This is a genomic window from Pseudomonas sp. GL_139_B, from assembly GCF_057834475.1.
Genome location: NZ_CM174403.1, coordinates 2,593,365 through 2,708,707, shown reverse-complemented (window position 1 = coordinate 2,708,707; position 115,343 = coordinate 2,593,365). Strand labels below are relative to the sequence as shown.

Sequence of the window (115,343 nt, the reverse complement as noted above, 5' to 3'; positions counted from 1 at the left end):
ATTCCCGTGACTTCTACCAATTGGCCGCCAGTCGTCTGGAGAAAAAAGGCCTGGTCGCGCAATGGTTGCCGCTGCCAACCCAGAACATCGACGATTCGCGCTCGCTGGTGCGCAGCTTCCTCGATGTCTTTCCCTACGCGACGTTGTGGACCAGCGAGTTCCACGAAATGCTGCTGGTGGGCTCGATGGAGCCGATCGAACTGGATGCCGCGAAAATCAGCCAGCGCTTCCAGCAGGAAAGCGTGCGCAGCACTCTTCAGGATGTGGGCATCGGCTCAGCCGCTGCGTTGCTCGCCACGTGGGTGACCGACCGCGCCGGCCTGGAACGTTTCGCCGCCGATGCGCTGCCGGTCACCGATGATCAGCCACGGATCGAATACGCCCCCTGGGTGCGCGCCAAGGAAATCAGCCGCGTGCTTCCGGCCCTGCTGGACTTGCGGCAGCCAGTGCCGCTGCTGAACGCCGATACCGGATTCACCGACCGCATGAATGCCCATCAACAGCGCCTGATGCAGTTCTATCGGGCGAGCCTGCACGCGTATGACGGTGACCGCGACGCATGGGCCAGGGATATTCGTGAAGTGATGATGGGCGATGGCGGTAATCCGTATTACCGCTGGTTTGTAGGGGGCGGTGAGTAAGACTCAAGGACCTTTTCACAACCGTCATTTGACAGATGCCCGGCATCCGTCAAAGCTGCACTCAGATTGATCGCGCGCCTCAGGGCAAACGCACCTGGACTACGGAAGTCGCAATGCCGAAGCATAAAAACAACGCAGCAAACCCAGATTCACAGCCGAACCTGATCAATCGTTACCTTTTTCCTGTGACCATCAGTGCATTGCTGCTGGCGGTTATCGCTATCGGCTGGTTTCTGTTCAGCAGTACACCGGCACCGCTAAAACCCGTGCCCGTCAGCGCCCCTGCCACGCAACCGGCCAAACCGCAACCGGCAGCGATGGCTGCGGCGAAGATGGTCGATGAGCAACAATGCCAAGGCTGCCACAGCGAGCAGGTCAAGGATTGGCAAGGCTCCCATCACCAATTGGCGATGCAGGAAGCGAATGCCGAGACGATGCTGGGTGACTTCAATAACGTCACCTTCAAAGGCGAAAACGAAACCACCGTTTTCTCGCGCAAGGGCGACGAATTCTGGGTCAACACACCGGGCATCGACGGCAAGAACGCCGACTTCAAGGTGGCTTATACCTTCGGCATCGCGCCGTTGCAGCAATACCTGATCGAGGTCGGCGAAGGCCGCTTGCAACCCCTGGGCGTCGCCTGGGATACCGAAAAGCACCGCTGGTTCCACCTCTATGCGGGCCAGGGCGTGAACTTCAAGAACCCGTTGCACTGGAGCAAGCCGAGCCAGAACGCCAACTTCATGTGCGTCGAGTGTCATACCACGGGCTACAAGCGCAATTACGATGCCGCCAAAAACACCTTCGATAGCCAATGGAACAGCCTCGGTGTCGGCTGCCAGGCATGCCACGGCCCGGCTTCCAATCACCTTGAATGGACGGCGAAAAAGGGTGATCTGATTCATGCCGGTTTTGCCATCGACCTCAAGGACAAAAACGCGACGGTCGAACTCGAGACCTGTGCCCGATGCCATTCACGCCGCGCACCGCTGAGCGATGGCTACACCCCCGGCAAACGCCTGATGGATGACTACCTGCCGAGCCTCCTGACCCGCGAGTTGTATGCGCTGGACGGCAAGATCAAGGACGAAGTGTTCGAACACGGCTCCTTCGCCCAAAGCAAAATGTTCGACAAAGGTGTGCGCTGCACCAACTGCCATAACCCGCACAGCAACGAGCTCAAGGCGCCGGGCAACGGCGTTTGCCTGCAATGCCACAACACGGCGGGCAAAACTCCGGTGGAAGGCGTCAATGGCAAAGGCCTGCAAGCAAAAAACTACGACGCCATCGAACACACTCGCCACACCATGGGCCAACCGGGGTCGCAGTGCGTGGATTGCCATATGCCCGGCAAGTTCTACATGGGCAACGATTTCCGGCATGACCACAGTTTCAGTATTCCCAACCCGGAGCGGGCGAAAAAACTCGGCACGCCAGACGCCTGTCTGACTTGCCACCAAGGCAAGGACGGCGACAAGGTCACCGAGCAGTTCAAACTGTGGAACAGCGTACCCACCGCACAGGCCGCGCGTTATGACGAAAGCCTGTGGCTGGTTCGAAACGGCCAACCCGGTGCGGCGCAAGCCTTGTATGAGCAGCTGCAACGCAGCAATTTGCCGGCGATTCAGCGGGCAACCTTGCTGGCCGAGCTGGCGCTGTACCCGAGTGAACAGGCCTTGAAATTGGCCACCAAGGACTTGAGCAACCCAGCGCCACAGGTCCGTGAAAGTGCCGTGAGGGCCATCAGTGCGCTCCTGCCGCCACCCGAGCGCGTGCCGCTGTTGACGCCGTTGCTGACCGACCCGGTGATGGCTGTGCGGATCGCCGCGGCCCGGGACCTGCTAAGTGTCGCCCGCACAGGTTTGGGCGGCGCCCAGGCGAGCTGGAATGCGGCCATCGCTGAGTACGAAGCGGCACAGATGAGCCTGCTGGAACGGGCCGAAGCCAACCTCAACCTGGCCATGTTCTATCAGGCCAGTGGCCGTAATGATGAGGTCGAAAAGTACATGCGCATGGCCCTCAAACGCGATCCGGATTTCTACCCGGCGCTGGTGTCGCTGGTGCAATGGCTGGATGCCAATGGCCAACATCAGGAGGCGCAGACACTGCTGGCACAAGGTTTGAAAGACCACCCGGACGCTGCACTGTTGCAGTACACCCAGGGCTTGTCGCTGGTACGTGCGGGCAAATCGGACCAGGCCATGTCGGCGTTACGCAAAGCTGCGCAGTTGGAACCGCAGAACGGCCAGTACGGCTACGTGCTGGCGGTGGCGTTGCATGACAGCGGCAAGGTGCAAGAGGCCTGTGATGTGCTGGAGCAGTTGCTGAAAGTACAGCCTACCAACCGCAATGCGCGGCTGACGTTGATCCAGTACTACCTGGGCAATGGGCAGGAACCGAAAGCACAGGTGCTGTTGCAGGGCTGGAAGAAAATGAACATAGGAGATCCGGCGCTGAAATAACCCTTGATACCGATACACCACCTATCCAATGTGGGAGCGAGCCGGCTCCCACATGGGGTTTTGGGTCAATCCTGGAGCACTTGACCGCGATCGCGGGGGATCAGACTTTGCAACTGCTGCGCCAGAAAGTTCGCATCGAACGCGAAGGTGTCCGGGTCTTTCAAACCATTGGTCTTGCGCCACTGCCAACTACTCGACGGCGGCAGGCAAACCAGCGAAACGCTGCCATAGCGCGCGGCCGTCAGCCCCATCACCGCCAATGAAATCTGACCGCCAGCGCCCATCACGTCCGGCACAAACTCCACCGGCTTGCCGGCAATCACAATGGACAGTTTTTCGGTTTTGAACGTCGACGTCTCAACCGGCACGCTCGGCCCTGAAGCGACATACACCTCGCGGCTCACCTCCAGCAGATTCGGCGCCTGGACCGGTTCCAGCCACTGCTGGATCTGATCGAACAGCTCACTGATACGCGTGGCCCACACGGCCGATTGCGACTCGAACGTTTGCTTCTTGTGCGCTTCGCTTTCTGCGTAGTGGCGAAGCATTTCGCCCAGTTGTTGTACGTCGTCCATTGCGGTGTTCCTTTGGTTGGAGCAGTGCTGCGGACTTTCATCATGGCAGATGACGGCCGCCGATGTATGACAAAGCTGCCAGGTGGGTCAGCCCTTCTACTACGAGTGAAAACGACGAGCGGCTGCATTTGTGGTGGGAAAGTCCCTTCGACCTGTCAGATGTGACAGTAGCCGACACTCACCTGTCAGGTGTTTGATGAGCGGGCCGTCGACACAACGAAAAACCCACTGCCGTCAGCAAAGGAACGCACTTCATGAGCAGCCAGATTTTAAAGATAGACAAGGTCATCATACCGCTGTGGACGACGCCGGTAATTCATACCGACAATCCCGAGGGTGGCATCGGGCTTGCTCTTGTCACTGTTGCCGGTGTTTACACAGTGGTCGATCCTTGGCTCAACATGAGTGCGTACGACTCAGCAGTGTTGAAGGTGAATGACGAAACCGAGCCCGCCGACCAAATAATCATTCAGCCAGGCGAAGAAAACAAAAGGTTCGCACTGCATCTGCCGCGCAGGTTCCTGAAGGACGGTATCAACCGGATCCGCTTGATAGTCAAACGTATCAGTCAGGACCCGGAAACCTCGGACGACTTGGTCGCTCTCTTCAACAGCCCTCGCCCCGGTGGCGAAGTGTCGGGGACCGGGGACAACCCCAACCTGATCATGACACTACCCGCTGATGTCATCGACAAAGGTCTGGATGCCGAGCGCGTCGCCAAAGGGGTAGAAGTAAAACTGAATTACATTCACATGCGAGCGCACGACAAAATCACGCTCGATTGTGATGGCCACACGGTCCTGCATACAGTGACAGAGGCTCAAGCCGCTGCCGGCACAATCGTGTTGAAGCTTTTTGCAGATGCGTTCAAAAAGGACCACCCTCGATTTGCCATGCGCTTCAGGGTCGTGGATCAAATCGGAAACTCATCAGGACCGCAGGCGATCTGGTCGCCCACCACTCACATTGACGTGCATATCAAGCAACCGGCTCTGGATCTGAAACCGCCCAAAGTGCTGGAAGCCAAGGAACAGAACGGCATCGTCTTAAACTTTGAAAAAGACTTCTATGAGACCCCGTTTGCAACGATCGAGGTCGATTTCCCAGGCTCGGCTCGCGGACAAACCGTCAAAGTCTATTGGCTTGGGCGCAATTCGACCTATGGCAGTGAGATTCAAACGGTCACCCAGGCGGGGCAGACGTTGAGCTTCCTGGTTCCCAGGCTGGAAGTTGTTGATTGCATCGGTACCGGTGCGCAGATCAGTTACACCGTCCGGTTGCCGGGCACCACTGAGGACCTGACATCCAAAACGCTGGGCATCCGAATCACCGGCCAGAAACACCATCTTCCGGAACCCACCCTGTCCTCGGACAAACTTAATCTCAGGGCTTATTACCCGGCGTTGGAGGGGAGTTATAAAGTGCGCCTCGCGCTGTTCGGACGAGTCACTCGATATGGTGAAGAAGTCACTATTACACAACCCTCTTATACCAATCTTCCGGTCTTGCAGGCATGGCTAACGGAGAATCGGGGGTTTGACGTGATGTTCAATTACACCCTGAGAAAAACAGACACCAACGACCTCATTATTTTTTCATGGTGTTTAAGAGTCGCTTTATAGCTGAGCGACAGATTTTAGTTAGATTCACCGAAGCCAAAAACAGATCACCCAACCAGTTCATTACCCGACAATCAACAGGGAGTTTTGTCATGCGCAAATTAATTGGATTGCTTCTATTCACATTGGTCGTGGGTTGCAGCCAAATCGAGCAACCCTCAACTGATGTAGGCGCTGTATTCAGCGAACAAAACACGCACAATGGGCCCGCCATTGCGAATCAACTAACGGCGCTTTATGGCAGAACATTCGCGAACTGCAACAATTCCAACTCTCAACCTGCTTTCCTGTGTGCCGGCGTCACATTAAGAGTGACGGTAAAAGACCCCGCCAACACCTATAAAGTCTGGGACCCAAGCCCGACATCCATTAAAAGCGGCGGCGTTTCCTTTTCTTATCTAAGGGCCGATGCCAATTTTGGGCGGTTGGCATGGGGTTACGGCAACGGCTATATCCTGTACCCCATATTCGAGGCACCGACTGACAAAATAGATCTGGACTATCTGTGCTCTTACCCTATGGATGGATGGACGTGGCACCGAAGTGAAACGTCCGTCTGCGTTCCCCATAGCGACTATCCCGCTCAGAGTCAACTTTGCCAGAACGCGGGCGTGACCACTGCCGAACAATGGCTGGCCGTCTGGAATATACCGGGCGGCAACCCGAATCTTCGGCAATGCGGTTTCGACATTACCGATGATCGCAATGCCCTGGCAGGCCCGGCGTTTTATCAATCCCTTCGTGCAAAAACCCTGCTGGGTCCTACGGGGTTCAACGGGCATAACGAAGTCATCATCAAAACCTGGACACCCGGTCGCCCCAATACGTTACCGATCATGGCGTTCTTTTACGTTTACGGCGGTACAGACCCGAAACCACTGGCCGACGCGCAATATAACCAACGGGATTTCTACAACTCGACCACCCCCAAAATAGTGGTGCCGATTATCCGCCTGACACCGGCGAATAGCGCATCGGGGACTGCCACCTTTCAATATGTCGCAGCGGATCAGGCAGTGACTCAATGAATGACCCAGTGCATTTATCGCTGGCACGCATGGCGAAAGAACTCGAAACTCTCCTGCCCGCCTGCAACATCAATACAGGCGATAACAAAGGGAGTGTTCAATGCGCACCATCGGCCTTATCGGCGGCATGAGCTGGGAGTCCAGCGCCGAGTACTATCGCCTCATCAACCAGCAAGTTCGTGACCGACTCGGGCCGCTGCGTTCGGCGCAGTTGCTCATGTTCAGCGTCGACTTCGGGCCTGTCGAACAGGCCCAGCACGCCGGCCGCTGGGACGATGCGGCGGCGATTCTGGTGGATGCGGCGCGGCGACTGGAAGCTGGCGGCGCCGAGTGTGTGGTGCTGTGTACCAACACCATGCACAAGGTGGCCGGGCAGATTCAGGCTTCGATCACTATTCCGTTCCTGCATATCGCCGACCCGACCGGTCAGGCAGCCGTGGATGCCGGTGCACTGAAGGTCGGGTTGCTCGGAACCGCCTTCACCATGGAACAGGACTTTCTCAAGGATCGCCTGAGCGCGATGGGGCTGACCGTGTTGGTGCCTGAAGCCGAGGAGCGCCAGGCGGTGCACCGGATCATCTACGACGAGTTGTGCGTCGGGGTGATCAGTGAAACCTCGCGGCAGGTCTATCAGCAGGTGATCGAGTCGCTGACCCAACGAGGCGCCCAGGCGATCATCCTCGGCTGCACCGAAATCGGCATGCTGATCAAACCCGAACACAGCGCCATGCCCTTGCTCGACACCACCGAACTGCATGCGCAGGCGGCGGTGGCGTTCGCACTGGGCGACTGAATCAATCGGCGTCAAGCGAGCGACGCAGACGCGCCATGCTCAAGGCATCGACCAGTCGGCCGTCACGCACGGCGTAATCGCGAAACAGGCCTTCGGTCTCGAACCCGAATTTTCGGTAGAGACCAATGGCCGCTTCGTTGTCGGCATACACCGAAAGCTCCACGCGTTGCAGGTTCATCCAGTTGTCGGCGATGTCCAGCACCGCCGCCAGCAATGTCGAACCCACGCCTTTGCCCTGCCACGCCGCCGCGACGCCCATGCCGAGGCTGCCGGCATGGCTGCGGCGGATCCGCGAAAACTGTTCCAGGCCAATGTTGCCGATCACCGTGCCCTGATGCAGGGCAACCAGTTGCACCACGCGTTCATTGTCCGGGGACAGGCGTTTGCGCCAGACTTCAGTGGACTGAAACGGCATTTGCAGCACCTGACGGGTAATCGCCGGGTCGTTGTAGAGCGCGGTAATACCATCAATGTGGGATTCGTTGAAACGTTCGAGGGTGATGACGGGGTCAGTGGCGGGCATGGGTGATTCTTCCTTGATGCAGACATGGCCGTTTACTCTACAACGCACTCTTAAGGCATGGCGACATCCCCCTGTGGGAGTGAGCCTGCTCGCGATAGCGGTGTAACAGTCGACATAGATGCTGAATGTCACACCGCTATCGCGAGCAGGCTCACTCCTACAAATGACCGTGTTCAGCCTTCGAACCACTCCCGGCGCTCGTTGAAGGTGTTTTGGATCAGCTCAACGATCCTCTGCACATCGGCCTGCCCTTGTGATTCGGCATTCACCGCCATCCACACCTGACGCTGCATCGGCTGGTCGAACAGTCCGGGCAACGCCATCAGCCCGCGGTCAAATTGGCTTATGTATTGCGGCAACAGCCCGATACAAGCGCTGCAACGGATCATCTCCAGCATCAGCGCATAGGAATGCAGTTGCACCACGCCGGCCAAACGCTGATCCACCACGCTGTTCCACGGCCGAAAACTCTCGACTTGGCGATCTTGCTGCCACTGCACCAGCATGAAATCGGCGAGGTCGCCGAGGCTGTCCGGCCGTGCGGCGACTCGCGAATAGCGCTTGGCGATGTACGGAAAATAGTCCAGTTGCGCCAGACGCTGCGGTTCGCTCACTGCAAAACTCGGCCCCGGCAGTGGCGTGTCAGTGCCCGCCAGCCACAGCACCACATCGGCGCTGATCGATTGCAGGCTCAGCTCACTGTCGAGCGTTATGATGTCCAGTCGCACGCTGGCGTTACGACGCAACAATGCGATCAGGTCACGGCCGAGAATGTCGTGCAGGATCGGCTCAGCCACCGCCAGGCGAATCTGCGGTTGTTCGAACACTGGCGCATCGCGTTCATGCGCCAAAGCAATTAGCTGTGCCTGAAGCGCCAACCCTTCACGACTCAGTGCCAGGCCATTGTCGTGATGATTGAACAGCGAACATTGCAATTGCCCCTCAAGCTGCGCCAGGTGTTTGCGTAACTGGGTGGATTTGATATTGAGGCTGCGAGCGGCTTGGATGAAGCTCCCGCAACGGGCGCTAACCCGGAAGGACTGCGCCAGCACCGGATCGATACTGGCCGCAAAAGTAGACTCCATGAGTGACATCAATGATTCCTTGTCGATCTATCCTTGAAACCCTCATCCTGCGCAGCGTTTATGAACCTGACGTGACAATCGACGCCGATAGTTGATTCAGCCGCCTGGAGTTTGTCGAAAACTGACTGCCAGGCGATTCCAGCTGTTGATGGTGGTCACGGCCATCGTCAAATCGACCATCTCCGATTCACTGAATTGCTCTCGGGCCAGTGCGAAAACCTCATCCGGCACGTGACTTTCGGAGAGCAGCGTCACGGCTTCGGTCCAGGCCAGCGCAGCGCGCTCGCGCGGGTTGAAAAAGCCGCTGTCGCGCCACACGACGATCGAGTACAGGCGCCGGTCAGTCTCGCCGAGGCGCCGTGCGTCCACCGAATGCATGTCGGTGCAGAAGGCACAGCCATTGAGCTGCGAAGCGCGAATCTTGATCAGGTGCAGCAGCGCGGGTTCGATACTGAGGTTGCTGGTCAAGGCTTCCATGGCAATCATCGCTTTCATCGCTTTGGGTGAAGCGCTGTAGTAATCCAGGCGGGAACTCATGGGGCGACCTCAAGGATCGAATAGTGACCTCCACGTTAGGCGGTGATGCACGCACGTTACAGTGCCAATTCAACGAAAAAGCCAGGGACCATTGCACAACAGACCAATCTGAGGTTTTTGGCTCGCGCAACTTCTGCGCAGCCACTCATGCGGGTAATCTGGCGCGACGCACACGCGCCCCAACCGCTGCAGGAGCCTCGTCGGTATGGAACTTCATGTCGTCATCAACGGCCGCAAGGACCTGGCAGGCCAGTTGTACAACCAACTGCGCAGCGCCATCGAATCCGGGCGCCTGGCCGCCGGGACACAGCTGCCGCCTAGCCGCTTGCTGGCCGAACAGCTGGGAATTTCGCGCAAGACCATTTCTGACACATACTCGCAACTGACCTACGAAAACTTCCTCACCGGAGTGATCGGCAAAGGCACCTACGTGAATGCCCGGCCTTCAAAAATCACCCGTAAACAAAGCCATTCCGAGCTGGCGAGCTTTGAGGTCATCGAATCCTGGCGCAATCTGCCGGTATTCCTGCGTCATCCGACACTGGAAGGCTCGTTGCGCTATGACTTCATAGGCGGTGCCGTCAGCAAGGGCCAATTCCCGCAGGATGACTGGCGTCGCTGCACCTCTCACGCCTTGCGCCAGGTGGCCGGCTCAAAAGGCCTCTACAACCTGCCCGAAGGCCTGCCGGCGCTGCGCAATGCCATCGCCCGGCACATCGCATTTTCCCGCGGGGTCATTTGCCAGGACGAAGACGTGGTGGTGTGCAATGGCGCGCAACAGGCGCTGGACCTGATTTCCCGGGTCATGACCCGCCCCGGCAGCATTGTCGCCATGGAGGACCCCGGCTACCCGCCGGCACGCCTGTTGTTTAGCTCGCACGGCGCCACGGTGATCGGTGTGCCGGTGGATGCCGAAGGCATTGAGGTGGACAAAATCCCCCTCGGCACGCGGCTGATCTACGTCACACCGTCCCATCAGTTCCCGCTCGGCCTGCCGATGAGCCAGGAACGCCGGGTGGCGCTGCTAGAACGGGCTTATGAACTGGGCGCAATCATCATCGAGGACGATTACGACAGCGAGTTTCGCTACGAGGGCCGCCCTGCCGATTCGCTGCAAAGCATGGATGAGCGCGGGATCGTCGCGTACGTCGGGACGTTCTCGAAAACCTTGCTGCCGGAGTTGCGCCTCGGCTATGCGATTTTGCCCCCGGCAATTCTCGAAGCGGTGATCCGCGCCAAGCAGCTCACCGACCTGCATACCTCCACACTGCCACAGTGGGCGCTGGCCAAATTCATCGCCGAAGGCTGCCTGCTCAAGCACATCCGCCGCTGCCACACGATTTATGCCGGGCGTCGCGAACGGATTCTGGCGCGTATGGCAGGCGATCTTTCGCCATGGTTCCAGCCGGTGCCCACCACGGCCGGGTTCCACCTGGTGGTGATATGCAAAGTGCCTATCGATCTTCCATTGGTGATCGAATTGGCCAAAAAAGTCGAAGTCGGGCTCTATTCCATCGAAGCCTTTTACTTCCAGCAAGCGCCGCAGGCCGGGCTGTTGCTGGGTTTTGGCGCCATTGAAACGCTGGACATCGACACCGCGCTGGACCGTTTGCGCGACATTCTGCAGCAGGTTGCCTGACGGATTGGTCTGCGGCTTTACCGGGCGTTTGGCTATTGGCGGTCCGCACAAGCAGGCCTATCCTGCCTAAGCGTTATCCCTCAATGAGCAGGATTCGTCCGGCCTGATTCAGGAGTGTGAGCAATGTCCAACGAAGTGATTAATACCGTACAGGTGCAGGCTGCCGCCGGCCGCTCGGATGAACTGGGTAAGCAACTGCAAAAGATTGTCGAAACCCTGCGCGAACTGCCGGGCTGCGATTCCTATATGGTCGACCGCTGCCCCGAGGACACCAACCGCTGGACGGTCAGCGCCCACTGGCAATCGGAAGCGGCCATGCAGCAGCACTTCAATTGCCCTGAGGTCCAAGGCTTTATCGGCCTGATCGACAATCATTTGGCCAATGCCGTGGATTTCAACAGCTTCCCGATCCGCTAAAACGCCTAATATGGCGGTGCAGGATTGGTCCCCTCAGCTTCCCGGATATTGGCTGTTTGATTGCCCTACCCTGCGGACTATCGTTGCTCCTGACGATAACCACCGCAGGTAATGACCCATGAAAACGTTGCGTTTCCTTGCTGCCCCGCTCACCGCCCTCGCCCTGACCGTTTCGGCTGCTGCCATTGCTCATGAAGGCCCTTCTGAAAAGGTCACTGTGCTGCAGGATCAGATGCTGAAAAATGTGCCCGGCAAAAAGGCGTTGATGATCGAAGTCGATTACGAGCCCGGGCAATCGTCCATTGCCCACAAACACGAAGGCAGCACCATGGCCTACGTGATATCCGGGGAGATTATTTCCCAGGTCAAAGGTGAACAGCCCGTCACTTACAAGGCCGGCCAATACTGGTATGAACCGGCGGGATCGGAACACTTGGTGTCAAAAAACGCCAGTGCCACGCAGCCTGCCAAACTGCTGGTTTTTATGGTGTTGTCTCCGGATGAAAAAGTGCTGATCCCATTGGAAAACTGATACCTGCAGGTACAGCCATAAATAAAAAGGCTCGAACTTCGATTTCGGGCCTTTTTATTTCCCGGCGTAATTAACTGAAACTAGTTAAACCCAATAAAACTATGGGTCTCCCGAGAAGCGCCTGTTTTGGCTTTTTAATTCAGCAAAGACAGGTTTAGTCTGGAATCACCGCCGGATTACACCGGCACACTAACTTTCCGACTCAGGCTGTTTCACTGGAGTTACACCATGAAACTTGCGCTTGTCAGTACCTTGACGATGACCGTTGTTTTAACAGGCTGCTCGATACCCACCGCCCCCAGCGCTGTCTCGCCACTGGACGGTATCTTCACCGAGCCCGTTGGCCGCAGCAATGCCACGCTCATTCCTAATGGCAGTAACGTCTCGCTGGGCATCGTCTACAGTCAAAACACTCAGACCAATCGGGCGTACCTCCAGGACTACCAGGCCAACGCCGGCACCGGTTTTGGCCAGAGCTTGCTGGTTCATTCGATTCATGAAGCCTTCGTGACGACCTCCAACCCCGACCTCGCCGTGGACTGGGTCAAAGCGTCGTTGCAGCGCCAGTTCGGCTCGGTCACGGTGTACCCGGACATGCAAAGCCTCAAGGCTGCGAAACCGAACGTGACCGCCATTGTCGATAGCCGAAGTCAATTGATGACCTCGCGCAGCTCGGACTTAGAGGCTCACGTCAGTGCAGATTTTTATGACGCCAACTTGAATTACATTGGCACCGCTCAAGGGTATGACGCCAAAACGGTGAGTCCTCTTTGGGCGGACTTTGAACCGAGCCCGGAAATAGTGGCGGATATTAAAGAACAGCAAAATGTACAAGTCAGGGCGCTGCAAAAGTTCGACCAGTCGCTCAATAATTTATTGACCAGACCGACAGTTAAATTATCGATGTTGGATAACACAACCGGCCGGAAGTTGTATTAAGGCCGATTGCCCCATCGCGAGCAGGCTCACTCCTACAGCTGGAACGCATTCCATTTGTAGGAGTGAGCCTGCTCGCGATGGGGCCTGAACAGACACCACAAAAAATCCAGACCAAAAAAACCGCCTCTTTCGAGACGGTTTTTTCATTCAGCGCCTCATCAGGCAGCTGGCTCCAGCTCTTCGCTGACAGCAACAGTGGCAGTCACCACCGCTTGCCCGCTCAACGCCAGGTCCAGCAGCTCACGGTTGGCCACCGCGTACATGGCGTAGTCCGTACCGCTGGCGGCACGCAGCTCCACCAGCATGGCGCGCCAGCGTTCGATCATGCCTTCGTGCGCTTCCATCCACAGCGCCAGGCGTGTTTCCACGTCCTGAGTGCCGTCGCCCTGTTGCAGGACGGAGATGGTGATCGCACGTTGCTGCCAGTCGACGTCATCACGGAACGCTTCACGGGCCAGGGCCTGCCAGTTGTTTTCAACCGGCAGAGCGCTGATCTGTTGCAGATACCAGGTGATGTCCAGCGCGCTGCCGACGGCGAAGTAAGCCTTCGCGACGTCTGCTGCGTTCTGGCCGGTCACGTCCGACGCTTCGATGATCGGCAGCAAGGTGTACAGATGAGTAGTGCCTGCAACCATGCGCGCCAACAACTCAGGGACGCCAGCCGCGACGTAGGCCTGATAGCGGGTCTGCCAGCCTTCCCGAGTCGGGCCTTCCAGCAGTTCGTCGAGTTTGAGGCCCAGCGCTGCCAGATGTGGACCGAAGTGCGCGACATCACGAGCCGCGTTCTGCTCGTTGCGACGGCTGCGCAGGAACCAGCGCGTGGCGCGGCGGCCCAGACGCATCAGCTCGTCCATCAGCTCCAGTTGCACGTCGGCGGAAACCTGGTAATCCAGGGCTTCAATCTGACGGAACCAGTGCGGGAGATGGAAAATGTCACGCACGATCACGTAAGCACCTGCCACGTTCGCCGGGCTCATGCCGGTCGACTCTTTGAGTCGTTGAACGAAGGTGATGCCCATGTGGTTGACCAGGTCGTTGGCGATCTGGGTGCTGACGATTTCGCGCTTCAGACGGTGACGGCGCATGGCGGCGGAGAACTTGCTCACCAGGGTCGGCGGGAAAGCGGTTTCCATGTCGCGGGTCAGGTAGTCATCGTCCGGCACCAGGGAGTTAAGCAACTGCTCCTTGAGGTCGATCTTGCTGTAGGAGATCAGCACCGAGAGCTCGGCACGGGTCAGGCCATGGCCTGTCGCAACGCGCTCGTTGATCGCTTCTTCCGCCGGCAGGAACTCGATGGCGCGATCCAGCTTGCCACGGCTTTCCAGATCGTTCATCAGGCGCTTGTATTCAGCGATACGCGGCAAGGCACGACGCGCCGCCAGGGACAGGGCCTGAGTCTGCTTGTAGTTGTTGCCTAGTACCAGATTGCCGACTTCGTCGGTCATGCTCGCCAGCAACTGGTTACGTTGCTTGTCGGTCATGTCACCGGCGTGAACCACTTCGTTCAGCAGGATCTTGATGTTTACTTCGTGGTCGGAGCAGTCCACACCACCGGCGTTGTCGATGAAGTCGGTATTGGAACCGCCGCCATTGAGACCGAATTCGACACGACCGAGTTGGGTCATGCCCAGGTTACCGCCCTCGCCCACGACTTTGCAGCGCAGTTCGTTGCCGTTCACGCGCAGTGCGTCGTTGGCTTTGTCGCCGACATCGGCGTGGCTTTCGCTGCTGGCTTTGACGTACGTACCGATACCGCCGTTCCACAACAGGTCTACCGGTGCCTTGAGCAAGGCATTGAGCAGTTCGGTCGGGGTCAGTTTGTCGGCCTGAATGTCGAAGCGCTCTTTCATCTGCGGGGAAATCGCGATGCTTTTCGCGCTACGGGAGAAGATCCCGCCGCCTTCGGACATGATGCTGGTGTCGTAATCCGACCAGGCCGAACGCGGCAGGTCGAACAGGCGCTGACGTTCAGCAAAGCTGTTGGCAGGCGTAGGATTCGGGTCGATGAAGATGTGCAGGTGGTTGAACGCAGCCACCAGTTGCAGCGTCTCGGACATCAACAGACCGTTACCGAATACGTCACCGGCCATGTCGCCGACACCGACCACGGTGATGCTGTCTTTCTGAACATTGATACCGCGTTCGCGGAAGTGACGTTGAACGCCAACCCACGCGCCCTTGGCGGTAATGCCCATCTTCTTGTGGTCGTAACCAGCGGAACCGCCGGAAGCAAACGCGTCACCCAGCCAGAAACCGTAGTCGATGGCGATACCGTTGGCGATGTCGGAGAAGGTCGCAGTGCCCTTGTCCGCCGCAACCACCAGGTACGGGTCATCGTCGTCATGACGCACGACGTTGGCCGGTGGAACCAGCGCGCCGTCTTTCAGGTTGTCGGTGATGTCCAACAGACCCGAAATGAAGATGCGGTAGCAGGCGATGCCCTCGGCCGCGATCTCGTCACGGCTGCCGCCCAGTGGCAGGCGACGCGGCAGGAAGCCGCCCTTCGCGCCCACTGGAACGATGACCGAGTTCTTCACTTGCTGGGCTTTTACCAAGCCAAGGACTTCAGTGCGGTAATCTTCTTCACGATCGGACCAGCGCAGGCCGCCACGCGCCACGTTGCCGAAGCGCAGATGCACGCCCTCGACGCGAGGCGAGTAAACGAAGATTTCGAACTTCGGTACCGGCTTCGGCAGCTCTGGAATCTGGTGCGGGTTGAACTTGAAGCTGAAGTACGACTTGTTTTTGCCGTTGGCATCAGTCTGGTAAAAGTTGGTCCGCAGGGTGGCCTTGATCAGGTCCAGGTAGCGACGCAGGATGCGGTCTTCGTTCAGCACCTGGACTTCGTCCAGAGCGGCGATGATCGCGTGTTCCAGACGTTGCTGCTTGTCTTCCAGATCGTCGCCCGACAGCTTGCGCGCCAGGTAGAAACGGGTTTTGAACAACCGGGTCAGCTCGCGAGCAATGTCGGTGTGGTTGTTCAGGGTGCTGGCGATGTAGCCCAGGTCGAAGCCCAGACGAATCTGCTTCATGTAGCGCGCGTAAGCACGCAGCAGCGCCACATCGCGCCACGGCAGGCCGGCAGTCAGAACCAGGCGGTTGAAGGCATCGTTCTCGGCATCGCCACGCACGATGTGGACGAACGCGTCCTGTAAGGTGTCGTTGAGTTGCTGGATGTCGAGTTCCAGGCCTTCGGCAGCGGTGAACGCAAAGTCGTGAATCCAGAACTCGCGGCCATTGGTGTGACGCAGGCGATACGGGAATTCACCCAGCACGCGCAGGCCCAGGTTTTCCAGGATCGGCAACACGTCGGACAGCGCCAGCGGTGTATCGGCGTGGTACAGCTTGCAGTGCAGCATGCGCTGGCCGGACACCTGACCCAATGGCTGATAGAAACTCATCACCAACGGATTTCTTTCGTTCAGGCTCAGCAGGTGTTGCATGTCGACCACAGCCGAGTGGGCGGCGAAACGCTCACGGTAACCGGCGGGGAAACCTTTCGGGAAGTCGGCCAGCACGTTAGTGCCGTGGGCTTCGCCGAAGCTTTCAACCACCAGGCTGGCGTAGTCGTCCTGCCAGCTGCGGCAGGCCTGAACCACTTCTTTTTCCAGCAGAACCGGGTCGATGTCGATGCGGTTTTTCGGGTCGACGCGCAGGATCAATTGCACGCGGGCCAGCACGGACTCGGAGAAGAACGTCCAGAACTCGCAATCCGAGGCTTTCAGGCGATCCATCAGCACTTGCTGGATTTTCTGACGGACTTCAGTGGAATAGATGTCGCGTGGCACGTAAGCCAGGCAGTAGCAGAAACGGCCGTACGGGTCTTTGCGAAGGAACACGCGGATCTTGTTGCGTTCCTGGATTTGCACGATCGACATCACGGTGCTGAACAGTTCGTCGACCGGGGTCTGGAACAGGTCATCGCGCGGCAGCACTTCGACCACCTGCGCCAATTCCTTGCCCAGGTGTGCCTTGGCCTGGAAGCCGGAACGGCGTTCGATTTCTTCGACCTTGCGACGGATGTACGGAATAACCCGCACGCTCTCTCCATACACCGAGGAGGTGTACAGGCCCATGAAGCGGCATTCCTTGATCACGTTGCCGTCGGCATCGATTTCACGGATCGACACGTAATCCGGGTAAGCCGGACGGTGTACACGGCTCGGGTGCGCGGCCTTGGCGAACGACAACAGGGTCGGTTCGCGCAGGTAGTTCACGGCGTAGTCTTCGATGCGCAGGTCATCGTAGGTAAGCCCAGTGCGCAGCAGTTTGGTCAGGCCGAGGAAGGAATCCGGGTCATAGACGATGTGGCCGCCGTCGGCTTCATCGCGAACCACGAATTCTTCGTAGCCCAGGAACGTGAAGTGGTTACCCACCAGCCATTCCAGGAAGCTTTTGATTTCGGCTTTTTCTTCAGGGTCGACCGCAAACTGGCTGTTATCCAGGCCAGTGAGGATTTCCTGGACCTTGGTTTTCATCGGCTCGAAATCGGCGACCGCGACGCGGACTTCACCGAGGACCTGTTCCAGCTCTTTGCTCAGAACATTGAGCTCGGCCGTGTTGGCGCAACGGTCGATTTCCAGGTACATCAGCGATTCTTGAAGAATGCCTTCGCCCTGGGTGCCTTTGGGCAGGATTTCCAGCAACTCGCCTTTGCTGCCGCGACGTACGCTCAGCACAGTGGTTTGCAAGGTATGAATGCTGTAGCCGCGACGGTTCAGCTCGGTACGCACCGAGTCCACCAGGAATGGCAGGTCATGGTGCAGCACTTCGACCGCGGTGTGGGTCGACTGCCAGCCGTGGCGTTCGTAATCAGGGTTGTAGACGCGCACTTGTGGTTGCGCGTGATCGAAGCGCTCAAGCAGGCGCCACGCAGAAAGGGTGCAGCCGGCGAGGTCGGACAACCGACGTTGGGTCAGCTCGTCCAGGGAAATGATGCCGAAGAATTGTTCAGCGAACAACGCCACTTGTGGCAGTGCCTGTTCACTGATGTGCTGTGCCAGTGCCGCTTGCAGTTGGTGCTGGAAGTCGGCTTTGCTGGCTGCGGTGAAGAACGCCATCTGTGGTACTCCGCTTGGGCTTGTTATTGATGGAAGCGTCGCGTGCAAAACCCCTTTCGGGGCGATCCGTCACCCTGTTCCTGATTCTCGGGCAGAGGAAACAGGGGGACAGGTGGGTGAAGCTGGACGAGACACTCGGGTCACATTCACCTTCCATGAATGGGCATCTGCAAAAACGACTGGACTGCGTGCAGCGCAATGCCTTTACAGGTGCTCATCCGTTGCGCAGCTTAACGAGTGCGGCAAGGCCCATGCTTGCGGTGCTGCGACATATTCGGTCATCGGTACGCTGCTCGCGGCACACACCTCGAACAACACTAGCAGCCGTGGGCAAAAACGGGGGCTTTATCCCCGGTTTTCCGGCACCCGCGCACCAGAAATGACCAGTAACACTCTAAGTGTCCGCGCCCCTCCTCTGACACTCATCCGAGCAGAAATTCCCTTGTGCTGGCAGAATTGCGCTTTGTTCGTCTTCACCATGCTCGCCGAGCCAGGAATTGCCCCATGCAAATGACCACCGCCCTCTTGATTGTGAACCCTTGCGATGACGAGGAAGACAACATGGCCATGCTCTGCTGCCACAGCGATCAGGGCGAGATGTTCCTGATGACCCGCTACCCGGACGAGGACGAACTGGAAATCACCCTCGATGACGAGCCTTCGACTCTGGACGGCGTGAAAGTCACCCTCAGCCCTACCCGCCTGCTGATCGAAATCGCCGCGGCGGATGTGGATGCGCTGAATGGGGATGATTCTTTGGAAATCATTCACAACACGGATGCGAGCGACCTGGCGGAAGTGGAAGAAACGTTGCAGAACATTCTCAAGGGGACTGGTACCTATATAAGCCAGCTCTGAATTTCAGTGCCTGTGCCGGCCTCATCGCGAGCAGGCTCGCTCCCACAGGGGATCTGCAGCGGATGCAGAAATTGCATCCGACTCAATTCAATTGTGGGAGCGAGCCTGCTCGCGATGAGGCCCTCAAAACCGCCACGTCGCCCGAGCCCGGCAAACTTCGAAAAGTTTCGCCATTCATTTCCTGCACATTGCACAAAATGCCGTTAGTCGCCGCCCCCCGCGATGGATTAAAGTAACGCCCCCAGCCCAAGCGTTATTCGAACGCCTTCGGCCACCTTCTCCAGGAACAGTCATCGATGGAACATCGTGAAGCGCTGCTCGCGCTGCGAACCTTTCTTTCAACGCAGATTCTCGGCCAGGAAAAACTCATCGAGCGCTTGCTCATCGCGTTGCTTGCCGACGGCCACATGCTGGTCGAGGGCGCCCCGGGCCTGGCCAAGACCAAGGCCATCAAAGAGCTTGCCGAAGGAATCGAAGCGCAATTCCATCGAATCCAGTTCACCCCCGACCTGTTGCCTGCCGACATCACCGGCACGGAAATCTACCGCCCGGAAACCGGCAGCTTTGTCTTCCAGCAAGGGCCGATCTTCCACAACCTGGTGCTGGCGGACGAGATCAACCGCGCCCCGGCCAAGGTTCAATCGGCGCTGCTGGAAGCCATGGCCGAGCGTCAGGTCAGTGTCGGGCGCAGCACCTATGAGCTGTCGCCGCTGTTTCTGGTAATGGCAACGCAAAACCCGATCGAGCAGGAAGGCACTTACCCGCTGCCCGAAGCCCAGCTCGACCGCTTCCTGATGCACGTAAAAATCGGCTTCCCGGACGCGGCGGTTGAACGCAAGATCCTGCAGCAAGCCCGCGGCGAGGCCCTGCACGGTGAAACCAAACCGGAGCGTCGGGTCAGCCAGCAGGCGATTTTCGCCGCGCGCAAGGAAATCCTCGGTTTGTACATGGCCGACGCCGTGGAGGAATACCTGGTGCAACTGGTCATGGCCACGCGCAACCCGGGCAAGTTCGACCCGGAGATGGCCGACTGGATCGCCTACGGCGCCAGCCCTCGCGGGTCCATCGCGCTGGATCGATGCGCCCGGGCCCACGCCTGGCTGGCCGGTCGCGACTTCGTCAGCCCGGAGGACATTCAGGCCGTGCTGTTTGACGTACTGCGCCACCGCATCATTCTGTCCTTCGAAGCCGAAGCTGCCGGTATCGACCAGGACCGGGTGGTCCAGCGGATTCTCGACGTCGTAGCTGTCGCTTGACCCCGATGAACGCCATTCTGCCGCCCGAGCCGGGCATCCGTGTCAGCCTCGCCGAGCTGATCGAGATGCGCCATCGCGTGCGTGAAGTGCAGTTGTTTTCCACGCCGAGCCAGCGCAGCCCGCTGATAGGCCTGCACCACTCCAAATTTCGCGGGCGCGGTGTGGACTTCGACCAGGTGCGGGTTTATCAGGCCGGTGACGATGTGCGCACCATCGACTGGCGCGTGACCGCACGCACACAAGAGCCCCACACCAAGCTGTTTCATGAAGAGCGCGAGCGCCCTATTTTCATCATGGTCGAGCAAAGCTGCCGGCTGTTTTTCAGCTCGGGCCTGATGTTCAAATCGGTGCTCGCGGCCCAGGCCGCCAGCCTGATTGGCTGGGCCGCACTGGGCCATAACGATCGGGTGGGCGGGCTGGTGTTCGGCGACAACGAGCACTACGAAATTAAACCCCGGCGCAGCAAACAAAGCCTGTTGCAATTGCTCAACCGACTGGTGCGGGTCAATCAATCATTACACACCGAGACAGAGCAGAACCGCGACTCGCTCAACCTGGCACTGCGTCGCGCGCGAGAAGTGTTGCGGCCCGGCAGTCTGGTCATCGTGATCTGCGACGAGCGCGCCTTGACCGAAGGTTCTGAACAGCAACTGAGCCTGCTGTCGCGCCATTGCGACCTGCTGCTGCTGCCCGTATCCGATCCACTGGACCACGCCCTGCCCGCCGCCGGCTTGCTGCGATTTGCCGAACGTGGCGCACAACTGGAACTCGACACACTGAATTTCGATCTGCGCCAGACCTATCGCGCGCAAGCCGAAGCACGCATCGCACGCTGGGAATTGCTTGCCCAAAAACTGCGCGTATTACTGATGCCATTGAGTACCCAGAGCGAGATGGTCGAGCAACTGCGCGAGTACCTGAACCCACAAAAACCGGGGAAAGGTCGATGAGCAGCCTCGATCAATTGCAGCCGCTGATTACCCCGCCTCCCATCGAGTTCTGGCCTCCAGCGCCGGGCTGGTGGTTGTTGCTGTTACTGCTGCCGCTGATCGGTTTTGGCCTGTGGCGGATGCGACACTTGATGGCACGCAAACGCCCCATCGTTCGCGCCGAACAGCCGCTGGACCCCGTGCGCGTCGCTGCGCTGGCGGAACTGGCGCAGATGCCAAAACCCTACGACGGCGCACCCGCCGGCGCCTGGTTGCAGCAGCTCAATGGGTTGCTCAAACGCCTGTGTCGCAATCATTACCCCTACAGCCAGAGCCACACACTCAACGGACGCAAATGGCTGGCGTTTCTCGACAACCGCTGCCCCGCTGCCGGCCTGACACGCTGGATGGTCCTGGTTGAAGGCGCCTACAAACCCGAATGCAAACTCGACGACAAGGCCATCGCGGGCCTGACCCAAGCCGTCGACACCTGGATTCGCAAACATGTTTGAGTTTGCCTGGCCGTGGATGTTTGCCTTGCTGCCCTTGCCGTGGCTGATGCGCGTGTTGTTGCCGATGGCCGACAGTGGCGAGCCGGCGCTTAAAGTCACGTTTTTGAGTGACCTCGAAGGCCTGACCCGCCGCCGCGCCCGGGCCAACCTGCCGGCCTGGCGCCAGCAGGCACCGTTCATGCTGCTTTGGCTGTTGCTGTTGATCGCCGCCGCGCGCCCGCAATGGCTGGGTGAACCGCTGCCGATTGCGGCCAGTGGCCGCGATTTGCTGGTAGCGGTGGACGTGTCCGGCTCGATGGACTTTCCCGACATGAAGTGGCAGAACGAGGACGTCAGCCGTTTGAGCCTCGTGCAGCACTTGCTGGGTGATTTCCTGGAAAGCCGCGATGGCGATCGGGTCGGCCTGATCCTGTTCGGCAGTCAGGCCTATCTGCAAGCACCGCTGACCTTCGACCGGCACACCGTGCGGGTCTGGCTCGACGAAGCGCGGATCGGTATCGCGGGCAAGAACACCGCCATCGGCGATGCCATCGGCCTGGCCCTTAAGCGCCTGCGCCTGCGGCCGGCCCAGAGCCGAGTGCTGATTCTGGTCACGGACGGCGCCAACAACGGCGGCGAAATAGACCCGTTGACTGCTGCGCGCCTGGCGGCTAACGAAGGGGTGAAAATCTACCCCATCGGTGTTGGGGCCAACCCGGAAGAAAGTGGCACGCTGGGCTTTCTCGGCGTCAACCCGAGCCTGGACCTCGACGAACCAGCGCTAAAAGCCATCGCCGATGCCACCGGTGGCCAGTATTTCCGCGCCCATGACGGCAACGAACTGCAAACCATCAAGGACACCCTCGACACACTGGAGCCGGTCACGCAACAACCCACCCAGGCCCGCCCCGCCCAAGCGTTGTATCACTGGCCGCTCGCATTGGCGCTGCTGTTGAGCATGCTCTTGGTGGTGCGCGAGCGCTGGCCGGACAACCCGCTGCATCGCTTGTTTACCAAGGATCTGTTCTTGCAATCGCCCCTGCCTGACTGGCGCCAGCGACTCAAACGCCTGCGCCTGCGGAGACGCCGATGAGCGTGCTCTGGCCTTTCTGGTTCCGCCCTTGGTGGTTGCTGGTGTTGCCCATACTGGCTTGGTTGCTGTGGCAACTCTGGCACCGGCAAAAGCGTGCCGGACGCTGGCAGATGATTCTGCCGCCCGCCTTCCACGCCGCCTTGCTCAGTGGCGGTAACGGACGCGACAGCAAACTGCCGTGGGTCGTCCTCGGGCTGGCCTGGGTGCTGACCGTTCTGGCGCTGCTGGGGCCGAGCTGGCAACGGGTCGAACAGACCAGTCAAAAACCTGCCGACCCGCTGGTCGTGGTGCTTGAACTGACCCCGGAAATGCTCGCCACTGACGTGGTGCCGAGCAGGCTGGAACAGGCGCGACGCAAGCTGTTTGACCTGTTGCAAGTGCGCAGCGACGCGCAGACGGCCATCGTCGTTTACTCCGGCAGCGCACACACGTTGGTGCCACTGTCGGATGACCTCTCCACCAGTGGCAACCTGCTGGACGCGCTGAAACCTTCGCTGATGCCCGAGACCGGTCATCGGGCCGATCTCGCGGTGAACAAGGCCCTTGCCTTGCTCAATCAGGGCGCTTTGGGCGATGGCCGGATTCTGCTGATCGGTTCCACCCTGACCGAGCAAGAGCGTCAGGGTATCCGTCAGGCATTGGACGGGCATGCGACGCAGTTCCTGATGCTCGGCATCGGCACCGCCGAAGGCGCACCGGTCGCTCAGGAGGACGGCAGTTTCCTCAAGGACAGTGAGGGCGCAATTCTGGTACCGCGCCTGGACAACTCTAGCCTCAAAGCTTTCGCCAACGATCTCGGCGGGCACTATCGCCAGGCGCAACTGGATGACGCCGACCTGCACGCGCTCGGCCTGCTCGATGGCCCGCGCGCACTGCGCAACGATGGTCAAACCTTGCGCCTCGACACGTGGGCCGACCAGGGTTACTGGCTGTTGCTGCCGCTGTTGCTGCTGGCGGCGTGTGCCGGGCGCCGCGGCTGGTTGTTCTGTCTGCCACTGTTGTGGGTGCTGCCGCAACCGAGTTACGCCTTCGACTTCGAAGACTTGTGGCTGCGCCCTGATCAACGGGGTATGCACTTGCTCAAGCGAGACCACCCGGTCAAGGCTGCGCAGTATTTTCAGGACCCACAATGGCAAGGTGTGGCGCTGTATCAAGCCGGCGACTACAGTGGCGCCGCCCAGCGGTTCGCCCAAGGCAATGACGCCCACGCCCACTACAATCGTGGCAATGCCCTGGCCAAAAGCGGGGAGCTGGAAGCCGCGCTGGATGCCTACGAACAAGCGTTGGAACTTCAACCGGATTTGCGCCCGGCCCTGACCAACAAAGCGCTGGTGGAAAGTCTGCTCAAGCAGAAACACACTCCGCCACCGGTTGAGCCGGACTCCACTGACGACAGCGAGGCGCAGAACGCCGAGCAGGAACAGTCGCCAGGAGCGGCCACGCAACCGACGAGCGAAGGCGAACCGAAAGCCGATGCCCCACAGGCCACTCAAGACGCCGAGCAACAGGCCACGGCGCCGGCAAAACCGGGTGCCAATGAAGTCCCGGGCAGCGAGTTGGCAGACGAGCAAAGCACCCGGCCACCGCAGCGCCCGGCCAGCGATATGATCGAAGGCGAACAGCGTCAGGCGCTGGAGCAATGGCTGCGCAAGATCCCGGATGATCCGGGTGAACTGCTCAGGCGCAAATTCTGGTACGAACAGCAACAACATCAGGATCAGGGAAAAACTCGATGACCCGCTTCACCCTCTCCATGCTTGCCCTTTTGCTCTGCGCCGTTCAGGTCCAGGCGTCGGGGCTGGTGGCCAGCGTCGATCGCAGTCGCCTGAACTCCGGCGAGACGATCGAACTGACCCTGGAATCCAGCGACGTGACGCAGTTCGGCAAGCCGGACCTGACCCCACTGGAGCCGCTGTTCGAAGTGCATGGCACCCGCCAGGTCAACCAGTTGAACACTCTCAGCGCCGACAACCGCGCGACCACGCGCTGGATCATTACCTTGCTGCCCAAAACAAACGGCAGCGTGACCATTCCATCATTGCAACTGGGTGAGGTGCAGAGCCAGCCCATCACGGTGCAAGTGGTCGAGAGCGAAAGCCAGGACACCACGACCAAACTGGCCCCGGTGTTTATCGACGCCAGCCTCGATCAGACCAGTGTGTACGTGCAAGCCCAGGCCGTCCTGACATTGCGCATCTACCATTCCGTGTCGCTGTACGACGACAGTAGCCTGACACCGTTGCAGGTGCCCGACGCACGTATCGAACAACTGGGCGAGTCGCGCACCTACGAAAAAGTCATCAACGGTCTGCGCCATGGCGTGATCGAAATGCGCTACGCGATCTATCCGCAACACAGCGGGGAACTGACCATTCCGGAGCAGATCTTCAGTGCCACGCTGGTCGACACCCAGCCCGCGCAGGACGCCGCCGCCCAAGTGCCGAAAACCGGAAAACTGATGCGCGTCAGCTCCACGCCCATTTTGCTGACGGTCAAAGCCAAGCCCATCACCTATCCGGCCGACCTGCCCTGGCTGCCGGCCCGTAGCGTGACGCTGAGCGAAAGCTGGAACCCGGAGCCGGACCACGCACAAGTGGGCGACTCGCTCACCCGCAGCCTGATCCTCAAGGTGGAAGGCCTGTCCAGTTCGCAACTGCCACCGCTGCCGGCCACCGACGTCAATGGCTTGCGGCGCTATCCGGATCAACCGGTAATGAGCAACCAGAGCAGCGAACGTGGACTGATCGGCAGTCGCGAAGACCGCGAAGCCCTCGTTCCCACCCGCACCGGTGCAATCGAGTTGCCGGCGGTCGAAGTGGTCTGGTGGAACACGTTCGAAGATCACCTGGAACACAGCAGCCTGCCGGCGCGTACCCTGCACGTCGCCAACAACCCAAGCATGACGATCGACACACCAGCCGGCACCCCTCAAGTCAATTCCGCTGCCGACAGCGAAACCCTGCGGCGCTGGAAACTCAGTACGCTGATCCTGGCCTGCACCACCCTGCTCGGCTTCGGCCTCTGGTGGCGTGCCCGCTGGCAACCGGCAATCCTGCGTACTGCGCAGACTGGCCCGAGCCCGCGCACCGTCCTCGACGACCTCAAGCGCGCCTGCCTGGCGAACGACTCCCACGCCACCCGCCAGGCGCTCGACAACTGGGCCCGGCAACAGCCGGAAACCCTGGCCGACATGGCCGCTCGTTTCGTGCCACTGTCCGATGCGCTGGACGGCTTGAACGGTGCGCTCTACAGCGAAACCGGCCAGCACTGGCAAGGCGAAGAACTATGGCGTGCGATCAAGGCGATCCCGATTGCCGAGCGGGTTCAGGACCCGGTGGGTGATAGCGGGTTGCCGCCGCTGTATCCCAAATAATCACCACCCTGTAGCAGCTGCCGAGCCTGCGAGGCTGCGTCCGGCTGCGCAGCAGTCGCAAAATCAATACATTCGGCGTATCAGACAAACCGCGTATGCAGGATTTACGACTGCTGCGCGGTCGGACGCAGGCTTCGCCAGCTGCTACAAAGAGTGCGTCGCCACATCAGGTGTGTTTGCCAGTAAACTCTCCCCCCTTTAGCCGCCATCATTCCCCACGCGGCCATCACCTTATTTCCAACGGAGTACGCCTTGCGTCTGTTCCACACCTCCGACTGGCACCTTGGGCAGAATCTGCACGGCCAGGAACGCGATTTCGAGCACGCCTGTTTTCTTGAATGGCTGTTGCGCCAGCTGAAGCTGGACCAGCCCGACGTGCTGTTGATCGCCGGCGATATCTTTGACACCGTCAACCCGCCGGTCAAAGCCCAGGAACGCCTCTACGATTTCATCGTCAGCGCCCACGAGCAGCAGCCCTTGCTGACCATCGTGATGATCGCCGGCAACCACGACTCCGGCTCACGGATCGAATTGCCCGCGCCGTTGATGCGCCGTTTGCGCACCCACGCGCTCGGTCGCGTGTTGTGGCTGGATGACGGTCAACTGGATGCCGAGCGCCTGTTGCTGCCGTTGCCGGATGCCAGCGGCGAGATTGTCGGCTGGTGCCTGGCACTGCCGTTCCTGCGCCCCGCCGAAGTCACCGGCGCGCAGTTGGGCGACAACTATTTGCGCGGGATTGGCCAGGTTCACGAATGGCTGATCGAAGCGGCCAATGCCAAACGCAAACCCGGCCAGGCGTTGATTGCGATCAGCCACGCGCACATGGCCGGCGGTTCGGTGTCGGAAGATTCCGAGCGCAGCCTGATCATCGGCAACGCCGAAGCCCTGCCGGCCAGCCTGTTCGGGCCGAGCATCAGTTACGTTGCCCTCGGCCATTTGCACAAGCCGCAGAAGGTCAACGGCGAAGAGCGCATCCGCTACAGCGGCTCGCCGATTCCACTGTCGTTCTCCGAGATCGGCTATCAGCATCAGGTTCTCGACATCACCCTCGATGGCGAAACCCTGGTCAGCGTCGAGCCCAAGCTCATTCCCCGGTCGGTCAACCTGCAACGCATCGGCCCGGCGCCGCTGGCGGAAATACTCCTGCAACTGAACGACCTGCCCAACATCGATTTGCTCGCCGACATCCAGCGCCAGCCGTGGCTGGAAGTCCGGGTGCGCCTGGACGAACCACAACCCGACCTGCGCCATCAGGTAGAAACCGCCCTGCAAGGCAAAGCCGTGCGTCTGGTGCGCATCGCCGCCGAATACGCTGGCAATGGTAGTCGCGAGGGCGTCGATGACGGCACCAGCCTGGTCGAACTGGACCAGCTCACGCCTCAGGAACTGTTCAGCCGCGCCTGGCAGGACAGCTATGGCAACGAAGTCGATGAGCAAACGCTGAAGGACTTTGCCGAACTGTTGCAAGACGTGCAGATGGAGAGCGAGCAACCATGAAGATCCTCGCGATCCGCCTGAAAAACCTTGCCTCTCTGGCCGGGCCTTTTGAAATCGACTTCACGGCCGAACCCTTGGCCAGCGCTGGTTTGTTTGCGATCACCGGGCCGACCGGTGCAGGTAAAAGCACCTTGCTGGATGCCTTGTGCCTGGCGCTGTTTGGCGCCGTGCCCCGTCTGAGCAATGCGCAAGTGTCCGCCAAAGCGCCGGACGCCGACGGCGAAATCAGCACGGGCGACCCCCGCACGCTGTTGCGACGCGGCACGGGTGAAGGCTACGCCGAAGTGGATTTCGTCGGCATCGACGGCCGCCGTTACCGAGCGCGCTGGGAAGCCAATCGCGCCCGGGAAAAGGCCGGCGGCAAGCTGCAAGCCAGTCGTCAAAGTTTGCGTGACATCGATCAGGACCAACTGCTGGCCAGCCAGAAAGTCGAGTTCAAAACCCAGCTCGAATCTGTACTGGGTCTGAACTTCGAGCAGTTCACCCGCGCCGTGTTGCTCGCCCAGAGCGAGTTCAGTGCCTTCCTCAAGGCCAACGACAACGAACGCAGCGAACTGCTGGAAAAGCTCACCGACACCGCGCTCTACACCCAGCTCGGTCGCCGCGCGTTCGACAAGACCAAAGAGGCGCGTGAAGCGCATAAGCTGTTGCAGGACCAGGCCACCGGCGTGACACCGCTGGCGCCCGAAGCCCGCGCCGAACTGGATGAGCGCTTCAATGAGGCGCAGCAGCAACTGAAGACGCAGCAGGCGCAACTCAAACAACTTGAGCTGCAACACACCTGGCTCAAAGAACTGCGTCAATTGCAGGACGAGCAACTGAACGCCACTGAACAACTGAACAGCGCGCAGCAGCATTGGGACAGTCAGAACGGCGAACGCGTGAAACTGACGCGCCTGGAGCAGTTGGCCCCGCAACGGCATCAATTTGCGCGCAAGACTGAACTCACCGCCCAGCTCACGCCGCTGGCTGCGCAGATTCAGCAACACACGCAACAGCAACAGGAACTCACCGAGCGCCAGACGCAACTCGAACAGAGCCTGAGCAGCGCCCATACCGCGCTGACCGAAGCGCAACATCAGCACACCCACAGTGCGCCGCTGCTGCGCCAGGCCTTTGAAGCACAAAGCACCCTCACCCGTCTGGTCAAGGACACGAGCCTCAGTGCCGATCATAAGCAGCAAGCCGAACTGGCCTGCACTCAGGGTCAGAGCACGATTCAAGGTTTGCTCGATCAGCAGAAACTGGTTGCCGAACGTCTGCAACGCATCGCCGGGGAGCTGGAACACAGCACGCCTCTGGCGCCCCTGAGCGAAGCGTGGAACGCCTATCGCGATCGCCTGCAACAGCTGATGTTGATCGGCAATCGCTTGAACAAGGGTCAGGCCGAAATGGCCGCCCTTGAGCAAGGCGCAACACGCACCGCCGAAGCACTGACTGCGCAAAAACAGCAGCTGGAAGTACTCTACAAAGAAGCTGGCGCTGAACCCGAAGCCGTGGCGGAACAAATCCAGTTGCTCGGCAATCTGTTGCAGGACAACCGCAAGCAACTACGGGCTTTCGAAGAACTGACACGGCTGTGGGCCAGTCAGCAGGAACTGGACCACCGCAGCGCGGAGCTTCAACAACGCCAGCTGAGCGCTCAGCAAGAACGCGATCGCTTGACCCAGGACGGGGTAAAAACCAGGAACGAACTGACCATCGCCGAACAGACCCTGACCGTCACCCGCGAACTGCTGGAGCGTCAGCGTCTGGCCCGCAGCGCCAGCGTCGAAGAATTGCGTGCGCAGCTACAGGACGATCAACCGTGTCCGGTTTGCGGCAGCCCCGACCATCCCTATCATCAACCCGAAGCGCTGCTGCAAAGCCTCGGTCGCCATGACGAAAGCGAGCAGGCCAACGCGCAGAAAGCTGTCGATCAGTTGAAGGAAAAACTCACTGAATTGCGCGCAGAAGTCGGCGGCTTGATTGCACAGCAAAAGGAACTGTTGCAGCAGCAAGAGCAGCTCGCCACCCAGCAACAAGCGTTGACGCCAAGCCTCCAAGCACATCCGTTGTCGACGCCATTCATGGCTCAGAACGCCAACAAACGCGATGCCTGGCTCGCGCAACAAAACAATCAGCTGAACCAGAGCATCAGCCAGGACGAACAGCGACAAACCGCCCTGCTCACCTTGCAACAGGACGCCGCGCGCCTTCAGCAACAACTGCGCAGTGCCGAAACCGCAAGCCTGCAAGCGGCGCAGCACCTGAGCAATCAGCAACGCGAGTTGAGCAGCGATCGTCAGCGTCTGGATGAAGAACTGACCGCGTTCAGCACCCTGCTCCCAACCCACACGTTGGATGCGTTGCGCAACGAGCCTGCCGCGACGTTCATGCAACTCGACCAGCAGATTACCCAGCGCCTGCAGCAACTCGACCAGCAACGCGATGAACTCAGCGAACAGCTGCAACGTCAGCAGGCACTGGAGAAAGAACAGGACCGTCAACAGACCCGCGTTCAGCAACTGGAAGCCGCCCGACAGCAGTTCGATGCCCTCGCTGTGCACCAGCAGGCCTGTCAGCAAACCCTGACGCAATTGTTGGGCGAACACGCCAGTGCCGAGCAATGGCAGCAGCAACTCGATCACGCCGTCGAACAGGCACGCACTGCCGAATCGACGACCAATCAGGAACTGCAAACCGTACGCACGCGTCTGGTACAACTGGCGGCCGAACTCAATGCCTGGCAAGAACGCTCGCAGGCATTGGAAACCGAAGACCGTGAGTTGAGCAGCAAGATCGCCGATTGGCGCGCGCAGCATCCGGAGCTGGATGACGGTGGTCTGGACGCGTTGCTGAGCGTCGATGATCAACAGCTAAGCGAACTGCGCCAGCAATTGCAACGCAGTGAAAAAGCCATTGAACAGGTCAGGGTCTTGTTGCAGGAGCGGGGCAAGCGCCTGCTCAGCCACCAGGCGCAGCACAACGGCCAACTCGATGCCGAACAACTGGCCACCGCGCTGGCCGAACTGCAAAACCTCGCTTCCGCCAGCGAACACCGCTGTGCCGAACTGCGCGCCGAGCAGGCCGAGGATCAGCGCCGGCAAAACGCCAATCAGGCCCTGGCCCAACAGATCGCCGACGCCTACACCGAGTACCAACGCTGGGCGCGTTTGAATGCATTGATCGGTTCGGCCACCGGCGACACCTTCCGCAAAATCGCCCAGGCCTACAACCTCGATCTATTGGTGCACCACGCCAACGTGCAGTTGCGCCAACTGGTGCGTCGTTATCGCCTGAAACGCGGCGGCAGCATGCTGGGGCTACTGGTGATGGACACCGAGATGGGCGATGAACTGCGTTCGGTGCATTCGTTGTCCGGCGGCGAGACGTTCCTGGTGTCACTGGCGCTGGCCTTGGGCCTGGCTTCGATGGCGTCGAGCACGCTGAAAATCGAATCGCTGTTCATCGACGAAGGCTTCGGCAGCCTCGATCCGGAATCCCTGCAACTGGCGATGGACGCGCTGGATGGCCTGCAAGCGCAGGGTCGCAAAGTCGCGGTGATTTCCCATGTGCAGGAAATGCATGAACGGATTCCGGTGCAGATTCAGGTTCGTCGTCAGGGCAATGGCCTGAGTACCCTGGAGGTGAAATGAATACGCTGTATTCCTTCCGCCGCTGCCCGTATGCCATGCGTGCGCGGATGGCGCTGCGCTACTCGGGCGTGCCGATCAACATCGTCGAAGTCAGCCTCAAGGCTAAACCCGCCGAGATGCTGGCGTTATCGAGCAAAGGCACGGTACCGGTGCTGAGCGCTGATGGCCGCGTCATCGATGAAAGCCTGTCAATCATGCAGTGGGCATTGGTACAAAATGACCCGCAGGACTGGCTGCTCAAGGATGATCCCGCTGGGCAAGCGCAAATCATGGCCCTGATCGAATCGAACGATCAGACCTTCAAAGTGCATCTGAATCACTACAAATACGCTGAACGTTATCCCGAACAACCGATGGAGGTTTATCGTGCCGAAGGCGAGGTGTTTCTGCGTCAGCTTGATGAGCTACTGGAGGGCCGCGACTACTTGCTGACGGTACATCCAAGCCTGGCGGATGTAGCGCTGATGCCGTTCGTACGACAGTTTGCGCATGTGGATCGCGAGTGGTTCGCGCAGACGCCTTATGTGCGGTTGCAGGGCTGGTTGCAGCGGTTTCTGGAGTCGGATTTGTTTACTGGCGTGATGCAAAAGTAAGAGCACTCCGACGGTGGATCAGGCAAACACTTCACACATCTGTAACACCGAGCAATCCACCTGGAACGGTCCGAAGAAATCGTGCTGGCGTTTAACGGGCGGATTGCCTGCCAGCAACGCCAATGCCTTCTGCGTTTCAATATTGCGTGCGAGGTTGTGATTGGCTTCTATGGATCGAGCCACGGAGCCCGCCGAACCCTGCCCGATGCCCAGCAACGAAGAGCCGTTGGTGATGAACGCCAGGAAGGCAATCACCCAGAGTCTGCGCCCTTTCATTCTGCGACCACTCCCGCCAATTCCGGGTGAGCGAACAGAGTTGCGAGGCAGACGTCATGTTTGGCAGAAGTGAGGATTGAGCGGGCCATGGTGTTCTCCGTGGGCATGTTTCGATGCCCACAGAATCAATCAAAAAAGCTGGGGTAACCACTCAGGGTTATCCATAGTGACCATCAGCTTCGTTGATCATTAAGCCAGTCAATTTCAGTCTTCGATAAAACTCATCATGCGTTCGCGGGCGGCGTCCGGTTCGTCTGGAATGGGCTGGACGTCCGAAAGTATGGGGGTGGAATACAGAAAAAGAAGAACCACTGCCACACGCATCGCCATGTTGTCGATCCTTGTTATTAGAGTTGGAATCAAAAACCGAGCGCCAAATCTAATCTCGTGGACAAGTGATATCAAGGCGTACATTGATGGCAATGTAATGCTGTCGTAAACGCGTTATGCAGGAGCGACATCACTCAGGTTTCTCGAAGCTTTTCAGCTTGATCGACGCAAGTGACTTCGCTCCTGCATAAAAGGTGCAGGGTTTAAATTTCAGGCTTGGGTTTTGTGATCCAGGGCGGCGTAGAACTTGGCGCTCTGTTGCAGGTATTTCTGGGTGTAGCTCTGGGTGTGGGATTTTTTGTCGCTGATTTCGACGTTGGCACTAGCTGGCAGAGCAACAGAGGCAGAGATTGCAGAAGCAGCGATGACAGAGAAGAGATTGAAGTTCATGGCGGTATTCCTCGTATTCAGTTGGCTTGCTTGCCCGGTGGGGCCGTGAAGCAAACTTAACCTTCGAGGGTCCGCGCGCTGAAATGCTTTGTAGCATTAGCAGATATCAGCATCATTAATAGAAGCATGCAGGCCCCTTGGACCGGGGCCTGCGGCCTATTGACGCAGTAGAAACCTGAGATCGCTCGGCGCGTCGATTGGCAGTTTCTGTACGGTTTTACCCAGCAGACCGGTCTTGGCATCGCGTTCGACGACGACAATCTGGTTGCTTTTCTGGTTGGCAATCAACACGAACTGGCCACTGGGATCGAGGCTGAACTCGCGCGGATGGTCCCCTTCCACGGAACGTCGCTGCAGTTCCTTGAGGTGGCCGGTCGCAGGGTCAATGGCAAATACCAGCAGCTGATTGGCCGTGCCACGGTTGCTGACGTAGAGGAACTTGCCGTCCGGGGAAGCATGCAGCGCTGCCGCTGCCTTATCGGACGTAGGCTGGCCCGCCGCGAGGTCAACCATCTGCGTTTGCTCCAGTGTGCCGTCCTTGTAATCGAACACCGCCACCTGCGCACTCATTTCCATGGTCAGCCAGGCATGCTTGCCATCGGCACTGAACAGCAGGTGACGCGGCCCGCTACCTGGCGGTAACTGGACCGACGCCGGTTGGGCCGGTGTCAATGGCAGGTCCGGGTTGGCCTTGGGATCGAAGCGATAGACAAAAACCTTGTCAGCGCCCAGGTCATTGGAGAACACGTATTTACCGTCTGGCGAGGAAATCGTCGAATGCACGTGAGCCGACATCTGCCGCTCGGGGTTGACCCGACTCGACGGATGACTGCTCATCTGCACCACGGTGCTCAGTTTTCCATCAGCGCCCACCGGCAACACCGCGAGCGTGCCGCCCGGATCTTCCGCCACCGAATAGTTGCTGACAAACAGATGGCCGCCATCGCCGCTGAGGCTCGAATGGGTGGGCTCGTTGCCTAGGCTCTGTACCTGATTGATCAGGCTCAGCGCATGGGTCTTGGGATCAATGGCATAACTGCTGACGCGCCCGACCGGATCTTTCTGCCCCGGACCGTTTTCGTTGACCACGAACAGTCGACGCTGATCCTTTGACAGAGTCAGCCAGGACGGGTTTTCACTCTGGATCACTTGCAGTGGCTTGGGGTTGATCTGCCCGGTCGAACTGTCGAAGTTCAGGCGATAAATCCCCTGGCTCTGACCCGCCGTGTAGGAACCCACCAGCAATTGATAGTCCTCGGCCGAGGCGACCTGAGTGCCCATCGCACCGATACTGCCGGCCATCAACAGAGGCCAGATCTTACGCATCCGCATGCTCGCCGTCCTCGTCGTCACCGCCGCCGAATGCTTCCGTACACACCAGACGATGCTCACCGGAACTGCCAGTGATCAGCCAGCTTTGCAGGTCTGGATCGAAAGTCGCGGCCTTAACTTCGGCCGGGGTGAACTCCCAGTGCTTGGACACACGACCGTCGATGCATTCGATGTGCAGGTTGTCGTCTTCATCGAGGGAGAATTCGAATGCGTACAACCCGTCGATTTCCACCATGTCGCAGTGTTCGAGGATGTTGAGCAAGGTGTCGGCTTGGGCAGTCATGGCAATCAATCTTTGAATGGGAAAGACGCAATGATAGCTCATGACACCGGCCCCCTGTGGGAGCGAGCCTGCTCGCGAAGGCGATTTAAAATTCAACATCAATGTTGAATGAAAGACCGCTTTCGCGAGCAGGCTGATCTGGCCTAATGAAATTGGACACATCAATAGGGCGCTATGATGGCGCCCAAATCTAAGGTGTGCATGATGATGCGAAAGTCCTATTCCAGCGAGTTCAAGCTCAATGCTGCAAGCATGGTGCTTGATGAAGACCAGCCCATTCTTGAGGTCTGCGCCAACTTCGATATCGGCCCTACTGCGTTGCGCCGCTGGGTCGAGCAGGTCAGGAAAGAACGTGCAGGCTCGACGTTAGCGGGAACAAAAGCCATTACCGCCGACCAAAAACAAATCCAGGAACTCAAGACTCTGCTCAGGCAGAAAGACCGGGATATCGAAATCCTAAAAAAGGCCAGTGTTCTCCTGCTTTTGGACTCCAAAGATCATTCCCTCTGATCAGCGAGCTAGGAGAACAGTACGGCATTTCAGATTGTTGTCGCGTGTTTGAAGTCAACCGCAGCAGCTATTACGCCTGGCGTCAGCGCCAAGGAAAAACGAACCCCGAGCGCGAAGCGCTCAGGGTTGCTCTGATCAAGTACCACAAAGCATCAAAAGGCTCGGCGGGCGCCCGCACTCTCTCCAAGGATATGCAGGGCGCAAAGCATAAGGTGGGGCGCTACATGGCTGCTCGTTTGATGAAGGAGGCTGGGATTTCCAGTTGCCAACGCCGCCGCCATAAGTACAAGTCGTCGGGTGTTGAATCGCTCGTGGCTGAGAATGTGCTGGACCGTGAGTTTTACGTAGCTGATATCAATAAAGTCTGGTGCGCAGATATTACCTTTATCCAGCTGGGCAAGCGTTGGCTCTATTTCTCTGTGGTTTTGGATTTGTTTGCACGACGGGTGGTGGGATGGTCGTATTCGTTGGTCGCCGACGCGACCCTAGCAAGCGAGTCACTGCGTATGGCTGTCGAATTGAGAGGACGACCTAAAGGTGTGCTGTTTCATTCTGACCAAGGGTGCCAATACACCAGCCATAAATTCAGGGACGAACTGATGGCTCACGAGCTAAAGCAGAGCATGAGTCGAAAAGGCCAATGTTGGGATAACGCCCCGATGGAGCGCTTTTTTGGCAGCTTGAAGTCCGAATGGGTGCCTGAAGAGGGCTACCACTCGGAATATGAGGCCCGAGTAGATATCAACCGATATGTGGCGCGCTACAACAATGTAAGGCGCCACAGCTACAACGGTTACCACTCGCCGGTAGCGGCAGAAAAGATGGCGGCGTGAGAACCGAAAACAATGTCCAAAATTACTGGACCAGATCAGGCTCGCTCCCACAGGGGATTAGGGTGTGGCTGTTACAGGGCTTCTTTGGATGGTTGGCCATCCACCAGCCGCTGAATGCGCAGCGGATTGCCATTCTTCAACGCGTCCGGCAGGAGATTGTCCGGGTAGTTCTGGAAGCACACCGGGCGCAGAAAGCGGTCAATCGCCAAGGTGCCCACCGACGTACCGCGCGCATCGGACGTCGCCGGGTACGGCCCGCCGTGGACCATCGAATCGCAGACTTCCACACCGGTGGGATAACCATTGAGCAGAATCCGCCCGACCTTTTGTTCAAGCAATGCCGTCAATTCGCCGAACTGTTCAAAGTCCGCCGGATCGCCAATGATCGTCGCCGTCAGCTGCCCATGAAGTCCGTTCAGCGCCGCAGTGAGTTGCGCCTGATCAGCCACTTCCACCACCACCGTGGTCGGGCCGAACACCTCTTCCTGCAAGACTTCATCCCTGTTGATCAACAGGCTGACGTCAGCCTTGAACAACTGCGGCTGAGCCTGATTCCCCTGTTGTGCGTTGCCTGCCAGGTGCGTGATGCCGGAATGCACGAGGAGCTTTTCCAGGCCTCTGCTATAACTGCTCAAGGTCCCGGCATTGAGCATGGTTTGCGCCGGCTGATCATTGATCAACCCGGCGACCTGCTGCACGAACGCGCTGAACTGTGGTGAACGAATCCCGATCACCAGCCCGGGATTGGTACAGAACTGACCACAACCTTGAATCACCGACGCGGTCAGGTCACGGGCGATTGACTCAACCCGGCTCTGTAAGGCCTGTGGCAACACAATCACCGGGTTGATGCTCGACATTTCGGCGAACACAGGGATCGGCTGCGCACGTGCCGCGGCCATGTCGCACAAGGCTCGACCGCCCTTCAGCGAACCGGTAAAGCCCACGGCCTGAATCGCCGGGTGCTTGACCAGCGCTTCGCCGACCCCGCCCCCGTAGATCATGTTGAACACACCGGCCGGCATGCCGGTTTTTTCAGCTGCACGGAGGATCGCTTCAGCCACCCATTCGGCGGTGGCCATGTGACCGCCGTGAGCCTTGAACACCACCGGGCAACCGGCTGCCAGGGCTGAGGCGGTGTCGCCGCCGGCCGTCGAAAAGGCCAGGGGAAAGTTGCTGGCCCCGAACACGGCTACAGGGCCGAGGCCGATGCGGTATTGGCGCAAGTCCGGACGTGGCAGCGGCGTGCGTTCAGGCAATGCTTTGTCGATCCGCGCGCCGTAAAAATCACCGCGACGCAACACCTTGGCGAACAAGCGCATCTGACCGCTGGTGCGGCCGCGTTCGCCTTGAATGCGCCCAGCCGGCAGCGCGGTTTCGCGGCAGACCACGGCGACGAACTCGTCACCCAACGCGTCCAGTTCATCAGCAATGCCATCGAGAAATTGTGCGCGACGCTCAGCGCTCAGGCTGCGATAGGCCGGGTAAGCCGAAGCAGCGGCCCTGGCGGCGGCGTCCACTTCTTCCGGGGTTGCCTGGAAAAAATCGTGCGGCAACGCTTCGCCGGTGCTGGCGTCGACGCTCTGCAGTTTTAGCTGGCCATTCGCGCTGCGCTGGCCACCGATGTAGTTGTGTCCAAGAATTCGGGTCATGCCAATCTCCTTAAAGGGTGCCGACGGTGCCGGGCAGGAACGCCGCTTCAACCGGTGCAATGCCGTTGATCAACGGTGCGCCGAACTCGGCCTGGCTGATCTCGAAAACGTCACCCGGCCGGGTGCGGATGCCATCGGCGAACGACAAAGTCGCGGTGCCGAAGAAATGAATGTGTACGTCCCCCGGACGCAAGAACTGGCTGTACTTGAAATGGTGGTACTCAAGGTTTTCCAGGCTGTGGCACATATTGGCCTCGCCGCTGAGAAACTCGTTCTGCCACAGCACTTCGCCGTCGCGCAGGATGCGGCTGGTGCCAGCCAGGTGTTGCGGCAATTCGCCGACCCGAAGTTCCGGGCCAAAGCTGCAACTGCGCAGTTTGGAGTGCGCCAGGTACAGGTAGTTTTTACGCTCCATGACGTGATCGGAGAACTCGTTGCCGACCGCATAACCGAGGCGATACGGCTTGCTATCGTGGCCAATGACGTAGAGGCCGCTGAGCTCCGGCTCTTCGCCGGCGTCTTCGGCGAAAGGTGGCAGCGGGAACGGTTGGCCCGGCCGAACGACGATGCTGCCGTCGCCCTTGTAGAACCATTCCGGTTGTACGCCGGCCTGCCCTGCGGCCGGTTTGCCGCCCTCCACTCCCCATTTGAAGATGCGCATGGTGTCGGTCATGGCCGCTTCATCACCAGCGTGTTGATGCATCTTGTCCCGTGCCGAGGCGCTGCCCAAATGGGTCAGGCCGGTGCCGCTGACCAGCATGTGCGCCGGGTCCGGATGATCCAGCGGCGGCAGGATGCGTAACCTGGCCAGCAGTTCGGCATAGTCGTGGCTGATGCCCAGGCCCAGGGCCTTCACCTGCTGTTCGAGATTCGTGCCCGCCTCGATCGCGGCCAAAGCCAGGTCACGAACGGTGTGCGCGTCCCGCACTTCATGTACCAGACCGCCCTCGACAACGCCCACGCGGCGATCGCCGTTACTCAATTCGAATTGAACCAAACGCATGAAATTTCTCCATTAAACAAAACTTGAAAACACCGCAAACCCTGTAGGAGCTGGCTTGCCAGCGAAGGCGACCTGACGGTCAATACCGATGTCTGCTGTCAGGGCCTCTTCGCTGGCAAGCCAGCTCCTACAGGTCCGTATCAAGCCCATGTCAGGTACGGGTGGCGCCACGTGCACTGGCCGCAAACTGATCCGTCGGCAGCACGTGCTTGCGCTCCAGCAAGCGATACACCACGCCCGTCAGCAGCAGCCCGAACACCATCACGCCGGACAAAAAATACAGCCCCGACGCCAGGTTGCCCGTGTATTCCTTCAGCGCACCGATCACGAACGGACCGATGTAACCGCCAAGGTTACCCACCGAGTTGATCAAGGCGATCCCGGCCGCCGCGCTGGCCCCGGCGAAGAACCGACCCGGCAAGGTCCAGAACACCGCTGTGCAGGAAAACAGTGCAAACGCCACCAGGCACAGCGCAGCCAGTTGCAACACCGGCACTGTCAGCCAGGCACTGAGGAACAGGCCAATGGCACCCAGCACATACAGCACGGCGAGGTGACCGTAGCGGTCATTCAAACGGTCGGAACTGCGCGGAATGATCAGCAAGCCGACGATCCCGAAAATGTATGGCACCGCTGAAACAAAACCGGTTACCAAATCGGTGCCGCCGAACTGTTTGATCAGCGTTGGCAACCACAGACCCAAGCCATAAATGCTCAACGTCACCGGCAGGTAAAACAGCGCCAGCAGCAACACTCGCTTGTCTTTGAGCGCGTGCAACGGATTGCCGTGACGAGTCTGGCCGTATTCCTCAAGGTCCTTTTTCAGCTCGCCGGACAGCCAGTCCTTTTCAGCCTGGTCCATCCATTTAACTTGTTGCGGGCCGTCAGGCAGATAACGCAGCACCGGCCAGGTCAGCAGGATCGCCGGTGTACCGATGACGATAAACAGCCACTGCCAACCGTGCAAACCGAGGGTGCCGTCCATGCCGAGCAAGCCGCCGGACACCGGGCCGGTGATCATCATCGCGATAGGTTGGGAGAGGATGAACAGACCGAGGATCTTGCCGCGATGGCGAATCGGGAACCACTGAGTGATGTAGTACAGAACGCCCGGGAAGAAACCGGCTTCCGCCGCACCGAGCAAAAAGCGCATCACATAGAAGCTTTGCGGCCCCTGAACGAAGGCCATGCCGATGGTGATAGCGCCCCAGGTGACCATGATCCGCGCAAACCAGCGGCGCGCGCCGAAACGGTCGAGCATCAGATTGCTGGGGATTTCAAACAGGAAGTAACCAATGAAGAACAGCCCGGCACCCAGGCCGTAAGCCGCGTCGCCGAGGCCAATGTCAGCGCCCATGTGCAGCTTGGCAAAACCCACGGCGGAGCGATCCACATAGGCGATCAGGTACAGCAGGATCAGGAAGGGAATCAGTTTCAGCGTGATGCGACGAATAAGCCGCAGTTCCTGGCTCATGAGATCGGTCTCCGATTGTTGTTGTTATAGAACCTCGGGGGCCGCCTCTCGCAGAAAATCGCCAGGGTCATCCCTCCGTTGAAAGCGACTATATAGTAATACTAATTACCCAACAACACTTCCAAACAGGCCAATTTACGCTTATGTTAGGCCATAGATTTAACAAAATAGTCATACAATAAGAGAATCGAACATGTCTGATAAGAAACCCACCCTGCGCTCCGCTCAATGGTTTGGTACCGCCGACAAGAACGGCTTCATGTACCGCAGCTGGATGAAGAATCAGGGCATCGCCGACCACCAGTTCCAGGGCAAGCCAATCATCGGCATCTGCAACACCTGGTCGGAACTGACCCCGTGCAACGCGCACTTCCGCCAGATCGCGGAGCACGTCAAACGCGGGGTGATCGAGGCCGGAGGGTTCCCTGTGGAGTTCCCGGTGTTCTCCAACGGCGAATCGAACCTGCGCCCGACCGCCATGTTCACCCGCAACCTGACGAGCATGGACGTCGAAGAAGCGATTCGCGGCAACCCGATTGATGGCGTGGTGCTGCTGACCGGTTGCGACAAAACCACCCCGGCGCTGCTGATGGGCGCGGCCAGTTGTGACGTCCCGGCCATCGTCGTCACCGGCGGACCGATGCTCAACGGCAAGCACAAAGGTCAGGACATCGGATCCGGCACGGTGGTTTGGCAACTCAGCGAACAAGTGAAAGCCGGTACTATTTCTATTGACGATTTCCTCGCAGCAGAGGGTGGCATGTCCCGCTCTGCGGGCACCTGCAACACCATGGGCACGGCATCGACCATGGCCTGCATGGCCGAAGCACTAGGCACTTCCCTGCCGCACAACGCGGCGATTCCAGCAGTTGATTCACGCCGTTATGTACTCGCGCACATGTCCGGTATGCGTGCGGTGGAGATGGTTCGCGAAGATCTGAAACTATCGAAAATTCTCACTAAAGAAGCCTTCGAAAACGCTATTCGCGTCAACGCCGCTATCGGCGGTTCGACCAACGCCGTAATCCACTTGAAAGCTATCGCCGGGCGTATCGGTGTGGACCTGGAGCTGGACGACTGGACCCGCATCGGTCGCGGCATGCCGACCATCGTCGACCTGCAACCGTCCGGGCGCTTCCTGATGGAAGAGTTCTACTACGCCGGTGGTTTGCCCGCGGTATTGCGTCGCCTCGGTGAAGCCAACCTGATCCCAAACCCGAATGCCTTGACCGTCAACGGTAAAACTCTCGGTGAGAACACCAAAGACGCGCCGATTTACGGTCAGGACGAAGTGATCCGCACCCTCGACAACCCGATCCGCGCCGACGGCGGCATCTGCGTATTGCGTGGTAACTTGGCGCCACTGGGCGCGGTGCTCAAACCGTCCGCCGCCACGGCTGAACTGATGCAGCATCGCGGACGCGCCGTGGTGTTCGAGAACTTCGATATGTACAAGGCGCGGATCAATGATCCAGAGCTGGACGTCGACGCCAACTCGATCCTGGTGATGAAGAACTGCGGTCCCAAGGGTTATCCGGGCATGGCCGAAGTCGGCAATATGGGTTTGCCGGCCAAGCTGCTCGCCCAGGGCGTGACCGACATGGTGCGCATCTCTGACGCGCGCATGAGCGGCACCGCTTATGGCACCGTGGTTCTGCACGTCGCGCCGGAAGCGGCGGCGGGCGGACCGTTGGCCGCCGTGAAAGAAGGTGACTGGATTGAACTGGACTGCGCCAGTGGCCGTCTGCACCTGGATATTCCCGATGCTGAGCTGGCGGCACGCATGGCGGATCTGCAGCCACCCCAGCAAATGATTCTGGGCGGATATCGTCAGCTGTACATCGACCATGTGCTGCAAGCGGATCAGGGCTGCGACTTTGACTTCCTGGTCGGCTGCCGCGGCGCAGAAGTCCCGCGCCACTCTCACTAACCCCACCAATCCCCTATAGGAGCGGGCTTGCCCGCGAAGGCGGTGTGTCATACAAAATCTAAATTGACTGACACGGCCCCTTCGCGAGCAAGCTCACTCCTACATTGGTTCTTCATCTGATTCAGGACCTGCTCACGCCTGTTATCATGCGCAACACCCCCTCGCACAGGACCGCGCCGCTCCCCATGGATTACCGCAAACCGTCCGCCCGTAAAAGCATGCACTCGCGCATTGTCCAGGAACTGGGCATGCAGATTGTTTCCGGGCGTTTCAAGCCATGTGACAAGCTGCCCGCCGAGGCCCTGCTGTGTGAGGAGTACGCAGTCAGCCGCCCGGTACTGCGCGAAGCCACCCGAGTATTGGTCGCCAAAGGCCTGGTGTATTCCCGTCCGCGCGTCGGCACGGTGGTCAAGCAGCGCAAAGAGTGGCACATGCTCGACCCGGACGTTTTGCACTGGTTGATGCAAAGCAGCCCGCAGAATGAGTTTTTCGATTTGTTGACCAGCGTGCGCAGCATCATCGAGCCCGCCGTCGCCGCACTGGCCGCACAGTTCGCCACGGAAGCGGACATAGCGTCCATTGGCGAAGCCTACCAGCGCATGGAGGCCGCGCCGACGCCGGAGGCCTTGCTGCAACCTGATCTGGATTTCCACAGCCGGATCGCCGATGCAACCCACAACGACTTGCTGGCCAACCTGTGCAACATGCTGTCGGTAGCGATTGCCGAAGCGTTGAAGCATTCCAATCAGCGGCCGAACCTGCATGAACTGGCGCTGCCTCGACACAAGGCAATCCTCACGGCCATCGAGAACCGTGATGCGCTCGGCGCCCGACACGCGACACTGGTGCAGCTGGATGATGCGCGAAGTGCGTTGAATGTGGTGCTGGGTAGCGATCCCTCATAACCACCACAGAACCAATGTAGGAGCGAGCTTGCTCGCGAATGCGGTGTATCAGGTAACGATGATGTCGACCGACACACCGCATTCGCGGGCAAGTCGAATCGTCGCAGCGCCGCTCCTACAGGGGTTTAGTGTCGAATTCGAGATGTAAAAAAGCCGCAACCCAGGTTGCGGCTTTTCTGTTTCAGGCAAGGATCAGTGAGCGAACAGCGAGTTACCCTTCTTTCCAGCCAGCTTCTCCGGCCTGATCAGGAACCGCGCCAGCGCTGGCAGCAGCCACAGCGCGCCGAACATGTTCCAGAGCAGCATGAAGGTCAGCATCAGGCCCATGTCGGCCTGGAACTTGATGGCCGAGAAGATCCAGGTGCAGACACCGATGGCCAGGCACAAACCGGTGAACAGCACCGCTTTACCGGTGGATTTCAGCGTCTGGTAATAGGCTTCCTGCAACGGCAGACCGGCACGCAGGAAGCTTTCCAGGCGGCTGTAGATGTAGATGCCGTAGTCCACGCCAATCCCCACGCCCAACGCCACCACCGGCAGGGTCGCAACTTTCACACCGATACCCATGAAGGCCATCAGGGCGTTGCCCAATACCGACGTCAGCACCAGCGGCAACACGATGCACAAGGTCGCCGCCCACGAACGGAAGGTGATCATGCACATGGTCGCGACGCAGATGTAGACCAGGATCAGGATGGTTAGCTCGGATTCCTTGATCACCTCGTTGGTGGCCGCCTCGATCCCGGCGTTACCGGCCGCGAGGATGAATTCCAGACCGTCCTTGTTGTTTTCCTGGGCGAATTCCTGCACCGCATGCACCGCACGATCGAGCGTCGCCGCCTTGTGATCATTGAGGAACACCAGCACCGGCGCCAGGGAGCAACTGTTGTTGTACAGGCCATCGGCACGGGAGATGGAGTTGTTCAGCACATCCGGGTTACGCGACAGGGTTTCCCATTTCAGGTTGCCCTCGTTCATGCCCTTGATCATCTGCTTGGACACGGTCACCAGGGAAATCGCCGATTGCACGCCCTCGGTGTTCTGCATCTTCCACATCAGCTCGTCGATCGGCGCCATGGCGTCATAGCGTGAGCAGCCTTCAGCCTTGGTCTTGACCATCACCACCAACACATCGGAACTGGTGGAGTAGTTGCTGATGATGAAGTTGTTGTCCTTGTTGTAGCGCGAGTCCGGACGCAACTCTGGAGCACCTTGATCGAGGTCGCCGATTTTCAGGTTCTGGCTGTACCAGAGACCGCCACCGAAGGCCAGCAAGGCCAGGACGATCGACACCGGTGCAACTTTCGCGCTGGCAAAGTTGGACAGCAGGCGCCAGAACGGGTGCTCGCGGACTGCATCCTTTTTGCTGCGTTCCACTGCGCGCTTGCTGATACCGACGTAGGAAATCGCCACCGGTAGCAGAATCAGGTTGGTGAACACGATCACCGCCACGCCGATGGACGCACCGATGGCCAGTTCATGGATCACGCCAATGTCAATGATCAGCAGCGTGATGAAACCCACCGCATCCGCCAGGATCGCAATCATCCCCGGCAGGAACAGCTGACGGAACGTGCGTCGCGCAGCGGTCAGCGCGTTGTCGGCCTCACTGGACTGCAAGGCGATACCGTTGATTTTCTGTACGCCGTGGGAAATGCCGATGGCGAAGATCAGGAACGGCACCAGCATCGAGTACGGATCCAGCCCGAAACCAAAGAAGTGCATCAACCCAAGCTGCCAGATCACCGCCACCAGCGTGGTACTGAGTACCGCCACGGTGCTGCGCATGCAGTTGGTGAACCAGTACAACAGAATCAGCGTAATAACGAAGGCAACACCGAAGAACATCACCACCATGACCAGACCATCGATCAGGTCGCCGACTTTTTTGGCGAAACCGACTATGTGGATCTGCACGTTAGGGTTCTGTTTTTCAAACTTGTCGCGGATTTTTTCTTCCAGCTCGTGGGAGAACTTGCGGTAGTCCAGCGCCAGTAACTTGCCCTGGTCCTGCGGGTCCGGGTAGGACTCCAGCAGCGGGATATCGACAATGCTCGACTTGAAATCGTTGGCTACCAGACGCCCGACTTGCCCGGACTTGAGGACGTTGTTGCGCAGCAGATCCAGGCTTTGCTGGGAACCGTTGTAACTCTGCGGGATCACTTCACCACCGGCGAAGCCCTCCTCCGTCACCTCGGTCCAGCGCACGCTCGGGCTCCACAAAGACTTGAGGCCGGAACGGTCGACGCCGGAAATATAGAACACCTCGTCGTTGATCTGACGCAGGGTCTCCATGTATTCCTTGGAGAAGATATCGCCGTCAGTGGCTTCCACCGAGATCCGCACGGTATTGCCCAGGTTCGCCAGATCGTTGCGGTGCTCCATCATCTTTTGAATGAACGGATGATCGAGCGGGATCATTTTTTCGAAACTGGTGGACGGCCGGATCAACGTCGCCTGCCAAAACAGGAAAATACTGACCAGCAGGCAGATGAAGATCACTGCCGGGCGGTTGTTGAAAATCAGGCGCTCCAGAAACGTCGCCTTGTCTTGGTGATGGCTTGTCATCGATGTCATAGCTCCGCCCTTCTTATTATTTGCCCAGCTCTGAGCCGGTTGGCGAAGTAGCGCGAACGCCGCCCTGTCCTGCCAGAATCAAATTGCCGTTGCCCGCCGCCGTCACTGCCGATACGGAAATGCGATCCGGACGGTTGAATACGCTGAAGGTTTCGCCATTGTCGTTGCTGCGGATCACCGAGCCGCCGTTACCGACGATCACGATGGAACCGTCGTCGAGCAGCGTTGCGCCGGACAGCCCGAACTCCAGTGCGCCGCGAGCGGCTTTGAGCTCGACCTGTTCCCAGGTGCTGCCGAAATCCGTGGAGCGGTAGAGATTGCCGCGCAGGCCGTAAGCCAGCAGCGTATTGGCTTGCGCCGTGCCGATGACACCGAAGAGCGAGCCTTCGTACGGGCCTTCAAGTTTCTCCCAGGTCTGCCCCCAATCGGCCGAGCGGAACATGCTGCCCTGCTCGCCGACGATGAACAGCCCGGCATCCTTGACCGATGCGATGCCATTGAGGTGCAACTGGTCTTCGTTGTCCAGGCGGTCGCTGGCGTCTTCCCAGTGCTTCCCGCCGTCGGTGGTTTCCAGCAGCGCGCCATAGGCACCCACGGCGAAGCCGCTGTTGGCGTCCTTGAACCAGACGTCGAGCAGTGGCGCTTCGCGTTTCAAATCGTCGAATTGCTTGATCCAGGTGGCGCCACCGTCCTCACTCGCGAGGATCTGTGCGTCATGGCCAACGGCCCAGCCGTGTTTGTCATCGACAAAAAACACCGATGTCAGCAGTGCCCGGGATGGCACCTTGGCTTGAACCCAGGTCGTGCCCTGGTCATCGGAATACAGAATGTGCCCGCGATCGCCGACTGCCACCAGGCGTTTGCCGGCGTGGACGACATCCAGCATCAGGCTTTTGACAGCCTTGGCAGACTCAATGGAATAAACAGCATCGGATGCTGGCGCGGCAGCGGCCAGCACCGGTGCCGACAACACGGCACAGCCCAACAGCGAGAGCGCTGTAGCCAGCAACGCGATTTTGCGTAATGCCGGCGGGCGGCAGATACCCACACCCATGACAGGCTCACTCATAGACCTTCCCCCATTATTATTGTTAGGTCGTTCAACCTTTCAGGGCGCCGTAAGGTGGCTCGTTGTGATTGGCTGTTTGGAGCTTGGTCCTGAAACGCGCAATCTAGAGCCCCTTCGGAAGCTGGCTTATCCTATCGGGGTTTGGAAAGGTCTGACAATCGACGCCACGTTATGTTTTGTTAACCTGAGGGGGATGGGGTTTGGCTGAATGATTGGGTATTAGGTGGGGTGATTGGTGTTCCGTGTTCCGTGTACATATCCGTTTCTGCGGTAACGGCGGCTTATGGTTTCGCTCTTACAGCGACTCACTTGTTCAGACGCCAAAAAGTAAGCAAATGGCTTCGCCCCGGCGTACGGCACTTCGCTAAGGCTCAGTGTTCCCTCGCTACGATGTCCATCAGGGGGCATCGCCTACGGTCTGCTTCGCGACGACCTCCTCTCGATGTGTGCGGCTTCGCCGCACGGCGCTACGCGCCTACCCCCCTGATGAACACCTACGCTCGGCCTGCCGAAGGGGCGAAAGATCAAAGGCCGATCAAGATCAAGATCAAAAGCCAAGGCCAAAGCCACAGCCACAGCCACAACCACAGCCACAGCCACAGCCACAGCCACAGCCACAGCCACAGCCACAGCCACAGCCACAGCCACAGCCACAGCCAAAGCCAAAGCCAAAGCCAAAGCCAAAGCCAAAAGCTTCGCGAGCAGGCTCGCTCCCACAATGGATCGGCCTACACCCGCCGCTTCTCACCACTCAACAGGCCGAGCGTTAGCTCGCCTGCAGCTCTTGATCTTGATTCACCCGCCCCCTCGGGAGGCTGAGTGGAGGTGTGCATCCGGGGAGTGGCGCGTAGCGCCGTTCGACGCAGTCGAACACGCTGCATGTAGGTCGTAGCGAAGCAGACCGGAGGGCAGTGTCCCCGGATGGATACCGGAACGAAGGAACGCCGAGCCTTAGCGAGGGGCCGGACGCTCGGGGCGAGACCTTTTGGTTCCTTTTGGGGCGTTTGCCAAAAGGGACTCGCTGTAAGAGCGAAACCATTAGCGGCCGTTACCGCAGGAATGGATATGTACACAACCAACAAGAACATGGTCGGCCCGAAGGCCGCCACGACAAAGCCAACTCAGGCCAGGCTCTTGCTGACCACTTCAAACACATCGCTCGACAGCTGACCCGAAGCACGAATCCGCTCCAGCTCACTTTTCATCAACGCCTGACGCGCATCGTCATACTTGCGCCAGCGAGTCAGCGGCGCCAACTGACGGGAAGCAATCTGCGGATTAAAACCGTTCAGCTCAATCACCAAATCCGCCAGGAACCGATACCCGGAACCATCCGCCGCATGGAAGTTGATCAGGTTCTGCCCGGCAAACGCACCGACCAGCGCGCGAACCTTGTTCGGGTTCTTCATGTTGAACGCCGGATGCTGCATCAACTGACGCACACGCTCCAGACCGCCCGGCAACGCACTGCCCGCCTGAACACTGAACCACTGATCCATGACCAGCGGATTGTCTTTGAAGTGCTCGGCAAAACTCGCCAGCGCCTTGGCCTTCTCTGCTTCAAACGACGAATTGACCAACACCGCCAACGCTGTCAGGCGCTCGGTCATGTTGTCGCTGGTTTCGAATTGCTCAAGCGTCGCCGCCAAGACTTCCGGTTTCCCGCTCAACATCAGGTACGACAGCGCAATGTTCTGCAACGCGCGACGAGCGAAGTGCTCGGCCTCGGCCACGTACGGCGTTTTCTTCGACAGATCACGATTGGCCTGATAACGCAGCCACAACGCCTCAAACAACTCTTTAGCCAATTGCTTGCGAGCAAACTCACGGGCGATGTGAATCGCCTCGACGTCAGCCACTTCGCTGATTTCAGTCAGGTACGCCTCACCCGGCAACGAAAGCATTTCCGCGACCATCGCCTGATCCAGCGTCTCGTCCGACAACACGGTGCGCAGGGCAGAAATCAGGCGCTGATCCAGCACCAGCGTTTCGCCAGCCTGATGCTGGGCAATCAGCTCTTGCAGCACTTGCACCGACAATTGCTGACCCGCATCCCAGCGGTTGAACCCATCGCTGTCGTGCTGCATCAGGAACATCAATTGATCACGGTTGTACGGGAAGCTCAGTTTGACCGGCGCCGAGAAGCCACGCAGCAACGAAGGCAACGGCTGCTCAGCGATGTCGACGAAGGTGAAGGTCTGCTCGGCCTCGGTTACCGAGATCACTCGCGACGTGCCCTGAGCGCTGGATTCGCCGGACAAACGCAAGGCAATCGCTGCGCCTTTGGAATCCAACAGGCCCAACTCCACAGGAATCACGAACGGCAGTTTTTCAACCTTGTCCGGGGTTGCCGGGCAGCTTTGACGGAAGGTCAGGCTGTAGGTTTTCGCCGCCGCATCGTAGGACTCGCTCACTGCCAAACGCGGAGTACCCGCTTGGCTGTACCAACGCTTGAATTGGGTCAGGTCGACACCGTTGGCGTCTTCCATCGCCTTGATGAAATCGTCACAGGTCACGGCCTGGCCGTCGTGGCGGTCGAAATACAGGTCACTGCCTTTGCGGAAGCCTTCGGCCCCGAGCAAGGTGCGGATCATGCCGACCACTTCCGAGCCCTTTTCGTACACGGTCAGGGTGTAGAAGTTGGAAATCTCGATGAAGCTGTCCGGGCGCACGGCGTGGGCCATGGGGCCGGCGTCTTCGGCGAACTGATGCGTGCGCAGGTAGGCCACGTCCTGGATGCGCTTGACCGTGGCCGAGTTCATGTCCGAGGAGAACCCGGCATCGCGGAACACGGTGAAGCCTTCCTTGAGTGACAGCTGGAACCAGTCGCGGCAGGTCACGCGGTTGCCCGACCAGTTGTGGAAGTATTCGTGGGCGACAATGGCTTCAACGCGCTGGTGTGCGGCGTCGGTCGCGGTTTCGGCGCGGGCCAGTACGGCGCTGGAGTTGAAGATGTTGAGGCCCTTGTTCTCCATGGCGCCCATGTTGAAGTCGTTGACCGCGACGATCATGAAGATGTCCAGGTCGTACTCGCGACCGTAAACCTCTTCATCCCAGCGCATCGACTTCTTCAGGCTGTTCATCGCGTGCTGGCACTTGTCGATGTTTTCCGGCTCGACGTAGATGCGCAATGCCACGGAACGCTCGGTCATGGTGGTGAAGGTGTCTTCGACGCACCACAAATCACCGGCCACCAGCGCGAACAGGTACGCCGGTTTCATGAACGGGTCTTCCCAGGTCGCCCAGTGCCGGCCGTCTTCTCCGGGGCCGCTGGCAATCGGATTGCCGTTGGACAACAGGACCGGATAGCTGTGTTGCTCGGCGACGACCGTGGTGGTGAACTTGCTCATCACGTCCGGGCGGTCGAGGTAATAGGTGATCTTGCGGAAGCCTTCGGCCTCGCACTGGGTGCAGAACATGCCGCTGGATTTGTACAGGCCTTCCAGCGCGGTGTTGGTTTCCGGGTGGATCTTGACGCTGGTATCGACCGTGAAGGTGGTGCTGGTCGGGTGCAGGGTCAGGTGATTCTCGGTTAATTGATAGTCGCTTTCGCTCAGCTCGCGATCAGCCAGGGTGACCGCCAAAAGCTCAAGCTGCTGACCGTCCAGTACCAGCGGCGGCAGGCCCGGGCCGCGCTCGGGATTGCGGCGCATCACCAGTTGCGCATGGACCAGGCTGTGGTCCTCGAACAACTCGAAGGTCAGGTGCGTCTCGTCGATCAGGTACTCGGGCGCCTGATAGTCTTTCAGGTAAATCATCTTCGGTTGTTCGGTGCGCATGCTGGAGTCCTTACTGATGCACGGCGAGCTGATAAGCCGTGTATTTACGAATATTGATCACGCCGGTGTCGAAGATCAGGTATTGGCCCTTGACCCCCAGCAGCGTGCCTTCGGCAATTGGATTCTTGTCCAGGTTGAAGCTGACGATTTTGGCCGGGTATTGCTCGACCGGATAGCGGATCTCAAGGGTTTCTACGTCGGCAATCGTCTGAATGGCTTGTAGTCCAAATCGTTCCTGCAAGGTTTGCAGGCCCTCGGCGCAGCGGTCGAACAACTGATCGCGGACCTCGGCCAGATTGACCGACACCGCTTCGCCTTTGAGCAAGGCACGCCAGTTGGTCTTGTCCGCCACCTGGCTACGGAACAGGTCTTCGACGAAACCCGACTGCTGACGGGTCGAAACCCGCACGATCGGCAACGCCTGACGGGCACCCTGATCGATCCAGCGGGTCGGCAGCTGGGTGGCGCGGGTAATCCCGACTTTCACCCCCGACGAGTTGGACAGATAGACGATGTGATCGGTCATGCAAAACGTCTGCCCCCACTCCGGCTCACGGCAAGTGCCTGCGTCAAAGTGGCAACGCTCCGGGCTCATGATGCAGATATCGCACTGCGCCAGTTTGGTCATGCACGGGTAGCAGTAACCCTGGCTGAAACTGGTTTTGGTCTTGCGTCCGCAATGGGTGCAATGAATCGCCCCCAGGTATTCCAGACGCACCGTGGTGCCGATCATTGGATTGACCGGCACCTCGAGATCGCCCAGACGAAACGCGTACTGCACGTCGGACCCGTCAAGGCGGGCCGACATTTTGCTGATTGCACCGCGGCCAATCTCGATCAATGGATGGCATCCGACTTGAACAGGATGTTGGGTACGCTGATCGACTTCGAACTGCATTCCTGCGGGCCCATGTAACCGGTACGCTGTTCTTCGGGCAGGTTCTGGATTTCCCAGGCGATCATCGCTTGCAGCGACAGTTCGCGTTGCTCGGCGGTGAGCTTGTTACCGTCCGCCCATTTACCGATTTCCACCGCCAGTTTCAGGCTCTGGTAGATATCGGGGGTGATGTTTTTGATCATTTCGTTAAAAGAGGACATCAAGGTCTCCGCGCTCTTTAATACATAAACTGTTTTAGGCGGCCAGTTTACGGCGGTTGTACAAACCACCCAACAAACCGGTGAAGCATCCGATGAGTAACCCGCTGACATGGGCTGCGTTGGCGATTTCACCGAAGCCGATCATCGAGACCAGCCCGGACAGGCACAGCACCAGCCACACCAGCATCATCACCAGCACGCCGCGCGGCAGGCGATAAGCCGGGTTCGGCGCCAACAGCTGGAAGATCCAGCAATGCCCGAGCAGGCCGTACAGCACGCCGGACAATCCGCCGAACAAGGTCGGACCGCTGAAATGATACTGGGAGTAGTTGGACACAAGGCTGAACAGCAATGTCAGGCCGATCAGGTTAATGCTGCCCTGACGCGATTCAATGCGCCGGCCCAGCTCCCAATACCACATACCGTTCATGGCCAGGTGCAGGATGCCGAAGTGGATCAGCATCGGCGTCATCAGTCGCCACCACTGCCCCGCCGCCAGGCTATCGGCCAATGGCACGAAATGGATGTACTCGCCGACCACGCGAAAATCGAGGAAGGTCAGCCAGCGCATGGTGTCGAGGTTTTCACCCAACAGCGTCACCGCACCGACGAGGATGCTCAGCAGCAAAACGGCCGCGGTCGCCTTGGCATAGCGCAGTTGCTCGACGAAACCGGGGCGCTGGATGGTTTTCACCGCCGGAATGTCCAGCTGCTGATCGGGGTCACCGGCAGGAAAGCGTTCGTACAGCAAACGCACGTCCTCGCTGATGTTGGCCGGAACCCAAAGCACCTGTTCGCCCGAGTCTTCGCTGACGCGATGCGGCACCTGCATGCGTTGCAGCAGTTTGACGAACCCGCTCAAGTCCACCGCTAGCGGCAGACGCAATACGGCAACAACACTCATTGCAGCACCTCCGGCCGCTCAACATCGACCCAGACAAATTTATTCGGATCGAGCCGGGTTTCCTGATCCAGCCGATAGGCGACCAGTTTGCCGTAGAGCACGGCACTGTAATCCAGGCAGGCCAGGTTCGGGCGAATCGGCACCGGTTTACCGCTGCGCCAGTAGTGGCCGACGAACAACAGCGGTTCATCGACGCCGTAACGCAGCAAGGTGTTTTTTTCCGTGGACGTCAGGGGCGTCTGCGCCACTGGCTCGGGCAACGCGTCAGGTTGAAACACGATATCTCCGTAGGTTTGCGGGTCGTCTTCCCAGAATTTGGTACGGAAGAACGAGCGCACCAGGCCGTCGCCGCTGGTCATGGTCAAGCCATGGGGCAAGCGCATGTCGGTGCCGCGCAGCAACCGGTCGAACACGGTGCAGGCGAAAGTACCCGGCACGGCCGACGCCTGGAGGAATTGCTCATCGACGCAGCCATTGGGGAACAGCGAGCGCAATGGCTCGATCAGGCCCGAATCCCAGCAGGCATGCACCACCCGGAAGCGGCCGGCGTCGACGAACAGTGGCAACTCGTAGAACCATTGCAGGAAGTCATGCCAATCACCGGGATGGTCTTCGAACTGGGTCAGGGTTTCGCCCAGCAACCGGGCATGGCGCGGCGTGTGCTCACGGACGAACTGCTTGCCGCTGCCCGGTGGCGCCGGCGTGCTCCAGCCCAGTGCGTTGAATTCATGATTGCCCATGATGCACAGCGCCTGGCCGGCCTCGACCATGTCATGGACGATGTGCAGCGCCTCGCGAATTCGCGGGCCGCGATCAATGATGTCGCCCACAAACACGGCCATCCGCGTCGGATGCCGCCAGACGCCGCGTTGTTTCTGGTAACCGAGCCGGTCGAGCAAGTGCTCAAGGGTCAGAGCGCAACCGTGCACGTCACCGATCAGGTCGTAGCTACGCGCGGGATCGAGCATCAGTCGCCTCCACCACCCAATCGACTGCCCCAACCGAGTTTGGTCCGGCAGACTTCATAGTAGTTGTGGTCAAGCGGATGAATCAGCCGCAGCTTCTGCGCTTTCTTGCTGATGGTGATGGTGTCGCCGGGCGCGCAGGTGAAGTGGTTCTGCCCGTCACAGGAGACTTGCGGGTAAATTTGCATATCTTTGGAGACGACGATTTTCAGCTCACTGTTGCCATCGACCACAATCGGCCTGCCCGACAAGGTATGGGGGTACATCGGCACAATCACAATAGCGTCGAGCTTGGGATGCATGATCGGTCCGCCCGCCGACAGCGCGTAGGCGGTCGAACCGGTGGGCGTCGCGACGATCAGGCCGTCGGCTTTCTGACTGCAAACGAACTGGCCGTCAATGTACAGCTCGAACTCGATCATTCGCGTCGATTTGCCGGGATGCAGCACCACGTCATTGAGGGCATCACCCTGACCGATAGCCTCGGCGTGACGGCGGACTTCGGCTTGCAGCAGAAAGCGGTTTTCCACCAGGTAGTGGCCGTCGAGCACTTCGGCGACTTTGACTTCCAGCTCGTCTGGACGAATATCGGTCAGGAAACCGAGGCTGCCACGGTTGATCCCGAGCACCGGAATATTGTGCTTGGCCAGCGCCCTGGCGGCGCCCAGCAGGCTGCCGTCTCCGCCGACCACAATCACCATGTCACAGACTTCGCCGAGCATCTTGCGTGACGATGTTTGCAGGCCATGGCCGGGAAGGACTTCGGCGATGGTGTCTTCGAGGATCACGTGCAAGTGACGATCGAGCAGAAACCGTTTCAGTCGGCGGACGGTATCCAGCACCTGGGAACTGCCCAGGCGACCGATGATGCCGATATTACGAAATTGCTCCATGGGGTTCCTGCGAGGACGGCGAAAAAGACGATTATGGGCGAAAGCGCGGGATAGACAAAATCCTTTCAGCCACAAGGGTGTACTCAGGTTTAGGGCTATGCTCGCAAGATGATCCTATTTCCCGATTTGCTCTCGTTACCCCATCAGTTGCGCCACCCCGAAGTGCGCGACCTGGCCTGGGTCATCCTCGCGCCGCCGATGCTCGTCGATACGCCGTGGCCGCAACGCCATCCGTTGGCCGGCAGCGAATGGGTGCAAGAGCCGGAGCGCCTGGAGCGCTGGCTGCGGCTGCTGGACCGTGACAGTTATGACTTGCTGCACTGGCTGTCCCAGGCCCGAACCCGGCGTTTGGGCCTGTATTACGAGCGCCTGTGGCAGTACGCGGTGCGTCACGCGCCGGGGATCGAACTCATTGCCGCCAACCTGCCGATCCGCCGTGAAGGCCATACGCTGGGCGAGTTGGACATGTTGCTGCGCGACCGCGACGGCGTGCACCACCTGGAGCTGGCGATCAAGCTTTACCTCGGGCCGCAAAATGGCGACGGGCATGACACCGCGCAGTGGCTAGGCCCCGGCTGCCATGATCGGCTGGACCGTAAGCTGACACATCTGGCTCAACATCAATTGCCCATTTCTGCCCGCAGCGAAAGTCGCGAAGTGCTGGCGGCCCTGGATATTCAGCAGTTCAGTGCACACCTGTGGCTCGGCGGTTACCTGCTGTATCCGTGGCCGGGACGCGCCGCGCCACCCGGCGGTGCGCATCCGCAGCATTTGCGCGGTAGCTGGCTGCACCAGAAAGACTGGGCGGACTTTGTCGTGCAGCGGCCCTTCGGTCGCTGGCAACCCCTGCCCCGCCATGCCTGGCTGGCACCGGCGCACTATCCAGCGGAGCAAACCTGGAACGTATCGCAGTTGAGCGCATGGCTCAGTGAACTGGAGCCTCTGGCGCCCGCGCAATTGATGGTGCGCCTGGTCGAGAATATCGAAGGGGAATGGGAGGAAGCGGAGCGGTTGTTTCTGGTGGCGGATCTTTGGCCGAATGTGCCGGGTAGTGGCTAATAATTGTGATGTTTGTACCGGCCCCTTCGACTTGTCCGCGAAGGGGCCAACTCGGTCTAAATGGATAACCGCAATGCCAAAGCCGCCAACGTCACCACCAATACCGGCACCGTCAACACCACCCCGACCTTGAAGTAATACCCCCAGCCAATCCGGATGCTCTTGCGTTCCAGCACATGCAACCACAACAACGTCGCCAGACTGCCAATCGGCGTGATTTTCGGCCCCAGATCGCTGCCAATGACGTTGGCATAAATCATCGCCTCCTTCACCACACCACTGGCCTGACTGGCATCGATCGACAGTAAACCGATGAGCACCGTCGGCAGATTGTTCATCATCGAGGACAGAATCGCCGTCAACACCCCCGTGCCCATGGCCGCACCCCAGACACCGTAATGGGCAAAGCCATCGAGCCACCCCGCCAGATACCCGGTCAACCCGGCATTGCGCAGTCCATACACCACCAGGTACATACCCAGCGAAAAAATCACGATCTGCCACGGTGCTTCTTTCATCACCTTGCGCGTGGAAATTTTGTGACCTCGGGCGGCGATACCCAACAGTAGAGCGGCGCACACCGCGGAAATGGCACTGATCGGAATGCCCAACGGCTCCAGGGCAAAACAACCCACGAGCAGGATCACCAACACCACCCAACCCGCATAAAACGTTGCCTTGTCATGGATGGCGGTGGCCGGCAGATCCAATTGTTCGGGGTCGTAAGACTTGGGAATGTCGCGACGGAAGAACCACATCAACACCGCCAACGTTGCCACGACGCTCACCAGGTTGACCGGGATCATCACCGCCGCGTAACGGTTGAAGGTGATATGAAAGAAGTCGGCGGAAACAATGTTCACCAGGTTCGACACCACCAGCGGCAGGCTTGCGGTATCGGCGATGAAACCGGCGCCCATCACGAACGCCAGTGTGGCTGCCGGGGAGAATCGCAGCGCCAGCAGCATGGAAATCACGATGGGCGTCAGAATCAGCGCCGCGCCGTCATTGGCGAACAATGCCGAGACCAACGCCCCCAGCAGCACCATAAAAGCAAAAAGTTTACGCCCGTTGCCCCGCCCCCAACGCGCCACATGCAAGGCGGCCCAGGCAAAAAAACCGGCCTCGTCCAGCAACAGACTGATGATGATCAGCGCCACGAACGTGCCAGTGGCGTTCCAGATGATCTGCCATACGATCGGGATATCGCTCAGTTGCACCACACCGAAAATCAACGCCAGTACAGCGCCGAATACCGCACTCCAGCCGACGCCCAGGCCTTTGGGTTGCCAGATCACCAAGGTGATGGTCAGCAGGAAAATCAGTGAAGCGATGAGCATGCAAAACAACCTTAAGCGAAAAACAAACCGCGATTCAGCCGTAATGCACGAGCGCAGTAAAGCCAAAACTTGCTGCTTGCCCCATTATCCCTGTGTGGGAGCGAGCAGGCTCGCTCCCACACAGGGGGGAGTGTTTGTTACATCTTTTTGTGTTGTTCGACCCATTTTCCATAGGCGTCGATGAATTTCTGCAAGAACGGCTTCACCGAATCGGACAGCTTGCCCGCCTCGTCGAACAGTGAACCGGCACCGCCGAGATAGGCTTCCGGCTGCTGCATGCACGGCACATCCAGAAACACCATGGACTGACGCACGTTATGGTTCGCGCCAAATCCACCGACAGCACCCGGCGAAACACTGATGATTGCGCCCGGTTTGCCGCTCCAGGCACTCTGGCCATACGGCCGCGACCCCACGTCGATGGCATTTTTCAAAGGCGCCGGCACCGAACGGTTGTATTCCGGGGTGACGAACAGCACTGCGTCGGATGAACGTACGTGTTGCCGGAAAGTACTGTAGGCTGCCGGCGGTGAAGCGCCATCGATGTCTTCGTTGTAGAGTGGCAAGTCACCAATTTCGACGATTTGAAGTTTTAGATTGGCGGGAGCAAGGTCGGCCAGCGCCAGTGCCACCTTGCGATTGATCGATGCCTTTCTCAAGCTGCCGACTATTACGGCGATCGTATAGACGTTGCTCATGGAAGATGTCTCGACTGTTCGATGGAAAGAGCTTGTAGTTATAGATGACGATTCACCCAGCGGGCTGTTGAATTACACTGCCCCTGACTATTTTTTTCTTGTAGGAAAACTTACTTCGCCCAAACACGGTCTACAGAACCGAAATTTGAGTGATTTATCTCCAGAGGTTCTAAACAGATGGCAGCAGTACTTGTCGGTCAGTTCCACGCAAGAGATGCGGAAGGCCGCGTTTATTCCGTGCATGAGTTCCAGGAATCCACCCCGTCGGCAGACGGTTTCGGCAGCACGGAGCCTGTCACCACCTACAAACTGGCCATTGGCGACCGCGTCAAGAAGCTGGATGACAACCAGTTTCTGCTGGTTCAATCGGACGTGACCATCGTGCGCGAACCCGACACCTTTGTCGGTAGCGTGCCAGTAGCCAACGTCGCGTCATAACCCCGCGTTATGAGCAGAAGTCATAGGCGCGCACTTGAGTTAGGATTCAGTCACTGATTCCCTCACCTGCCGAACATGGACTTCACGCATGCGTTTACGCCACATCGAAGTGATCCACGCGCTTGTGCAGACCGGTCACCTGGGCACCGCCGCCGAATGGCTGCAGTTGCCGGTGGCCGAGGTTGAAGGCATTTTGCGCGAGGCCGAGGGTCAGTTGGGTTTCATGCTGTTTTCCAGCGTGCGCGGGCGCTTGCAGGCGACCCGCGAAGCGCGGGAGCTAGAGGGCGAAATCGCCCACGTCTACGAAGCGCTTGAACCCGTCCAGCGCCTGGCCGCCAGCCTCAAGCAATACCAGGCACCGCCCCTGCGTATCATCTGCACCCCGCCACTGGCCCAACAACTGTTGCCTCAGAGCATCGCCGCCCTGCGCCGACGCCTGCCTGATGCACCTTGCAGCCTGCTCAGCCAACCGACCCGCGAGATCATCAAGACCTTGTTGTTGCGCGAAAGTGATCTGGGGTTGAGCCTGCAGGACCCCGACCACGCCGACATCCATTGCCAGGTGATTGCCCAAGGCAAACTCCAACTCCTGGCGCCCCATGGCTGGCTGCAGCCCAAGCAGAAATACATTTCGTTGCAGGACCTGGCGGGCCAGTCGATGGTCGGCCTGGAAGGCCACGACCCGCTGAGCCCGGCACTCGAGAACAAATTGCAGGCCTTGCGCCCGGCCCCGCTCGTGCATATCCGGGTGCAGACCCATCAGATGATGCGCAGCATGGTCGAGGCCGGTGAAGGCCTGGCCATTGTCGATCCGTTTACCGCCCTTGGCGCCAAATCCAGCGGACTGGATGTTTGCCCGCTGGCGCCGGCAGTGCCGGTCAGCCTCTACGCCCTGTCCCTGAAAAACGGCGAACCATCCGCCGCTGTTCAAACACTGCTGGACATCATTACGGAACAAGCCGCGGCGATGCTGGCGAACTGACCGGGCTTTCCAGCGAGTTATCGAACAAGCGATACCAAAAAAGCGCCACTTCAGCGGTGTTCGGATCGATGCCGCGATAGCGCAAATGGTCGATCCCGCCAATCACATAACCACACCGCTCATAGAGCCGACAGGCGCCCAGGTTGTTGTTCTGGGTTTCGAGCATGATGCCTGGCAATTTTTTCTTGCGACTCCAGAACTGAGCCACCTCCAGCAACGCTTTGGCCACGCCATGGTGTCGCGCCGGGGCATGTACCGCCAACTCGTCGATATGGGCAAAGCCGTTCCAGTTGGTGCTGATCACCAGGTGACCGACAGGCTCATCGTCGAGATAGGCCATGAAAATCGCACTGTCAGCGGCATCGCGAAAACTGCTGAACTCTTCGGGGTCGATGCCGTAGCACTTTCGATAAGGGGTGATCGGCGTGATCGGCCACTGATCGACCGGTTTGCCCAGTTCAGCGGCACCGTAGGCAGCAACTTCAAAACTGAAATCACTGCCCCAGATATAGGCCGCGAAGCCGTCATCGGCGACACGCACCGAAAGGCCGGGGTACTTGGGATTGATGACAGGTTGCATTTTGGGAAAGGTCCTCATTCCTTGATGCAATCGACGGTGTAGTGCCGTCCATTGCCCTCGTCTTCGTGTTGCAAGCCATGCACATCGACGACGAATCCGGGGAAACAGCTATCAAACGTACGCGCAAATGAAAGGTAGTCGATGATTGACCGGGTCGCCTCGGTGAACCGCTCGCCCGGCATGATCAGTGGAATGCCCGGCGGATACGGAACCAGCATCACCGCAGCGATCCGTCCGTCCAGGGCATCAATCGATACAGCCTCCACCTCGCCCCGCACCAAATGATCATAGGCATGGGCCGGCTTCATGACGATTTCCGGCAGCACGGTATACATACGCTTGAGGTGTTTGGCCGTCGCATTACTGCGATAACAGGCGTGCAATTGATCACACAAATCTCGCAAGCCCATGCCTTGATAGCGCCCGACGCTCTGTTGCGCCACACACGGCAGGCAGGTTGCGAGGCTGACGTTGGCGTCGTAGCTGCGCTTGAACTCCAGCAACTCGGTCAACAGCGTGCTCCATTTGCCCTTTGTAATGCCCATCGAGAACAGCACCAGGAACGAATACAGCCCGGTCTTCTCGACCACCAACCCGCGCTCCCAGAGGAATTTGCTGACCACCGCCGCTGGAATCCCGCGCTCACTCAACGCGCCGCCAGCAGTCAGGCCGGGCATCACCAGGGTGACTTTGATCGGATCGAGCAACACATAATCGTCGGTCACGTCACCAAAGCCGTGCCAATCGGCATCGGGTTGCAGCAGCCAGTCTTCGGTGACTACGCGCTCGATGCCTTCCACCGACGGCGGCTGCCAGATGGAAAACCACCAGTCCTCCGCCGCAATATGTTGCCGTAAATTGGCCAGAGCACGACGAAAACTCAGGGCCTCATCGAACATCTCCTGCAACAGCGAACGCCCGGCGGGACCTTCCATCATCGCCGAGGCCACGTCCAGAGACGCAATGATGCTGTATTGCGGCGACGTGGAGATGTGCATCATGAACGCTTCGTTGAAGCGGTCGCGGTCCAGTTGCCGTGCGCCGCCGTCCTGAATATGAATCATCGAGGCCTGACTGAACGCTGCCAGCAGCTTATGCGTGGAATGCGTGGTGAACACCAGCGGGCTGTCTTCGCTGCGCGAAGTGCCCATGCCGTAACGCCCGGCGAAAAACTCATGAAACGCCGCGTAGGCATACCAGGCTTCGTCGAAATGCAGCACCTCCACGCTGTTGCCCAGGCTCTGTTTGATCAACTCGGCGTTGTAGCAAAGGCCGTCGTAGGTCGAGTTGGTGATCACCGCCAATTTGACCTTGGGCGCTCGGCCCTTGGTCAGCGGGCTGGCGTCGATCTTGGCCTGGATTGATTCGCGGCTGAATTCGCTCAATGGAATCGGGCCGATGATCCCCAGTTCATTGCGCTCCGGGCACAGGTACAACGGGATCGCGCCGGTCATGATGATCGAATGCAGCACCGACTTGTGGCAGTTGCGGTCCACCAGCACCAGGTCATCGCGCGCGACCATGGAATGCCAGACGATTTTGTTGGCAGTCGAGGTGCCATTGATCACGAAAAAGGTGTGATCGGCGCCGAAATTGCGTGCAGCGCGTGCTTCCGCTTCGGCCAGCGGGCCGGTGTGATCGAGCAACGAACCCAACTCAGGCACCGACACGGACAAATCCGAACGCAGGGTGTTTTCCCCGAAAAACTGGTGAAACGCCTGCCCGACCGGGCTCTTGTGATACGCCACACCACCGCCGTGGCCCGGTGTGTGCCAGGAATAATTGGAATCGGCGGTGTGCTGCACCAGCGCCTTGAAAAACGGCGGCAACAGACCGTCCAGGTACTTGCGCGCGGCCCGGGCTACTTGCCGAGCCAGGAATGGCACGGTGTCTTCGAACAGATAAAGAATGCCGCGCAGCTGATTGAGTTCAGCCATCGCATCGGCTGGCGCGTTTTCCAGCGTCACTTGTTCGCCGAGGGCGAAGATCGGCAGGTCCGGCGCACGCACTCGCGCCAGACCGATCAGCTCGGCCATGTTTTGCAATAAATGGGAGTTAGTGCTGGCGTCTTCGGCGGCGATCAACATGCAAGAGAGGCCGTGATGGGTCGATGCGACCAGCCGCCCTTCGGTGTAATCCACCGCTGAAACAATGCTGAAGCCTTCCTGCTCCAGCTCCCGGGCGATGCCCCGCACGCGATCACCCGCAACGGTGTCGGCCTTGATGTCGCGGTGGACGATCAGGACCGGGAATTTCAAATCTTTATACATGGGGCTCAGAGTCCTGAGGCGGCAGACCGTGGCCTGCCAATACCCTCAGGGTAGAGGGTTGATACGGATGTGGCGAGTGCGGATGCCCCAAACTGGGTCACCGATTGCACACACTCAGGCCTGGGCCTTGGCATCCGCCAATTGCTGCCACAGCGACGGGGCGCCGGCGGCTTTCGCAATGGCTTCAAGACGCGCCACATGCTGGGCCAAGTCATCTTCGCTGGCGCGGATGATGCGCGCGCGCGCGCGATCGGCGGGCAAACGGCGGATTTCGGTGGCGGAGTTATCCGCACCTTCGCCGGAGCCATTACCATCGGACGCATTACCTGCCAGCGACAGGCTGGTCTGGCCGCCGGTCATGGTCAGGTAGACGTCGGCGAGAATCTCGGAGTCGAGCAAGGCGCCGTGCAACTCACGACCCGAGTTGTCGACGCCATAACGTTTGCACAAGGCGTCGAGGCTGTTGCGCTGCCCCGGGTGACGTTCCCGGGCCATCATCAAGGTGTCGAGGATCGAACAGTGTTGCGTGATGTCCGCACGATCGTGCTGGCCCATCAGGGCGAATTCGTTGTTGATGAAACCAACGTCGAACGCCGCGTTATGGATGATCAGCTGCGCGCCTTTGATGAACTCGAAGAATTCATCGGCCACTTCAGTGAAACGCGGTTTACCCACCAGAAATTCGTTGGTGATGCCGTGGACGCCAATGGCGCCTTCGTCACTCTCGCGATCCGGTTGCAGGTAAACGTGAAAATGCCGGCCGGTCAGACGCCGACCGATCAACTCGACACAACCGATTTCGATAATCCGGTGGCCGTCGGTCACCGGCATGCCGGTGGTTTCGGTATCGAGTACAACCATCCGAGCCGGAGAGTTTTTGTTAACCATGGAGCTTTACCACCCGCCTAAACCCTTTAAAATAATGATAACATGGAGCATAACTACGGCCAAGCATTGAAAATAAAACGTAAACAAAGAAAAGCTGACCATGACATACCGGGTAAAATGTAAACATGACCTTTTCTATCCGAACATACGTTACCCAAAGTGGCGAACGCTTCTCCCTCTTGTTCAGTCAAGACGCACCAGGTATCCCACTGTTCTATGCCTCGGCGTACCTGTCCCGCAGCCTCAGAAACCATAGTACCCATCAAACCCAGTTGGCAGCGTTGGACGCTATTCGCCGATTGAGCGAGTGGGAGCGTGATCGACGGATCAGCCTTGAGGACAGACTTCTTGCCAGCATATTGATGGTCGCGAGCGACGTAGATAGCCTAGCTGCGCACGTGAGAGCTCGCCGCGGAGGCAAACAAGGGGAAGTCATATGCGCAAACAAATTCAATTCCCATTGGATTTTTATCTGTAAGTATATCGCGTGGTTGACTGATGAGCTGCTTCCTAATTGCAATGACGTTCACGTTCGAGAGCTTGTTAAAGACCAAGCCGTTCGTCTGAAGCAGAAATTAATCAAGCGAGCAGGCTCGAAGGCTCGCCTGCGCCAGAACCTTCTAGATGAAAAGTTACCTGAGTCTGCACGCACTCAGTTGCTATCAATATTCAAACAGCCTTTAGAGAATCTAAGTAGATCAACCTATCAAGGCACTCGAATGCGTAATGTAGTCATGATCCGGACTCTATATGAGACTGGCATGAGGCGCGGAGAGCTATTATCTCTCAAGATCAAAAATTTTATCGAAGCTAGCGGTGGCCAGAGTGCATACTTAGTCATCGAGCGAAATCATGACGATGAGCTGGATCGAAGGATTAATCAACCCGTAGCAAAAACACTCGGTCGCTCTGTTCCAATTTCTGAAGAGCTTGAACAACAACTTATTGAGTATAGAATCAACTACCGCGCAGAGCTGAACAGTGTCGGACATAGTGATCACGACTTTATCTTCTGCGTGCATACGGGGCGCACTCAAGGGCAACCACTAACCGTGGCAGGTTTCAACTCAGTATTTGATTATTTCCAGAATTCGTTTCCTGCCTTAGGTAGCAGCCTCCATCCGCATGCATTTCGTCACGACTGGAATTATAGGTTTTCGCAACACGCGGATAAGATGGGCATGTCCGCAGATGATGAGGCAGATGCTCGTGAGGAGTCGATGGGCTGGGTTCCTGGATCAGCCATGGCTAAGGTATATAATTTGAGACATCGCAGGGAGAAAGCAATGGTGGTTGGCAGAGAAGTGGCTCGCGATACTCAAAGGCCCATAAAATGAAAAAGCCAATCCGAGCTCGGTCTATACTTGATACGCGCGAAGCAACCACAAGCGTTGGTGAATATACCGTGTGCCCGGAAGAGATCGCCCTAGATCTCAATGCCACTGCCCGATCCGCAGCCAGCGGAAGAGTATTTTGGAAGGGCGACAACCTCGTTCATCTTGGCCACCACAACATTGACTGCAAATTACTCTTAAGCAATCTAACACTTGAAGCAAAAGAGTCTTTCAAGCAACACCTATTGAAATTTGCCGACACTCAACGCTTTTCATTAACAGTTGTTATGTATCTTGTAGCGGCTTTTTGTGCTGCTTCAAAAGAATACCCACCAAGCATTTTTGATAGTTCCTGGGTAAGCCACGCACTTCAAATCGCCTCAATGCGCGGTAGAATATTCCAAACTCGCATTTTCCTCGGCTACTGGAAGGATCGTTATCCAAAGTCAGTGACAGATGACGCGCTGAATCTTTTAGCCCAATCTACTGCTTCCCCAGTTACTTCCAACAATGTGGAATCAGACGATCCAGAGAAAAGCTGGCTAACTGATGAGGAATATGATGATGTGCTTAGTGCAACGTGGCAGAACTATGACCTTACTGGAGAAACTCAACCAGCATTGATCCGCCTGCTTGCGCTTCAGTACGCCCGTCGACCCAGCCAGATTAGCGCTTTGAAATTTGGAGACTTAAAATCTGGAAAAATGAAAGTTCTAATGCAGGTGCACGAAAACGAAATTCATTTCCCTGCAGTCAAGGAGCAAGGAGTAGAAATCGAATTCAGAGGAGGAAAATCCGAAATACATCCAATCGCTGATCATCTGTGGAACATGCTGATTATTCAACGTAAAAAGGTCAAAGCGGCTTTCGAAGAAAAACTCGGATTGACCATTTCCCCTGCAGCGACCGATCAACTTCCGATTTTCACAACTCAAAGGCGCATCAGTGGTGCATCGGAAGATCTCAAACATATCCTTGGGAAAGACCCTGCCGCGCATCTAGATGACGAGTTATTCCATTTAAGACCTATGACAATCGGAAGGGTAATTCAGCTTACCTACAATTCCAACATCACCTACGTGCATACCCACAAAGTAATACTGCCTGTGCGACCAGTCTGCCGTAAGACGGGTAAGCCGTTGGTATGCAACGCCATACGCCTGCGTCACACCAGAGCGCGCAGACTTGCCCGAATGGGCGTATCTAAGCCCATACTGTCATATTGGCTGGGCCACAACCATGATGAAGCTATAGACTCATACTATAACGACCCTGCCGAGGAAGCCCGTAAGCTCGACGAGCGAATGTCAGAGGGGTTGATACCGATTGCACAAGCTTTCCATGGTCGCATCATCGCAACCGATGCAGAGGCAACCTATCCCAACAACCCCGTCAAAAGCCTTGAGTTTGCAAAAGAGGGACTTTTGAAGAATGTAGGTCGGTGCGGACTTTTCAGCTTTTGCACAACATCATCCATTCCACTCCCCTGCTATCGCTGCAGGAACTTTGAGCCGTTGATGGACGCCCCCCACGAGGAGGTCTTGGAAGCACTACGGTTTCGCCAGGCTCAGGAGAACGAGATGGTCAAACTAGGCAGCGTTCGCAATCTGCTAGTCCCGATCGATCTTTCGGACGACATCCGAGCGGTGGAGCGGTGTATTCAGTTATGCAAAATTAAGCGTGAGCAGAAGTAATGCCTACCCATCTCAAACTCGTCAGTTTCACTCCAAATCCAAAGCTCAGCCCAACCAGCAACCTGAAAGCCTTGATAAAATACTCTCGGGATGAACTTACCCTTTTGTCAGACAATGCAGAGTTCAACTGGCAGTCATCTATCTGGCCTAGCCCGTCCAGAGATTCGCGAATCCGATTCACCAATCTGAGGAACGCGAATCTTCACAAGTCGGTTAGACCAACAGACGACCAACTTCTTCACACAGCATTCATTGACGTGGCCAAGTCCTACTTACGCTATCGACACACGATAGATCCACACAGGAATGCCGGTCGTGAATTACAAGCTTTGAGAGCGCTAGAGAGCGCGCTTGTGAACGATATGGGCATTCCGGACATCACCAAAATCCATATAAGGCACTTCGAATCGATGACCGTGCTTGTTGAGGATTTCGCAGCGCCGGGTCACATCGTCAACAGTGCCCAACAGATTCTCAGTTGGTTATCCGACAAACTAGTCGTCCCAGCTGAGGTCATTCGCTGGCAGAATCCCTACATCAAGGAAAAATCCTATCATAACCTTCGAGGTGCAAATGCGCCTGAAGAGGTCAAGGAAAAGAAGGCTGCAGATCAAGATGCTTTCTTAAGCATCGCGGACGTATTCAGTCAGCCCTCAAGCCAACTTGATGACAGTGACATCATGGTGACTTCTATTACGGCCTTGCTGCTATCAGCTCCCATGCGAATCGGAGAAACGCTTCGCTGGCGCACAGACTGCTTGCGATCCGACCATGACAAGAATGGTGACTTGCAGCGCTACCTTGCGTACTACGTCCCAAAAACGCGTAGCTATACCCGCAAGGCCGTTCCCACCACTATGGCTGAGGTCGCACTGGAGGCTGTTGACCGGCTCGTAACGATCACCGGTGAGGGGCGGAAGCTCGCCTTGTACATGGAGACTAACCCGACCAAGTTTTACAGGCATGCTGACTGCCCAAACGTCCCTGACAACCAAGAGCTGACGCGAGACCAAGTCGTTCAAGCTTTGGGACTCGCTCATCGCAACTCCTGCGAAGACTTCGTTAGAAAACACACAGGGAACTACTCCTTGACCGGCTTCACCTTGGATTCCCTATGGCAGATCGTCCTGGCACAGCATGAAGACCAAAACCCTCATTTCCCATACCAGGAAAAACCTCAAGACGAAATCAAGCCACTCAAGATGAGTGAGTCGCTGATGTGCTTCCGGCACATGCAGTTAAGCGTCCGCGCCATTACGAGCCCAGTGCTGCTTGCTCCTTTCAACCCTGATTACTACAGGAAACGGTTGGATGGCGCGGAAAAGCCTGGCCGAAAAAATCAACGCCCTATGTGCTTTTTCACCAAACATGGTTTTGACCCTTTCAGGCTCAATTCTCACAGTCTTCGACACTTCATTAACCGTCTTGCCAAGCAATATGGAGTGTCAATTGAGGAAATCACTGAGTGGAGCAGCCGCGCTTCCAAGCAGCAGACTCGCACCTACTTAAACGAAACTGCGGAGGAAAAGTTAGAGAAAGCATCAACGATTATGCAGACCAAGCAGGAGCATGAAACCCTGCAACCAGTATCAGAGGAAGAGGCTTCCAGTTATGGTCAAGGCCCTTACCATCGAAGCCGATACGGTATTTGCCGTAGAAGCTGGCGTGCCGGGCCCTGCATCAAATTCGCTGACTGCACAAACTGCTCCGAACTCCTGGCTTGCAAAGGTGACAAGATCGCTCTGAAAGCCATCAAGAATGACCGGGACAATATGATTCGCACTAAGGATGCAGCCCAACGCGCGATTGATGCAGGCGAGCGATCAGCCTCGCTCTGGATCGAAAAGGCCGCCCCCCAGATCCAGCGGCTCATCGCGCTGATTGATGTCATGGAAAACCCCGACATCCCGGATGGCTCCCCCATTCAAGTGACCGGTACAGACTTCAACCATGAGGCACTAATCGTGGGGGAAAAGGCTGCGAAGGCAGGAGTTGAGCTTCTGCAGAAGGAACAGATCGCTCTTGAATATGGCCAAGACTTGGTCGATTGCTTGGAAATGCTCTTTCAATGAATCTGCCAGGAATATTTTAATGCCAAAGGTAATCACTGACCAGCAGACTCGCGACATCTGCCGAATGATCAATAATTGGGACACCCAGCACAAGCTGGATTGGAATACGATCTGCTTGGGGGCTCAGGAAATTTTGGGCTGGGGAACTCCCCCAACTCGGCAAGCCCTGAACAAAAAAGAGACAATTAAGCTTGCGTACCAGGCTAAGAAAAACTCGCTGCGTAAAGAGTTGGAAAGAGTCACCAACCTGCCTCGGCCCAAGACTATCCAGGACGGCGCGGAGCGCATCGCACGGCTTGAGAAGGAAATCGAACGCCTCAATTTCCTAAACGCTAAGCTATCCGAGCTTTTCCATATCATCGTTCACAATGCGAGTATGGCTGGGTTAAAAAAACATGATTTGATGAAGCCCATGTCATCCAACAAAGAGCCTTCAAAGAAGTCATGACACTCTTTAAGTGGTCGATCGCACCTCATCTTGGAGCGACCGCTTCCTCGTTATATTGATAATGGCAAGGGGCGCGCCCCCCCTTCCCGATGTTGCAGGAACTGAAGCTGGATATTGGCGACTCGCTGTATTCGATTGAGGAGCTTTTCGACAACACGCGCCGCCTTGTTCTGTCGAAAAAACCTCAACTTGCAGTTCAAATCGTCTCGTTTTTCCCGTACTTCTTTCGACACAAATCTCAGGCACGGAAAGCATCCATGCACGCAAGATTTAGAGTGATTGAGACCACCGCACTGGACGATGGCAGCAAGTGATACAGGGTCGTTGATCTTGTAGAAGGAGGCTCAGCCAGCAAGCATGGTGTCTTCAAAGCCAGGCCGGAGGCAGAGGCTGTTTGCTCGATATTGAATGCCGAGCATCCGATGCAGCTGGAGAGTGCATCGCGTAGCACCATCTGAGCGGATACGGCAGGCCGCTTGCCCTTATGCGCAGATACTGGAATAACTGATTTCTATCATGGAAGCGGTGACCATAGACGCCAAGTATGTAGACGCCGATGTCCATTTGACCCACATACTGGCACAAGACTGCCCCACCTCCAAGTCGGTACAAATCCAGCACAGGCAATGGTTCGCGAAGTAGCAGACTGGGTCAGTGATATCTCGGCAACGGGCTCAATTCGGCGTCGGCGCCAACACGCGGTGCGGCTTCGCCGCACCGAACACCGCGATCACCCTGGCCAGCGCCGTTTCAGTGCCGGCGCGCATATCCATGGGCTCGGTGGCAAGCCAGATGGCGTCGATGCGGATCATCGCACCAGGTCTCGAAGAAAAGCGTCGCAGTCAGCAGCACTATCGGCTGGCCAATTCACTTTGACGGTGCCGCGCGGGTGCGGAATCTCAACGCTGATACTCGATGAATTTTGACTCATCCAAGATAATCCGAGAACTCAAAGAACATCCATATCGACGCAACGACCTTTAAAATTGAGGCAAGCAACGAACCCTGGCACTGCACAACCATTTGTAATCAACGCGTTTGCCTTTCATTCAATCTGAAGAGCATTCGCCTCCCGCTTACATCGAACTTAAAACAGCATGTTACTTAGCCTTTATTCTTACGCCAGGCATTCCAGAATAAAGGAAGATCCTCTATATATAAATTTCTCCATTTCATCTTCTGGCGCGACATATTTTAGTCCAGCGAATCGAAAATCTTTCGGAGGGAAGAAATCTTTTTGAGGGTTCGACTCTCGGAACGCGCAGTAAAACGCTACCGCAGGTGCAATCTCTTCAAATACTTTCGAAAGTTTTAACGAAAGGGCGTATTCGAAATGATGATCATAGAGGATTCCTATAGCATTCACCCCAGCGCGCGAATGGCACTCACCACGCATGACAAGCTTTAGTGCAGTTTCTTTCGTAACTACATCACCAGCATGACGAATTATATTGTAGATCTGGTCTGATACACAATTTCCATCGCGTGTATTTCTTAATTTGTCACCAAGTGCAGTGGCTTCCGCTATTAGCGTGTTTAAGCTGATAGCGCCCCCTTGCGAGGAGGAAGTACCTATGAGCGGCTGAACAGCCTCAGCTATCTCATGTTTATTGACAGCTCTAGCACATCGAATGGCATCGTTAAGTGTTAAAGTAAGCTGAGCCTGCCCCTCCCAGCGTGCGATAGCTTTGAGTTCGGCTTTCAAGCCTGCTTGAACAGTTTGCGTCACAGGAACCCACACAGTCCAAGTTTTCTTAACCAGAGACAGCGGATCTATTGCCACACGCTGTTCCAGCAACCACTGCTGTAGCCAGATGTACCATGCTTGCTGTGTAGTGAGACAGACAAATACCAGTAAAACAGGATATCGACAGGCATCTGCATAGTGAAGGTACTTTCGATCTATCAAAAATTTCACATGACCTTTTTTTTGCTCACAGTGATCTTTGGATTTGATCTGCACCTTTAATATGTTTCCTTGCACCGCGCCTTCGTGCAATTCAAACTCCATATCGATTCCATAATCCTCTTCGAGGTTACGAGATAACCAATGTGGGTTTTCCTCAACATGGGAAGCGAGCCATTTATGGCCTCTGGCTCCAATTTTCTGCGAAGGTGAGCAAGTTGACATAGCGCGGCATCCTCTTAGTTAAGGTCATCATGGCCGGTGCTCCCTAAACAGACCGACCTGGAATAGTAGCACTATGCCCCTACAAAAACACTACTCTAAAAGCGAGCATGCCCTTGAGATAACTAAAATCATCAGCCACTACTGAGAGGGCAACGAGTGACCTGCTGGCAATGAAATGGGAACAGATGCCCAACAGGCTAACGTCGACCCGCTCTTCATCAGGACAAGCTCAAACGTCAAGGTGCCCAGTACGTGGAAATCGAAAATTGGTAACAGGTCAGAACTCAGCGAGTTCCAAGATAGCTACCAAGGCGCCGTGGATCTCATCCACTGACTGCCCCTTGAGTAATCGATGCACATCATTTGCTACCGAGAAGAAAGCCAATTGCGCCCTCAGCGTGTCGAGTAGCGTTTTGCCACGAACACAAAACAATGGGCGACGGCGCACTCTGGCATAACTGAGCGGTGCATCCATTGCAACTAACCCATTCGACAGTGACCAAAATAGAATCATCATTACCTAATTTTGCGCTCGTAGTTGTCGAGCAGCTCACCCAGGGCCCGGGTGAGCTCATCACCGCAGCATGCCGAGGCGCGCGTCCAAGATCTCAGTTGTGATCGTGTTATCCATCTCACCCGCTCAGGCGCCTAGTGAGCCACGCTCGCTAGTCGAGAAGAAAGGTATCAATAACATCATCACGCACGTAAATGTGAGTCCGAGGGACATCCTGAACGCGTGACACCTACCCCTAGTGCGGGAGTAGGCATGACGCACATCAAGCAATCGCGTCAGTTGGACGCTTGGCGATGAAGCCCCGTGTACGCCAAGTAGCACGCACAAATGACTGGAAGGTGGACTCCCCCTTTAGCGTCAACTCATCAGCATGATCAGTTACGATGATCTGCGGCATGAAGCCGGTGGCTTTTTCTGTTTGTTCGCAGAATTCGACAAGCTTGTCGAACATGTTGGTTACAGAACCGATGTCCTCGTCCACATGCTTTGCCCGCTCCGTAAGCGCCGCCAACGCTTTGGCATCGAATCCCTCCTCTCGATGATCGATCTTGGCGGGGAAATAGACCTGCGTCGGCTGATCCAAGAATAAGATAGGAGGGATTCTGCAGCCCTCCTCGTGCTTCAGAGAAAACACAGAATGCAGTGCCAGGAACAGGGTCAGGTGCGTGTACAGCCAATTGGCACCGCTGCCCATCGAGCGCAAGTACACGTTGCCCATTGTGGGGCTTTCATGCCAGAGGTCGAAGGTATGAAGATCAAATTTCAAGTTAATAGGCTGGTAAGCCTCCTCGAAATCGAAACCTGCACCGATTCGGGACATTTCACTGTTGATAAGATCACTTAGATCAGCCATTTTGCCAGGAACGTCGTAATCATCCAAAAGCGGTTTTATTTCCGCAAGCCTGTCCTTAATCAACTGCTGCGTACCTTCGAACTCCGTCTTGCCTCGATTCCCATAATCCTCAATCACGTCCTCAAGACGATGCTTGACGCGCAATGCGATCTCATCAACCGTTTTACTTTTCTTCAGATCCTCGACCTGTTTAGTCAGTTGATTGATGTTGGCTTGAATACCGGAAAGAACATCTTTTTCCTTCACAAGCGCCTTACTCAACTTACCTTCTTCATCTCGAAAGCTTTCACGCACATAGGAAGAAGTTCTGAGTTCACGGTTCATCCAGTCGATAGCAACTGTCAGCTTGTTCGCCTCCTGATCCACCTGCTCACTGGGCGCATCGCAAAATGGGCAATGGGCGTCACTGATTTCGGCGTATTCGGGTACAGGGATTTCGGTGATATCTTTGGCAAAATCTTCAGTGAGGCTGATTGAAGACTGCACAGCGTGAACTTTATCTTGTAGCCCGCGAACGATGACCGTCTGCTTCGAGCGATCCTCTTCCAAAGCTTTTTTACGTACTGAGTAAGTGTCCGTCAAGCTGTCGATGCGAACGTTAGCGTCTCTTATCTTCTTGAACGAGGGTTTCACGCTCCCTGCAATTTGAGCACCTGTCAGCCCTATGAGATCGGTACCGCTGACAGATTTGTATTCCGCCAACAATTCGTCAATTCTCTTAATGAATCGCTCTTTCTCTTCCTTCTTCTTCGGTATCTGAGCTTCGATTTTTTTCAGTTCCGCCTTGAGCTGGTTGCTCTCTTGGGACAACCAGAAATATTTCTGATCCGCGAAATTCATGAAAATTTTTAAGTGTTCGATGGCCTGCTCACGTTTTTCCTTTTCATCAAAACGATAGAAAAGCGCATGTTTGTTCGCCACCAGATTTTGATGCTGAAGCATATAGGAAACGAAGCTGCGAACCGAAGGGGTGGAGCTCTTCGACTTACCTTGTTCACGACTACTGAGGTCTTCATCGATATCCGTCATGGTGACTGAAAAATATCGACCAAGCTCCTTTTTAAAATCCCGTAACGGCAAGAATAGGCTGGGCGCGAAAAACGCCCTAACGTTTTTCATTTTAAGGAAAATCTCGTCAAGCGTGCCATTCACTTCACTGATAAACAGCTTATCGGCACTCCGCATACGTGCCAGGAGCAGTAGTTCCTTCTCAAACTGAAGGAGTGTAAAATATATTTTCGAGCGCTCTGTAATGACCCCCTTTGGAATTGTGTCATCGCTATTACCAAAGCAAAAATCAAAAATCTCGATAATCGCGCTCTTACCCATGGATGACTTGCCAGTGATGATGTTCAACCCAGCCTTGAACGTTACTTGGTGAATAGCATTATCGTGATCAATCACACCCACCGACTTTACGAAGCACTTCATAATTTAACTATCCCTAGCGACTTGAATACAGGTGGAGCTTCACGATTTTCCAGAAGCTTCGCTAGATTACGGGCCGAGGCTATTTTTTTCCCCATTCCATTCATTGGCGGAAAAGTTTTCTTGGTAGCCCGAACGACCATATCATCATCTATTGTCAGATACCCTGAATTGATAAGGCTCATCAACGTAATGTTGGTGACTTCTCTAAGCGAGTGAATCCTTTTGTGCACCCCTGCGATGCGTGTCTTATCAGACACCATGGTTCGCCAGGTATTGCGCTCGCTAATGCTCCGCAAATAGGAGCTTGTAGCGTCATGCAGAACAAATGGCAGTACGAGGTAAACGAACAAAATATTCTTCTGGGTCTCTTTTAATTCGCTAAAAAACGCATGAAGAATTGGAGCCATAATAAAAGGGCTACGCTGTAGTGTATGGATATGATCGACCGTAGAGAGCCTCATCACCAAAGCCTCCAGTGCAATTTCTCGTTTCCTTCTTCGTCTTCGTCATCGGCCAACATATGCCAGATTCCATTTCGAAACTCAGACGTTGTACCGTCAAATGCAGGCATTCCATCAACGGGTTCCCCGCATCGAGTGTCGAAGAAATTTTGTGACTCGAAACACCAGTCTTCCTTCGGCTTTCTTGAGCAGCGTCTCATCTCTGCCGACCTCAGGCTTTTGTGTCGCTTGAGTTGATCTTTCTTATAATTGTCGACATCGGCTTTTTCGACAGTGAATCGCTTGAATTCGCTACTGATCGTGTGCACAGTAACTAAGTGCTCTAGAATAGCTCCAGGCACTCGTTGACCGTATTCGATTTCATAGAGCTTTTTTACAAATAACCTATCAGCATAGGCGGACAAATCGACCTGCCCCGCAAATGCATCGGTATCTACCGTAGGAAATTTACGGGAATTGCGTCCGTACTGGGCTAATAATCTGGATAGCTTAAGATCGAATTCAGAATAACTAATCATCCAGCCCTTCTTAGAGAGGCATGGTTCAATGAGATACCCCAGTAGCGCTTCAAAATATTCGTCGCGCTTCGACGGATCTACACCCTTTCCGTAGCGACTCTTGGCATTCTCTGCCCGCGTTTTTAAATCAGGTTCGGCAGAGATTATTTTTACTTTTTCTATCACATCCTGGAGAACGCATCTGCGTTCGCTGGCCATCACGAATTTCTGATTTTTTACGGCTTTAGAAGGTTTTTTACCCGTAGTAGCGATACGGGCCTCACTATCAGCGAGTACATTATCCAAAAATTTCAGCCGTTCTTCGCCGGGAAGATTATTCCAATGGCGGAGTGCTGTCGTTGCACCATATGCCTGCGTGGTAAGCAAAATGAGTTCAGAATATTTTTCTTGCTTGAACTTCGGCGACAACCAGTTTTTTAACGTATTCCAGAAATTGTTATGACCATCGGTGAGGTCATCTACAAAGTTTTTGACTTCAACCTGAACGCTTTCGCTGACGGTCACATCGCCGAAAACCTCCAACCATAAGGTCTGCCCCTCTACCAAGTTATGGCAGTATTCCAAGGTTACGATAAGTTGGTAGCTTATAGCTTCGAGTAGCCTGGTTGCATCGTTGCTGAGCTTACTCACACCATTCTCCGATCATTACTTCACCGTTGCCGCGAGGAGGTATTTTGCGAGGAGAATGAGATGAAAACGTCCTGGCAAATCCAATACCACAACTGGAAAAATCAATTCAGGTACAGCAACCGCGTACCTCGAAAAGCCAAGCTACAAAAACTGTTTATATATACAGCATGCTGAAGCGATACATGCTCGATTGTACCGTGATGGCTTTTTGTTGGCAAAAAGCTTTATGTCAGTGTATAGCCTGATACTCAACGAGTTATTTTCACAGAATTCAGTAGGGGGGACGATAGCTCAGGCCATGGGGACAGCAAGCAACCGCCCCCACCAAATAGTAAACGGCAGATGTGCCTATGAGGTGCCAAAAGCGCCCTTCCTATTGCCCGTGCTTGTAGGCAAGTAATCTGACCTCTAGACCGCTTTCAGTATCTGTTGGCTTCCCAAGCGCATCAGCACCTTGTGCGGAGGTGAAGGTGTTAACCTCCAAACCCATCAAATTAAAATAATCATAGGTGTATTGCCCTTTAGCACTACCATCGACGATGGTGAACTTCACCATGTTTTTTCGATTTACCTGCTTACTTTCACGTGACAGATGCTGTTCCCACTCATCAAAGCTAGGATGCACGATCAAATAATTCTCCGACTTCTGGTACTCCACCGCATTATTTTTATCCACAACAAAGCTATCATCTTCCCCCTTATACTCCATATTACATCTTTTGCAGGAGGCAGAAAGATTCCACACAGTGTAACTAAGCGCACGATAATAAGGCTTACCCTTTGGAAGTATATGTTCGCGATCAACTGCAAAACGGCCGAGACCATGTAAATTCAGCCTGCAATAGCAGCAGTTTTCCTCATGCCGAACAAGATGAAAGTCCCTAATTTTATTTTTCGCACTCTGTATAAAATCCCCTTTCACCGCCCAAGGACTTTCTGTGGCTAGAGCTTCTCGGATGGCAGCCAATTCTTCATCCAGCAGTTGGAGCTCAGTCAAACTTGGAAGATATGCGTCCGGCACTTTAAACATCGCCTCCCGACTTCAATTTATTCTGCCTATTGGCGTCAACCTTATCAACCAGCTCAAGAACCGCATCAAAGAACTCTTCCTGTTGACTGTCAAAACTTTTCTCTTGCATTGTTCTGACCAAGGAAATCAAACCACTCTTGCTCAACTGATCCCGCTCAAACCTGTTCATTGCATCTACGATTTCTTCGCTGACAAAATGATTAGCGGGCGTAACAACATCAAATGCCTTCCATAGAATCGCTTCGATTCCCGCGCTGCTGGTCGACGCATTCTCAAGATTCAATCGGACTGGCCCAGCGCCGGTCATTTGGTGAACCGACACTAGGTTTTGGTGCTCAGCCAGCGCTCCGGAAACGACGAGTGGCGAGTGAGTAGCAACAACCACGGATACATTTCGATAGGCTAACGCTGCAATTATCTTACCGATATATTCACGTTGCCAAGCGGGGTGCAGACTATTTTCAGGTTCATCGATAAGGACTATCGAGTTAGGCTCCACACTCGTGGACAAAAAGATCAAGGAACAGATAAGGGACAGCTCCCCCGAACTCGCACTACTTAGTTCAAACCCCTCACTTTCGTCCTTGGCGAGGAAAACGCCAATTTGCTTTATGATCCCGGCCTGTACCAGAAAACGTTCGCACCTCAACATTGCTGCAAACTCACGACTTTGAGAAAACTCGTGAGCAGACCTTCTTGGATCGATCCAAATCACTTCTCCCGGATGCCAGCGAGAAATAAAGCTTTGAGCAATCTCGAAATCCCGAACCCCTTCCTCAGTTTTAAAAAACATCTCAGCATGTTCAAACAGGCTGCTGAAACCCTCAACATTCTTCAAAGTTAAGCCTTCTAAACGAAAGCCGAAGCGTGGATAATATCCGCAATATTCAAGTATTGAGCTTACATGATAAAATGCAGAGTCCTCTCGACTAAGTGCTTGAAGCACCGCCTCCTTAATTATCTTCTTGGGCGACACACCGAAGCGTCCCACTGAAAACTTGTTAACACCCCTCAGGCCATTCAAGCGGCCATAGGGAGTATTGGAAAGAATCGTAATGCTTCTCTTATTCTTGTACTCGTTGACTACATCCAGCAGGTAGAAACTCTTACCCGAGCCATTAGGCCCAACAATGATTGCTACCGCATCATCATCTGCGATCGATTCATTAAATCCAAGATTACTCAGCATCCAAACCTCTCAACGTCCATTAAACTCAAAGATAAGCAGGCACTTTAACATCATCCTTGAGTCATGTGATCAGCCCCAATCCACAGTCCAGTAGTCCTCACAACCGAAGCGAAGTCTTGCCACGCTATCCGTGGCAAGCTGATAAAAGGGGGCCTCGGCGCTGACTACGTTATGCTCGTCACTCCCTCGCTTTCGATGGGGGCGCCAAGTCACATTCTGACATTCACTGATCAGTTACACCCTTCTTTGGAACTTCATCCGAGTTCAGACTGTACTTTCAACCACAGCGCCAAGTTATTAGCCCAAGATCACTCAGGCAATCTGAGGGCGTGCCTTTGGGTGGTGATGTACTTGCCCTGTGGAGCAGAGCGCCAGTGGTCGGCGCACTTTGCGGGGCTGGCAGGTCGAAAAGGGTGTCCATCGATTTGTCGAAAAATGGACAATTGACAAAAATACTTAACCTGCTGATTTGCATAGCTTTTACATGTCCATTTAGATTATGAGCTCACACGTACAGAACATCTGCAGCACACCGTCCAAAGGAGCGATGCCCAACAGCCTTTACTGGGTCAGTTTTCGGTCAGCGGCAACAATCAAGCGTCTGATCGCCGTCAGAACCCTCGAACGATGCGCCTATAGGCACTTTGGAGCCGGATTCAGGCAGCCTTGGCAAAGGTATTGCCCCCTATGGTGACGGACTTTGATCCGTAAGCGCGCCATAAACCCCCATCCGTTTATGAGAGGGTTGGCTGTCAGTATGCGATGGCTGGTGCACAGCGCCACGGCAGCAGCGCTTCGTAGTCCTCGACGGCCTTGGCCTGGAGGAGGCACTCGAGGATGTGGCGCAGGTAGGCGTAGGGCTCCTGAGCCAACAAACAGAAGCCGTTGCGGTGCCAATACAGAATTTTCACTTGGTTGCGCGTGCGATTGACGAAGACGAACAACACCGGGTCGAACACCGCGACCTTGATATCCAATTCGACCAAAGCCGCCAGGCCATTGATGGATTTCCGCAAATCGTTTGGGGTAGAGGTAAACGGTATTTGACCTTGGGGTCGGGACGCATCATGGGCTGGCACCAGAAAAATTGGGGGCACAGCATCGACGGGCTATCGGTTCATTTGAAGGTGTAGTTTGTGGAGCGGTTACCACCAGAAAGTCCTTGAGGCCATCCACAACGACTAAATTAAGGTGCCAGTGTATCCGTTTCCAAATAAAATGGTTCCAGCGAGTTTTTAGACTTCAATGAAGTCAGCAATTTTAACGGCCATTTCAAGAGATGAAATTCTAAGAGTGAACTCTCCTGCGTTAGTTTCATTTGCCTCTGGAAACCTCTTTAGAATTTCATTGCGTGAGTATTTTTCAAACTTCAGGGAAGGCTTTCTAAAATAAAATAGCAACCATTTTTTATTTGGGATAAATGCGAAATCCCAATCAGAGCCCCGCATCATCCTGAAGTCTTTAATCACCCCATGAGAGCTTGGTAGACAGCTATAATTTTTGAGAGATGAAGCCCAACCGACAAGATAGGAGAATGCTTTTTTGGCTCCGACATCTTGAATGAAGTCGTAGTACTCGTGATACAACGATTGGTTTTCAGCTCCGACTAACATAATCACCTCAAGCTTACTTTCAGCCATTATTTTTGGCACCAATCTACCATTACACAAGATCAGTCTGCTGCCAATCGGAGTAAAGCATCTTCTCCACTTCTAACATCGTAACGGGGTAGCTTTCCAGTAGTTCTTTTAGGTCGTCCTGATCAAGCAGCTCTACCGAATTCAACTCGGCATGTTCATGTGCTTGACGATTAAAAAACTGATTTGTAAAGCAAACCTTGTCGAAAATCACATTGGGGTGACGGCGTTTGTAGAAGGCCTCCCCCGTCACCACGTCCTTCACGGCCTCCCAGCTCAACATGGCACCGTCGATGCCGCTGGTTTTTGCCTGTACCAACTGACCCTTTCCTATTCCTAGGGCCACTACATCCACACCGTTATCGTTGCTGCCAGGAGTGCGGTAGCATTCGTATCCGCGCTTAGTCCATAGCACACCGGCTAGACATTCGAAGTGCTGCCACCCCATTCGCAAAGCCATATCGAGGTCGACGCGCTCATCAAGTTCTTGTTGATCCGCATTCGGTACAACATCCTCCAGGTTGAAGTCACCAGGATTGACATCGCCAGCGCCATTGAGCATGTCCTCTGCCAGTCCGCGCTTGTAGGCAAGCAACTGGTCAAGTTTTACATCGAAGGTCGTGAAGTCATCAGCTTGAACAACGGGGTAATACACATAAACATCTTTCGTCTGGCCGATTCGATATGCCCTATCTGTCGCCTGATCTTCTTTTGCAGGGTTCCAGGTACGTGAGTAGTGGACGACATGGTTGGCGGCCTGAATGTTCACACCGAAGCCAACAGCCACTGGTGAGAGAATCAGCACGCCGAAGCCATCTAACACTTGGAACGACTTGATGCGCTTCTGGCGACTATCGGTGTGCTTCGTCGATGCGCTCGTATCGCCATTGATAATGTCAGGCTTGCAGCCAAACTCTGCTTCAATGTAGTGCTGAAGCAGTCGCTGGATCTCTCGAAACTCGCAGAACACGATGGCTTTCTCATCTTTCGCCTTGATGTCGCGCAACGTTGAAAGAAGCCAGTCGAGCTTCGGCGCCTTGCGGCGGTAATCGCGTATAGGCTCCGGTTTGAACACATTCAAACCATGTTGTCGCGGATCCGTACAGATCAGACGAAGATAGTGCAGCAGACCCAAGTGATTCTTGAACGGCGATGGAAAATTAGCATCTCCTCGTCGTTTGAAGCTTTCGACTGCCTTGGCATAGAGGTTACGTTGCGTGTCCGAGAGCTGAAGTCTGCGACATTCTTCTACGATAATCTTCCTAGGCAAGTCTGTAGCCACGTCCCTCTTTAGGCGGCGCATAATTTGCGGTGAAATACGGGTGCGCAGTTCATCAACACGCGCTTTTTCTTCTTCGGTCTTCGCTTCGATAGGCTTCCGATACCGCTGACCAAAATCATTCAGTGCACCGAGCAGACCTGGCTGGACGTAGTCGAACAAACACCATACGTCAGCCAGCGTGTTTTCCACAGGCGTTCCTGTGCAAGCGATTTTGAATCCCACCTGTTGCTTCTTCGCCGCCCGGGTGACCATTGCAGCAGGGTTCTTAATGCGCTGGGCCTCGTCGCACACCATAAGTGACCATTTCTGTGAGGCAAACGAAAATTCAAGGTCACGAAGAGTCTCATAGGTAGTCAGCACAATTTTGGCGCGACCTACCCAGTTCGGCACTAGAAACTTGACTAACCCATCTTCGGATTGCAGTCGCTGATCAACCTGAGAACGCGGTACACGTAACCGAGTCAGTGAATCACCATAAGCCATCAGGACAGAAAAAGTACCAGGCTCAAAAAACTTGTCTGCTTCTTCTGCCCAATTCTCCAGCAATGAGACGGGAGCTACCACTAACATTGGTTCAATACTTGGATCGCGTTCGATGAGATAAGCCATCAACGCCAGGAGCTGAAAGGTTTTGCCAAGCCCCATATCATCAGCCAACACCGCTCCGCGCACCTGATACTCGGCCTGCAAACCATACAAGTGCTGCATCCACGCCAGTCCTTCTCTCTGATGAGGAAGCAGAGAGAAGTTGGGGCGGATCGCTTTTGGTAAGCAGGGTTGCGTTGGAACAGCTGCGAGCGCTTCGCGTCGCGACTCCTCGTACTCGAGCGACTGAATGTTTGCCCTCAAAACAAGTTGCTTGCGGGGAACCTGACCTGAACTTTTAGTGGCACGACGACCTTTGTTTAAATCGAATGCGCCCTCTTCAAGCTCCTTGAAAACATCCCTGAAGGTCTCGGTGATCCGCTCCGCCTCATCCAGTGGAATTTTTGTAGGTAACCATGGGGGATGAACAAATCCCTCCCCTGCCGTCCGAGCTTTCTTGACAGCTTCTTCCAAACTTTCGATAGCCTTCCTATCGGTGGGAACCGCTATTGGCTCGCTCGCATCATCAGATTGATAGACAACGACGGGCATAACATTTTCTGGAAACCAGCCTTCATCATCTTTTTTTTTGGCAATGTAGGGCGAGTAGTACGGTTTCTCAACACCAATAGCTTCGATGCGTGTTGAGTAACCACTGAGGTCGTGAACCTGCGCATAAGAGACCACAGTGGGTAAAGCCCGTCTTTGCTGTAATGCGTTTTTAAGTTCTTCAATATGACGAGGCGTATCGCCTTGAACCTCCAGTTCATAGCCATTCCAGCTGATCAACTGATAGCCCACACTGAATGCACGATCCGCAATGCGAATAAATACAGCCAATGTTGCGTCATCCAACCACTGATTTTCCGAAGACGTGGGGCCATTTAGGCTAGCGGTTTCGACCAGCAGCCCAACTCGGAGAGGATATCCCGAGGCGTCCCGCTCAAAGATTGGCACAAACCGCTCGTAATCGAGTCCCGCAGCCTCACGAGCCTGCTCAAATTGGGACTCGACGATGACATCAACCGCATCGTCACCTAAGGTGGCGTAGGGGTTGAGCAAAAAAGCTTGCGCACGGGAGCCTGCTACTCGCCGACCAGGTAGGCGCTTGATTTCCCGTAGGACGGTACGCACCTTGGGTGTGACCAGCACTTGTACGATGCCATCCGGAGTAACGATATCGTAGCGATCCCGCACATCGCGGCTACGGTCGAAAGCTTCTAGCCAGCCAAATGGCGCCCCGGCAAAACCGGGTTCAACTTCAATAACTCGATCATCGGCAATTGCATCGGAATGCCGTAGACCTATTTCCAGCTTCTCCGGCGCCAGGACAACCGAGCGATACAGGAAGTCATCGAGATGAGCATTGGCGGCCAACGCCAAAGAACGAATTCGGCCCCATGCATGGCGGTGGAATAGATCGTCTCGCTCATGTTCAGAACGCCTCGAGAAGCCAACAACTTCCTTGAAGAGTTGCCACTGCTCCGAGCTCATCATTTCGATCTGCTCATCACGCGAAATCAATGGGCCGGTCATTTCCCATTGAGAAGCTCGTCCATCCCCGGATTGCCAGCCGGCAATCACCATCGAAAAATTTCGGTCAGTCAAAGAGTGGTTACTTTGAAGCAATTGCCTCGCTGCAGTGCGCGGAGGGAGCATGAGCAGCTCCGACAATTCCGCATAAGCAGGTCGACCGATCGCTGTATACAGGTCGTCCCATCCAAGTAGGTATCGATCCTCAGTATCCAGCACCAGCCCGTCATCGACGAGCTGAGTCAGAAAGCCCTCCAGCAGTGGGCTATCGATCGAAACACTGCCTTGACTCGCGGCACGAGAAAACACCACACCAGATGGTGACCAATGTCGGTTCCATTTCGTGGCGTTACTGGTTTCCTTCGATTTCCTGAAGAACCTGAGCATGCGAGTCCTCTTTATTTCCACCAACCTTTGCCGGCCTTGTAACGGAACCCCCAATGAGTCAGAGCCTCAGAGACTTGTTTGTCATCCGCACCTGCTCGAATCCAGAGGCAGCCGCCTTGAAGGGTTTTGTCCTCAAGATGAAATCCATGTGCGCTCACAAATCTATCCAGAGCTATGCGGCTGTACAGCTGTGCATCACCACCGTAGGGAGTCGAACTGGAACGACTTTCACGTTCAACAGGACGTGTGCCAGAAACAACTCCGGCATCCGGTGTTATGCCGAACTCCTGCTTCATGGTTGCCTCAAACATTTGCTCCCACTTTTCCCAGCCACGAATACCGTCTTGGTGTTGCATCCACAATACTCCATGGGGCGGCTTATGCTTCAGGGAATTCGGGGCATTGACGCTTAAGTGAAGAATCTTTGTCGTATCAAATGGCAATGATTTGCTAGCGTCGTAGCCATACAGCGCGTTCCCCATACCGCTGAACTCGACTGCGACAAGATCACCCATCCGCATGATGAACGCATTGTTTGTACCGGATGCGTCTAGATTGCGGATGAGCCCCTTCATCTTGTCGCGCAGCACCACAAAATCCCGCTCACGTGAGCTCCTGGCGGACGAACCCAATGCAAATTCGATATCCTGAATTGCCTTGACGTAGCGCTTCCAAAACTCCATGCGCCGGCGATCACCAAGACCATCCTCGGCAAGCTTTGTGAAAAACGTCTCGATAAATTCAAGTTTAAGCCAATCCGCGACCATCGTCCGCGCCTCTGGAGCGACAGCACCCCAGCGTGTTTCATTCGAAGGAAGCCATGGATTACCCCACCATTTAACCGAAGCTTCTTTTAGATGCTGATTTAAGTGCATGCCCGGGATACTCACATATCGATCCAGGATGAAGACGAGACCTCTATCCCATATCACCACGTTTCCAGCCAACAACTCCAGAAGGCGCGGCATGAGAGCCTTGAACTGCTCGTGGCCAAGATGGGTCGCACCATGTACCTGCGCGAGTACAAGCTCTCGAACAAACCAAGAAGCTTTGCCGATTCCGAGTTGCTCGCACATGTGGTCTATCGCACCGGAATCGCCCCTCAGCAGTGCGTCAACGTAAGGCTCGCAAGGGCTGTCACCGAATAGCTGTCGATTTCCAATCGCTGCGTCGACCCACAATGGGTTGGCTTGAGCATCGCGAATCAAGTGATTTCGCTCACGTAGATAGTCGCGAAGAAGGTTCCAATTACTGCGTACAGCGGATGGTGCCGAGTCTGACAAAGCGTCGTATGTGAAGTAGCTTTTGACCAGTCCTTGGTAACAACGACGGTACGCCGCCGGTCGAACATTCCAGCCGTCCACGCCATCGAGCACCCGCTGGAGTCGGGGGCGATCCTCGAGCACACACGGGCCCTGTGGGCGGTGTGGCAGACACAATCCCCATGAGAGCAAATAGGCATCCCGAAAAGTTGGGACTTCCTGGCGATCCCAGAAGCGGCGAACTGCTTCGAGAAGATGATCCTCCGAGAGCGCTCTAAAATTTTTTGTCTTTGTAAGAGAAGCCATCTTCGCAATGAGGTCATCCATTCCGGAAAAGGTCGGCATCGCCTTGGCACCCTCTTCAGTGCCGACTTGCAGAAGTACAGCTAGATTATCGAGCGCGTTCATCGCAACGCGCACTCCCCAAAGTTTTCGGAAGCATCACCAGCACTGGCACGCTGCTCGCCCATACCGAGAAATTCGATACGCATCTCGACACGGCGACTCTCCTCATCACTGTCCTTGGCTGCATTGAATGAATAGCCACCGACAAGAAACAAAGTACGTACATCCTCCTTCTGCGCGGTGCTCAGTAGGTTGGTACCTGCGTTTGTGAACATCGTGCAGAGCACGCGCTGGCTACGCTGTAGGCTCAGATTTAGGTTGCTCAGGTATGAGCCCTTTTTATCGGTATAGCCTTCCACCACAATGCGTTTAAGCACACGTTTTCCAAGCTCATCATTCGCAAGAGTCAAGATTTCAGGAACGAATTGACGTAAGACGCTTTCCTGATCCACTGACAAGCTGGACTTACCGAACGCGAAGCGGGCTCGGTCACCAAAATCGATTACCCGCCGCTCCTTGTCTATTTTTATTCCGTCATAGCGCTTGGCTGCTTCAGTAAATCGCTCCAGAATGAGTTCGATATCTTGGCGATGCTGCTCTTCCTGCTTCTCGCGCTCAGTGACGTTCTTAGTAACCGCCAATAGCGCCACTCCCATCACGACAAGAAACAAAACCATCAGCGCAGTCATCAGATCGGCAAACGAGATCCAAAATGGTTTCTCTGCCTCGTCTTTACCTGAGCGTTTAATGACAATTTTGGCGCCTAGCATCGCTTACTTACTCGCAGGTTTCAGAGTGCCCATTGATGCCAGAGTTAACTCAAGCTCTCCTACTGCTGACGACAACAATCCAACCGCCGAAGTCAGCTTGGTATGGAATTCGATATTCGCTTTATCAAGGGTGCGTTTGACCTCTGTGGCGAACGAAGTATGGGCATCACCGAGCACGCGACTAACCCCATCTAGGTATTCGTCGGCCTGCTTCTGAGCCGTGGCCAGCCGATTCGCCGATCCCTCAATACGATTGAGAATGTCGGCGGTCAACGTCGCTTCTTTGCGAGCAAACTCGACCGTTGCGCGTAGTTCGGTGAGCAGTGACACCACAGCTTCGCGCTGCGTTTTATAGTCGCGCAGTAGCTCTTGTATCGCCGTAGCGCCGGCATTGAGAGTGCCTGAAGTTTCCGACAGCTTCGTGGAAACATCAGCGGCATGCTCCATGACACCTGCGACACGTTCACCCGCTACTGCAAAATCTTTAGAGGCCGCGCCTAGCAACTCCGCACCTGCTTCCATTCTGCTGATAGAGGTACTCGTCGACTGGGTCAGAGCTGCGACGTTCTGAGCCATTTGGGTCGACGCCGCGCTCATCTCCTTGATGGCAATCTCGACTGACTCCGACATCCCATTAACGACACCCTGTGCACGATCGATCATTGATTGCTCACGAGATCGATTGCCTTCGAATACCTGCGTTTGGGTTTCGCTCAACGTTGAGAGCATGCCGGCAACTTGAGTGCCTATGGTTTCCAAAGTGGCCTGAAGTTTCTGGTTGGTATCCGTCTGGGAGGTGGCGACCAACTGGCGGATTTGTTCGACGAATGCGGCGGACTGTGCGTTCATCGCTTCTTGTCGAACCTCCATCTTCTCGATGGCTTGCGCCATGCGTTCGGCCATCGTGTCAGTTGATCGACGGCTGGACTCCTCCATGTTTTCAACCAGTGACTTCAGCGTAACGACGGCATCCTGAATACTTCGAGCCGTTTGCTGATTTAAGTCGCTTAGCCCCGATATCTGCCCACCGAAAAGGTCGTTTAGGCGCTGACTGAAGCTCGTCATGACATCTTGTAGCATCCGAGCCGCCGTTGCACTCTGATCTCCGCTGGCGGACTTCACAGTCTCGGCAATATCCTGCAACGGGCCTCTCAAGCTTTGCTGGATGCTTTCTGAAATGGTAGCGCCCAACGCTTCATTGTCTTGCCGAGACGCTTCGGTCAGTCGGTCGATCAGCAGCGTCTGCTGCTCCTTGGACGAGGCAATTTGCGCGTTGGTGACCTCTCGAAGTAACTCGCCCAACTCCTTGACCAATGCATCCTTGAGGATCTTAGACTGACTGGCAGAGTCTTCGGACGCTTTGACTAATCTGGAAAGATATTCCTCTCCTGCACCAGAATCGAAGCGGGCATCGATCTCATGGGCAATTTCTTCGGTGCGGCGGTACAGAGACGCAAGGAGAAGCTTTTCAAGCAACGTCACGACCATGGCCGCAGTAATGGCTGCGGCAGAGATCAGAAATGCCTCGCCAACCAGATGCATCAAAATCTCAAGGCTAGAGCGAACGGTCGCTGCGTTCTCGCTCACTTGGAACTGCCGTAGCCCTTCAATCAAACCAGAGAACGTTCCAATAATTCCGATACCGGTGAATATCCCCGGCAGGTGCTTGAAGAACTCAGATCGCAGCCGGCTATCGACAACGAACTGACTGTTGAAGAAGATCTCCGCAGGCAACGTGGCTCTCACTGCGGTGACAACAGCCTGCCCGTCGCGATCTTCGTGTTGAAAATGGAGTGAGTCCTGATACTCCTTCCACAGATGGGACAAACGCTTGTCCCGTGAGAATACTTTCTTGAACTCAGTAGCGAAGCTATGAGACTCAAACTTTGCAATACGCCGCTGTATTCGCAGCAAACGGAACCAATGCAGCACCCCAGGAATCAGAAAAACGACTACGAACGAAACGACAAGAAATACCAGGATGGAGCCCACAATGAGCAGATTTGTTGGCGCGGATCCGACCAGCGCTTGGATGTTCACTTGTCCATTTCTCCCCAATCGATTTTCGAACTTAGGTTCGGCAGAAGACCTACTTCCAAAGTGCAATGCTTCAAGCAGTGTGCGAGAAAGCGATATTTACTGTCACTCCGAGCAGTTGCTCGGAGCGAAGGGCCCCTTATAACTGACAGAGAAACTCTCTCCCTCAGACTTGACCACCTGTATAGCTGCTCACTATTCATGCTGTAGGTTAGGACAACGTCCGCCATGCGCCACCGAAAACATAGCTAGAAACTGATTAGCTTTGACGATGTGCTCTTCCACGCAGGGAGCCCCCCCCGGTAGGGCTAACCTGCGGGGATTTTCCTACTTATTCAGTAGCCCGAAGGCTGATCTGCTTCCCAATCGTGACTAGGCGGGTTTGAGGCGAAATTCAAGTTAAAAGCCAATCACTGGAAGAGACAGAGCTTAAAAAGTGTCTTCAACAAAAAAGGCCATCAAAGGGCCCTTTTGTACTCAAAACGAAATCACTTGCTCAGCCAAGATTCAACCGTCGCGGAGCCGTGTTCTGCTTTCCATTCCTTCAGCGTCTTGTGGTTGCCGCCTTTAGTTTCGACGACTTCGCCGGTGTGAGGATTTTTGTAGATCTTCACTTGGCGTGGCTTACGGCTGCCGGCTTTGGATTCAACGGCTGGTGCGCGACGACCAGACTTCGGATCAAGCAGGTTGATCACGTTCGGGAGACTGTAGCCGTACTCGGCAAGCAGAGCGCGCAGCTTGGTTTCAAATTCGATCTCTTTTTTGAGGCCAGCGTCCCCTTTCAGAGCTTCGAGAGCTTCGAGCTGTTCGGCTAGGTGTTTTTCGAGTTGGCGGAATTCCGCGAGCTTGGACATGATCGTTCTCTAGGTAGTTAGTCACCTAACAATACACCAAAACTACAATTTGAATTTAGGGCCAGGAGCTCTAGGTATGCAAGTCGAGGTTCGCTGCCCTGATTTATTCGTCCTCCGCCAAGAGCGGCGTATTCAGGTCAACATCAGCCTGACCGACTAACGAAATGATGCGGGTGACCAGACGCGTATCTACCGGCTGAATGCGCTCCGGGTGCGCATAAATGTCAGCCGCCAACTGTTCGAGAGCTCTGGATACGGAGGGGTGAGCTTTCATCGATTCAGCAAGCGCCGGCGAGATGTTGCTCTGAACGCGGTTTGCAGAGGTGATGATAGGGATAAGAGGATCATTCATGCCCCAACCTTATCTACTGTTCGACGTCGCAGCAATAGCTGGAATTTCTGCCTATTTGGATGACGGGGGTTGCTCCGATTACAGGGGCTTTTTGAGGTGAGAAATTATGGCTCAGCAATAATTATTGCTGAGCCATAATTTAGAATAATCCGGTTTTTCCACTTCCCCACCGTTGGTGAAACTCCAATCTCCAGCAGTACATCGTCCAAAATCGATCGGCCTACGTCGTGATTACGACTCTATGGTGACAAAACAAGCCTGGAGGCCAAGACCTTGAAAAGTTCTGCAAGCATTCGCGCGTCCAGCAACGCATGGTGGGGCGGATCAGACAGGTCTACCTGTTCAAGAGCTTCCGCACTCAGCTGATTGAAGAGGCTTATAAGGTTGGTTGGTTTACTCACAACCTGGACTGGCCAGGGTTGATGCTCCGCGCTAGCGAGATCACAGAAAAAATCCCAGTCCCAATGTGGCGCGTCTGAGCACACCTCAAGCTCCTCAGCGGAGCCGCTTAGAAAGCTTCGAAGAGAGGCTCGGGCCTCGACAAGCGACTGACCATATCGCAGACGATCGAGCTGCGGGAGGACGTTCTGGATGACGAAATCACTGCAGTCTTCGACCGAATAGGTATCCGTCAACTCAACGTAGAACTCATCGCCTCCGAAACCAGCGCTAGGGATATCAGCTTCGAATCCTTGTTTAGCTGAGTGAATTCGCAATCTAGGAATATCTTCAACGACCTAATCCTTTTCAACGATTTTTAGCGTGGCCTGTCTTCGGAGCCGTGTTCATCCCACTATTTACAGTACACCGTCCATAGCTGATCTACTCGAGTCGTGAAGCTCTGGCTCATCATCTCCCGGCGCATCCCCCAATCGGGATCGGTTGGCACACTCGCAAGACGCATCGTTCCCCTACCCCAGCGGCCATTAATGGCATCCAGCACGCCCATGACTTTCTCGGTGGCAGCCGTCTGGGAGATCGAAAAGAGATCTTCGGTGTACTCGCCCTTTTGGCAAAGGTTGACCAGGAGCACCTCGGCTTTGCTGTACTTGAAACCTGGCCGGAAGACTCGACCCACCGCTTCCACGGCGGCCTTTGTCATCAATCGCACGTCGTCGGTGGGGTATGGCAACTCCACCAGAACGCCGTTGGCGTACTTGGCTTCCTCCGGATTGAACATGCCAGTGCGTATGCTGACCCTAATCTTTTTTCACAGAGACTGTTGGGCCCGAAGCTTTTCAGTGGCCCGCATCATGTAGGTATCCTCGATGATCACTGCATCGCTGATAAAGGCCGTAATGGGTACTGTGTATTTTCGGAGACTCGCTTGTACTAGGCGACTCAGTTGGAAGTCACTGAGAAACTTACTATGAAATTCGACTTCTATGATTTCTGGCATCCGGCCAAAGCTCCAAAATTACTTGATGTGAGTCTTCGGTGATCGTCGCCTACTCGGCTTTCATTGAAAAAGCGGCACCAATGCTAGCTTCTTTTCTCAGTCCTGGCCCAAGCAGGAGATAGACAGTATTTTTGGTTTCAAACATGCAGCCTTCAGTGAAAGACACGCCGAAATTGCTGCGAACCCACATGCCAGGCTGAAATCGATTTCGACTATCGAAAACAACTTCATGCGCGTACAGAGTCGCGGGCAGTAGACCAAGTCCCGTGAGCTTCTCTTTTTCATCCGGGTTAACCGTAAGGTCGATCAGAATCCATTGCCGTACTACGCAAAATGCTTTCCCTGGGAACGCTTTTGCTGCCAAATAGATCAGGTCTTCTTGTGTGCCTTCCCAGCCAGGAACATCTTCCCCCGCGCCGTAAAGGAGTTGAGAGATCTCTTCTAACGTAACCATGTGAATTTCTCGAAATCGATTTAGGTATAGATCGCACAAATGGGGTTCATCCCAGCGCTAGAACGTAGGGAAAAACTCAAATTGCTGAGGTTTATCGCTGAATGCCGCTCATCAAATTTCGAGCAAAAAATCCTGATCGAAACCGGTTTCTTCGGTCGGGTATCCGCGAGGATTTGACACAACTCGACATCCTCGTTTAACGAAATCCGCAGCGATGTGGGTATGTCCGTAAACCCAGAGATCGGCCTTCCCCAGAAGCTCAGGCCAATTGTTTGCGTACGCAGCAATGAGGTGTGACGGAAAATCCGCACTCACGTAATCCGAAGTAGGGGCATGGTGCGTGACGACAACTGTTTTACCGGCGAAGGGCTTGTCCAATTCCCCTGTAAGCCAGGCGTACGCCGCCTGTGATTTAGCGATCAGATCATCCGGGTACAAACGCCGATAATCTTCATCGGCTCTGATCACAGCAAAGTCATTCATGCATTCCCATGCAGCGCGTTTGGAGGCGACCACATCGCCGGTGGACGAGTAATCCGTCCATGCCGTTGTGACCAAAAACCGGGTTTGATCAAGGATCAGCGTTTCGTTTTCGAGTACGTGCACGTGAGGAGCTGCCGTCTCTTTCATTTGTCGGAGCGTGTGATCAAGGTGGCCACCGTAAAACTCATGATTGCCACACACGTAGATTACCGGGCACTGGAATGTGTCGTTCGCCCAGTTCACGCCGCGAGATTTGATATCAATGTCGCCGGCGAGAATGACAACGTCCGCTTCGCTTGGGGCGGGATCGAACCGAGCGAACCCGAGGTGCAGATCTGAGTAAATCTGAATTTTCATAGCAGACGACCACTTTCGTTTTAGTTGTCATTGCATACAGCTGCGGCGGGCGGCCTCCGACCATGGCGCGCCTTGCCAGGAGAGGCTGCGATTTACGTACTCGGATTAAAAAATCACTCGAAGCCCTTTGAGAGAGTGAGGGTCAACAAGACAGCCTGGGGCATCCGTATAAGCCTTTTCGTCGCCAATGTTATGAAGGCAAACACGAGCACCACTAGAGTCATATCCGACCAACAACCCCGAAAGCCCCTCCATGATCCATTTACCGGTTTTGTTCATCCACCCTGGCGTGACGACCTGAATTTCCGCAACGACGAACTCGCTGGTTTGTTGGGAAAGTATTTCTTCGAGCATATCGACGTCACTAATCATCATGGTGCGTGGCCATACCTTGCCCTCCAAGCGCTCTTCAAGGACAACGTGATACCAAGGATGAGCCAAGTGGCGTTCAAACATCCGCCAGTTCGAATACCCATCCCCAAAGAGATTAGGAGTGCCCTGGGCAACAGTTTCATGACTTCTAAACATTTCACATCCCCGTGGATCTACAGACCGCAATTGCAGTTGACATCAATGATAAAGAGACAGTATCGCGGCGAGACTGGCTGACTTTTCGTCGCCGTCTCCCATCAAAACGTACACAGTGTTTTTGGTTTCAAAGAGAAAGCCATCTTGGAATGAAATGGCCATGGTGCTGCGCACCCAATTTCCGTAGTCGAAGCGTCCTCGGCTGTCTAGGATGACCTTTTCGGCGAAAACAAAGAGCGGCAGGTGGCCATGAACGTGGATTTTGGTGAGATCCCCATCGCTCGCTATCGCGCGCACGATCGTCCACTGCTGGACGATGCAAAAGCCTTTGTTCGGAAAGCGACTCTGTACCAGTTGGATCAAAGTCTCTTGGCTTTCCATAGATCCAGACCGAGCCTCTCCGATGCTGGAGAGGAGCTCGCTGGCTGCTTGGATTTTTTCGAGTTCCAATCAAAAAACCTCTGACAATACATGTGATATGTTTGGGTGCTCAGGTCGCTAAAGCTGCCTGATGCCCATCTCCAAAAGACTCTGAACCTATGATTGTGCGGCTTAGCTCTGAGAAGACGTCACCGCACATTACCGATAATACCACCAAACGTGGTTTATCGGAATGCGCGCGTTATGGCTCTATCCTCGCTTTTAGGGCAGACCATGTCGCTTAAGAATGAGATCGCCGGAGCACTCAGAGCAATCAGGACAGTCCGAGGATTTGACTATGGTGATTTGGCAGATGTCAGTGCAAAAGCAAACATAGGAAAGCTGGAGCAAGGAAAGAGCAATATCACGGTTGCGAAATTGATCGAGTTAGCAGAGGCCCTCCAGTTCGATCCTATTGCTCTTATGGCCCTCTGCGTCGCTATCCAGAAGGATGAACCTACCGACACCACTCTAGAGCGTGCACGTGCAGAACTTGACTCATTCAAAGCAGAAGGAGGAGAGGAGCTTGTCCGGAGTCAGTTTGTGGGCAAAGAGCTGAAAAAGCGGCCTGCGGGTAAGCCTGGCAATACCAAGAATGCCGATGCTGTGAGAGAACTGAAAGCTTTAGGATTGAGTCAGGCTGAGGTGGCGCAGAGGCTTGGATTGGCCAGTTCCACGGTGCATCGGTACTGGCAGCAATAATTAGCTTTAGGACTGCCTCCCGCCTCCATGTCGATGCCCGTTGTTGAAGCCGACATGGGATCACACCAAGCCTAGTACCCCCAGATCAGCCCTCCAGTGTCCGACGCGGGAAGAGCCATAGGAAAAATCTGGGCAACTGAGTCAGATTCAACATCGCCCGCCGCTTTCGATCCGATAAGTGAGGTAGTCTTGATGAATGAAGCTGGGTCAGTGACCGCGGTGGCTAGCAGGTGCGCATTAGATTTAGCCTTCGACACCTGTTCCCCCGTCAGTTCCGGAGGGTCTAGAACGAGGCAGTCTCTACCCACCATCATCTGATAGTGGGCCATATGACCTATGGCTTTGAAGACCTTAAAGGAAATCTTCTTGTAGCTTGCGGCCATGGCGTCACCGATAGCCGAATGTAAACCATGCGGCTTGGAAAGAAGCCAGGGTTTACACAATTCTAGCTTTGGCTGTATAAATGACGGGAGCGCAAGGGTATTTACCCCAGATTCGTTGGGCGAAACCACTGAGGGACTGAGTTTACACACCTCCCCTAAAGACGGAGATAGACAACGGATCTGGTGGCCATCAGTGCTCAGCTCTCAACGGGTCATTCGTGCAAAAGCGGCGATGTTAACACGCTCGCCCAGGTGTTTCAGATAGACCGAGTTGCGGCCATCGCGGGCAAGCCCGCTCCCACAGGGATTTTCGAACAATGGAAATCCAGTGTGGGTGTGAGCCTGCTCGCAATGGCCGCGACGCGGTACATCGGCAAAAACAGAATCAAGCCTGCTTGTAACCGCGCACTTCATCCACACCCCGGTTAGCCAACTGGTCCGCCCGTTCGTTACCGTGGTGACCGATGTGCCCCCGCACCCATTTCCAGGTGACGTTGTGGCGATTGACCTGTTCATCCAGCAACTTCCACAAGTCGGCATTTTTAACCGGCTCCTTCGCCGCCGTTTTCCAGCCGCGCTTCTTCCAGTTGTCCATCCATTCGTTGATGCCTTTCATCACGTACTGGGAGTCGGTTACCAGCAGCACGTCGCACGAGCGCTTGAGCTCTTCGAGGCCACGAATAGCGCCCATCAGCTCCATGCGGTTGTTGGTGGTGTTGGCTTCGCCGCCCCACAGTTCCTTTTCAACGCCTTTGCACACCAGCAACGCGCCCCAGCCACCAGGGCCCGGGTTGCCTTTACAGGCTCCGTCAGTAAAAAGTTCTACGCTATCGCTCATGCCAATCTATCCAGAAAATGCGGTGGCTCGGCGATCAGTGATCGACGATGCCCGAGGCCGGGACTGACCCGGCCGGGAATATTAAAAAGGTATTACGGATCGATGCGGCGACGATTGACCTTGGCCATCGGCAAGGGAATCAGCTTGCCCATCGGTTCGCGCCGCTCCTGACGAAGTGGACGCAGGCCCACCACGATCTTGCGCGCCACCAATAAATAGAAGCCGCCGCCCGACAGTTGCCAGTCACCAGCCTTGCGCTCCCAACCAGCCAGACGGGTCTGCCAGGCGGGTGAAGCAAGCGGCGGACGATAGCACCCGAAGCGGCGTTTCTCCAGCGCGAAACCCAGCAGATTCAGCCAGTCGGCGACGCGCGACGGCGAGATGCAACGCGCCTTGCGCATCGCGTCATGGGCGAACACATGGCGCAAACCCCAAGTGCTCCACGGATTGATGCCGATGATCAACAAATGCCCGCCGGGCCGCACGCTGCTCGCCGCTTCACGCAACAAACCATGGGGCGACAGGCAAAAATCCAGCCCGTGCTGCAACACCACCACGTCAGCGGCGTGCTCGCTCAACGGCCAGGCCTGTTCTTCACACACGATTTCGACACCGGGCAACGGCGCACCGAGCCGCACATTGCGCTGCACTTGGGGCGCCGATGGCGGCGTCTGGGCCGACGGACCGTAATGCACCAGATAACCGCCGAAGAAGCGCCCCAGTTCGTCTTCGAGCATGCGTCGTTCTTCATCCAGCAAAAATTGCCCGATAGGGCCGGACAGCCATTCACGGGCCGCGCTGATCAATGTCAGCCACTGCGGATCAGCCTGAGCGAACGCTTTATCGGTCATTGCATTCTCCAACGCGCCAGGAAGTTCTAAGATGCGCCATTGTTTTCCGCTTGGCGAATCCGACGATGATACAGATCAGTGCCCTGCCCGCCTTCACCGACAACTACATCTGGTTGTTACAAGACCACCGCACCCAGCGCTGCGCCGTGGTCGATCCGGGTGATGCCGCCCCCGTGCAGGCCTGGCTTGCGGCGCATCCGGGTTGGGTATTGAGTGATATTTTGATCACTCATCACCACCATGACCACGTCGGTGGCGTCGAACTGCTGAAAAAAGCGACTAACGCGAAGGTCTACGGCCCCGCCAGCGAATCCATTCCGGGACGGGACGTGGCACTCAAGGACAACGACCGTACCAGCGTACTGGGTTTGGACTTCGATGTTTTCGCCGTCCCCGGTCATACCCTGGGACACATCGCCTATTACCATCACGGCCTGTTGTTCTGCGGTGACACCCTGTTTGCTGCCGGTTGCGGACGGTTGTTCGAAGGCACGCCTGAACAGATGCACACCTCGTTGACACGCCTGGCCGCATTGCCGGAAGACACGCTGGTGTATTGCACCCACGAATACACCCTGAGCAACCTGAAATTTGCGGCCGCAGTTGAGCCTGACAATCCGGAGATCGCCGCTCGTTTGACCAAAGTGATGCAACAACGCGAAGCGGGGATCATGACTTTGCCGTCGACGCTGGCCCTGGAAAAGCTCACCAACCCGTTTTTACGCACCTCTGAAACATCTGTTAAAGAAAAAGTGGACGAACGGAATGGCCCCGATAACCGGCCACCGAGTAAGGTTTTTTCTGCATTAAGGGCTTGGAAGGATACGTTCTAAGCCGTCTTGATATTGCAATGAAAATACTGAATGGTTGACCGCCGGGGGTACGCTTTCTAGAATCGACCGACATTTTTGCCCGGAACTTACTTCCAGCCAATGTCGTCATCTATTAGTAAAGTCATCAATTCAGACGCATTGACCCGCCTGGCTCAAGCCATAGCGGTGGCTGTGTCCGCCACTCTGGCGGGTTGTTCCAGCCATGTGCCGCAGACCGACGCGACACATACCCCGAATATCGCCGCCCGCGCCAAACAGAAACCCATTTGGCTCAGCGAAAAACCTAGCCCGCTCGCGGCACAGGACGTCTGGGAGCGCATGCGCCTGGGCTTCCAGTTGCAGGAGGGCCTGGGCGTCAACCCGCGCATCGAGCAACAGCGACTGTGGTTCGCCAGTAACCCGTCCTTCCTGGAAAACGCCGGCGATCGCGGCAGCCTGTACATTCACTACATCATCGAACGCCTTGAAGAACGCAACATGCCGCTGGAACTGGCGTTGCTGCCGGTGATTGAAAGCTCCTACAACCCGATGGCTTATTCCCGGGCCAACGCGGTGGGTCTTTGGCAATTCATCCCTTCCACCGGCCGTTACTATAACCTGCGCCAGACCAGTGCCTATGATGGCCGACGCGACATTACAGCATCGACTACCGCAGCCCTGGATTACCTGACCCGCCTGCACGACATGTTCAACGGCGACTGGATGCTCGCTCTCGCCGCCTACAACGCCGGCGAAGGTACGGTCAGCCGGGCTATAGAGCGCAACGAAAGGCTCGGCCTGCCGACCGATTACTGGAACCTGTCACTGCCGTCGGAAACCCAGGCCTATGTGCCTAAGCTGCTGGCCTTGTCGCAAGTGGTACTGGCACCCGAAGCCTACGGCGTGAACCTCAGCCCGATCGCCAACGAACCGTACTTCAAGGTTGTCGAAATCAACCAGCGCATGGACCTGTCCAAGGTTGCCGAAGTAGCCAACATTGACGAAGACGAACTGTTCCAGCTCAATCCGGCCCTCAAGCAGCGCACCACCCTCGATGGCCCCCAGCATCTGCTGGTGCCAACGTCCAAGGCGCAGTTGTTGACCACCAGCCTGTCGACGATGCGTCCGGAAGAGTTAATCAGCAAGAAGCCACTCAGACCGGTCTTCGAAGGCGCAGACGATTCTCGAATCGCCAGCGTCAAGCGCAGCTACCGGGTCAAACGCGGCGATAGCCTCGGTACCATCGCCAAAGCCAATAAAGTCGACGTCGAAGACTTGCAACGCTGGAACAAGCTAACGGGCAAGCACCTCAAGACAGGTCAGACGCTGGTAATCCACGACACCACCAAGCAAGGTAGTGGTCGCGTCAACACGGTCGTGGCCGCCAACAGCAAAGCCGAGAAAAAGAAGCCACAAACCCAATACAAGGTTCAGCAAGGCGATTCGTTGTACATGGTCGCCAAGCGCTTCAATGTCGAGATGCAGCACCTCAAGCGCTGGAACCCGCGTGTCGGCAAGGCGCTGAAGCCTGGACAGGTACTGACGGTTTCCTCGCCACACTAAAAAGAGCCCCTGATGTCAGGGGTTTTTTTCGCCTGAAGCTTACCCAAGGCCCGCGCAAGCTCAATTAACAGCGCATTACTCCCCTGTCTTTTTCCTGTCGATACAAGCTGTTACTGTACGGACCACAAAGCCCAAGCCGCCTGGATCGGAACTCTGACTTGAAGCGTCCCCTCCTTCTGTTCCTGATCAGCCTGGCCTTGAGCTCTTCCGCAAGCGCGACGATCAGCGAAAGCCACGGTTATGCGCAGTTCGGCACGCTCAAGTACCCGGCCCGATTTACCCACTTCGACTGGGTCAACCCGCAAGCGCCCAAGGGCGGTACTTTGCGGGTGATGGCGTTTGGCACCTTCGATACACTCAATCCTTATACCTTCAAGGGCTCAAGCCCGGTCTCGACGCCGAATTTCCTGCAATACGGGATCAATGAACTGAACGAACCGCTGATGGTCGGCACCGGCCAGTACGCGCCCTCCGGCGACGAGCCGGCCTCCAGTTATGGCCTGATCGCCCAGTCGGTGGAATACAGCGACGACCGCAGTTGGGTGGTGTTCAACCTGCGCCCCGAAGCGCGATTCCACGATGGTTCGCCGATTACTGCGAAGGACGTCGCGTTCTCCTACCGTCTGTTGCTCAAGGAAGGGCATCCGCAGTACCGCACCAATCTTCAGGAAGTAGCGCGGGTCGATATTCTCAACCCGCATCGCGTTCGATTCGTCTTCAAGCGCACCGGCAACCCGTTGTTGATCCTGCGCCTGGGCGAATTGCCGGTCATGTCTGCGCGGTATTGGAAAGACCGCGATTTCAAGGCAACCACTTTCGAGCCACCCTTGGGCAGCGGGCCGTATCGCATCACCTCAGTGACGCCAGGGCGCCAGATTGTTTTTGAGCGGGTCAAGGACTACTGGGGCAAGGACCTACCGGTCAATCGCGGCAAGTACAACTTCGATCGCATGGAGGTCGAGTTCTACCGTGACAGCGATGTCGCTTTCGAGGCGTTCAAGGCCGGCGAGTTCGACGTTTACATCGAACATCAAGCCAAGAACTGGGACAACGGCTACAACTTCCCGGCGGTACGACGCGGCGACGTGATCAAAGCGCAGATCCCGCATCAAATTCCGACCCAAAGCCAGGGCCTGTTCATGAACACCCGGCGCCCGACCTTCGCCGAGACCAAAGTCCGCGAAGCCCTGGGACTGATGTTCGACTTCGAGTGGACCAACCGCACGCTGTTCAGCGGTGCCTACAAGCGCGCCATGAGTTACTACCCCAACAGCGAATTCTCTGCCAGCGGCCTGCCGGTCGGTCATGAATGGCTGATGCTCAAGCCATATCGCGAACAGTTGCCAGCCAAACTCTTTACCGAGCCGTTCAGCCTGCCGCAAACCGACGGCCGCGGCATTCCCCGGGAAACTCTGCGAAAGGCCCTTGGGCTGCTCGCCGAGGCTGGCTGGAAGCTCAATGGCCAGCGTGTGCAGAATGCTGTCGGCCAACCGCTGCGATTCGAAATTCTACTGGTCAACCCGAACCTTGAACGCATCCTCCAGCCTTACGTCGAGAACCTCGCCAGCATTGGGATCGACGCGCGACTGCGCACCGTCGACCGCGCCCAGTACAAACAGCGCCTCGATCAGTTCGACTACGACATGATTTTGATGACCCTCAACCAGACCCTCAGCCCCGGTCTGGAGCAGTGGCAGTATTTTCATTCCAGCCAGGTCGGGATCAAGGGCAGTAAAAACTACGCCGGTATCGCCAACCCGGTGGTTGACCATTTGCTCGAACAACTGCTCGCTGCCCAGACCCGTGACGAACAAGTCTCTGCCGGCAAAGCCCTCGACCGTGTGCTGCTGTGGCAGCACTACAGTATTCCCAACTGGTACCTCAATTATCACCGCCTGGCCTACCGTAACCGGTTCGCCTTTGTGACCACGCCGCCCTACACCCTGGGCGTGAGCGCGTGGTGGCTGAAGTCTTCGGAGAAAGATCGATGAAACCCGTACGCGCCCTGCTGTTGCAGGCCAGCGGTCTGCTGTTCGCCGGGCTGGCCTGTGCCGCCCCGCAACACGCTCTGACCCTCTACAACGAACCGCCAAAATACCCGGCGGACTTTAAACATTTCGACTATGTGAACCCCGAGGCGCCCAAGGGTGGAGTCTTTCGTCAGGCCGGTTTCGGTGGTTTCGACAGCCTCAATCCGTTTATCAGCAAGGGCGTTCCGGCCGACGACATCGGCATGATCTACGACACCCTCGCCAAACAAGGGCTGGACGAACCGTTCACCGAGTATGGCCTGGTGGCCGGCAAGATCGAGAAAGCCCCGGACAACAGTTGGGTACGTTTCTACCTGCGCCCTGAAGCGCGTTTCCACGATGGCCATCCGATCCGCGCCGAAGACGTGGTGTTCAGCTTCCAGACGCTGACCAAGGACGGTGCGCCGCTCTATCGCGGTTACTACAACGACGTTGAGGAGGCGGTCGCCGAAAACCCGCTGACTGTACTGTTCAAGTTCAAGCACTCCAACAACCGTGAGTTGCCGCTGATCCTTGGCCAGTTGCCGGTGTTGCCCAAGCATTGGTGGGTCAACCGCGATTTCAACAAAGGCAACCTGGAGATGCCGCTGGGCAGTGGCCCATACAAAGTCAGTCAAGTGAAGGCCGGGCGTTCGATTCGCTATGAGCGGGTCAAGGATTACTGGGGCAAGGACTTGCCGGTCAATCGTGGGTTCTACAACTTCGATGTGATGACCACCGATTACTACCGCGACAACACCGTGGCGCTCGAAGCGTTCAAGGCCGGGCAGTTCGATTACTGGCTGGAGATGACCGCGAAGAACTGGGCCAATGCCTACAACGTCCCAGCCGTTACCGAAGGCCGGTTGATCAAGGAGCAGATCCCCAACGGCAATACCACTGGCATGCAGGGTTTTGTGTTCAACCTGCGTCGCCCGCTGTTCCAGGACGTGCGCGTGCGTCAGGCCCTGGCGTTGCTGCTGGACTTTGAATGGACCAACAAGCAATTGTTCAACAGCGCCTACGCGCGCACTCGCAGCTATTTCGAGAACTCGGAAATGGCCGCCACCGGCCTGCCGGATGCCGATCAACTGGCAATTCTTGATCCGTTTCGCGGCAAGATCCCTGAGCAGGTGTTCAGCGAGGCGTTCCAGAACCCGGCGACCGACGCCAGCGGCATGATTCGCGACCACCAGCGCCAGGCCTATCACCTGCTGCAAGAAGCTGGCTGGCGGATTGTCGATGACAAAATGGTCGATGCCACCGGCAAACCGGTGAAAATCGAATTCCTGCTGGCCCAGACCGAATTCGAGCGCGTGCTGCTGCCGTTCAAACGCAACCTCAGCGATCTGGGGATCGAACTGGTGATCCGCCGCGTCGACGTCTCGCAGTACGTCAACCGCGTTCGCTCACGGGACTTCGACATGATTGTCGGCAGCTTCCCGCAGTCCAGTTCTCCAGGCAACGAACAGCGCGAATTCTGGATGTCGGCCGCCGCCGACAAACCCGGCAGCCGCAATTCCATGGGCCTGAAAGACCCGGTGGTGGACCAACTGGTCGAGCAGCTGATCAACGCCGATTCACGCAAAAGTCTGGTGGCGCATGCCCGTGCACTGGACCGCGTGCTGCAATGGGGTTATTACGTGATACCCAATTGGCACATCAATACATGGCGCGTGGCGTACTGGAACCACATTGGCCATCCGAAAATTTCCCCCATGTACGACATCGGCATCAATACGTGGTGGATCAAGCCTGATGCCACGCCGGCGATAGAAGTCGAAACCATACTGCAAGCCTCCCCTGCAGCCACGGAGTAATCAGATGCTGGCGTATATTTTTCGGCGACTGCTGCTGATCATTCCGACCTTGTTCGGCATTTTGCTGATCAACTTCGTGATCATCCAGGCCGCTCCCGGCGGCCCGGTAGAGCAGATGATTGCCAAGCTCGAAGGCTTCGAAGGCGCCACCAGCCGCATCGCCGGTGGCGGTGCCGAAGTGTCGGTCGCCGGTTCCGCCTATCGCGGCGCCCAGGGCCTTGACCCGGCGCTGGTCAAGGAAATCGAGCACATGTACGGCTTCGACAAGTCGGCACCGGAACGCTTGTGGATCATGGTGAAGAACTATGCGTCTCTGGACTTCGGCGATAGCTTCTTTCGCGATGCCAAGGTCATCGACCTGATCAAGGAAAAGATGCCGGTGTCGATCTCCCTCGGGTTGTGGAGCACGCTGATCATGTACCTGGTGTCGATCCCGCTGGGGATCGCCAAAGCCACGCGACACGGCAGCCACTTCGACGTCTGGACCAGTTCGGCGATCATCGTCGGCTACGCGATCCCGGCGTTCCTGTTTGCGATCCTGCTGATCGTGGTGTTTGCCGGCGGCAGTTATTTTGACTGGTTCCCATTGCGCGGGCTGACGTCGAATAATTTCGATGAGTTGAGCATGGGCGGCAAGATCCTCGATTACTTCTGGCACCTGGCCTTGCCGGTGACAGCGCTGGTGATCGGCAACTTCGCGACCATGACCCTGCTGACCAAAAACAGCTTCCTCGATGAAATCAACAAGCAGTATGTGGTCACCGCCAAGGCCAAGGGCCTGACCCGTCATCGTGTGCTTTACGGCCACGTGTTCCGCAACGCCATGTTGTTGGTGATCGCCGGGTTTCCGTCAGCGTTCATCGGGATTTTCTTTACCGGCTCGTTGCTGGTGGAAGTAATTTTCTCCCTCGACGGCCTCGGCTTGATGAGCTTTGAAGCCGCGATCAACCGCGATTACCCGGTGGTGTTTGGCACGCTGTTTATCTTCACCTTGCTGGGCCTGGTGGTGAAACTGATCGGCGACCTCACCTACACCTTTGTCGATCCGCGCATCGACTTCGAAAGCCGGGAGCATTGAGATGAACCTGTCCCCGCTCAATCGACGCCGTTTCGAACTGTTCAAGGCCAACAAGCGCGGCTGGTGGTCGCTGTGGCTGTTCCTGGTGCTGTTCGGCCTGAGCCTTGGCGCCGAGCTGATCGCCAACGACAAACCGTTGGTGGTGCATTACGACAACAGTTGGTACTTCCCGGCGCTCAAGCGCTACCCGGAAACCACCTTCGGCGGCGAATTCCCGCTGGAAGCCAATTACAAAAGTCCGTACATCCGCGAACTGCTCAAGGCCAAGGACGCCTGGGTGCTGTGGGCGCCGATTCCCTACAGCTATCAAAGCATCAACTACGACCTGAAAGTCCCGGCACCGGCACCCCCGTCGGCGGATAACCTGCTCGGTACTGACGATCAGGGGCGCGACGTGCTGGCGCGGGTGATTTACGGCTTCCGGATTTCGGTGTTGTTCGCCCTCACCCTGACCATTCTCAGCTCGATTATCGGCGTGATTGCCGGGGCCTTGCAGGGTTTTTATGGCGGCTGGGTGGACCTGGCCGGCCAGCGTTTTCTGGAAATCTGGTCCGGCTTGCCAGTACTGTACTTGCTGATCATCCTGGCCAGCTTCGTGCAGCCGAACTTTTGGTGGTTGCTGGGAATCATGATGCTGTTTTCGTGGATGAGCCTGGTGGACGTGGTGCGCGCCGAGTTCCTGCGCGGGCGCAATCTTGAATACGTGCGCGCGGCGCGGGCGCTAGGGATGCAGAACGGTGCGATCATGTTCCGCCACATCCTGCCCAACGCCATGGTCTCGACCATGACGTTCATGCCGTTCATCCTGACCGGTGTCATCGGCACCCTGACCGCGCTGGATTTCCTCGGTTTCGGCTTGCCACCCGGCGCGCCGTCGCTGGGTGAATTGGTGGCCCAGGGCAAATCCAACCTGCAAGCGCCTTGGCTTGGTATCAGTGCGTTTGCGGTGCTGGCGATCATGTTGAGTTTGCTGGTGTTTATCGGCGAGTCCGCTCGCGATGCCTTCGACCCGAGGAAGTGAGATGAATCAGGAGAATCTGATCGAAGTACGCGACCTGTCCGTCGAGTTTGGCGTTGGCGAGCGCGTGCAGCGCGTGGTCGAAGGTGTGAGTTTTGACATCAAACGTGGCGAAACCCTGGCCCTGGTGGGTGAAAGCGGTTCCGGTAAATCAGTCACTGCCCACTCTATATTGCGACTGTTGCCCTACCCCATCGCGCGGCACCCATCCGGCACCATCGAGTACGCCGGGAAAAACCTGCTGGGCATGGGAGAGAGGTCCATCCGCCACATCCGCGGCAATCGGATTGCGATGATTTTCCAGGAGCCGATGACGTCGCTCAACCCGCTGCACTCCATCGAAAAGCAGATCAACGAGGTGCTGGGCATCCACAAAGGCCTGATCGGCAAAGTGGCAACCAAGCGCACCCTGGAACTGTTGGAGATGGTCGGGATTCCCGAGCCGGAAAAACGTCTGAAAGCCCTGCCCCACGAATTATCCGGCGGCCAGCGTCAACGGGTCATGATCGCCATGGCCTTGGCCAATGAGCCAGAATTGTTGATCGCCGACGAACCGACCACGGCGCTAGACGTGACCGTTCAGCTGAAAATCCTCGAATTGCTCAAGCAATTACAGGTCCGACTGGGCATGTCGCTGTTGTTGATCAGTCACGATTTGAACCTTGTGCGAAGAATTGCGCATCGCGTATGTGTCATGCAGCGCGGTTGCATCGTCGAACAGGCATCGTGCGAAGAGTTGTTCCGCGCGCCGCAGCATCCGTACACTCGGTTACTGTTGGCTGCGGAGCCCAGCGGCACGCCTGCGACCAATGTAATCGGACCGCCATTGCTGCAAGTCGAGGACCTGAAAGTCTGGTTCCCGATCAAGAAAGGCCTGCTGAAAAAGACCGTCGACCACATCAAAGCGGTGGACGGGATCAATTTCAGCCTGCCCCAGGGGCAGACCCTGGGGATTGTGGGTGAAAGCGGTTCGGGCAAGTCGACGCTGGGTCTGGCAATTTTGCGGCTGATCGGCAGCAAAGGCGCGATCCGTTTTGAAGGCAAGCAGCTAGACTGCCTGACGCAGAATGAGGTGCGGCCGCTGCGGCGGGAGATGCAGGTGGTGTTTCAGGACCCGTTTGGTAGCCTGAGCCCGCGGATGAGCGTGAGTCAGATCGTTGGCGAAGGCCTGCGGATCCACAAGATGGGCACCGAAGCGGAACAGGAACAGGCGATTATTGCGGCACTCAAGGAGGTAGGTCTGGACCCGGAAACCCGGAACCGCTACCCCCACGAATTTTCCGGAGGGCAACGGCAAAGAATCGCCATTGCCCGGGCATTAGTGCTAAAACCGGCGTTGATTTTGCTGGACGAGCCGACTTCGGCCCTCGACCGCACCGTACAACGCCAAGTGGTGGAGCTGCTGCGTTCACTGCAAACCAAGTACAACCTGACGTATTTGTTTATCAGCCATGACCTGGCTGTCGTCAAAGCGCTGAGCCACCAGCTGATGGTGGTCAAGCATGGCCAAGTGGTCGAACAGGGAGACGCGCAAAGTATCTTTGCCGCCCCCCAACATCCGTATACACAGCAGTTGCTGGAAGCCGCTTTCCTGGCACCAGCCACTGCGTAATAACCTGAAAGAGAGGAGCAACACATGGGTTTTCTCGCCGGTAAGCGCGTACTGATCGTCGGTGTCGCCAGCAAGCTGTCCATCGCATCCGGCATCGCTGCCGCCATGCATCGCGAGGGCGCTGAGCTTGCCTTCACTTATCAGAACGACAAACTCAAGGGTCGTGTCGAAGAGTTCGCACAGAGCTGGGGTTCGAGCCCTGAACTGTGCTTCCCGTGCGACGTAGCCAGCGATGAAGAAATCGCCAAGGTCTTCGTTGAGCTGGGCAAGAAGTGGGACGGCCTGGATTGCATCGTGCACTCCGTCGGCTTCGCCCCGGGCGACCAACTGGACGGCGACTTCACCGAAGCCACCACTCGTGAAGGTTTCCGCATCGCTCACGACATCAGCGCCTACAGCTTCGTGGCCCTGGCCAAAGCCGGTCGTGAAATGATGAAAGGCCGCAACGGCAGCTTGCTGACCCTGTCGTACCTGGGTGCCGAGCGCACCATGCCAAACTACAACGTAATGGGCATGGCCAAGGCTTCGCTGGAAGCTGGCGTGCGTTACCTGGCCGGCTCCTTGGGCCCGGATGGCACCCGCGTCAACTGCGTATCGGCTGGCCCGATCCGCACCCTCGCCGCTTCCGGCATCAAGAACTTCCGCAAGATGCTGGCCGCCAACGAAGCGCAAACCCCGCTGCGTCGCAACGTCACCATCGACGAAGTCGGCAACGCCGGCGCCTTCCTGTGCTCGGACCTGGCGTCCGGCATCAGCGGCGAAATCATGTACGTAGACGGTGGTTTCAACACCACTGCGATGGGTAGCCTGGAAGAGTAATTTTCAGCTAACCATAAAAAACCCGCCGATTCTGGCGGGTTTTTTATGCCTGCAATTTCAGGGCTGATGCCATCCCTTGTGGGAGCAGGTGTAGTCCAATTTATGTTAGGCACTGGGCGAACAGCTGCTGGATCGGCTGTGTACGCTGGCTATAGCGCTGCAACAGCACAATCTCTCGGTAAAACGTCAGCTCGCCCAGCGGGATGATCCTGACCTTCGCCCCATACTCCAGCCACAAGCCCGCTTCGGGCAGCAGCGACACGCCCAAACCGCATTCAACCATTTTCACAATGGCTTCCAGCTCGTCCAGCTCCAGCGCCACCTGCACGTCAATCTGCTGTTCACGCAAAAACCGCGTCACCAGACGGCCACCGAACGAGTTGCGGTCATAGCGCACGTGTGGATGAGTGGCGAGGATCTGTAACGGATCATCACTTTCAAGCGCAGCAGGCACGATCAGCACGAACGGTTCCCGGCGAATCACCTGCGCCGACAATTCCTTGGGCAGTTCAAACGGCGGCTTGATCAAAATGGCCAGGTCCACCTCACCGGTGTCCACCTGACTCAACAGATTCAGCGACACACCCGGCACCAGTTTCGGCTCCAGCAACGGCGCCTGCTGCCTCAACCGCAACAACGCCTGGGGCAGCAACCCAGTCTGGGCCGTGGCCACCGCGCCAATTTTCAATTCACCTCTGTATTCACTGACGTCATCACTGATCGCCATGCGGCTAAAGGTATCCAGCATCTCTTTGGCCATCGGCAACGCCCGTTGCCCCGCCGCATTGAGAATCGCCTGCCGCCCGGTGCGATCAAACAATCGGATGCCCAGCGCCTGTTCCAGATTGCGCATCTGCGCGCTGACCGCCGACTGCGTGAGGCCAATGTGCATGCCGGCTGCAGCAAAGGTGCCGTAACGCGTGACGGCAATGAACGTTTTCAATTCCCGCAGCATGACGCCCTCCATGGATCGAAATAATTTGAGTTCGACGCAAAAATTATCGTCTTTCAATCAAAAAACACAGCGTTAAACTCAGCATCACACCTACCTCACTCCGAGATCAGCCCTATGCACCTGTCCCCTTTTCACTTGGCAATTCCAGTGTACGACCTGACCGCTGCACGGAATTTTTATGGCGAGGTGTTCGGTCTGGAAGAAGGTCGCTCCAGCAACCACTGGGTCGATTTCAATTTTTTCGGCCATCAACTGGTGATTCACCTGGCGCCGAAAAATGCCTCGCAGGAAGCGGCGCACACCAATGCCGTGGACGGCCATAACGTGCCTGTTCCGCATTTCGGCGTGGTCTTGAGCATGAGTGAGTGGGAGGCACTGGCGCAGCGCCTGACCGCCCTGGGCACGTCGTTCGTGATCGAACCGGGCATTCGCTTTCAGGGGTTGGTAGGCGAGCAAGCGACGATGTTCCTCTTCGACCCTTGCGGCAATGCACTGGAGTTCAAGGCCTTCAAGGACATCAGTCAATTGTTTGCCAAGTGAAGGCGTCCGCCTCGGCCAACAGCCCTTCGATTGAGCCGTGAAGCAGGGGGTCGTATTCGATTTGGCCGAGACTGAAACGCAAGTCGTTGGCACGATGGGCCGCGGCATTGCGCTCGGTGAGTATTTCTTCGAGCCGGGCCTTGATTGCGGGGAATTCGACCGTGCCTGAACCCGTGAGCAACGCGACGAATTTATCGCTGCCCAGTCGACCGATGACATCGTTTTCGCGGAAGGCGATGCGCAGCACGTCAGCAAAGACTTTCAGCGCTTTGTCACTCGCGGCCCGACCATACAGGTAGTGAGTGCGCTTGAAGTCATCAAGGTTGAACAGCAACAACGTGGCCGGTTTCTCCAGCCGCTGACAGGCGTCCAGGCCTTGTTCGGCCAGCGTGGTGAACCCGTGGCGGTTGGGGAGCAAGGTTAACTCGTCCATGCTCGCCATCTGTACGCCCGACAGCTCTTGCTCGGCCTTGCGCGCCAAGTCACGCAGCCATTCGCGTTCTTCTTGCGGGGAACGCAAAGGAACGGCACCAGCACCTGGTTTGACCGGTTTGCCTGGGATTAGCATGGCGCACTCCATTCGCGGGTATGGTCTTTAGAGTCGGTCATACCCGCATTGACTCCGTGTTAATGGACCGCCGGTCAACTGCCCACCAGCGGACAAGGCCCTCCCGCCTGCGCCCACAGCTTGAACTGCGTGACGAAGACGTTGTGAGGCACCGGCACCGGCGCCCTGCCCTCGCCGGGGTTCCAGCCCCACAGCACCAACTTGTCGTCGCTGACATGCTTGATCAGTGCAGCGAAATCACGGTCGCCATTGCTGGCGCGGTCTTTGATCATCGCGCACAACTTGTCGGCTGGCAGACCGATCCAGGCCATTTTGTGCGACGCCGGCGGCAAGCTCCAGTGCGGTGCCCCCGGCGGCGCATGTGGCCCGTAACTGGCAGGCGGATTGGACTCGGCGTGACACGTCGCGCACGGCAACCCGGCCGCACCTTTCCCGTCTATCCCGCGTACCACGTTCATTGCGTGGGGAGTCCCGGCGTCGAATTGCAGCGGCGAATCGCCCGGAATATGACAGTTCTGGCAACGTGGACTTTGAAAGACCTTCTGTACCGTCTCGAAGGCCTTTATTGCTTCCTTGTCGTCCGCAAACAGGTCCTCGGCGTAGCCCACCAGGCCGACCAACAGCACCGCGCCCAACATCAGATGTCGTTTCATCTCACACCCCCGACAATTGCAGCGGCAGCTCGCGCAGGCGCTGCCCGGTCAAGGCGAACACCGCGTTGGCGACCGCCGGCGCAACAGGCGGAACACCGGTCTCGCCGATGCCTCCGGGCTTGTCGCTGCTCGGCAGGATATGCACCTCGACCTGCGGCATTTCGTTCAACCGCAGCACTTGATAATCGTGGAAATTGGACTGCACCACCTGCCCGCCCCTTAAGGTCAACTTGCTGTGCAAAGCGAAGCTGAGGCCGAAGGTGATGCACGACTCCATCTGCGCGGCGATGCTCTGCGGGTTGACCGCAATGCCGCAGTCCACGGCGCACACCACCCGGTGCACGCGGATTTTCAGATTGTCCTGGGACACTTCGGCGACCTGCGCCACATAGCTGCCGAACGACTCGTGTACCGCCACACCCAATGCATGACCGTCAGGCAACGGTGCGCCCCAGTTGGCTTTCTCGACCGCCAGATTGAGCACGCCCAAGTGGCGCGGGTGGTTGTTGAGCAAGGTTCGTCGGTATTCCACCGGATCCTTGCCGGCCGCCTCGGCCATTTCATCGATCAACGACTCCATGACGAACGCCGTGTGAGTGTGGCCGACCGAGCGCAACCACAACACGGCGATGCCGGTTTTCGGTGAGTGCAGCTCCACCTGGTGATTGGCCAGGTCTTCGAGGTAAGGGCTATCGGCGACGCCTTCGACCGAAGTCTTGTCGACGCCATCCTTGACCATGGTCGCCGCAAACGCTGTGCCGTCCATGATCGACTGACCGACCAGCACATGCTTCCAGGCCACCGGCAAACCGTCGGCATCCAGCCCGATGTTCGCCTGATGCAGGAACATCGAACGGTAATAACCGCCGCGAATGTCATCCTCACGGGACCACACGGTTTTCACCGGCGCGCCCGCCGCCTTGGCGACCTGCACCGCTTCAGCGACAAAATCGGAAGTCGGATTGGCCCGACGACCAAAACCGCCGCCCAGGAATTCGGTGTGGATTTCGACTTGTTCGGGTTTGAGCCCGGTGATCTTGCCCGCGATCATTTGATCCAGCGTTTGAAACTGAGTGCCGGTCCAAATCTCGCATTTGTCCTGACTGATTTTCACCGTGCAATTGAGCGGTTCCATTGGCGCATGAGCCAGGTACGGCACGCTGTATTCGACGTCGATCTTCTTCGCCGCCTTGCCCAGTGCGACAGTTGCATCACCCGCCTTGCTGGCCGAAATACCTGGTGTGGCGGCGAGTTTGCGGAAACTCTCCAGCAGCTTCTGGCTGTCCAGGCCAGTGTTCGGCCCAAGATCCCAATCGATTTCCAGCGCATCACGCCCCAGCTTCGCCGCCCAGTAATGATCGGCAATTACCGCGATGCCCGTGGGCACCTGCACCACTTTATGCACGCCCGGCACCGCCAGCGCTGCGGCACCTTCGAAGGATTTGACGCTGCCGCCGAACACCGGCGGCCGGGCAACCATGGCGGTCATCAAACCGTCGAACTGTACGTCCATGCCGAACTTGGCCTGGCCGGTAATTTTCTGCGGCGTGTCCAGGCGCTTGGTGGGTTTGCCGATGATCGTCCAGTCCTTGGCCTCCTTGAGCTTGATCGAGGCAGGATCCGGCACTGGCAACTGGCCGGCGTCATCCGCCAGCTCGCCATAAGTTGCACGCTGGTCGCCCGCGATGACCACGCCTGATTCGGTGCGGATCTGCGAAGGTGCCACATCAAACCGCTTGGCTGCCGCTTCGATCAACATCAGGCGCGCTGCCGCCCCGGCCTGGCGGTAGCGGTCGAACTCCATCCAGGTCGAGGTCGAGCCCCCGGTGATCTGCATGCCGCCAAAACCGGCCATCCCGTACTCAGCGGCCGAGGCCGGTGAGTGTTCGACGCGGATTTTCGACCAGTCAGCGTCCAGTTCTTCGGCGATCAACATGGTCAGGCCGGTCCAGATGCCCTGGCCCATTTCCGAATGGCCGAGCAGCACGGTAACGCTGTTGTCGTTGCCAATCCGCAGGAAGGCATTGGGAGCGAAAATATTGCCTTGATTCTCCGCGCCCAAGGCAAAGCGATGGGCACCGGGAATGACAAATGCGACCACCAGACCGCCGCCCAACAAAGCGCTGCCCTTGAGAAAACCACGGCGCGACAACGGGTTGATGCTGTTCATGGTTTCAGCCCCCTCAACGTCAACCCATCTCGGCGGCACGTTTGACCGCCGCGCGAATCCTTGGGTAGGTGCCGCAGCGGCAGATGTTGCCGGAGAGCGCCTGATCGATGTCGCTGTCGGTGGGTTGGGGAATCTTCGCCAGCAAGGCGGCGGCAGACATGATTTGCCCGGACTGGCAGTAACCGCACTGCACCACATCGAGTTCCGCCCAGGCTTGTTGCACCGGGTGCGAGCCGTCGGTGGACAGGCCTTCGATGGTGACGACTTTCTGTCCGTGGGACACGGCGGTAGCGGGTGTGATGCAGGAACGCAACGGCGCGCCGTCGACGTGTACGGTGCAGGCGCCGCACTGGGCCATTCCACAACCGAATTTGGTGCCAGTGAGGTGCGCAACATCGCGCAGCACCCAGAGCAGCGGCATGTCCGCCGGGACATCGAGTTCCTGATCCTTGCCATTGATGTTGAGGGTCAGCATTGTGATTGTCCTCAGACTCACGGTGTTCTGAAGGGCGTCGCTGTGACAATCAACTGCCTGTGCACGCCTTGGGGTTCTCCCTTCAGCTAAGCGCAAAATGCCGGGCGAGACCGGTTCATCGACCACCGGTCACACAAAGGCCACCTCAATGGGTGGCCGGCCGCTAGACCCTTGGTGTGAACAGGATCGCCGTGTAGCGCGTCAGGAACAGCCCAAACGCCGCGCACCACAGCAGCGCCGAGAGTCCCAGCCCGGCTCCGGAAAACGGCACCAGCAACACCCGGCACACGCCCGCGACAATCAGCAAGGCAAACCCCAGCACCACGGTTTTCGACGGCTGCAACAGGCGCCCGGTGTGGCCGAGGCTGACGCGGGCAATCATCGCCAGGATCAATCCGCCGATGCCGCCTACGGCCAGCGCATGGGTGGCAAGACTTTGTTGTGGCATCAGCCCCGCATGCCACAGCGCCATCGCCAGCGCGGCCATCAGCAGCCAGGCATACGCCAGGTACAGCGACCACAGCAGCGGCACCCGCCAAATGCCTCGATCATGCCAGCGCCACAAACGCAGCAGATGCAAAGCCCCCATCAGCAGAAACAACGCTGCCAACCACAACCTCGGGACGTCGTTGAAACCACTGGCGAAAGACACCGCCGCCAGCAACGAACTCACCAGCAGAATTTTAGTGGGCAGCGGATGGGCTGCAGGCGTGGCAGGACGGTTCAAGCCGCGCTGAATGAAAAAAGGAATGACCCGCCCGCCAATCACTGTCATCAGCGCTGCCACCAACCACAGGGCCGCCAGCACACCGCGGCGCTGCAGAACGTCGTCAGCGGTAGCAATCCCCCACAGCGTCAGCGCCTGGCAGCCGGCCATCAGGACCACCACCCCCAAAATCGGATAGTTCTCACGCTTGCCGGCCGCCACCAGATCCCGCCCCAACACCCAGGCCAACAACGGCAGAAAAGGTGTCTGCAGAGCAATCAACAGGGGCGCAGGAATGGGCAGCGACCACGCCAATCGCGCCAGCAACCACACCAGCACCAGCCCGATCAAAGGCCAGCCGCTCAAGCCGGGACGCCCGGTCCAGTTCGGGACCGCCGTCAACAGAAACCCGGCGATGATGGCCGTGGCAAACCCGAACGGCATCTCGTGCCGATGCCAGCTCAACATGCCGCCCATCGGTTGCGCACCGGGCAAGCGGCCATACAGCCAAAGCGCCCAGATCGCCACAGCGACTGCCGCAAACACGGCGCCGGCGAAAAAGAACGGTCGAAATCCGAGGCTGAACACGGGTGCAGCGGCGAATTTTCGCATCTCAAGCCACCGCATGGCTCAGGCCTTTACCCAACCGATTCTGGGACAACAAGCGCATGACGTAGCCAATCTTGATGAGGGTCGGCCCGATGATGGTCATGGCATGCATCGACACCAACACTACGATCGGCAAATGACCGTCATACAGGTAGGCACCATAGATACCGGCCAACAGCATGGCCAGGCCAGCGCCGAGCACTTTGCTCGACAGGTGCAGAACGGTCAGAGGGTTATCGAAAAAATCGAACATTTTGCCGTACTCCTGAAGCGGGTCAGTTGTACGTTTTGAGTATCAAGTCTCGTGCCAGGTATTTAACCCTTTTCAATCAATATCTTGAGAATCATGGAGTCATATCGACCACACCGTAAGGAGTCTATATGACCTTTTTCCTAGTCATTTTGACTTGTTTTTTTATCAAATTATCGATCTACGGTCCAACTGATTGACCACAGGCTGTCTACGCTGATAGTCCAGCATGAGTAACCCGTAGAGGAGCAACACCATGCAACGCGTGCAAAAACTGACACCCTGCCTCTGGTTCGACACTCAGGCCGAAGAGGCGGCGAAGTATTACTGTTCGATCTTCGATCATTCAAAAATCACCGGCACCACTCATTACGGCAAGGCTGGCCAAGAGGTTCACGGCATGCCTGAAGGCCTGGTGCTGACGGTCAGCTTTGAGCTGGACGGGCAACCTTTTACAGGCCTCAATGGCGGCCCCCATTTCAAGTTCAATGAAGCGGTTTCCTTTCAGGTCAACTGCCAGACACAGGAAGAAATCGATCATTACTGGGGCACGCTGTCCGCCGGTGGCGAGCCGCAGGCCCAGCAGTGTGGCTGGCTCAAGGACAAATACGGGCTGTCATGGCAAATCGTCCCGATCCCGTTCATGGAGATGTTGAAAGACCCGAACACGACCAAGTCCCAGCGCGCCATGCAAGCCATGATGCAGATGAAAAAGCTCGACATCGCAGCCTTGCAACGAGCCTTTGACGGCGAGAGCTAATACACTCCAAGGCTAGCCCGCCAAGGACGCTGACGATGAAGCACGCCGCTGCCAAAAACGCTGACAAGGCCCCGCGCTTCTGGCGTGATGAGGCCCTGCCCTTCATCGAGGCCCGCGCCATCGCCGACGGCCGTGACGTCTGCTACACCCGGCATGCCCACGAGCACTTTTCCATCGGTGCGATCACTGCAGGGTGCAGCACTTACCTCCACGAGCAGTCGGCGTTTCAGGTCAGCACCGGCACCGTGGTGCTGATGAATCCGGACGACGTTCACGCCTGTAATCCGATCCACGACCAGCCATGGTCGTACCTGATGCTGTACGTCGAAACCCTTTGGCTGACCGACTTGCAGCATCAGCTTGGATTCAGCCAGGACTCGGCGTTTCGGCGTTTTTCCACCACGCATACCCGCGATATCCATTTGTTTGCCGGCCTGAAAGGTTTGTACGAAATACTGATCGACCCCCTGCAGGACGTACTGTGCAAACACAGCGCGGCGGTGGAGTTTTTCACTGACGTACAACAGCGGCTCAACCCCGTTGACCCACCGCTGCGCGAGCCCAATTTCAAACTGGAACGGGCTGCCGATTACATCCGCGACAACTGCACGCAACTGCTCAAGCTCGAAGACATTTGCGAAGCCGCTCAGTTGTCACCGTCGTACCTGATCCGCGCCTTCAAACAGCATTACGGCATGACGCCCCATGCGTTTCTGGTCAACAGGCGTATCCAGTTTGCCCGCGATCAACTGCGCAACGGCAAGTTGATCGCGGATGTAGCGCTGGAAGCGGGATTTTCGGATCAGGCACATTTTCAACGGGCGTTTAAACAGCACCTGGCGGCGACACCAGGGCAGTATCGTGGTTAACATTTAAACTTTCGGTCGATCTTGCAAATTAAACATTAGTTACATATACAAACTAACCAACGATTTTTCAAAAGCACAACACACCGACATACAAGCGCAACAGCAATTTCCTGCACAGACACTTATGCTCCCGCCCCCCATCACGACCAGAAGACGGAGCTTCCAACTTGAGCTATTTAAACAACCCCCTCTTTCAATCTAACAACCCACATCAAAAGCAATTGATCACCGAAGCCACTTTCAACTTTATCGGCGATCAAGGTGTGAAAGAATCCATCGGGTGGGAATGGGACCGATTGGCAGCCACCCGGATAGAAGGAGCCGACTTTGACGACCTGCATCGTCCAGGCGCTTTTAGTCTGGCGAGACTTATTCGGCATCCCGATTTTGTCAGGATTCGATCCGAACGATCCATCCCTCAGGCAGTGGCCTTTCATGTTGATGAAAATGCCCGTCTTTATTACGTCTACGAAAATCTCAGCAGCCACCAAAGTGCGGAGACCCAGGTCACCGTTGCCTACTTTTCCGCCCGTGTGGACAGCAGTGCGTTCAGGACAACAGCAGATAAACCGCACTGCCCCCCAGCAATGAGGCCATGACCCGATTGAACAAACGCATCCCGGCGGGGTTGTGCAAATAGCCCTGCAAAAATGTGCCTGCGTACGCCCAGCAAGCCACCGACAGATAACAGATCACCAGATACACCGCCGCAAACTGCCACACCAACCGCGCCTCGCCGTCCGCGACGAAGGCGCCCATCCCCGCCACGCAGGCCAGCCAGGCTTTCGGGTTGAGCCATTGCATGACCGCGCCATACACCATCGATGGCGCCTTTGCCGACGCCTTGGCATCGAGACGGCCATCGTCCGCCGCCAGTTTCCAGGCCATGAACAACAAAAATGCCACGCCCGCCAGTTGCACCATTCGCGTCAGCGCTGGCCACAGCTGCAAGACCTCGTGTAATCCCAGCCCCATCAACACCAGCAATGCAACAAACCCCAGGGTTGCCCCGGCGACATGCCGTTGACTGGCTCGGAAACCAAACTGCGCCCCCGAACTCAACGCCACAATGTTCACCGGCCCCGGCGTTATGGACGCCACCAGCGCAAACGTCGCCATGGAGATAATCAGACTCATCGCACACCTTCTTCAATTCAGGGAAATCAGCGCTCACGGTACTGAGCACCCGGCTCCGCGTATTGAAGAAAACTGCCTAATCATCCTTACTTTGAGGACGCACTGTTACCGAAGCGGAACGTCCTCCGACCGTTCACCTGCTGCGGGTGCAAAAGTCTGTTCCGGTATGGGTGAGGCGGATTTTGCAGGCGATGTCCACAAAAGGCGTCACGATCAGGCTGTAGACCGTCATTTTATGTATGCGCCTCCACCACCCACTTCACTTTCACCAGCGCGTGTCGAAGCGTGTCCAGGTCCACCGAGCCCAGCGCCAACCGCAGGGCGTGCGGAACATGAACAGAAACCGCAAAAGGCTCGGCGGTGGATACCGAGACCTGTTCACGCATCAAGGCCACGGCGATCTGGTCTGCCCGTGCGTCCTCCGACAGAGGTATCCACAGAAAGTACGACGACGGGTGGCGGATAACGTGAAGGCCGCCCAGCACCTCATCGGCCAATTTCTGTCGGGCTTGCGCGTCCTCGCGCTTTTGCGCTTCGAGGCGGGTGACGGTGCCGTCTTCGAGCCAGGCGCAGGCGATGGCCGTCATGACGCCCGGGGTGTTCCAGGTAGTCGCCCTGATCGTGCGCTCCAGTGCGGCCACTCTTTGCGCCGGTGCCGCGATGAAACCCACGCGCAGACCGGTGGCGACGTTCTTGGAAAAGCCGGACACGTAGACGGTCCGTTCCGGGGCCAGTTCAGCGATGGGCGGCGGCGCTTCATCGGCGAGAAACGCGTAGGCCCCATCCTCAATGATGTGCAAGTCATGCTTGCGCGCAATGGCCGCGAGGTGTTCGCGTTGATCGGCGCCCATCACCCAGCCCAACGGGTTATGCAGGGTCGGTATGGTGTAGACGGCGCGCACTGTCCGGCTGCGGCACAGCTTTTCCAGTGCCGCCAGATCTGGCCCCTGCGCTGTGACGGGGATAGCCACGATCTCAAGGTGCAGCGCTTCTGCCAGCACCTTGAAGCCCGAATAGGTCAGTGCATCGGCCGCGATCACGTCACCGGGTCGCAGCAGCGCCATCAACGTCACCGCCAGGCCATGCTGGGCGCCACTGACAATCAACACCTGCTCGGCTT

General features: G+C 56.7%; 99 protein-coding genes and 3 pseudogenes (2 of these 102 cut by a window edge). 43 read left to right on the top strand and 59 right to left on the bottom strand.

The window, feature by feature from the left end; translation table 11 throughout:
• A protein-coding gene (locus tag AC3ISI_RS12535; RefSeq protein ID WP_489337242.1) for a fused MFS/spermidine synthase crosses the window boundary here: on the top strand, nucleotides 1-641 show its 3' portion. Its footprint begins 1,882 nt before the window's first position; the window shows 641 of its 2,523 coding nt (coding positions 1,883-2,523); its start codon lies beyond the left edge, outside the window; the stop codon is at nucleotides 639-641.
• A gap of 113 nt (nucleotides 642-754) precedes the next feature.
• Nucleotides 755-3,103, top strand: a complete 2,349-nt coding sequence (locus AC3ISI_RS12530) for a tetratricopeptide repeat protein (RefSeq protein ID WP_489337241.1) — start codon at nucleotides 755-757, stop codon at nucleotides 3,101-3,103.
• 65 nt (nucleotides 3,104-3,168) lie between these two features.
• On the opposite strand, the gene AC3ISI_RS12525 is transcribed toward AC3ISI_RS12530, so the two are convergent.
• On the bottom strand, nucleotides 3,169-3,678 hold the full coding sequence (locus AC3ISI_RS12525) for a hypothetical protein (protein ID WP_489337240.1): 510 nt from the start codon (nucleotides 3,676-3,678) through the stop codon (nucleotides 3,169-3,171).
• A 254-nt stretch (nucleotides 3,679-3,932) separates the two neighbouring features.
• Here AC3ISI_RS12525 and AC3ISI_RS12520 point away from each other — a divergent pair, with 254 nt between their 5' ends.
• The 3 genes from AC3ISI_RS12520 to AC3ISI_RS12510 all read left to right on the top strand — a co-directional run bounded on the left by AC3ISI_RS12520 (nucleotide 3,933) and on the right by AC3ISI_RS12510 (nucleotide 7,118).
• The gene (locus AC3ISI_RS12520; RefSeq protein ID WP_489337239.1) at nucleotides 3,933-5,300 is read left to right on the top strand and encodes a hypothetical protein; all 1,368 of its coding nucleotides are present in this window, start codon (nucleotides 3,933-3,935) and stop codon (nucleotides 5,298-5,300) included.
• Between the two features lie 89 nt (nucleotides 5,301-5,389).
• Nucleotides 5,390-6,325: a halovibrin HvnC gene (locus AC3ISI_RS12515; protein WP_489337238.1), complete on the top strand. Its 936-nt coding sequence runs from the start codon at nucleotides 5,390-5,392 to the stop codon at nucleotides 6,323-6,325.
• A 100-nt stretch (nucleotides 6,326-6,425) separates the two neighbouring features.
• Nucleotides 6,426-7,118, top strand: a complete 693-nt coding sequence (locus AC3ISI_RS12510; protein WP_489337237.1) for an aspartate/glutamate racemase family protein — start codon at nucleotides 6,426-6,428, stop codon at nucleotides 7,116-7,118.
• Nucleotide 7,119: 1 nt separating this feature from the next.
• Here the strand turns inward: AC3ISI_RS12510 and AC3ISI_RS12505 are convergent, their stop codons facing one another.
• The 3 genes from AC3ISI_RS12505 to AC3ISI_RS12495 all read right to left on the bottom strand — a co-directional run bounded on the left by AC3ISI_RS12505 (nucleotide 7,120) and on the right by AC3ISI_RS12495 (nucleotide 9,263).
• Complete coding sequence (locus AC3ISI_RS12505; RefSeq protein ID WP_489337236.1) at nucleotides 7,120-7,641, bottom strand: GNAT family N-acetyltransferase; 522 nt, start codon at nucleotides 7,639-7,641, stop codon at nucleotides 7,120-7,122.
• Between the two features lie 173 nt (nucleotides 7,642-7,814).
• Nucleotides 7,815-8,735: a LysR family transcriptional regulator gene (locus AC3ISI_RS12500; RefSeq protein ID WP_489337235.1), complete on the bottom strand. Its 921-nt coding sequence runs from the start codon at nucleotides 8,733-8,735 to the stop codon at nucleotides 7,815-7,817.
• Between the two features lie 87 nt (nucleotides 8,736-8,822).
• Nucleotides 8,823-9,263 carry a carboxymuconolactone decarboxylase family protein gene (locus tag AC3ISI_RS12495; RefSeq protein WP_489337234.1) on the bottom strand — a complete coding sequence of 147 codons (441 nt, stop codon included), beginning with the start codon at nucleotides 9,261-9,263 and terminating at the stop codon, nucleotides 8,823-8,825.
• Nucleotides 9,264-9,468: 205 nt separating this feature from the next.
• Between AC3ISI_RS12495 and pdxR the strand changes: the two genes are divergently transcribed.
• The 4 genes from pdxR (at nucleotide 9,469) to AC3ISI_RS12475 (ending at nucleotide 12,790) form a co-directional block, all read left to right on the top strand.
• A complete protein-coding gene (gene pdxR, locus AC3ISI_RS12490) occupies nucleotides 9,469-10,902 on the top strand; it encodes a MocR-like pyridoxine biosynthesis transcription factor PdxR (RefSeq protein ID WP_489337233.1) in 1,434 nt (477 codons plus the stop codon).
• Between the two features lie 123 nt (nucleotides 10,903-11,025).
• On the top strand, nucleotides 11,026-11,319 hold the full coding sequence (locus AC3ISI_RS12485; protein ID WP_477793561.1) for a putative quinol monooxygenase: 294 nt from the start codon (nucleotides 11,026-11,028) through the stop codon (nucleotides 11,317-11,319).
• A gap of 118 nt (nucleotides 11,320-11,437) precedes the next feature.
• Nucleotides 11,438-11,851: a cupin domain-containing protein gene (locus AC3ISI_RS12480; protein WP_489337232.1), complete on the top strand. Its 414-nt coding sequence runs from the start codon at nucleotides 11,438-11,440 to the stop codon at nucleotides 11,849-11,851.
• Nucleotides 11,852-12,079: 228 nt separating this feature from the next.
• Nucleotides 12,080-12,790, top strand: a complete 711-nt coding sequence (locus AC3ISI_RS12475; RefSeq protein WP_489337231.1) for an ATPase — start codon at nucleotides 12,080-12,082, stop codon at nucleotides 12,788-12,790.
• A gap of 158 nt (nucleotides 12,791-12,948) precedes the next feature.
• Here the strand turns inward: AC3ISI_RS12475 and AC3ISI_RS12470 are convergent, their stop codons facing one another.
• Nucleotides 12,949-17,850, bottom strand: a complete 4,902-nt coding sequence (locus AC3ISI_RS12470; protein ID WP_489337230.1) for an NAD-glutamate dehydrogenase — start codon at nucleotides 17,848-17,850, stop codon at nucleotides 12,949-12,951.
• A 504-nt stretch (nucleotides 17,851-18,354) separates the two neighbouring features.
• Here AC3ISI_RS12470 and AC3ISI_RS12465 point away from each other — a divergent pair.
• The 10 genes from AC3ISI_RS12465 (at nucleotide 18,355) to AC3ISI_RS12420 (ending at nucleotide 31,578) form a co-directional block, all read left to right on the top strand.
• The gene (locus tag AC3ISI_RS12465; protein ID WP_489337229.1) at nucleotides 18,355-18,708 is read left to right on the top strand and encodes a hypothetical protein; all 354 of its coding nucleotides are present in this window, start codon (nucleotides 18,355-18,357) and stop codon (nucleotides 18,706-18,708) included.
• Nucleotides 18,709-19,004: 296 nt separating this feature from the next.
• Entirely contained in the window at nucleotides 19,005-19,964 is a 960-nt protein-coding gene (locus tag AC3ISI_RS12460; protein WP_007948046.1) for an AAA family ATPase, read from the top strand.
• 5 nt (nucleotides 19,965-19,969) lie between these two features.
• The gene (locus AC3ISI_RS12455; protein WP_489337228.1) at nucleotides 19,970-20,914 is read left to right on the top strand and encodes a DUF58 domain-containing protein; all 945 of its coding nucleotides are present in this window, start codon (nucleotides 19,970-19,972) and stop codon (nucleotides 20,912-20,914) included.
• Nucleotides 20,911-21,405, top strand: coding sequence for a DUF4381 domain-containing protein (locus AC3ISI_RS12450; RefSeq protein WP_489337227.1), 495 nt, complete (start codon nucleotides 20,911-20,913; stop codon nucleotides 21,403-21,405). Before AC3ISI_RS12455 ends, AC3ISI_RS12450 begins: the two co-directional genes overlap by 4 nt.
• Complete coding sequence (locus AC3ISI_RS12445) at nucleotides 21,398-22,477, top strand: vWA domain-containing protein (RefSeq protein ID WP_489337226.1); 1,080 nt, start codon at nucleotides 21,398-21,400, stop codon at nucleotides 22,475-22,477. The genes AC3ISI_RS12450 and AC3ISI_RS12445 overlap by 8 nt, the downstream gene beginning before the upstream one ends.
• Nucleotides 22,474-24,213: a VWA domain-containing protein gene (locus AC3ISI_RS12440; protein ID WP_489337225.1), complete on the top strand. Its 1,740-nt coding sequence runs from the start codon at nucleotides 22,474-22,476 to the stop codon at nucleotides 24,211-24,213. Before AC3ISI_RS12445 ends, AC3ISI_RS12440 begins: the two co-directional genes overlap by 4 nt.
• The gene (locus tag AC3ISI_RS12435; RefSeq protein ID WP_489337224.1) at nucleotides 24,210-25,850 is read left to right on the top strand and encodes a BatD family protein; all 1,641 of its coding nucleotides are present in this window, start codon (nucleotides 24,210-24,212) and stop codon (nucleotides 25,848-25,850) included. The genes AC3ISI_RS12440 and AC3ISI_RS12435 overlap by 4 nt, the downstream gene beginning before the upstream one ends.
• A gap of 252 nt (nucleotides 25,851-26,102) precedes the next feature.
• Nucleotides 26,103-27,347 (top strand): exonuclease SbcCD subunit D C-terminal domain-containing protein, encoded by a 1,245-nt coding sequence (locus AC3ISI_RS12430; protein ID WP_489337223.1) that lies wholly within the window; start codon nucleotides 26,103-26,105, stop codon nucleotides 27,345-27,347.
• The gene (locus AC3ISI_RS12425; RefSeq protein WP_489337222.1) at nucleotides 27,344-30,985 is read left to right on the top strand and encodes an AAA family ATPase; all 3,642 of its coding nucleotides are present in this window, start codon (nucleotides 27,344-27,346) and stop codon (nucleotides 30,983-30,985) included. The genes AC3ISI_RS12430 and AC3ISI_RS12425 overlap by 4 nt, the downstream gene beginning before the upstream one ends.
• Nucleotides 30,982-31,578 carry a glutathione S-transferase gene (locus tag AC3ISI_RS12420; RefSeq protein WP_489337221.1) on the top strand — a complete coding sequence of 199 codons (597 nt, stop codon included), beginning with the start codon at nucleotides 30,982-30,984 and terminating at the stop codon, nucleotides 31,576-31,578. Before AC3ISI_RS12425 ends, AC3ISI_RS12420 begins: the two co-directional genes overlap by 4 nt.
• 18 nt (nucleotides 31,579-31,596) lie before the next feature.
• Here the strand turns inward: AC3ISI_RS12420 and AC3ISI_RS12415 are convergent, their stop codons facing one another.
• The 5 genes from AC3ISI_RS12415 to AC3ISI_RS12395 form a co-directional block, all read right to left on the bottom strand.
• Nucleotides 31,597-31,854 carry a hypothetical protein gene (locus AC3ISI_RS12415; protein WP_489337220.1) on the bottom strand — a complete coding sequence of 86 codons (258 nt, stop codon included), beginning with the start codon at nucleotides 31,852-31,854 and terminating at the stop codon, nucleotides 31,597-31,599.
• A gap of 204 nt (nucleotides 31,855-32,058) precedes the next feature.
• Nucleotides 32,059-32,184 (bottom strand): hypothetical protein, encoded by a 126-nt coding sequence (locus AC3ISI_RS12410; RefSeq protein ID WP_489337219.1) that lies wholly within the window; start codon nucleotides 32,182-32,184, stop codon nucleotides 32,059-32,061.
• A gap of 210 nt (nucleotides 32,185-32,394) precedes the next feature.
• Complete coding sequence (locus AC3ISI_RS12405; protein WP_489337218.1) at nucleotides 32,395-32,574, bottom strand: hypothetical protein; 180 nt, start codon at nucleotides 32,572-32,574, stop codon at nucleotides 32,395-32,397.
• Nucleotides 32,575-32,730: 156 nt separating this feature from the next.
• Nucleotides 32,731-33,900, bottom strand: a complete 1,170-nt coding sequence (locus AC3ISI_RS12400) for a lactonase family protein (RefSeq protein WP_489337217.1) — start codon at nucleotides 33,898-33,900, stop codon at nucleotides 32,731-32,733.
• A complete protein-coding gene (locus AC3ISI_RS12395) occupies nucleotides 33,893-34,189 on the bottom strand; it encodes a DUF5629 family protein (RefSeq protein ID WP_489337216.1) in 297 nt (98 codons plus the stop codon). The genes AC3ISI_RS12400 and AC3ISI_RS12395 overlap by 8 nt, the downstream gene beginning before the upstream one ends.
• 201 nt (nucleotides 34,190-34,390) lie before the next feature.
• Between AC3ISI_RS12395 and AC3ISI_RS12390 the strand changes: the two genes are divergently transcribed.
• Entirely contained in the window at nucleotides 34,391-34,699 is a 309-nt protein-coding gene (locus AC3ISI_RS12390) for a transposase (protein ID WP_489336539.1), read from the top strand.
• Entirely contained in the window at nucleotides 34,696-35,532 is an 837-nt protein-coding gene (locus AC3ISI_RS12385) for an IS3 family transposase (protein ID WP_223511106.1), read from the top strand. The genes AC3ISI_RS12390 and AC3ISI_RS12385 overlap by 4 nt, the downstream gene beginning before the upstream one ends.
• 71 nt (nucleotides 35,533-35,603) lie before the next feature.
• Here AC3ISI_RS12385 and AC3ISI_RS12380 read toward each other — a convergent pair whose 3' ends face one another.
• From AC3ISI_RS12380 to AC3ISI_RS12370, 3 genes are all read right to left on the bottom strand, one after another.
• The gene (locus AC3ISI_RS12380) at nucleotides 35,604-37,184 is read right to left on the bottom strand and encodes an aldehyde dehydrogenase (NADP(+)) (RefSeq protein ID WP_489337215.1); all 1,581 of its coding nucleotides are present in this window, start codon (nucleotides 37,182-37,184) and stop codon (nucleotides 35,604-35,606) included.
• A gap of 10 nt (nucleotides 37,185-37,194) precedes the next feature.
• Nucleotides 37,195-38,187 (bottom strand): AraD1 family protein, encoded by a 993-nt coding sequence (gene araD1, locus AC3ISI_RS12375; protein WP_489337214.1) that lies wholly within the window; start codon nucleotides 38,185-38,187, stop codon nucleotides 37,195-37,197.
• A 151-nt stretch (nucleotides 38,188-38,338) separates the two neighbouring features.
• Nucleotides 38,339-39,661: an MFS transporter gene (locus AC3ISI_RS12370; RefSeq protein WP_489337213.1), complete on the bottom strand. Its 1,323-nt coding sequence runs from the start codon at nucleotides 39,659-39,661 to the stop codon at nucleotides 38,339-38,341.
• A gap of 193 nt (nucleotides 39,662-39,854) precedes the next feature.
• On the opposite strand from AC3ISI_RS12370, the gene AC3ISI_RS12365 reads away from it, so the two are divergent.
• Nucleotides 39,855-41,591 carry an IlvD/Edd family dehydratase gene (locus tag AC3ISI_RS12365; protein ID WP_489337212.1) on the top strand — a complete coding sequence of 579 codons (1,737 nt, stop codon included), beginning with the start codon at nucleotides 39,855-39,857 and terminating at the stop codon, nucleotides 41,589-41,591.
• A gap of 185 nt (nucleotides 41,592-41,776) precedes the next feature.
• A complete protein-coding gene (locus AC3ISI_RS12360) occupies nucleotides 41,777-42,496 on the top strand; it encodes a FadR/GntR family transcriptional regulator (protein WP_489337211.1) in 720 nt (239 codons plus the stop codon).
• Between the two features lie 192 nt (nucleotides 42,497-42,688).
• Here the strand turns inward: AC3ISI_RS12360 and AC3ISI_RS12355 are convergent, their stop codons facing one another.
• The 8 genes from AC3ISI_RS12355 to AC3ISI_RS12320 form a co-directional block, all read right to left on the bottom strand.
• Nucleotides 42,689-45,064 (bottom strand): efflux RND transporter permease subunit, encoded by a 2,376-nt coding sequence (locus tag AC3ISI_RS12355; protein ID WP_489337210.1) that lies wholly within the window; start codon nucleotides 45,062-45,064, stop codon nucleotides 42,689-42,691.
• A 25-nt stretch (nucleotides 45,065-45,089) separates the two neighbouring features.
• On the bottom strand, nucleotides 45,090-46,142 hold the full coding sequence (locus AC3ISI_RS12350) for a WD40/YVTN/BNR-like repeat-containing protein (RefSeq protein WP_489337209.1): 1,053 nt from the start codon (nucleotides 46,140-46,142) through the stop codon (nucleotides 45,090-45,092).
• Nucleotides 46,143-47,263: 1,121 nt separating this feature from the next.
• On the bottom strand, nucleotides 47,264-49,921 hold the full coding sequence (gene pepN, locus AC3ISI_RS12345) for an aminopeptidase N (protein ID WP_489337208.1): 2,658 nt from the start codon (nucleotides 49,919-49,921) through the stop codon (nucleotides 47,264-47,266).
• Nucleotides 49,922-49,931: 10 nt separating this feature from the next.
• On the bottom strand, nucleotides 49,932-50,762 hold the full coding sequence (locus AC3ISI_RS12340; protein ID WP_489337700.1) for a DUF2797 domain-containing protein: 831 nt from the start codon (nucleotides 50,760-50,762) through the stop codon (nucleotides 49,932-49,934).
• A complete protein-coding gene (locus AC3ISI_RS12335; protein ID WP_489337207.1) occupies nucleotides 50,759-51,019 on the bottom strand; it encodes a YeaC family protein in 261 nt (86 codons plus the stop codon). Before AC3ISI_RS12335 ends, AC3ISI_RS12340 begins: the two co-directional genes overlap by 4 nt.
• Nucleotides 51,020-51,053: 34 nt before the next feature.
• Complete coding sequence (locus tag AC3ISI_RS12330) at nucleotides 51,054-51,923, bottom strand: rhomboid family intramembrane serine protease (protein WP_489337206.1); 870 nt, start codon at nucleotides 51,921-51,923, stop codon at nucleotides 51,054-51,056.
• Nucleotides 51,920-52,891 (bottom strand): metallophosphoesterase, encoded by a 972-nt coding sequence (locus AC3ISI_RS12325; RefSeq protein WP_489337205.1) that lies wholly within the window; start codon nucleotides 52,889-52,891, stop codon nucleotides 51,920-51,922. The genes AC3ISI_RS12330 and AC3ISI_RS12325 overlap by 4 nt, the downstream gene beginning before the upstream one ends.
• The gene (locus AC3ISI_RS12320) at nucleotides 52,891-53,781 is read right to left on the bottom strand and encodes an NAD(+) kinase (RefSeq protein ID WP_027923400.1); all 891 of its coding nucleotides are present in this window, start codon (nucleotides 53,779-53,781) and stop codon (nucleotides 52,891-52,893) included. Before AC3ISI_RS12320 ends, AC3ISI_RS12325 begins: the two co-directional genes overlap by 1 nt.
• Nucleotides 53,782-53,889: 108 nt before the next feature.
• On the opposite strand from AC3ISI_RS12320, the gene AC3ISI_RS12315 reads away from it, so the two are divergent.
• Nucleotides 53,890-54,840: a DUF1853 family protein gene (locus tag AC3ISI_RS12315; RefSeq protein ID WP_489337204.1), complete on the top strand. Its 951-nt coding sequence runs from the start codon at nucleotides 53,890-53,892 to the stop codon at nucleotides 54,838-54,840.
• A gap of 56 nt (nucleotides 54,841-54,896) precedes the next feature.
• Here the strand turns inward: AC3ISI_RS12315 and AC3ISI_RS12310 are convergent, their stop codons facing one another.
• Nucleotides 54,897-56,180, bottom strand: coding sequence for an arsenic transporter (locus AC3ISI_RS12310; RefSeq protein WP_489337203.1), 1,284 nt, complete (start codon nucleotides 56,178-56,180; stop codon nucleotides 54,897-54,899).
• Nucleotides 56,181-56,317: 137 nt separating this feature from the next.
• The gene (locus AC3ISI_RS12305) at nucleotides 56,318-56,878 is read right to left on the bottom strand and encodes an NADPH-dependent FMN reductase (RefSeq protein ID WP_489337202.1); all 561 of its coding nucleotides are present in this window, start codon (nucleotides 56,876-56,878) and stop codon (nucleotides 56,318-56,320) included.
• A gap of 177 nt (nucleotides 56,879-57,055) precedes the next feature.
• Here AC3ISI_RS12305 and AC3ISI_RS12300 point away from each other — a divergent pair, with 177 nt between their 5' ends.
• The gene (locus AC3ISI_RS12300) at nucleotides 57,056-57,316 is read left to right on the top strand and encodes a hypothetical protein (RefSeq protein WP_489337201.1); all 261 of its coding nucleotides are present in this window, start codon (nucleotides 57,056-57,058) and stop codon (nucleotides 57,314-57,316) included.
• Nucleotides 57,317-57,404: 88 nt separating this feature from the next.
• On the top strand, nucleotides 57,405-58,298 hold the full coding sequence (locus tag AC3ISI_RS12295; RefSeq protein ID WP_489337200.1) for a LysR family transcriptional regulator: 894 nt from the start codon (nucleotides 57,405-57,407) through the stop codon (nucleotides 58,296-58,298).
• On the opposite strand, the gene AC3ISI_RS12290 is transcribed toward AC3ISI_RS12295, so the two are convergent.
• The 3 genes from AC3ISI_RS12290 to dnaQ all read right to left on the bottom strand — a co-directional run bounded on the left by AC3ISI_RS12290 (nucleotide 58,264) and on the right by dnaQ (nucleotide 62,036).
• Entirely contained in the window at nucleotides 58,264-58,878 is a 615-nt protein-coding gene (locus tag AC3ISI_RS12290) for a GNAT family N-acetyltransferase (RefSeq protein WP_489337199.1), read from the bottom strand. The two genes, AC3ISI_RS12295 and AC3ISI_RS12290, sit on opposite strands and share 35 nt — an antisense overlap.
• Before the next feature lie 14 nt (nucleotides 58,879-58,892).
• A complete protein-coding gene (locus AC3ISI_RS12285) occupies nucleotides 58,893-61,148 on the bottom strand; it encodes an Orn/Lys/Arg family decarboxylase (RefSeq protein WP_489337198.1) in 2,256 nt (751 codons plus the stop codon).
• Nucleotides 61,149-61,262: 114 nt separating this feature from the next.
• Nucleotides 61,263-62,036, bottom strand: coding sequence for a DNA polymerase III subunit epsilon (dnaQ, locus tag AC3ISI_RS12280; RefSeq protein WP_489337197.1), 774 nt, complete (start codon nucleotides 62,034-62,036; stop codon nucleotides 61,263-61,265).
• A gap of 125 nt (nucleotides 62,037-62,161) precedes the next feature.
• Between dnaQ and AC3ISI_RS12275 the strand changes: the two genes are divergently transcribed.
• The 4 genes from AC3ISI_RS12275 to AC3ISI_RS12260 are packed head-to-tail and all read left to right on the top strand — an operon-like array spanning nucleotide 62,162 to nucleotide 67,584.
• The gene (locus AC3ISI_RS12275; RefSeq protein WP_489337196.1) at nucleotides 62,162-63,373 is read left to right on the top strand and encodes a site-specific integrase; all 1,212 of its coding nucleotides are present in this window, start codon (nucleotides 62,162-62,164) and stop codon (nucleotides 63,371-63,373) included.
• Nucleotides 63,370-65,064 (top strand): site-specific integrase, encoded by a 1,695-nt coding sequence (locus AC3ISI_RS12270; protein WP_489337195.1) that lies wholly within the window; start codon nucleotides 63,370-63,372, stop codon nucleotides 65,062-65,064. Before AC3ISI_RS12275 ends, AC3ISI_RS12270 begins: the two co-directional genes overlap by 4 nt.
• The gene (locus tag AC3ISI_RS12265; RefSeq protein WP_489337194.1) at nucleotides 65,064-67,136 is read left to right on the top strand and encodes an integrase; all 2,073 of its coding nucleotides are present in this window, start codon (nucleotides 65,064-65,066) and stop codon (nucleotides 67,134-67,136) included. Before AC3ISI_RS12270 ends, AC3ISI_RS12265 begins: the two co-directional genes overlap by 1 nt.
• Nucleotides 67,137-67,155: 19 nt before the next feature.
• A complete protein-coding gene (locus AC3ISI_RS12260; RefSeq protein ID WP_489337193.1) occupies nucleotides 67,156-67,584 on the top strand; it encodes a hypothetical protein in 429 nt (142 codons plus the stop codon).
• A 674-nt stretch (nucleotides 67,585-68,258) separates the two neighbouring features.
• On the opposite strand, the gene AC3ISI_RS12255 is transcribed toward AC3ISI_RS12260, so the two are convergent.
• The 22 genes and pseudogenes from AC3ISI_RS12255 to AC3ISI_RS12150 all read right to left on the bottom strand — a co-directional run bounded on the left by AC3ISI_RS12255 (nucleotide 68,259) and on the right by AC3ISI_RS12150 (nucleotide 91,056).
• Entirely contained in the window at nucleotides 68,259-68,396 is a 138-nt protein-coding gene (locus AC3ISI_RS12255) for a hypothetical protein (RefSeq protein WP_489337192.1), read from the bottom strand.
• A 305-nt stretch (nucleotides 68,397-68,701) separates the two neighbouring features.
• Entirely contained in the window at nucleotides 68,702-69,715 is a 1,014-nt protein-coding gene (locus tag AC3ISI_RS12250; protein WP_489337191.1) for a DUF4365 domain-containing protein, read from the bottom strand.
• A 277-nt stretch (nucleotides 69,716-69,992) separates the two neighbouring features.
• Entirely contained in the window at nucleotides 69,993-70,232 is a 240-nt protein-coding gene (locus tag AC3ISI_RS12245; protein WP_489337190.1) for a hypothetical protein, read from the bottom strand.
• 259 nt (nucleotides 70,233-70,491) lie between these two features.
• Nucleotides 70,492-72,486 carry a DUF3732 domain-containing protein gene (locus AC3ISI_RS12240; protein ID WP_489337189.1) on the bottom strand — a complete coding sequence of 665 codons (1,995 nt, stop codon included), beginning with the start codon at nucleotides 72,484-72,486 and terminating at the stop codon, nucleotides 70,492-70,494.
• Nucleotides 72,487-72,509: 23 nt separating this feature from the next.
• Nucleotides 72,510-72,974, bottom strand: coding sequence for a three component ABC system middle component (locus AC3ISI_RS12235; RefSeq protein WP_489337188.1), 465 nt, complete (start codon nucleotides 72,972-72,974; stop codon nucleotides 72,510-72,512).
• The gene (locus AC3ISI_RS12230) at nucleotides 72,974-74,122 is read right to left on the bottom strand and encodes a hypothetical protein (protein WP_489337187.1); all 1,149 of its coding nucleotides are present in this window, start codon (nucleotides 74,120-74,122) and stop codon (nucleotides 72,974-72,976) included. The genes AC3ISI_RS12235 and AC3ISI_RS12230 overlap by 1 nt, the downstream gene beginning before the upstream one ends.
• Nucleotides 74,123-74,495: 373 nt before the next feature.
• The gene (locus AC3ISI_RS12225; RefSeq protein WP_489337186.1) at nucleotides 74,496-75,152 is read right to left on the bottom strand and encodes an HNH endonuclease; all 657 of its coding nucleotides are present in this window, start codon (nucleotides 75,150-75,152) and stop codon (nucleotides 74,496-74,498) included.
• Nucleotides 75,145-76,341 (bottom strand): AAA family ATPase, encoded by a 1,197-nt coding sequence (locus AC3ISI_RS12220; RefSeq protein ID WP_489337185.1) that lies wholly within the window; start codon nucleotides 76,339-76,341, stop codon nucleotides 75,145-75,147. Before AC3ISI_RS12220 ends, AC3ISI_RS12225 begins: the two co-directional genes overlap by 8 nt.
• Nucleotides 76,342-77,093: 752 nt before the next feature.
• Nucleotides 77,094-77,207 (bottom strand): annotated as a pseudogene (locus tag AC3ISI_RS12215) (transposase domain-containing protein); the annotation flags it as partial.
• Between the two features lie 57 nt (nucleotides 77,208-77,264).
• Nucleotides 77,265-77,420, bottom strand: a pseudogene (gene tnpB / locus AC3ISI_RS12210) (IS66 family insertion sequence element accessory protein TnpB); the annotation flags it as partial.
• Nucleotides 77,421-77,576: 156 nt separating this feature from the next.
• Nucleotides 77,577-77,981: a hypothetical protein gene (locus AC3ISI_RS12205; protein ID WP_489337184.1), complete on the bottom strand. Its 405-nt coding sequence runs from the start codon at nucleotides 77,979-77,981 to the stop codon at nucleotides 77,577-77,579.
• Nucleotides 77,982-78,003: 22 nt separating this feature from the next.
• A complete protein-coding gene (locus AC3ISI_RS12200) occupies nucleotides 78,004-81,765 on the bottom strand; it encodes an SNF2-related protein (protein WP_489337183.1) in 3,762 nt (1,253 codons plus the stop codon).
• An 11-nt stretch (nucleotides 81,766-81,776) separates the two neighbouring features.
• Nucleotides 81,777-83,435: an EH signature domain-containing protein gene (locus AC3ISI_RS12195; protein WP_489337182.1), complete on the bottom strand. Its 1,659-nt coding sequence runs from the start codon at nucleotides 83,433-83,435 to the stop codon at nucleotides 81,777-81,779.
• Nucleotides 83,432-84,142 carry an OmpA/MotB family protein gene (locus AC3ISI_RS12190; RefSeq protein WP_489337181.1) on the bottom strand — a complete coding sequence of 237 codons (711 nt, stop codon included), beginning with the start codon at nucleotides 84,140-84,142 and terminating at the stop codon, nucleotides 83,432-83,434. The genes AC3ISI_RS12195 and AC3ISI_RS12190 overlap by 4 nt, the downstream gene beginning before the upstream one ends.
• Before the next feature lie 3 nt (nucleotides 84,143-84,145).
• A complete protein-coding gene (gene zorA, locus AC3ISI_RS12185) occupies nucleotides 84,146-86,182 on the bottom strand; it encodes an anti-phage ZorAB system protein ZorA (RefSeq protein WP_489337180.1) in 2,037 nt (678 codons plus the stop codon).
• Nucleotides 86,183-86,667: 485 nt separating this feature from the next.
• Nucleotides 86,668-87,033, bottom strand: coding sequence for a histone-like nucleoid-structuring protein, MvaT/MvaU family (locus tag AC3ISI_RS12180; RefSeq protein WP_489337179.1), 366 nt, complete (start codon nucleotides 87,031-87,033; stop codon nucleotides 86,668-86,670).
• A 103-nt stretch (nucleotides 87,034-87,136) separates the two neighbouring features.
• Nucleotides 87,137-87,385, bottom strand: a complete 249-nt coding sequence (locus tag AC3ISI_RS12175) for a type II toxin-antitoxin system PrlF family antitoxin (RefSeq protein ID WP_489337178.1) — start codon at nucleotides 87,383-87,385, stop codon at nucleotides 87,137-87,139.
• 793 nt (nucleotides 87,386-88,178) lie between these two features.
• Nucleotides 88,179-88,646, bottom strand: a pseudogene (locus AC3ISI_RS12170) (DUF4113 domain-containing protein); the annotation flags it as partial.
• 187 nt (nucleotides 88,647-88,833) lie between these two features.
• Nucleotides 88,834-89,238, bottom strand: a complete 405-nt coding sequence (locus tag AC3ISI_RS12165) for a DUF6957 family protein (protein WP_489337177.1) — start codon at nucleotides 89,236-89,238, stop codon at nucleotides 88,834-88,836.
• Between the two features lie 111 nt (nucleotides 89,239-89,349).
• Nucleotides 89,350-90,078, bottom strand: coding sequence for a metallophosphoesterase family protein (locus tag AC3ISI_RS12160; RefSeq protein WP_489337176.1), 729 nt, complete (start codon nucleotides 90,076-90,078; stop codon nucleotides 89,350-89,352).
• Between the two features lie 105 nt (nucleotides 90,079-90,183).
• The gene (locus AC3ISI_RS12155) at nucleotides 90,184-90,606 is read right to left on the bottom strand and encodes a hypothetical protein (protein WP_489337175.1); all 423 of its coding nucleotides are present in this window, start codon (nucleotides 90,604-90,606) and stop codon (nucleotides 90,184-90,186) included.
• A 42-nt stretch (nucleotides 90,607-90,648) separates the two neighbouring features.
• A complete protein-coding gene (locus AC3ISI_RS12150) occupies nucleotides 90,649-91,056 on the bottom strand; it encodes a DUF6957 family protein (RefSeq protein ID WP_489337174.1) in 408 nt (135 codons plus the stop codon).
• A 204-nt stretch (nucleotides 91,057-91,260) separates the two neighbouring features.
• Between AC3ISI_RS12150 and AC3ISI_RS12145 the strand changes: the two genes are divergently transcribed.
• Complete coding sequence (locus AC3ISI_RS12145) at nucleotides 91,261-91,728, top strand: resolvase (RefSeq protein WP_489337173.1); 468 nt, start codon at nucleotides 91,261-91,263, stop codon at nucleotides 91,726-91,728.
• 768 nt (nucleotides 91,729-92,496) lie between these two features.
• Here AC3ISI_RS12145 and rnhA read toward each other — a convergent pair.
• Both rnhA and AC3ISI_RS12135 read right to left on the bottom strand, forming a co-directional pair.
• Nucleotides 92,497-92,949 carry a ribonuclease HI gene (gene rnhA, locus AC3ISI_RS12140; protein WP_008028618.1) on the bottom strand — a complete coding sequence of 151 codons (453 nt, stop codon included), beginning with the start codon at nucleotides 92,947-92,949 and terminating at the stop codon, nucleotides 92,497-92,499.
• Nucleotides 92,950-93,041: 92 nt separating this feature from the next.
• Nucleotides 93,042-93,800: a methyltransferase domain-containing protein gene (locus AC3ISI_RS12135; RefSeq protein WP_489337172.1), complete on the bottom strand. Its 759-nt coding sequence runs from the start codon at nucleotides 93,798-93,800 to the stop codon at nucleotides 93,042-93,044.
• Between the two features lie 65 nt (nucleotides 93,801-93,865).
• Between AC3ISI_RS12135 and gloB the strand changes: the two genes are divergently transcribed.
• The 8 genes from gloB (at nucleotide 93,866) to fabI (ending at nucleotide 104,531) form a co-directional block, all read left to right on the top strand.
• The gene (gloB, locus tag AC3ISI_RS12130) at nucleotides 93,866-94,633 is read left to right on the top strand and encodes a hydroxyacylglutathione hydrolase (protein WP_489337171.1); all 768 of its coding nucleotides are present in this window, start codon (nucleotides 93,866-93,868) and stop codon (nucleotides 94,631-94,633) included.
• 99 nt (nucleotides 94,634-94,732) lie between these two features.
• Nucleotides 94,733-96,175 carry a transglycosylase SLT domain-containing protein gene (locus AC3ISI_RS12125; protein ID WP_489337170.1) on the top strand — a complete coding sequence of 481 codons (1,443 nt, stop codon included), beginning with the start codon at nucleotides 94,733-94,735 and terminating at the stop codon, nucleotides 96,173-96,175.
• Nucleotides 96,176-96,351: 176 nt separating this feature from the next.
• Nucleotides 96,352-98,166 carry an extracellular solute-binding protein gene (locus tag AC3ISI_RS12120; protein WP_489337699.1) on the top strand — a complete coding sequence of 605 codons (1,815 nt, stop codon included), beginning with the start codon at nucleotides 96,352-96,354 and terminating at the stop codon, nucleotides 98,164-98,166.
• Nucleotides 98,163-100,004, top strand: coding sequence for an extracellular solute-binding protein (locus AC3ISI_RS12115; RefSeq protein ID WP_489337169.1), 1,842 nt, complete (start codon nucleotides 98,163-98,165; stop codon nucleotides 100,002-100,004). Before AC3ISI_RS12120 ends, AC3ISI_RS12115 begins: the two co-directional genes overlap by 4 nt.
• A 4-nt stretch (nucleotides 100,005-100,008) precedes the next feature.
• On the top strand, nucleotides 100,009-101,082 hold the full coding sequence (locus AC3ISI_RS12110; protein ID WP_007944575.1) for a microcin C ABC transporter permease YejB: 1,074 nt from the start codon (nucleotides 100,009-100,011) through the stop codon (nucleotides 101,080-101,082).
• Nucleotide 101,083: 1 nt separating this feature from the next.
• Nucleotides 101,084-102,103, top strand: a complete 1,020-nt coding sequence (locus AC3ISI_RS12105) for an ABC transporter permease (RefSeq protein ID WP_489337168.1) — start codon at nucleotides 101,084-101,086, stop codon at nucleotides 102,101-102,103.
• 1 nt (nucleotide 102,104) lies between these two features.
• Nucleotides 102,105-103,712, top strand: coding sequence for an ABC transporter ATP-binding protein (locus AC3ISI_RS12100; protein ID WP_489337167.1), 1,608 nt, complete (start codon nucleotides 102,105-102,107; stop codon nucleotides 103,710-103,712).
• A 24-nt stretch (nucleotides 103,713-103,736) separates the two neighbouring features.
• On the top strand, nucleotides 103,737-104,531 hold the full coding sequence (gene fabI / locus AC3ISI_RS12095) for an enoyl-ACP reductase FabI (RefSeq protein WP_452626208.1): 795 nt from the start codon (nucleotides 103,737-103,739) through the stop codon (nucleotides 104,529-104,531).
• Between the two features lie 100 nt (nucleotides 104,532-104,631).
• Here the strand turns inward: fabI and AC3ISI_RS12090 are convergent, their stop codons facing one another.
• Complete coding sequence (locus AC3ISI_RS12090; RefSeq protein ID WP_489337166.1) at nucleotides 104,632-105,486, bottom strand: LysR family transcriptional regulator; 855 nt, start codon at nucleotides 105,484-105,486, stop codon at nucleotides 104,632-104,634.
• Between the two features lie 114 nt (nucleotides 105,487-105,600).
• On the opposite strand from AC3ISI_RS12090, the gene AC3ISI_RS12085 reads away from it, so the two are divergent.
• Nucleotides 105,601-106,026, top strand: coding sequence for a VOC family protein (locus tag AC3ISI_RS12085; RefSeq protein ID WP_489337165.1), 426 nt, complete (start codon nucleotides 105,601-105,603; stop codon nucleotides 106,024-106,026).
• Here AC3ISI_RS12085 and AC3ISI_RS12080 read toward each other — a convergent pair.
• The 6 genes from AC3ISI_RS12080 to AC3ISI_RS12055 form a co-directional block, all read right to left on the bottom strand.
• Nucleotides 106,004-106,594 (bottom strand): GGDEF domain-containing protein, encoded by a 591-nt coding sequence (locus AC3ISI_RS12080; protein ID WP_489337164.1) that lies wholly within the window; start codon nucleotides 106,592-106,594, stop codon nucleotides 106,004-106,006. The genes AC3ISI_RS12085 and AC3ISI_RS12080 overlap by 23 nt on opposite strands.
• A 74-nt stretch (nucleotides 106,595-106,668) precedes the next feature.
• A complete protein-coding gene (locus AC3ISI_RS12075) occupies nucleotides 106,669-107,247 on the bottom strand; it encodes a hypothetical protein (RefSeq protein WP_489337163.1) in 579 nt (192 codons plus the stop codon).
• A gap of 1 nt (nucleotide 107,248) precedes the next feature.
• Nucleotides 107,249-109,417 carry a xanthine dehydrogenase family protein molybdopterin-binding subunit gene (locus AC3ISI_RS12070; protein ID WP_489337162.1) on the bottom strand — a complete coding sequence of 723 codons (2,169 nt, stop codon included), beginning with the start codon at nucleotides 109,415-109,417 and terminating at the stop codon, nucleotides 107,249-107,251.
• A 19-nt stretch (nucleotides 109,418-109,436) separates the two neighbouring features.
• The gene (locus tag AC3ISI_RS12065) at nucleotides 109,437-109,892 is read right to left on the bottom strand and encodes a (2Fe-2S)-binding protein (protein WP_489337161.1); all 456 of its coding nucleotides are present in this window, start codon (nucleotides 109,890-109,892) and stop codon (nucleotides 109,437-109,439) included.
• 163 nt (nucleotides 109,893-110,055) lie between these two features.
• On the bottom strand, nucleotides 110,056-111,210 hold the full coding sequence (locus AC3ISI_RS12060; RefSeq protein ID WP_489337160.1) for an NnrS family protein: 1,155 nt from the start codon (nucleotides 111,208-111,210) through the stop codon (nucleotides 110,056-110,058).
• A gap of 1 nt (nucleotide 111,211) precedes the next feature.
• The gene (locus AC3ISI_RS12055; protein ID WP_489337159.1) at nucleotides 111,212-111,460 is read right to left on the bottom strand and encodes a transmembrane sensor/regulator PpyR; all 249 of its coding nucleotides are present in this window, start codon (nucleotides 111,458-111,460) and stop codon (nucleotides 111,212-111,214) included.
• Nucleotides 111,461-111,713: 253 nt separating this feature from the next.
• On the opposite strand from AC3ISI_RS12055, the gene AC3ISI_RS12050 reads away from it, so the two are divergent.
• The 3 genes from AC3ISI_RS12050 (at nucleotide 111,714) to AC3ISI_RS12040 (ending at nucleotide 113,685) form a co-directional block, all read left to right on the top strand.
• Nucleotides 111,714-112,217 (top strand): VOC family protein, encoded by a 504-nt coding sequence (locus AC3ISI_RS12050; protein ID WP_489337158.1) that lies wholly within the window; start codon nucleotides 111,714-111,716, stop codon nucleotides 112,215-112,217.
• 35 nt (nucleotides 112,218-112,252) lie between these two features.
• Nucleotides 112,253-113,086, top strand: a complete 834-nt coding sequence (locus AC3ISI_RS12045) for an AraC family ligand binding domain-containing protein (protein ID WP_489337157.1) — start codon at nucleotides 112,253-112,255, stop codon at nucleotides 113,084-113,086.
• Nucleotides 113,087-113,253: 167 nt separating this feature from the next.
• Nucleotides 113,254-113,685 carry a hypothetical protein gene (locus AC3ISI_RS12040; RefSeq protein WP_489337156.1) on the top strand — a complete coding sequence of 144 codons (432 nt, stop codon included), beginning with the start codon at nucleotides 113,254-113,256 and terminating at the stop codon, nucleotides 113,683-113,685.
• On the opposite strand, the gene AC3ISI_RS12035 is transcribed toward AC3ISI_RS12040, so the two are convergent.
• On the bottom strand, nucleotides 113,636-114,223 hold the full coding sequence (locus tag AC3ISI_RS12035) for a LysE family translocator (protein ID WP_489337155.1): 588 nt from the start codon (nucleotides 114,221-114,223) through the stop codon (nucleotides 113,636-113,638). The genes AC3ISI_RS12040 and AC3ISI_RS12035 overlap by 50 nt on opposite strands.
• A gap of 233 nt (nucleotides 114,224-114,456) precedes the next feature.
• On the bottom strand, nucleotides 114,457-115,343 hold the 3' portion of the coding sequence (locus AC3ISI_RS12030; protein ID WP_489337154.1) for an aminotransferase-like domain-containing protein. Its footprint extends 445 nt past the window's final position; the window shows 887 of its 1,332 coding nt (coding positions 446-1,332); its start codon lies beyond the right edge, outside the window; the stop codon is at nucleotides 114,457-114,459.

Coding starts and splice junctions, on each gene's coding strand:
- AC3ISI_RS12530 (WP_489337241.1), top strand. CDS start 755: ATGCCGAAGCATAAAAACAACGCAGCAAACCCAGATTCACAGCCGAAC.
- AC3ISI_RS12525 (WP_489337240.1), bottom strand. CDS start 3,678: ATGGACGACGTACAACAACTGGGCGAAATGCTTCGCCACTACGCAGAA.
- AC3ISI_RS12520 (WP_489337239.1), top strand. CDS start 3,933: ATGAGCAGCCAGATTTTAAAGATAGACAAGGTCATCATACCGCTGTGG.
- AC3ISI_RS12515 (WP_489337238.1), top strand. CDS start 5,390: ATGCGCAAATTAATTGGATTGCTTCTATTCACATTGGTCGTGGGTTGC.
- AC3ISI_RS12510 (WP_489337237.1), top strand. CDS start 6,426: ATGCGCACCATCGGCCTTATCGGCGGCATGAGCTGGGAGTCCAGCGCC.
- AC3ISI_RS12505 (WP_489337236.1), bottom strand. CDS start 7,641: ATGCCCGCCACTGACCCCGTCATCACCCTCGAACGTTTCAACGAATCC.
- AC3ISI_RS12500 (WP_489337235.1), bottom strand. CDS start 8,735: ATGTCACTCATGGAGTCTACTTTTGCGGCCAGTATCGATCCGGTGCTG.
- AC3ISI_RS12495 (WP_489337234.1), bottom strand. CDS start 9,263: ATGAGTTCCCGCCTGGATTACTACAGCGCTTCACCCAAAGCGATGAAA.
- pdxR (WP_489337233.1), top strand. CDS start 9,469: ATGGAACTTCATGTCGTCATCAACGGCCGCAAGGACCTGGCAGGCCAG.
- AC3ISI_RS12485 (WP_477793561.1), top strand. CDS start 11,026: ATGTCCAACGAAGTGATTAATACCGTACAGGTGCAGGCTGCCGCCGGC.
- AC3ISI_RS12480 (WP_489337232.1), top strand. CDS start 11,438: ATGAAAACGTTGCGTTTCCTTGCTGCCCCGCTCACCGCCCTCGCCCTG.
- AC3ISI_RS12475 (WP_489337231.1), top strand. CDS start 12,080: ATGAAACTTGCGCTTGTCAGTACCTTGACGATGACCGTTGTTTTAACA.
- AC3ISI_RS12470 (WP_489337230.1), bottom strand. CDS start 17,850: ATGGCGTTCTTCACCGCAGCCAGCAAAGCCGACTTCCAGCACCAACTG.
- AC3ISI_RS12465 (WP_489337229.1), top strand. CDS start 18,355: ATGCAAATGACCACCGCCCTCTTGATTGTGAACCCTTGCGATGACGAG.
- AC3ISI_RS12460 (WP_007948046.1), top strand. CDS start 19,005: ATGGAACATCGTGAAGCGCTGCTCGCGCTGCGAACCTTTCTTTCAACG.
- AC3ISI_RS12455 (WP_489337228.1), top strand. CDS start 19,970: ATGAACGCCATTCTGCCGCCCGAGCCGGGCATCCGTGTCAGCCTCGCC.
- AC3ISI_RS12450 (WP_489337227.1), top strand. CDS start 20,911: ATGAGCAGCCTCGATCAATTGCAGCCGCTGATTACCCCGCCTCCCATC.
- AC3ISI_RS12445 (WP_489337226.1), top strand. CDS start 21,398: ATGTTTGAGTTTGCCTGGCCGTGGATGTTTGCCTTGCTGCCCTTGCCG.
- AC3ISI_RS12440 (WP_489337225.1), top strand. CDS start 22,474: ATGAGCGTGCTCTGGCCTTTCTGGTTCCGCCCTTGGTGGTTGCTGGTG.
- AC3ISI_RS12435 (WP_489337224.1), top strand. CDS start 24,210: ATGACCCGCTTCACCCTCTCCATGCTTGCCCTTTTGCTCTGCGCCGTT.
- AC3ISI_RS12425 (WP_489337222.1), top strand. CDS start 27,344: ATGAAGATCCTCGCGATCCGCCTGAAAAACCTTGCCTCTCTGGCCGGG.
- AC3ISI_RS12420 (WP_489337221.1), top strand. CDS start 30,982: ATGAATACGCTGTATTCCTTCCGCCGCTGCCCGTATGCCATGCGTGCG.
- AC3ISI_RS12415 (WP_489337220.1), bottom strand. CDS start 31,854: ATGAAAGGGCGCAGACTCTGGGTGATTGCCTTCCTGGCGTTCATCACC.
- AC3ISI_RS12410 (WP_489337219.1), bottom strand. CDS start 32,184: ATGGCGATGCGTGTGGCAGTGGTTCTTCTTTTTCTGTATTCCACCCCC.
- AC3ISI_RS12405 (WP_489337218.1), bottom strand. CDS start 32,574: ATGAACTTCAATCTCTTCTCTGTCATCGCTGCTTCTGCAATCTCTGCC.
- AC3ISI_RS12400 (WP_489337217.1), bottom strand. CDS start 33,900: ATGCGTAAGATCTGGCCTCTGTTGATGGCCGGCAGTATCGGTGCGATG.
- AC3ISI_RS12395 (WP_489337216.1), bottom strand. CDS start 34,189: ATGACTGCCCAAGCCGACACCTTGCTCAACATCCTCGAACACTGCGAC.
- AC3ISI_RS12390 (WP_489336539.1), top strand. CDS start 34,391: ATGATGATGCGAAAGTCCTATTCCAGCGAGTTCAAGCTCAATGCTGCA.
- AC3ISI_RS12380 (WP_489337215.1), bottom strand. CDS start 37,184: ATGACCCGAATTCTTGGACACAACTACATCGGTGGCCAGCGCAGCGCG.
- araD1 (WP_489337214.1), bottom strand. CDS start 38,187: ATGCGTTTGGTTCAATTCGAATTGAGTAACGGCGATCGCCGCGTGGGC.
- AC3ISI_RS12370 (WP_489337213.1), bottom strand. CDS start 39,661: ATGAGCCAGGAACTGCGGCTTATTCGTCGCATCACGCTGAAACTGATT.
- AC3ISI_RS12365 (WP_489337212.1), top strand. CDS start 39,855: ATGTCTGATAAGAAACCCACCCTGCGCTCCGCTCAATGGTTTGGTACC.
- AC3ISI_RS12360 (WP_489337211.1), top strand. CDS start 41,777: ATGGATTACCGCAAACCGTCCGCCCGTAAAAGCATGCACTCGCGCATT.
- AC3ISI_RS12355 (WP_489337210.1), bottom strand. CDS start 45,064: ATGACAAGCCATCACCAAGACAAGGCGACGTTTCTGGAGCGCCTGATT.
- AC3ISI_RS12350 (WP_489337209.1), bottom strand. CDS start 46,142: ATGAGTGAGCCTGTCATGGGTGTGGGTATCTGCCGCCCGCCGGCATTA.
- pepN (WP_489337208.1), bottom strand. CDS start 49,921: ATGCGCACCGAACAACCGAAGATGATTTACCTGAAAGACTATCAGGCG.
- AC3ISI_RS12335 (WP_489337207.1), bottom strand. CDS start 51,019: ATGTCCTCTTTTAACGAAATGATCAAAAACATCACCCCCGATATCTAC.
- AC3ISI_RS12330 (WP_489337206.1), bottom strand. CDS start 51,923: ATGAGTGTTGTTGCCGTATTGCGTCTGCCGCTAGCGGTGGACTTGAGC.
- AC3ISI_RS12325 (WP_489337205.1), bottom strand. CDS start 52,891: ATGCTCGATCCCGCGCGTAGCTACGACCTGATCGGTGACGTGCACGGT.
- AC3ISI_RS12320 (WP_027923400.1), bottom strand. CDS start 53,781: ATGGAGCAATTTCGTAATATCGGCATCATCGGTCGCCTGGGCAGTTCC.
- AC3ISI_RS12315 (WP_489337204.1), top strand. CDS start 53,890: ATGATCCTATTTCCCGATTTGCTCTCGTTACCCCATCAGTTGCGCCAC.
- AC3ISI_RS12310 (WP_489337203.1), bottom strand. CDS start 56,180: ATGCTCATCGCTTCACTGATTTTCCTGCTGACCATCACCTTGGTGATC.
- AC3ISI_RS12305 (WP_489337202.1), bottom strand. CDS start 56,878: ATGAGCAACGTCTATACGATCGCCGTAATAGTCGGCAGCTTGAGAAAG.
- AC3ISI_RS12300 (WP_489337201.1), top strand. CDS start 57,056: ATGGCAGCAGTACTTGTCGGTCAGTTCCACGCAAGAGATGCGGAAGGC.
- AC3ISI_RS12295 (WP_489337200.1), top strand. CDS start 57,405: ATGCGTTTACGCCACATCGAAGTGATCCACGCGCTTGTGCAGACCGGT.
- AC3ISI_RS12290 (WP_489337199.1), bottom strand. CDS start 58,878: ATGCAACCTGTCATCAATCCCAAGTACCCCGGCCTTTCGGTGCGTGTC.
- AC3ISI_RS12285 (WP_489337198.1), bottom strand. CDS start 61,148: ATGTATAAAGATTTGAAATTCCCGGTCCTGATCGTCCACCGCGACATC.
- dnaQ (WP_489337197.1), bottom strand. CDS start 62,036: ATGGTTAACAAAAACTCTCCGGCTCGGATGGTTGTACTCGATACCGAA.
- AC3ISI_RS12275 (WP_489337196.1), top strand. CDS start 62,162: ATGACCTTTTCTATCCGAACATACGTTACCCAAAGTGGCGAACGCTTC.
- AC3ISI_RS12270 (WP_489337195.1), top strand. CDS start 63,370: ATGAAAAAGCCAATCCGAGCTCGGTCTATACTTGATACGCGCGAAGCA.
- AC3ISI_RS12265 (WP_489337194.1), top strand. CDS start 65,064: ATGCCTACCCATCTCAAACTCGTCAGTTTCACTCCAAATCCAAAGCTC.
- AC3ISI_RS12260 (WP_489337193.1), top strand. CDS start 67,156: ATGCCAAAGGTAATCACTGACCAGCAGACTCGCGACATCTGCCGAATG.
- AC3ISI_RS12255 (WP_489337192.1), bottom strand. CDS start 68,396: ATGATCCGCATCGACGCCATCTGGCTTGCCACCGAGCCCATGGATATG.
- AC3ISI_RS12250 (WP_489337191.1), bottom strand. CDS start 69,715: ATGTCAACTTGCTCACCTTCGCAGAAAATTGGAGCCAGAGGCCATAAA.
- AC3ISI_RS12245 (WP_489337190.1), bottom strand. CDS start 70,232: ATGATGATTCTATTTTGGTCACTGTCGAATGGGTTAGTTGCAATGGAT.
- AC3ISI_RS12235 (WP_489337188.1), bottom strand. CDS start 72,974: ATGAGGCTCTCTACGGTCGATCATATCCATACACTACAGCGTAGCCCT.
- AC3ISI_RS12225 (WP_489337186.1), bottom strand. CDS start 75,152: ATGTTTAAAGTGCCGGACGCATATCTTCCAAGTTTGACTGAGCTCCAA.
- AC3ISI_RS12220 (WP_489337185.1), bottom strand. CDS start 76,341: ATGCTGAGTAATCTTGGATTTAATGAATCGATCGCAGATGATGATGCG.
- AC3ISI_RS12205 (WP_489337184.1), bottom strand. CDS start 77,981: ATGGCTGAAAGTAAGCTTGAGGTGATTATGTTAGTCGGAGCTGAAAAC.
- AC3ISI_RS12200 (WP_489337183.1), bottom strand. CDS start 81,765: ATGCTCAGGTTCTTCAGGAAATCGAAGGAAACCAGTAACGCCACGAAA.
- AC3ISI_RS12195 (WP_489337182.1), bottom strand. CDS start 83,435: ATGAACGCGCTCGATAATCTAGCTGTACTTCTGCAAGTCGGCACTGAA.
- AC3ISI_RS12190 (WP_489337181.1), bottom strand. CDS start 84,142: ATGCTAGGCGCCAAAATTGTCATTAAACGCTCAGGTAAAGACGAGGCA.
- AC3ISI_RS12180 (WP_489337179.1), bottom strand. CDS start 87,033: ATGTCCAAGCTCGCGGAATTCCGCCAACTCGAAAAACACCTAGCCGAA.
- AC3ISI_RS12175 (WP_489337178.1), bottom strand. CDS start 87,385: ATGAATGATCCTCTTATCCCTATCATCACCTCTGCAAACCGCGTTCAG.
- AC3ISI_RS12165 (WP_489337177.1), bottom strand. CDS start 89,238: ATGGTTACGTTAGAAGAGATCTCTCAACTCCTTTACGGCGCGGGGGAA.
- AC3ISI_RS12160 (WP_489337176.1), bottom strand. CDS start 90,078: ATGAAAATTCAGATTTACTCAGATCTGCACCTCGGGTTCGCTCGGTTC.
- AC3ISI_RS12155 (WP_489337175.1), bottom strand. CDS start 90,606: ATGTTTAGAAGTCATGAAACTGTTGCCCAGGGCACTCCTAATCTCTTT.
- AC3ISI_RS12145 (WP_489337173.1), top strand. CDS start 91,261: ATGTCGCTTAAGAATGAGATCGCCGGAGCACTCAGAGCAATCAGGACA.
- rnhA (WP_008028618.1), bottom strand. CDS start 92,949: ATGAGCGATAGCGTAGAACTTTTTACTGACGGAGCCTGTAAAGGCAAC.
- AC3ISI_RS12135 (WP_489337172.1), bottom strand. CDS start 93,800: ATGACCGATAAAGCGTTCGCTCAGGCTGATCCGCAGTGGCTGACATTG.
- gloB (WP_489337171.1), top strand. CDS start 93,866: ATGATACAGATCAGTGCCCTGCCCGCCTTCACCGACAACTACATCTGG.
- AC3ISI_RS12125 (WP_489337170.1), top strand. CDS start 94,733: ATGTCGTCATCTATTAGTAAAGTCATCAATTCAGACGCATTGACCCGC.
- AC3ISI_RS12115 (WP_489337169.1), top strand. CDS start 98,163: ATGAAACCCGTACGCGCCCTGCTGTTGCAGGCCAGCGGTCTGCTGTTC.
- AC3ISI_RS12110 (WP_007944575.1), top strand. CDS start 100,009: ATGCTGGCGTATATTTTTCGGCGACTGCTGCTGATCATTCCGACCTTG.
- AC3ISI_RS12105 (WP_489337168.1), top strand. CDS start 101,084: ATGAACCTGTCCCCGCTCAATCGACGCCGTTTCGAACTGTTCAAGGCC.
- AC3ISI_RS12100 (WP_489337167.1), top strand. CDS start 102,105: ATGAATCAGGAGAATCTGATCGAAGTACGCGACCTGTCCGTCGAGTTT.
- fabI (WP_452626208.1), top strand. CDS start 103,737: ATGGGTTTTCTCGCCGGTAAGCGCGTACTGATCGTCGGTGTCGCCAGC.
- AC3ISI_RS12090 (WP_489337166.1), bottom strand. CDS start 105,486: ATGCTGCGGGAATTGAAAACGTTCATTGCCGTCACGCGTTACGGCACC.
- AC3ISI_RS12085 (WP_489337165.1), top strand. CDS start 105,601: ATGCACCTGTCCCCTTTTCACTTGGCAATTCCAGTGTACGACCTGACC.
- AC3ISI_RS12080 (WP_489337164.1), bottom strand. CDS start 106,594: ATGCTAATCCCAGGCAAACCGGTCAAACCAGGTGCTGGTGCCGTTCCT.
- AC3ISI_RS12075 (WP_489337163.1), bottom strand. CDS start 107,247: ATGAAACGACATCTGATGTTGGGCGCGGTGCTGTTGGTCGGCCTGGTG.
- AC3ISI_RS12070 (WP_489337162.1), bottom strand. CDS start 109,417: ATGAACAGCATCAACCCGTTGTCGCGCCGTGGTTTTCTCAAGGGCAGC.
- AC3ISI_RS12065 (WP_489337161.1), bottom strand. CDS start 109,892: ATGCTGACCCTCAACATCAATGGCAAGGATCAGGAACTCGATGTCCCG.
- AC3ISI_RS12060 (WP_489337160.1), bottom strand. CDS start 111,210: ATGCGAAAATTCGCCGCTGCACCCGTGTTCAGCCTCGGATTTCGACCG.
- AC3ISI_RS12055 (WP_489337159.1), bottom strand. CDS start 111,460: ATGTTCGATTTTTTCGATAACCCTCTGACCGTTCTGCACCTGTCGAGC.
- AC3ISI_RS12050 (WP_489337158.1), top strand. CDS start 111,714: ATGCAACGCGTGCAAAAACTGACACCCTGCCTCTGGTTCGACACTCAG.
- AC3ISI_RS12045 (WP_489337157.1), top strand. CDS start 112,253: ATGAAGCACGCCGCTGCCAAAAACGCTGACAAGGCCCCGCGCTTCTGG.
- AC3ISI_RS12035 (WP_489337155.1), bottom strand. CDS start 114,223: ATGAGTCTGATTATCTCCATGGCGACGTTTGCGCTGGTGGCGTCCATA.